Source organism: Enterobacter sp. 301B (assembly GCF_003850715.1).
Lineage (GTDB): Bacteria > Pseudomonadota > Gammaproteobacteria > Enterobacterales > Enterobacteriaceae > Enterobacter > Enterobacter intestinihominis.
In genome coordinates this window covers 172,013-280,270 of sequence record NZ_PQTC01000003.1, presented here as the reverse complement: position 1 = coordinate 280,270, position 108,258 = coordinate 172,013, and the positions used below count along the sequence as shown (strand labels likewise).

The following is a 108,258-nucleotide window of genomic DNA, read 5'->3' as shown; positions in this document are numbered from 1 at the left end:
TTTTAACATAGTCGGCGTGGCCTGGGCAGTCTACGTGTGCGTAGTGGCGAGTCGGGGTGTCATACTCAACGTGAGAGGTGTTGATGGTGATACCACGAGCTTTTTCTTCTGGTGCGTTATCGATCTGATCGAAAGCACGAGCAGCACCGCCGTAGGTTTTAGCCAGTACGGTAGTGATTGCAGCGGTCAGCGTTGTTTTACCATGGTCAACGTGGCCGATAGTACCGACGTTAACGTGCGGTTTTGTACGTTCAAACTTTTCTTTAGACATCGATTGTCCCTCTAAGACACGGATAAATCGGTGATATCACCACATCAACCAGGCGAAAATGCCTGAACTGTTGAATACATTTACATTGAAACAGAGAGAAAGGGAGGGAGAAGTGAAGTGGTGCTGATACCCAGAGTCGAACTGGGGACCTCACCCTTACCAAGGGTGCGCTCTACCAACTGAGCCATATCAGCACGTATTGGAGCGGGCAGCGGGAATCGAACCCGCATCATCAGCTTGGAAGGCTGAGGTAATAGCCATTATACGATGCCCGCATCCTGAAACTCGGCTACCCAGTTCTTTCTGTAACAAAAAAAGAGATTTCTCTCTTTTCTGTTCGAGCTGGTCAATTTTTCCAACCAGCTCCGGCGGCGTTGACGCTGCCAGAAAGTGGTGGTGGGGGAAGGATTCGAACCTTCGAAGTCTGTGACGGCAGATTTACAGTCTGCTCCCTTTGGCCGCTCGGGAACCCCACCGGACTTGATGGTGCCGACTACCGGAATCGAACTGGTGACCTACTGATTACAAGTCAGTTGCTCTACCTACTGAGCTAAGTCGGCATCAAGTAGCGCGCATTCTATGGAGACCTGCGCAGTCATGCAACTAAAAAATTGCATAAAACGTTCTTTCGCTCACATTTTATTCGAAACCAGGACTAACCGCTGTAAATTCATCCGCTCGTGATTAAAAATCCAACATGAACGCCTGATTTCGGCACGCTATAGCCCCGGGTGATGCCTGCCCGGTTAAGCATCGCTTTCCCATATTTTTTCTTATTATTCCTCTCATCTGGTGTTAACCTCCTGCCCATTGTCCAAAATTAACTATGTGATGAGCCCGCACCCGCCGTTTCGTGATGGTTCACAGAAGCATGCTTATGAGCAAAAAAGAGCAAACGTTAATGACGCCCTATCTTCAGTTTAACCGTAGCCAGTGGGCAGCCCTGCGTGACTCCGTCCCTATGACACTGACGGAAGGTGAAATCGCACGGCTAAAAGGGATAAACGAAGATCTCTCCCTGGAAGAGGTGGCAGAAATCTATCTCCCCCTCTCTCGCTTGCTTAACTTTTACATCAGCTCCAACTTGCGTCGTCAGGCCGTACTGGAACAGTTCCTCGGCACGAACGGTCAACGTATTCCTTATATCATCAGTATTGCGGGCAGCGTGGCAGTGGGTAAAAGTACCACCGCGCGCGTGCTACAGGCGCTGCTGAGCCGCTGGCCGGAACACCGCAGCGTGGAGCTGATCACCACCGACGGCTTCCTGCATCCCAATGAGGTGTTGAAAGAACGCGGCCTGATGAAGAAGAAGGGCTTCCCGCTCTCTTATGATATGCACCGCCTGGTAAAGTTTGTCTCTGATTTAAAATCGGGCGTGCCGAACGTTACCGCACCGGTCTACTCGCATCTGATCTACGACCGCATCCCGGATGGTGACAAAACGGTGGTGCAGCCCGACATCCTGATTCTGGAGGGCTTAAACGTACTGCAAAGCGGGATGGATTACCCTCACGATCCGCATCACGTGTTTGTCTCTGACTTCGTCGATTTCTCAATTTATGTGGATGCGCCTGAAGATCTGTTGCAACGCTGGTATATCAACCGCTTCCTGAAGTTCCGTGAAGGGGCGTTCACCGACCCGGATTCTTACTTCCACAACTACGCTCAGCTCTCTGAAGAAGAGGCTATCAACGTGGCGACCGGGCTGTGGAATGAGATCAACTACGTCAACCTCAAAGAGAACATCCTGCCGACGCGCGAACGTGCAAGCCTGATCCTCACCAAGAGTGAGAAACACGCCGTTGACCAGATTCGTTTGCGGAAGTAGATCTCAGACGTAAAAAAACCGGCTAATCGCCGGTTTTTTCCTTTATGCATGCGGCTTTTCGCCGTTTTCATCCTGATCGACCGCGAAGCAGGCCACCAGCTGTCCGCCATAATCTTTCAGTTGTGGCTGCAACTGCGTACACGGACCGAAGCGGCGACGGCAGCGAGCGTTGAACGCACATCCCGGCGGCGGGTTAAGCGGGCTTGGTAACTCGCCGGTCAGCTTAATGCGCTCACGGCGGTCATCCGGGTTCAGTCGCGGCGTCGCAGACAGTAGTGCCTGAGTATATGGATGACGCGGGTTATTAAAGATCTGATCTTTCGTCCCCTTCTCTACGCAGCGTCCCAGATACATCACCATCACCTCATCGGCAATGTGCTCAACCACAGACAGGTCATGGGAGATGAAAACGTACGACAGCCCAAGATCCTGCTGTAAATCCATCATCAGGTTCAGCACCTGCGCACGCACGGATACGTCGAGCGCCGAAACCGGTTCATCGGCAATCACCACGTCCGGGTCGAGCATCAGACCACGGGCGATGGCGATACGCTGACGTTGACCGCCAGAGAACATATGCGGATAGCGATCGTAATGCTCGGTTTTCAGGCCCACCTTCGCCATCATCGCCAGCGCTTTTTCACGACGCTGCTCTTTGCTCAGGTTGCTGTTGATCAGCAGCGGCTCTTCCAGAATCTGCCCCACTTTTTTTCGCGGGTTCAGCGAACCATACGGATTCTGGAACACAATCTGGATTTTCTGACGTCGCAGTTTCTGCGCCTGCGGATCGTGCTTGAGCAGATCCTGGCCCTGATAGTAAAGCTCGCCGCCAGTCGGAACTTCAATCATCGTTAACAGACGGCCCAGCGTGGACTTCCCACAGCCAGATTCCCCTACCACCGCCAGCGTTTTTCCGCGTTCGAGAGTAAAGGAGACACCATCCAGCGCTTTTACCAGGCGCTCAGGAGCAAAGAGGCCCTTCTTCACCGGGTAATGTTTTTTCAGGTCGATGGCCTGCAACAGCATTTGTTGCGTACTCATAGTGTTGGCCTCCCGGCATCATCGAGTGGGTAGTGGCATTTCGACTGACGTCCGTCAGCTAACAGGTTCAGCTCCGGCTCGTCGACGCGGCATTTATCCGTCGCATACGGGCAGCGCGGGTTAAGCAGACAGCCCTGAGGACGGTCATATTTACCCGGTACCACCCCCGGCAGCGAGGCCAGACGCGCTTTATCCTGCGCGAACTCCGGCAGCGCGCGCAGCAGCGCCTGCGTATAGGGATGACGCGGGGCCCGGAAGATATCGTGTGAACTCCCGGTCTCCACCACCTGGCCTGCATACATCACAATGATTTTGTGTGCCGCTTCAGCCACCAGCGCCAGATCGTGCGTAATCAGCACCAGCGCCATATTCTCTTTCTGCTGCAACTCCAGCAGTAGCTCAATAATTTGCGCCTGAATGGTCACGTCCAGCGCGGTTGTCGGTTCATCGGCAATCAGCAGTTTTGGACGACAGGCAATGGCCATCGCGATCATTACACGCTGACTCATCCCACCGGACAACTGGTGCGGATAAACGTCCAGACGCGATGCCGGATCGGGTATACCCACCTGCGTCAGCAGGTCAATAGCGCGCTGGCGACGGGTTTGCTTGTTACCGCCCTGGTGCACCTTAATGGCTTCCATAATCTGGAAACCCACGGTGTAACACGGGTTCAGACTGGTCATCGGGTCCTGGAAGATCATCGCCACTTCCGCTCCCACCAGTTGGCGGCGCTGTTTTTCGGAAATGCGCTGCAGATCCTGACCATTGAACTCCAGGCTTTCCGCCATTACGCGGCCGGGATAGTCAATCAGCCCCATGATTGCCAGTGAACTCACTGACTTACCGGAACCGGACTCCCCAACGATACCAACCACTTCGCCCTGATTTACGCTATAGCTGATGCGGTCCACAGCACGAAACGGTGTGCCTTCATCGCCGAAGTGCACCGATAATTTATCTACATTTAATAACGCCATCTCGTGCCTCTTACTGCTTCAGTTTGGGATCAAGTGCATCACGCAGACCATCACCCATCAGGTTAAATGCCAGCACCGTCAGCAGAATCGCCAGACCCGGGAAGGTGACGACCCACCAGGCGCTTTGCGCGAACTGCAACACGTCGGAGAGCATGGTGCCCCATTCCGGTGTTGGCGGCTGCGCACCCATGCCAAGGAAGCCAAGAGCGGCCATATCGAGAATGGCGTTAGAAAAACCGAGCGACGCCTGAACAATCAGCGGTGCAAGGCAGTTAGGAAGAATATTGACGAACATCTGGCGCATCGCCCCCGCACCCGCCACTCGAGATGCCGTTACATAATCGCGGTTCACCTCGACCAGCACGGCCGCACGGGTTAATCGGACATAGTGAGGAAGCGCAACGAACGTTAGCGCGAGCGCGGCATTGCCTATCGAAGGACCAAAGACCGCGACCAGCACCAGGGCCAGCAGAAGGCTTGGCAATGCCAGCATGATATCGACGATACGCATGATGACGTTATCAACGATGCCGCCGAAGTAGCCCGCCACAAGACCAAGCACAACGCCCATGATCAGCGACAACACCACAACGAGACAGCCAACCAGCAGAGAGAGGCGCGCACCGTACATCAGACGAGACAGCACATCACGGCCAACGTCATCGGTACCGAGCAGGTGCGTCAGGCTACCACCTTCCTGCCAGGCCGGTGGCGCGAGCAGCGCATCACGGAACTGGTCCGCGGGGTTATACGGCGCAAGGAAGTTCGCAAACACCGCAATCAGGATCATGATGGAAACATACACCAGCCCGACGACCGCGCCTTTGTTGCGCTTGAAGTAGTGCCAGAATTCCTGCATCGGCGTCATTGGCACCGGTGCGGTAACCGCTTTGTTTTGAGTAACTTGTGACATGATGGCCCCTTACTTCTTATGACGAATACGCGGGTTCACCACGCCGTACAGCAAATCGACCAGCAGGTTGACGAGGATAATCATCGTCGCGACCAGCAATACACCGCCCTGCACAACCGGATAATCACGGCGTTGCAGCGCATCAATCAACCAGCGTCCAAGGCCTGGCCAGGAGAAGATGGTTTCGGTCAGGATCGCCCCGGCCAGCAGCGTACCGACCTGCAAACCGATAACGGTCACCACCGGCAGCATGGCGTTACGCAGGGCATGAATGATGATGACGCGCATACGGGTCAGACCTTTAGCGCGGGCAGTACGAATATAATCTTCGCCCAGCACTTCCAGCATGGAGGAACGAGTCATACGCACGATCACCGCAAGTGGGATGGTGCCCAGCACCATTGCAGGCAGGATCATGTGCGCAACCGCATCAATGAAGTTGCCCTCTTCGCCCCAGATCGCCGTATCAATCAGCATAAAGCCGGTTAACGGGTTGGTGTCGTCAAGGAAAACCATATCGCTGACACGTCCGGAGACCGGCGTCAGGTTCCACTGCACCGAGACCAGCATGATCAGCATCATGCCCCACCAGAAGATAGGCATGGAGTAGCCGGTCAGTGCCAGGCCAACGGCGGTGTGGTCGAAAATAGAGCCACGCTTAACGGCAGCCAGCACGCCGACGGGAATCCCCACCGCGGTCGCGAAGATCATGGCGCAGATGCCGAGTTCCAGCGTCGCCTGGAAACGCGGCACGAACTCGTCCCACACCGGAAGACGGCTTTTCAGTGAAATCCCTAAATCGCCGTGTAATACGCCCCAGATGTAGTGGAGGTACTGCTGCCACATCGGCTTATCAAGGCCGAGTTCAGCCAGCAGTTGCGCATGACGTTCAGGGGAGATACCACGCTCGCCCGCCATAATCATCACCGGATCACCCGGGATCATATGGACGAAGGCAAAAGTGAGAAGGGTGATACCGATAAACGTCGGGATAACCAGTCCCAGACGTCGGAGGATGAACTGCAACATAACCCGGATTCTCTCTGATGACGCACGCTCAGTAGCGTGACGTCTGTATTGCTCACAAATGTAAATTCCCTCTCCCTTCGGGAGAGGGTTAGGGTGAGGGGATGCATGCACGCCCCTCACCCCTGCCCTCTCCCACAGGGAGAGGGAGAACACCCTACTTATTATTCAACAGACACGTTTTCGAAGTGGTGTTTGCCCAGTGGATCGACCACGTAGCCCTTCACTTCTTTACGCACTGGCTCGTACACGGTGGAGTGAGCAACAATCAGCGCCGGAGCCTGATCGTGCATGACAACCTGCGCTTGCTTGTACAGTTCGATACGTTTGTTGTGATCATCGGTCGCACGCGCCGGCTGGATCAGGTCTTCAAACGGCTTGTAGCACCAGCGAGAGTAGTTGGAACCGTCTTTCGCTGCCGCACAGCTGAACAGGGTCGCGAAGAAGTTGTCCGGATCCCCGTTGTCGCCGGTCCAGCCCATCATGACCGCCTGGTGTTCGCCCGCTTTGGCGCGTTTCAGGTACTCGCCCCACTCGTAGGTCACAATTTTGGCCTGTACGCCAATCTTCGCCCAGTCAGCCTGAACCATTTCCGCCATACGACGTGCGTTCGGGTTGTAAGGACGCTGTACCGGCATCGCCCACAGCTCAACGGTGAAACCTTTATCCTGGCCCGCTTCTTTCAGCAGCGCTTTCGCTTTCTCAGGATCGTAGGTGTAGTCCTTAATGTCGTCGTTATAGCCCCACATGGTTGGTGGGATCAGGTTCTTGGCCGCAACGCCAGCGCCCTGGTAAACGGCTTTGATGATCGCTTCTTTGTTCACCGCGTAGGTCAGCGCCTGACGCACTTTCACGTCATCGAACGGTTTCTTCTCGGTGTTGAAGGAGAGATACCCCACGTTCAGGCCCGCCTGCTCCATCAGGTTGATATTTTTGTCCTGCTTCATGCGCGCGATGTCAGCCGGGTTTGGATACGGCATCACCTGACATTCGTTTTTCTGCAATTTTGCGTAACGCACGGATGCGTCAGGCGTGATGGAGAAGACCAGACGGTCGATCTGCGGCTTGGTGCCCCAGTAGCCCGGGAAGGCTTTATACAGAATACGGGAATCTTTCTGGTACTGAAGCAGCTGGAACGGGCCGGTACCGATTGGGTTCAGGTCCACTTTTTCCGGCGTGCCGGCTTTCAGCATGTTGTCCGCGTACTCTTTAGAGAGAATAGAGGCGAAGTCCATCGCCAGGTCAGCGAGGAATGGCGCTTCCGGACGCGTCAGCACGAACTGAACGGTTTTATCGTCCACTTTTTTCACTTCAGCAATCAGGTCTGGCAGACCCATCCCTTCGAAGTATTCATAGCTGCCGCCAGACACTTTATGGTACGGGTTCTGGGCATTTTTTTGACGGTCGAAGGAGAACACTACGTCGTCGGCGTTAAAGTCGCGCGTAGGTTTGAATTCTTTGCTGTCCTGCCACTTCACGCCCTGACGCAGGTGGAAGGTATAGGTTTTACCGTCTTCGCTGATATCCCACTTTTCAGCCAGGCCAGGAATCACTTCCGTGGTGCCGGTTTTAAATTCAACCAGACGGTTATAGATCGGTACAGAGCTCGCGTCGTAAGTCGTACCAGAGGTAAAGAGCTGTGGGTTAAAGCCTTCCGGAGAGCCTTCAGAACAGTAAACCAGGGTTTTTGCCTGTACGCTTGCTGCGACGGTCATGGCCACCAGGCTCAGACCAAGCTTCAGCATCCCTGACTTCTTCAAGGAAATACTCATTATTGTGCTCCAATGTGATGTTTTGCTTTGTTGTGTTACGCCGCCTGACCTTTATTTATTTTTTACCCGGTCCGGTCGGTGATGCCCGAGGGCGTTAAAAGGGATAGAGAATCCTTTCAGAAGAGCGTTTGAGTTGCAGCGCAGATCCTCCCTGAAATGCCCCTCGTGCCCTACAATCTGTCAACAGAATGTGAAAACGTCAATACAGGTGGCGGGGATTTACGTGGAGTGTGAGAAACCGCAAACAAAGATTAAAAAAACTCTGAATGCCAGTTTTCAGCAGAGAAATTTATGCTACTCGCCATGTTGCAGCACAAACCCCTCCCTATTTCGCAACACCCAGTGATTAAGTTTTATTCAGAATGGGTAAATTTTCTTACAGAATGGTGATTATCTGAGCACTAAATACCGCGAACGTTAAAACGCACAGCGAAAAATGCTGAGGTTATCCATAAGCAACGCGAAAAAAGATCAAACTATATATAAAAAAATACAATGGATTATGTCACAAAACCGCAAGCAGGCAGGGGGAAGCAGGGCTAAGGGGTATTTTGAGGACTCGTGTGGGGTAACGCGTTAATGCAAAAAGGGCTAACCTTGCGGTTAGCCCTTTTTAGAATGTGGTCGGCGAGAGAGGATTCGAACCTCCGACCCACTGGTCCCAAACCAGTTGCGCTACCAAGCTGCGCTACTCGCCGAATGCGGAGCGCATCTTACTGCTGAGGTGCGCCCTCGTCAATCCCTTATTTTCAAAAAGCCATTCAACTGGCGATATTCTCGCCAGACCAGCTACTGCGCGGCTTTTGTGGTGTTATCAGGGAGTTTACACCAGTTGTTGTTTTCGTTAATCCCACCGTTCGGTGAGGTATAGCCGAGACAGCCCATAATAGTGTCGTACAGCTCAACGTGACGGCGCGGTACCTTAATCTCTGCCTGCTGTTTCAGGTGGGCAAACATTTTGGCTTTGTCCGGGTTTTCCAGATACTTGTCCGACATCCACATGATCATCGGCACGCGGAACTGCTCTGGTGGCGCCAGCTTACGCGGCGTACCGTGTAAATGCTCTTTCTCGTTGATGGACTCGCCGTGGTCGGCCGCGTAGATCACAATCGCTTTCTTATCGCGAAGCTGGTCAATCACCCGGCTGAGGAAGGTATCCACATACAGAATCGAGTTATCATAGGCATTGATCAACTCCTGCTTGCTACAGTTCTTGTTAATGCCGACGCACTCAGGCGTCCATTTGGCGAAATCGCGCGTGTAACGCTGATAGTAGCTGTAGTGTGACCCTTTGGTATGCAGAACAATTAGGTGCTTACCCTGCGGATGGTTTTTCAGCGACTGTTCCATCTCAGAGAGCAGCAGCATGTCATCAACGTTCTTTCCGCGGTTACGCGGCTCGGCGCCAATCTGCTCGCGGTAGGCGATGTTATCCGCCATGGTGTTGGTGTAGAACCACATCTCACTTTGCATGGCGAACAGATCGGAGCTAAATCCAAGCTGCTTCAGAACAGCAAACACGTTTTGCTCTTTGAGAGTGCGCTGAGGGTTATCACTCGCACCGCCCTCGCGAACAAACATACAGCGCAACGAGAGCTTCGTGGCGGTATCGCAGGAGTAGCCGCGGTATGCCACCAGATTCTTTTCCTGCGCCAGTTTCGGGGTGGTATCGCGGTCATAACCGAGAATACCCATATGATCCCAGCGCGTCGTTTCGCCGATAACGAAGACCACGTAAGTATCATCCAGCCCGTCAGCCGGAGCCTGGTAGGTGAACTTTTTGGTTGGGTTAATCAGCGATTTCACATCGCTGGATTCGTCCGCCTGAGCCCAGGCATAAAGACCTAACGCCGACAGCCAGTTAGACGGCAGGTACGAGTTAGCCACCACGCCGCCGTAGCTTGGCATATCCACGCCTGTCGCTTTTTCGATCCGTTTTTGCTGCTTTTCCATCAGGCGAATAGGCGCCCATACCAGCAGACCCGCCAGAAGAACGACGGCGACGTTGCGGATGCGCTGTCCCCGGGTACGCAACTGGCGTAACAGGGTGTAGCGACAGGTGTTACTCCAGATAAAGAAGAGCGGGATCAGGCAGGTCAGAATCGTCCACAGGATGAACCCTTGACCCACCACCTCTTTCGAGAGGTCGATGTCCGTGGTCATCACCGAGGCCACAATACCGTAGCCAATGACCACGTTCATGAATGTCATGTAATAGCTTGCGGCGGCGGAGATAATCACCACCAGCGAGGCCAGAATTTGCCATGTACGACGGCCAAAGAGAGAGAGCAGGCGTAACAGGAAGAAGGTCGCCAGAATTGAGCCAAACACTTCAATCGCGGCAAAAATTCCATTTCTTACAGTGAGGTGTTCGAAATAACCTTCCACTCGTCTGAACAGCACCGCGCCATTCAGAAACAAACCGATATAGACAGCCAGCATCAGACACAATCTTTGCTGGGTAAGAGACCTAATATATTTCATGCAAACAACCCTGGGGGAAGGGGTATAAAAACCCGCCGAATCTCAGTGAGAAAGCTGACAGAGTAAGTAGATGCGAGAGAAACCGTTATCAGAAACGTCTACAAGCGCGATAAGTAGACCACAGCAGGGAAGAAAAGTGGCAGCAGAGAATGTGAATCGATGAAGATTTTTACAAAATAGCAAGTCCGGAAGCGATTTAGAAATAAATAAAAGAGGCCCTGCGGCCTCTTTTCATCGCATCATACATGCGCTTCTTTATACAGTTCGCGCTGCGGCTGACGGATCGTGGTGGACAGCGCCAGCGAAATAATCAGCAAAGCGAATATCACGCAGAAGGTCACGTAGAAGCCGCCAAACAGCGAGGCAATCAGTGAACCGCAAATACTGCCGATACCGAAGCCGAGATAAATGACGCCGTAGTTTTTCGCCAGGTTGTTCAGGCCGAAGAACTCGCTCACCAGTGACGGGAAGACGGTAATAGTGCCGCCAAAGTTAAAGGCTACGCAGGCAATTGCTGCAAAGAATGTCGCCTCGTTCAGCGGAGCGAACAGCAGTGCTGCCATACCCACCAGGGAGATGACCTGCCCCAGCGTAATCACACGGATACGGGCGATTTTGTCAGACAGGATACCCAGTACCAGACGACCCGAGAGGTTAGCGATGGAGATGACCGTCACCGCGTTCGCCGCCGTCGCCGCGTCCAGTTTTACCATCCCCTGCGCGATATCTTTCGCCACACCGATGACATACAGACCGCTCATGCAGGCCGTCAGGAACATCACCGCCAGCATCCAGTACTGCGGCTTACGCATGGACTGAGCGAGGGTGAAATCGTTCTCCACCACGCCGTTAACGGTTTTCACTTCCTGCTGCGGCGCATCTTTCATCAGCGTGGCGCCGAAGAGGATCATTACCAGCACAATCACGCCCCAGATCATAAAGGTTTTCTCAAGCCCCACCGAGGCCAGCAGATGGGAGTCAATGAATTTGAACCCCAGGCTGCCCAGGCCATATGAACCAATGGCAAACGCGGAGATAAGCCCTTTACGCTCCGGGAACCACTTCACGCAGTTAGACAGCGTCAGCAGATAACCTGCGCCGTCCGCCAGACCCACCAGCACCCCGGCGCTTAGCCACAGCATCATCAGGTTGTTTGAATGTGCCGTCAGGAAGAAGCCCACGCCCAGCAGGATCCCGGAGGCCATGGTTACGCGCTTCACGCCGAAGCGCTCCTGAAGTTTGCCCGCCACGGAAGAGGAAATCGCTAATCCAAGGCTCAGCAAGCCGAAGGAGAATGCCACCTGGCTTATCGGTGCGCCGAGCTTATCGGACAGGGCGCTGTTAAACAGGCTCCAGGTATAGACCGAGCCCAGTGCGAACTGGGTAACGATGGTGCCGAAAAGCGTCAGCCAACGCGTGCGGTTATAAGTTGATGTGTTCATGGCAGTGTCCTGCAAGAGAAATTAAGGAAGTTCGCTGAGGACACGATAAACAAAACCCCAAAACGCCAGGGGTAAAACGGCATGAAATGCAGGAGATACGGAATGAAATGCCTGGAAGCGGGAATGAATGACCTTGCCGGAAAAGAAAACGCTTAAAGGTGAGTGACCACTATCACCACAGCCCGCGCCGTTATTGTATTAAATATGTTACCGCAGCGTTTAAAAAAGTAACAACCCTAAAATTTGGCGCTTAAGCCCAGGGTGTACAAATATTCTTCCTCCGACTGCTGGTTGTAGCTGATCTTCGCCCAGGGATGTAAATCACCATACTGCGTATCAACGCGCCACCCCAACGAGTTCACGCTGGCATGCCAGAGGGGATCGGTAAGCGGCTGCGTGGTAGTTACCTCACCAAATGCATTCACCGTTGCAGGGGGAGCGCCATCAGTGCGCCACGCCATGACGGGGCCGGTGGTAAAATGTCCCGCCACGGGAAAATTCCAGCCAACGCTCAGAACGGTTTCCGCATCTGAACCGGATGGGTCGTTCAGGGCAAAGCCCGCAGCATTCTGCGAATGGTTGATACGCTCCGCGAGAATATCTTCATAACGAGGTTGGTGATCGGCGTCCCATGTATAGCGTTCCGTCGTATTACTTTGTGCATCTGAAACGATATATTCCTGTTGCCACGCAAAAGCGGTGTTACATATAAGCAGGCAGGCTGAGACACCCACCAGGCCAGAAGCAGCATGGCGACCACTGATTTTTTTTAACATCATCAAAGCGACTCCAGAAAGAGCCGAGTTCGGCGATATATGTCATTGTTCGAAGAGGTATTAGGGCGTATAGCCCTGTATTAACTATTGTCTCTTTAGCAAACACGTCAAGCCGGGCAGATTGAAATTTTTGCGTTTACCGTATCAGGAAGGGAGATGACCTATGCAACGTTGCGGCTGGGTAAGCCAGGATCAGCTTTATATCGATTATCACGACAAGGAATGGGGCGTGCCGGAAACCGACGGTAAAAAACTGTTTGAAATGATTTGCCTTGAAGGCCAGCAGGCCGGGCTGTCGTGGATCACCGTTCTGAAAAAGCGTGAGAACTATCGCAAGGCCTTCCACCATTTCGATCCGGTTGCGGTGGCCGCCATGACCGACGAAGACGTGGAAAGGCTGGTTCTGGATACCGGTATCATCCGCCATCGCGGTAAAATTCAGGCCATGATTGGTAACGCGCGTGCTTATCTGGCGATGGAGCAAAACGGCGAACCCTTCTCAGCTTTTGTCTGGTCGTTTGTGGATAACGAGCCGAAGGTGACGCAGGCCGCCACGCTTGCAGAGATCCCAACGTCGACCCCCGCCTCAGATGCCCTGTCAAAAGCACTGAAAAAACGCGGCTTTAAGTTTGTGGGCACCACCATCTGTTACTCCTTTATGCAGGCCTGCGGGCTGGTCAATGACCACATTAAGGGCTGCTTCTGCCACCCGGAGGGCCACCATGATCCGCAAATGGCAAAGTGAGGATACCGCTCCGCTTTTGAGTCTGTGGCTGGAGAGCACCACCGAGGCGCATCCGTTTATCGACGCAAGTTACTGGCAAGCGAATGAAGCGGTAGTGCGGGATGATTACCTTCCCGCCGCCGAGACCTGGGTCTGGGAGGAAAACGGTACCCTGTGCGGTTTTATCAGCGTCATGCAGTTCCAGTTCGTGGGGGCGTTGTTTGTCGCCCCGGCGTTCATCGGAAGGGGGATCGGGCGTACGCTGCTGAACTATGTTCAGCAGCACTACCCATATTTAACCCTGGAGGTGTATCAGAAAAACGTGCGGGCGGTGAATTTCTATCATGCTCAGGGTTTTCGCATCGAAGACAGCGCCTGGCAGGATGATACCCAACACCCGACGTGGATCATGAGCTGGCAGGCGGATCAAATGCCGTAAGGGGAAGCGCCGGCCCCTCATATTTCTCCACCCATGCCAGCGCCGTATTCCCCGCACAGCCATTCCCCAGCTTCGAGCTGGGGAGATCTTTGGTCAGCACGTTTACGGCGCCGTTCTTACAAATACCGCCCTCGTCCAGCGCCAGATCCGGCCATGCTCCCTGATGAATGCAGAACACGCCTGGGCGGATCCCGTCACTCACCACGGCGCCAGCCAGCACCTGCCCGCGTGCGTTCCAGACGCGAACGAGATCGCCGTCGTTAATCCCCCGCGCCTTTGCATCGTCGCTATTCAGCGCGATCGGCTCACGACCCGCCACCGCATACTGCTCGCGCAGAGCCGAATAGTTGAGCTGGCTGTGCAGACGATGGGCAGGATGGGCAGACAGCAGCTGAAGCTGCCCCGGCTGCGCATTGCCATGCCATTCGTCCGGCTCCAGCCACGCCGGGTGCGGCGGGCAGTCCGCGTAGCCAAAGCTGGCGATGCGCTCGCTGTGGATCACAATCTTCCCGCTTTCGGTTTTTAACGGGTGATTCTCCGGATCGCGACGGAAGTCAGCAAAGCGCACAAACCGCGCGTTCTGCTCGCTTTCCGGCATTTCGAAGAGTTGATTCGCCTCCCAGAACTCAGCAAATGGCGGCAGCGTCACGCCCTGCGCAGCCCCGCGCTGGCAGGCAATCTGGTAAAACGTTTCCAGCCATTGCAGATCCGTTTTGCCCTCGGTGAAACGCTCCCGTCCGCCCGCTTCCCATAATTCACTCAGGTCAGCAAAGACGTCATAATCATCCCGCGCTTCATCCCGGGGAGCCACGACGCGCTTCATCGGTACCATATGCTGGTTGCTGTAATCCCCCGTCATGGTGAGATCGTTACGCTCGAACGAGGTCGTGGCGGGCAAAACGATATCGGCATGTTTCGCTGACGCGGTCCAGAAGCACTCCGAGATCACCACCAGCTCCGGTTTCTGCCAGGCGCGGATCAGGCGGTTGGTATCCTGGTGATGGGTGAAGTTGGCCCCACCCGCCCACCAGACAAACTTAATATCCGGGAAATGGCGATCCTGACCGTTGTGCTGATAAAACCCGCCGGGGTTCTCCAGAGATTCAACAATGCGTGCCACCGGAATTTTATCCACAGCGTCCACGCCACCCTGCACCGAGCCCTGCATGGACGCCAGCACCGCCGCTTTACGCGTCGGGTTACCGCCGTTGGCAAAGTGATAGGAAAGGCCAAAACCGCCGCCGGCTGTGCCAATCTGCCCAAGCATCGCGGCGAGCGTCACCAGCATCCAGTGCTTCTGCTCGCCAAACTGCTGGCGCTGCATCCCCCATCCGGACATGAGCATCGTGACATGGCTATGGAATAACGCTGCCAGTTCGCGGATTTTAGCGGCATCAACGCCGCAAATCGCCGCAGCCCACTCTGCGGTTTTGGCGATACCGTCGGTTTTGCCCGTCAGATAGTCGGCAAATTTATCGAACCCCGTTGTGCAGCGCGTCAGAAATTCCGTGTCGTGCCAGCCGTTCTCCACCAGGGTGTGGGCGATACCCAGCATCATCGCCACGTCGGTGCCCATATGCGGCGCGATCCACTCGGCGCTGTCGCCGAAGAAATCAAGCGTTTCAGAACGCATCGGATCGATACAGATGATGCGCTTGCCGCTTTTGCGCAGCGCATCGAAGTAGGAAACGCCCTGCTCGTCGGACGCATTCCAGGCAATTTTAAGGGTATTGAGCGGGTTGGCGCTCCACAGCACCACCACCTCTGTATGCTCCAGCACCAGCGGCCAGCTGGTCTGCTGCTGATAAACCTCATTCCCGCCCACGACATACGGCATGATCGCCTGCGCCGCGCCGGTCGAGTAATCACCCAGATGGCCGGTATATCCTCCGGCCAGGCTCATATAGCGTTGCAGCAGGGTTGCGGCCTTATGCAGCACGCCGTTTGAGCGCCAGCCATAGGAGCCGGCAAAAATGGACGACGGGCCATAGCTGTCGCGGATGCGTTTATGCTGCGTATGGATCAGCGCCAGGGCATCGTCCCAGCTCACGCGCACGAACTCATCCTGCCCGCGAATACCTTGCGGTTTATCCGGTGACGCCAGAAAGCCTTTACGCACCATCGGCCAGCGTACGCGGGTTTTGCTATGTACCTGATCGCGAACGACGGTCTGTAAAGAGTTGAGATGGCGCGAAGGCAAAGCCCCGCGAGACGACAGCACGGTGTCGCCATCGGTTTCGACCAGCATCGGCCCCCAGTGGGCGGCGGTCAGAATGGTTTTTGTTGAGGTGCTCAAAGCGTGCGCTCCTGGTTGCGTGCAGGTATGACGGCCTTTCATTGAGGCAGTTTATCGTTTGTGACAAATTTCAGAGTTATACACTGAATTTTCTCCGTATTCGGACGTCATAATCCACTGCCACGTCCGTCGTGGCAAAGAATAAAAAGGATTAAGGAAATAAGATGAAAAAACGCGTACTCGTTATTGCCGCTCTGGTGAGCGGTGCACTGGCTGTTTCAGGCTGCACAACCAACCCTTACACCGGCGAACGCGAAGCGGGTAAATCCGGCATTGGCGCGGGTATTGGTTCCCTGGTGGGCGCTGGCGTTGGCGCACTCTCCTCCTCCAAGAAAGATCGCGGTAAAGGTGCGCTGATTGGCGCAGCGGCAGGTGCAGCCCTGGGCGGCGGCGTGGGTTATTACATGGATGTGCAGGAAGCAAAACTCCGTGACAAAATGAAAGGTACAGGCGTGAGCGTGACGCGCAGCGGTGACAACATCATCCTGAACATGCCAAACAACGTGACCTTTGACAGCAGCAGCGCGACGCTGAAACCCGCAGGCGCGAACACCCTGACCGGCGTGGCCGCGGTGCTGAAAGAGTACAACAAAACTGCCGTGAACGTGATTGGCTACACCGACAGTACCGGCAGCCAGGATCTGAACATGCGTCTGTCGCAGCAGCGTGCCGATTCCGTGGCCAGCTCGCTGATCACCCAGGGCGTAGAAGCGAACCGCATCCGCACCAGCGGCATGGGTCCGGCTAACCCGATCGCCAGCAACAGCACGGCGGAAGGCAAAGCGCAGAACCGCCGCGTTGAGATTACGTTGAGCCCTGTGCAGTAGGTAAAAGCAAAACGGCAACCCTGTTGCCGTTTTAGTGTTTGCGCCCTCTCCCGTGGGAGAGGGTTGGGGTGAGGGCATCAGACCGCCACCCGGCAAATTGCTTGATTCGTCAGATTTTCCCGCTAAGGTATTCTCACTAATTTCAGGGAAATCAGCGATGAGCAAACCAACCCGGGCCACCATCAGCGACGTGGCGAAAGCCGCCAAAACCGGTAAAACCAGCATTTCACGCTACCTCAACGGCGAGAAACACCTGCTTTCCGATGCACTGCTGGCGCGAATTGAACAGGCCATTGCCGATCTCGACTACCGTCCCAGCCTGATGGCGCGCGGCCTCAAGCGGGGTCGTACCCGTCTGATTGGCCTCATCATCGCCGATATCACCAACCCTTACTCCGTTAACGTCCTCAGCGGCATTGAGGCGGCGTGCCGTGAGAAAGGCTTTACCCCGCTGGTCTGTAACACCAATAACGAAGTTGATCAGGAGTTGCACTACCTCGATCTGCTGCGCAGCTATCAGGTGGAAGGGATCGTGGTCAATGCCGTCGGGATGCGCGAAGAGGGACTAAATCGCCTGCAACAATCGTCGCTGCCGATGGTGCTTATTGACCGCAAAATCCCGGAATTTGCCTGCGATGTGGTCGGGCTGGATAACACCCAGGCGGCCACCACTGCCACCGAACATCTGATTGAACAGGGTTTCGAAGCCATTTTGTTCCTGAGCGAACCGCTGGGTATGGTTAACACCCGCCGCGACCGCCTGGCTGCATTTCGTGCCACGCTGGCGCGTTATCCCGGTGTGATCGCCGAAAATGCCGAAATCCCCCTCCATGAAGCCGGTCAGCTGGATAATACCCTGCGCCAGTTCCATACCCGCCATCGGGGTATGCGCAAAGCGGTGATCTCCGCGAACGGGGCGCTGACGCTTCAGGTTGCCCGCTCGCTTAAACGCATTGGCCTGCACTGGGGCAGCGACATCGGCTTACTCGGCTTTGATGAACTGGAGTGGGCTGAACTTGCTGGCGTAGGCATTACCACCCTCAAACAACCCACCTGGCAGATCGGCTATGCCGCGGTTGAACAAGTGGTTCGCCGCATTGAAGGCACCCGCGACGCCGTACGCGAGCAGGTTTTTTCTGGCGAGCTGATCGTTCGCGGCTCTACTGCCCGTTAATTTCCCCTTCGTGACAGCGATCATAAATTCAGCATCCCGATCTTTTCTTTGGAACCGGTTCCATCTAGCGTAATACTATCGATTACGCCCTGGAGTCAGGAAATGAGCAGGAAAATTATGGTGGTCACCGCCGCGTATGGCGCGGATCAGGTGCGACAAGCAGGCGGTCAACGGGCGATGCTTCCCGTTATTGCCGGCGCAGGGGCTGATGGCGTTGAAATCCGCCGCGAGCTCTTCAGCAGCGACGAGTTAATGGCCCTGCCTGCGCTCGGCGAGTCCATTGAACTGCTGGGTTTACTGGCGTGCTACTCCGCCCCGGCCCCCCTGTTTATGCCCGATGGAACCCTCAACCCGGATCTTCCGCGCTACCTTAGCGAAGCCAGCACCCTGAACGCCCTGTGGCTTAAAGTCTCGCTGGGCCATTTCAGCGACAAACAACCGCTTGAAGCCCTGCGCGTACTGCTGGATGAAAGCGGCATGACGCTGGTGGTGGAAAACGACCAGACCGACTGCGGTCAGCTCGCTCCGATGCAGCGCTTCAAAGCCGCCTGCCGGGTAATGGCGCTGCCGGTCACGCTGACGTTCGATATGGGCAACTGGCTGTGGGTTGGCGACTCCCCGGAAGAGGCTGCACGTCAGTTGGCTCCCGCCGTGAGCTACATTCATGTGAAGGCCGCGGTCCCGCATAAGGCGCAATTCCGCGCCGTCGCGCCGGATCAGACCGATTCTCGCTGGCGGGATCTGCTTAATCAACTGCCTGCCGATGCGCCACGCGGTATCGAATTTCCGCTGGAAGGGACGGATCTCACCGCCGTCACCCGCCATTACGTCAACCTGCTGCGCGAGGAGTAAACCATGCACAAGACGCTGGATGTCATCACCATCGGCGAGGCCATGGCGATGTTTGTCGCCACCGAAACAGGCGAGCTGAACGCAGTGGAGCACTTTATCAAACGCGTTGCAGGTGCTGAGCTGAATGTTGCTACCGGCCTTGCGCGGCTGGGGCTGAATGTTGGCTGGGTAAGCCGCGTGGGAAATGACAGCTTTGGCCATTTCGTACTCGACTCGCTGAAAAAAGAGGGCATTGATGCCGCAGGCGTGACCCTCGACGGACGCTTCCCGACGGGTTTTCAGCTGAAATCTAAAGTTGAAAATGGAACCGATCCCATCGTGGAGTATTTCCGTAAAGGCTCAGCGGCAAGCCATCTCTCCGTGGATGATTATCACGCCGCGTATTTCTCCTCCGCGCGCCACCTGCACCTGAGCGGCGTGGCGGCGGCGCTCTCGGCCAGTTCGTACGATTTACTCGATCATGCCGCTTCGGCAATGAAAGCGCAGGGCAAAACGATCTCCTTTGATCCAAACCTGCGTCCGGTGCTGTGGAAAAGCGAAGCGGAGATGGTTGAGAAACTCAACCGACTGGCGTTTCAGGCGGACTGGGTACTGCCGGGGGTAAAAGAGGGAATGATCCTCACTGGCGAGAGCACGCCGGAAGGCATTGCTGATTTTTACCTCAACAAAGGAGTAAAAGCCGTGGTGCTGAAAACCGGTGCTGACGGTGCATGGTTCAAAACTGCCGACGGCGAGCAAGGCGCCGTCGCTGCGGTAAAAGTCGATAACGTGGTCGATACCGTGGGTGCGGGCGATGGGTTTGCCGTCGGGGTCATCAGCGCCCTGCTGGAGGGCAAACCGCTGTCGCAGGCCGTGGCGCGAGGCAACAAAATTGGTTCGCTGGCGATTCAGGTGCAGGGCGACAGCGAAGGATTACCAACACGAGCAGAGCTCGGAGTCTGAATTCCCTCTCCCTGCGGGAGAGGGCCAGGGTGAGGGCAGCAATCCGCACCAGATAATTAAGCCACCGTGTACCCTACAGACAACGGCGGCAACAACCTCAACAACAGAGGCAAGCCTATGAACAGTTCGACCAATGCAGTAAAACGCTGGTGGTACATCATGCCAATCGTGTTTATCACGTACAGCCTGGCGTACCTTGATCGTGCCAACTTCAGTTTTGCATCCGCCGCCGGGATCAACGAAGACCTCGGGATCACCAAAGGGGTTTCCTCCCTGCTGGGCGCCCTCTTCTTCCTGGGTTATTTCTTCTTCCAGATCCCCGGCGCGATTTACGCTGAACGCCGCAGCGTGCGAAAGCTCATTTTCATCTGCCTGATCTTATGGGGTGCATGTGCATCGCTGACTGGCGTGGTGAATAATATTCCTGCTCTGGCGGCTATTCGCTTTATTCTCGGCGTGGTTGAGGCGGCCGTCATGCCAGCAATGCTGATTTACATCAGCAACTGGTTCACAAAATCTGAGCGTTCACGTGCCAATACGTTCCTGATACTCGGTAACCCGGTCACCGTGCTGTGGATGTCGGTGGTTTCCGGCTATCTGATCCAGTCCTTCGGCTGGCGCGAGATGTTCATCATCGAAGGGGTTCCCGCGATTATCTGGGCCTTCTGCTGGTGGGTGCTGGTGAAAGATAAGCCAGCCCAGGCAAAATGGCTTTCTGAAGACGAAAAAGCCGCACTCCAGGCGCAGCTGGATAAAGAACAGCAGGGGCTGAAAGCGGTACGTAACTACGGCGAAGCCTTCCGCTCCCGGAACGTTATTCTGCTATGCGCACAGTATTTTACCTGGAGTATTGGCGTGTACGGCTTTGTTCTGTGGCTGCCGTCGATTATCCGCAGCGGCGGTGAAAACCTTGGCATGGTGGAAGTGGGCTGGCTGTCATCAGTGCCTTACCTGGCTGCAACCATCGCGATGATTATCGTCTCCTGGGCATCGGACAAGCTGCAAAACCGTAAGCTGTTCGTCTGGCCACTCCTGCTGATCGCTGCTTTTGCCTTCATTGGTTCCTGGGCCGTAGGCGCGAACCACTTCTGGGCCTCGTATACGCTGCTGGTGATTGCGGGTGCGGCCATGTATGCCCCGTATGGTCCGTTCTTTGCCATCATCCCGGAAATGCTGCCGCGTAACGTCGCAGGGGGCGCGATGGCGCTGATCAACAGTATGGGTGCGCTGGGTTCGTTCTTTGGCTCGTGGTTTGTGGGCTATCTGAACGGCGCCACCGGCAGCCCTTCAGCTTCTTACATCTTTATGGGGGTGGCGCTTTTTGCCTCGGTATGGCTTACTCTGATCGTTAAGCCTGCTAATAATCAACAGCTACCCGTCGGCGCACGCCACGCCTGAATCCTTTTAAATCAACGGAGATTAGCATGAAGCCGTCCGTCATTTTGTACAAAGCACTGCCTGAAGATCTGCAAAAACGCCTGGAGGAACACTTTACCGTTACCCGGGTAAAGAACCTCAGCCCGCAAACCGTGGCACAGCACGCCGACGCGTTTGCCTGCGCCGAGGGCCTGCTGGGTTCAAGCGAAAAGGTGGATGCAGCGCTGCTGGAGAAAATGCCGAAGCTTCGTGCAACCTCAACCGTTTCTGTGGGCTACGACAATTTCGACGTGGATGCGCTTAACGCGCGCAACATCCTGCTGATGCACACGCCACATGCTCTGACGGAAACCGTCGCCGACACGCTGATGGCGCTAGTGCTCAGCACTGCTCGTCGCGTGGTGGAGGTGGCTGAGCGCGTGAAAGCGGGCGAATGGACGAAAAGCATTGGCCCGGACTGGTTCGGCGTGGACGTACATGGCAAAACGCTGGGGATTGTTGGGATGGGCCGTATCGGTCTGGCGCTGGCACAGCGCGCCCATTTCGGCTTCAACATGCCCATTCTGTATAATGCCCGCCGTCATCACGCTGAAGCTGAAGAACGTTTCAACGCCCGTTACTGCGAGCTTGATACGTTGTTGCAGGAAGCCGACTTTGTCTGCCTGATCCTGCCGCTGACGGATGAAACGCGTCATCTCATCGGCAGGGCGGCGTTTGAAAAGATGAAGAAATCGGCCATTTTCATCAACGCAGGTCGCGGCCCGGTGGTCGATGAGAAGGCGCTGATTGAGGCACTGCAAAACGGTGAGATCCACGCCGCCGGTCTGGACGTGTTTGAACAGGAGCCACTGCCGGTGGATTCTCCGCTACTGAACATGCCAAACGTCGTCGCCCTGCCCCACATCGGCTCTGCAACTCATGAAACACGCTACAACATGGCGGCGACCGCCGTGGATAACCTGATTGCCGCGCTCGGCGGTAAAGTGGATAAGAACTGCGTTAACCCGCAGATACAACAGTAGAAACGAAAAAACCCGCCAGAAGGCGGGTTTTTGAATTTTGTGCTACTGGGTTGGAAGCTTACAGGCTTACAACGTTACCAGCTGCTGGGCCTTTAGCGCCGCTTTCGATGGTGAAGGAAACTTTCTGACCTTCATCCAGAGATTTGTAGCCATCGTTCTGGATAGCAGAGAAGTGTACGAACACGTCTTTAGAGCCATCGTCAGGAGTGATGAAGCCGAAACCTTTATCAGCGTTGAACCATTTTACCAGACCAGTCATTTTAGCAGACATAGAAATTACCTTATTAACAAATATATTGTGCCTTCCGGCTTGATGGATTGCGTTACAGATTTTTAAGCGATGAAGGAAGGGTCACTACGAAGGGTATCTATGGATAACAATCTGGACTGCTTTACTAAACTGCTTTAGGTCTGTGTAACAAACCGACGAAGATAGTTATACCGATATGGTAGAAGAATGACAAGCGTTATTTTCATCATGCATAAAAAAACCCCGCCGAAGCGGGGGTTTTTCTTATTCCGTTGCAGCGACCGCTGCGCTCCAGGCCTGGCTAAAGGCCTGATGCTGGGACGCCAGCGGCCCTATCAGCGTATTGTACTGACTCGCCTGCTGGGAGGTCGGGAACTGGATACCGTTAGAGACGAAGCTCACCTGCGTACCCTGCTCATTAATAAAGTCACCCACCTGAACCAGCTGCTGAGTAAAGACTTGCGCCGCCGGGATCAGTGGTTGCAAGGCGTTTGACGGCTTGGTCACGACTTTCTCATACACCTGGTCATAAACCGGCTTGAGATCCTCGTCCTGCTTCAACGCGGAGCGCGACGCATCAGCCTGCATTTTGGCATTTTGCAGCTGCTGGCTCAGTACCCCAAGCGCGCCATTTGACTGGCGCAGCGGTTCGCGCTGGGTCATATAATCCTGTGGAACGCGAATGGCATTGACGCTATCCACGACCGGGCGAATGCCCGAATCCATCGCCTGGCTTACCTGCTGTGAATAGCCATACAGAATGGCGTAATCCGACACGAATGGACCAAACTTTTTTTTCTGATCCGCAGTCAGCGTTGGTAAACGCTCGCCGCTACGCATCACTGTATTCTGTAAAAAATCGATAAACGCTTTGCGCTGATCGCCTTCTTTATCGAAACACCCACTCAGGCTAACAACCATCAACAACGCCGCAATAGGCGCAAACCAGCGAGAGCAGGACTTTCCTGTCGCCATTTTATTACTCCTTTCACCCAAAAAGCGCACACCGGCACACGCGTGCCCAACGCTGACAAGGATAGTCCAGGTCAGCCTTGCAAGATAGAGTTTTCATGCAAAACGGGTATTGCCGTTTTTGTACTGACTATTTACAAAAAAATACCTGTGCATCCCTACATATGATTAATCAGGTAATTAGCATAACTATCCATATAGCTGAAACGGGTAAAGCGATCGTTATCGCACAATTAATCACAACCGTGACGATCCTGTGTTTGGTTTAGGGACTATTCTTAACATGCTCTCTGATGTTCATGATCCCGATGTGTGATTTATGAGGAGTTCTCAATGGAATTAAAAGATCCTGAGTTTGAGCTGCTGAGCAGCCTGGAACAGATTATTTTTAAAGATGTACCGCCGACGGTTACCCTGAATCAAAAGTCCAATCCTTTTAGTGAATTTGAGCGTTTACGCAAAGGGTCGGGCCTGAAAACAGATGAATTCGCAAGAGCGATGGGTGTCAGCGTAGCGATGGTGCTGGAGTGGGAGTCAAAGCGTGAAAAACCTACCCCAGCCGAGCTAAAGCTGATGCGCCTGATCCAGGCAAACCCTGACCTTCGCAAGCAGTTAGCCTGATAAAGTTTGTTTGCCCCCGCCCTTGCGGGGGCTTGTGTTTAGAAGCTTTCACATCGCCATCCCGACTCTTCCCACACCAGCTCATGCGTCAGCTTTAATCCTGCTAAAAACGCTTCATCGTGCGACACCACCAGCAGCGCGCCGGGATAATCGGCCAGGGCCGCTTCAATGGCCTGAACGGAAGCCAGATCAAGATGGTTGGTAGGCTCATCCAGAAGCAACAGCTGCGTTGCCGCTTCACGCCACAATACGCAGGCCAGTGCGGCCTTCAGGCGCTCGCCGCCGCTTAGATCGGCCAGTGGAAGTGTCACTTTCTCTGCGCCCAGCTGAAGCTGCGCTAAACGGGTACGCAGCGCCCCCTCTTCGAGCGGTGTATTGCCCAGGCTAAGGTGTGTCATCACCGACTGCGACAGATCCAGCCGGGAAAGATGCTGATCGAGATAAGCACATCTGACGGAGACCTTACAGGTTCCCGTAACAGGGGCGGTTTCGCCCAACATCACTTTCAACAGCGTGGATTTCCCACAGCCGTTCTGCCCGCGTAGCGCCACGCGCATCGGGCCATCCATTCGCCAGTTTATCGGGGAGACAGGCACGTGCGGAAGCACCAGTTCTTCCAGCACCAGCACCTGTTTTCCTTCCGGGATTTCACTGCCCGGCAGGGTAAACATCACCGCGTTATCCTCTTCAACCCGCTCGCGTGCCTGGTTAACCGCAGCGTTCAGGGCATGATTTTGATCGCTATGCTGTTTTTTCCAGGAACCAATCCGCTCTTTCGCCGCCCCTTTGTATTTGACCCGTTCAAACGAGGCGATGTTAAGGCTGTCGACCGTGCGAAGCGTTTTGGCCGAACGCCGCTGGCTGTCGTCATGCTCTTTATGCATACGGGCGCGGGTACGCTTGCGTTCGGTGGCAGCATGCTCCAGCGCGGCGCGGGCAGCCAGTTGCTCAGCATTACGCTGGGTTCGATAGTCAGCATAATTTCCGCCGTAGCTGCGCAAGCCCAACGCGCTCAGTTCAAGGATACGCGGTACCTGGGCCAGCAACTCACGGTCGTGAGAGGCCACCAGCACCCCGCCCTGATACCGGGAAAGCTGCTCGTAGAACCACACGCGGCCTTGACTGTCGAGGTGGTTGGTCGGTTCGTCCAGCAGCAGGTAATCAGCATCCGCGGTGAATGCGCCGCACAGCAAGGCACGAATGCGCTCGCCGCCGCTTAGCTCTGCCGCGCGTTTGTTCGGCTCAAAAGAGGGAAGTTTTGCAGCGATAAAAGCCTGGCTTAGCCGTTCAGCCAGATCCCAGTAACCATCGAGCGTGTCGAGATCGTCGGGTTCATAATGACCGCCGTCGATGCGCGTGCGCGCCGCAAAGATCGCGTCGTAACCAAGCAGTCCGGCAAGAGTCGTATCCGCAGAAATATCCTGCTGCTGCGCCACATAGACGTGTGTACCAAAGCGCTCAATGTGACCGCTGGCGGGTTCATCAACCCCTCCCAGCAGACGCAGAAGGCGTGTTTTACCGCTGCCGTTGCGGCCAACCAGCGCACACACTGACGCATCCAGAGAAAGATTCAGTGGACCAAAAAGGATATCGCCCGTCGCAAACTGACAGGTGACCTGATGCAAAATAAAAGAGGGGGATTGCGCAAAATGAGCCATAAGCACTCCTGAATGAAATCAAAACATCCCCTGCCGACGCGATGCGTTGAGCAAGGATCGAAATTCATCAGTCGTGTTTGTTCATTTTTGGGGGGCGCTCCTGAGGGCGAAATTTAACGGGAACAAGAATAACGGCAATGCGCCGCCCATTTCAAGGTTAAATTTTCACCAGCGCTATTGCCCGAGCGTAAAAAACCCGCCGAAGCGGGTCTCACAATCAGATAAACGCAAACGCATCGCCAAACAGACGATCTTCCCGCGCGTCACGCTCGTTGCAGAACAGGTCGCGGGCAATTTTCGCCATTTCAAAGCGACCGGCAATGTAGATATCGTGCCCGGCCAGCGTTCCGTGATCCTGCAATACCGCAGTCAGCACCGTACCGCTGCGCCCGCGCCAGCCCTCTTCCGGCTGCTCGACAACCGGCTCAATGCGCAGGTTTGGATGATTGACGCTCAGCGCTTCCAGCTCAGACAGATCGTAAAGGTGCTTCTCTTCACGGCCGCCCCAGTAGATGGTGATATCGCGATTTGGATTACGCGCCAGCGCCGTCAACAGAATAGAGCGGACATAGGAGAAGCCTGTACCACCGGCAATCAGGATCAGCGGACGGTCTTCGTCTTCACGCAGCCAGGCCTCGCCATGAGGAATATCGACCACGATTTCACGCTCTTTCAGGATGCGATCCATCACGGCCATCGCGTACAGGTTAAGCTCAGACGCACCAATATGCAGCTCAATAAATTCCTTCTCTGCTGGCGTTGAGGCCATAGAGAAAGGACGCTTATCACGCTCGTCCATCACGACCATCAGGTACTGACCGGCACGGAATGAGAATGCCGCTTCAGGAACCAAACGGACGCGATATACGGTGTCGGTAATAGCATCTACCGACGTCACTTTACAGCTTAAGGTTGTCATTCGCTCTCTCTGTCGGGAAGTCTATAGGGCTAAACGGTCTTATTCTGCCTTACCGTTATTCATTATGGCCAGCTCGTCCCAGATCGCGTCAATTCGCGCGGTCACGGCAGGATCTTTTTCGATCGGGCGACCCCATTCACGGTCGGTTTCGCCAGGCCATTTGTTCGTGGCATCCAGTCCCATTTTTGAACCAAGGCCGGAAACCGGCGAGGCAAAGTCCAGATAATCAATCGGCGTGTTTTCCACTAACACCGTATCACGCGCCGGATCCATACGCGTGGTGATGGCCCAGATGACGTCATTCCAGTCGCGGGCATTGACGTCATCATCGCAGACAATCACAAACTTGGTATACATAAACTGGCGCAGGAAAGACCATACGCCCATCATCACGCGCTTAGCGTGACCGGCATACTGCTTCTTCATCGTCACCACCGCCAGGCGATACGAACACCCTTCCGGCGGCAGATAAAAATCAACAATTTCCGGGAACTGCTTTTGCAGGATCGGCACGAACACTTCGTTCAGCGCCACGCCAAGTACCGCCGGTTCATCCGGTGGACGGCCGGTGTAGGTAGAGTGATAGATGGCATCTTCACGCTGGGTAATGTGCGTGACGGTGAATACCGGGAAGTTATCCACTTCGTTGTAATAGCCGGTGTGGTCGCCGTACGGTCCTTCGGGTGCCAGCTCGCCCTGTTCAATGTAACCTTCCAGCACGATCTCTGCGCTGGCTGGCACTTCCAGGTCATTGGAGATGCACTTCACCACTTCGGTTTTGGTGCCGCGCAGCAGCCCTGCAAAGGCATATTCCGACAGCGTATCAGGAACAGGCGTCACCGCGCCCAGAATGGTTGCCGGATCGGCACCCAGCGCGACGGAAACCGGGAAGCGTTCGCCCGGATGGGCCGCGCACCACTCCTGGAAATCCAGCGCGCCACCGCGGTGGGACAACCAGCGCATGATGAGCTTGTTTTTGCCAATCAACTGCTGGCGGTAAATGCCGAGGTTTTGACGCTCTTTATGCGGCCCACGCGTCACGGTGAGGCCCCAGGTAATCAGCGGTGCGGCATCTTCAGGCCAGCACTGCATGATCGGAATTTTGGTCAGATCAACCGCATCGCCTTCCAGCACTTTTTGCTGGCATGGCGCGCCGCGCAGGCGTTTGGTGGGCATATTCAACACCTGCTTAAACTGCGGCAGCTTGTCGAACAGGTCGCGGAACCCTTTTGGCGGCTCCGGCTCTTTCAGAAAGGCCAGCAGTTTGCCCACTTCACGTAACGCCGTGACATCTTCCTGCCCCATGCCCATCGCCACGCGGCGAGGTGTGCCAAACAGGTTGCACAGTACCGGCATAGCGTAGCCTTTTGGGTTTTCAAACAGCAACGCCGGGCCGCCCGCGCGCAGGGTGCGGTCAGCGATTTCTGTCATTTCCAGATACGGATCAACAGGAAGCGTAATGCGTTTGAGTTCGCCCTGCTTTTCCAGCAGCGCCAGGAAGTCGCGTAGATCGTGGTATTTCATGCAGTTAATCATGGCCTCTCTGTAAGCGCTTCATTATACGGCGTAAGACCGCGTGATGCTGTAATTTTGTTAAATTAGCGTGAACTTCCACGACTTACTCTCTTTTTCGCCATTATAATCACCTTAGCGATCCCGCCAGGGTTTTGGTATGCTTGCGCCCCGAACAATGGGAAGAGTGATTATGCAGGCCTGGTATTTACTGTATTGCAAACGCGGGCAACTTCAGCGCGCACAGGAACATCTTGAACGTCAGTCTGTTAACTGCCTGACGCCCGTGATCACGCTTGAAAAAATGCAGCGTGGAAAACGCACGACCGTCAGTGAGCCTCTGTTCCCGAACTATCTGTTCGTTGAGTTCGACCCCGAAGTGATCCACACCACGACGATCAGCGCCACGCGCGGCGTCAGCCATTTTGTACGTTTTGGCGCCCATCCGGCAAGAGTACCGTCATCGGTTATTCATCAGCTCTCTGTCTACCAGCAGCCTGAAGATATTACCGATCCGGAAACCCCTTATGCCGGGGACAGCGTGGTGATCACCGAAGGCGCTTTTGAAGGGTTACAGGCCATCTTCGCTGAACCAGACGGTGAAGCGCGTTCTATGCTGCTGCTCAACCTGCTGAACAAAGAGGTGTTGCAGAGCGTTAAAAACACCGATTTCCGCAAAGTTTAGAACTGCACGCCGAACAGACGACGCACGTTGTCATCGGTTTGGGCTGCCAGCCACTGCGCATCTTCCCCGCGCCAGTACGACACTCGCTCAGCAATGTGTCCCAGATAAGCCGGTTCGTTACGTCGTGATGCCGGTTTGGGCTGCATATCCCGGGGCAACAGATACGGCGCATCCGTTTCCAGCAACAAACGATCGGCCGGGATTACGGATAACAGCTCGCGCAGCTCCAGCCCACGACGCTCATCGCACACCCAGCCCGTGATACCCAAGTAAAGCCCGCGGTTCAGGCAATCCAGCGCTTCCTGACGGGAGCCCGTAAAGCAGTGCAACACCGCGCCTGGCAGTTTCTCCAGCCAGGGGTCCAGTAGCGCCAGAAAACGTTCATGCGCATCGCGACAGTGCATAAACACCGGCATCCCCAGCTCTGCAGCCAGCGCGAGCTGGGCGGTAAATGCCATCTCCTGCTCTTCAGGCGTCGAGAAGTTACGGTTGAAATCAAGCCCGCATTCGCCAATGGCAACCACTTCTGGCGTAGCCGCCAGACGATGAAGCGCCTCAGCGCTTTCATGCGCCCACTGGCTGCTGTCATGAGGGTGCACGCCTGCGGTGGACCAGCAGTGTTGATAGCGTTGCGCCAGCAGCTGTGCCTGCTCGCTCTCATACAGGTTCGTTCCCGTCAGTAACAGCCCGCTCACGCCGGCGGCAAAGGCGCGCGCCACCACCTCATCGCGGTCTTTCGCAAACTGGGCGCTGGTCAGGTTAAGCCCGATATCAAACATACGTATCCCCATATGACAACCGCCCTGACGGGCGGTTGGTTTTATTCTTTAGTAGTCTCTTCAGACGGCTCGTCTTCTTCGTCCCGGGTACGCCCCTTTCCGACGTAGAAACGAGCGAAGAATACGCCGACTTCAAACAGGCAGTACATGGGTATCGCCAGTAAGGTTTGCGAGAAGACGTCCGGTGGCGTTAACAGCATACCTACGACAAATGCCCCCACCAGGATGTACGGGCGCTTCTTACGTAGATCGTCAGGCGTGGTCACCCCCACCCAGCAGAGCAGGACAATCGCGACGGGCACCTCGAAGGCGACACCAAACGCCATAAACAGCGCCATCACGAAGCTGAGGTAGCTGGCGATGTCCGTCGACACCTGTACCCCTTCCGGCGCGGTATGCGTCAGGAAGCCGAAGGCCAGCGGGAAGACAACGAAGTAGGCGAACGCCATACCGATATAAAACAGCAGCGAACTGGACACCAGCAGCGGAATAACCAGCTTGCGTTCATGCCTGTACAGCGCGGGTGCCACAAATGCCCAGACCTGATACAAAATGACCGGCGCAGAGGCAATCAACGACACCCAGAAGGTCAGCTTGATCGGGGTAAAGAACGGCGAGGCAACGTCCGTTGCAATCATCGTTGCGCCCAGCGGCATCTGCTTAATCAGCGGTGCGGAAACCACCTGATAGATATCGTTGGCAAAATAGACCAGACATAAAAAAATGAGGAAAACCGCAATAATGCAGTTTAACAGACGCTTACGCAGCTCAATGAGGTGCGTAATCAGCGGTTGAGTATCATCTACTGCCATGTTTACGCTTTATCACTCGACGAGGGGGATGATTCGGAAACGGGCGCGGCGGGTTTTACCTCAGCCGTTTTGACCACGGGCTCTTCCGGCGGCACCTGCTTTTTCACTTCGGGCTCCTGCGGCGATTGCTCTGGCGAAGCAGCATGATGTTCCGCGCTGGAAGGCGTCACACCCTCGCGCTGCTCTTCGCTGCCCTTCACCACCGGATTATGGATGGTGTTTGCTTCATCACTCGCCTTCTCAGGATCGTTAACGCTGTATGAGCGCTTCATGGATTCAGCCGCTTCGCGCAACTCATCCATGGATGCTTTCAGCTCCGGCGTCAGGTTGTCCATGCTCGCCTTTTCAACCTTTTTCAGGCTGTCCTGAAATTCCTGAAGCTTCAGTTCCTGCGCCAGCTCGTTCTGCACGGTCGTTGCCAGCGAACGGAGCGCACGCACCCAGCCCACGACAGTTTTTACCGCAACGGGTAAACGCTGCGGCCCCAGCACAATCAAACCAATCACAAAGACCAGCAGTAACTCACCAAAACCAATGTCGAACACGAATTACACCTGCTCTTTATCGTGACGTTTGGCCTCTTCCTTTTTGGCTTCGTCCTGCTTATCGGTGATAGATTTAGCGGTAAAATCAGCGTCCTGACCGCTTTTTTCCTGCTTATTCTCATCATCGCTCATGGCTTTCTTGAAGCCTTTGATTGACGCGCCCAGGTCGGAACCAATTGATCCGAGTTTTTTCGTGCCGAACAGCAGCACAACGATGACGGCAATGATCACTAACTGCCAGATACTGATACCACCCATGCGTGTTCCCCAGTGATAGATGATTAATTAGTCAGATCGCATTATACGTATGCAATCCCTCGATAGCGACGCTAATTCAGCGTGTTTTTTGCCAGCCAGCAAGCCAGACAACCACACCGGCAGCCATAATCCAGGCTGGCATCATTTCCCAGTCCGGACGATTGATCAACAGCAACGTGCCGCTTATCAGCAGCGTCGCGCCAATTCCGAAGAGATAGCGGGACTGCCCCTGACGCACGCGACTGGATTGAAGCTCGTGCGCGATTTTATCCATGCTGTGCTGAAGGTTCTTGCTCTGACGCAAACTGTCGTAAACCAGTTCAGGAATTTCTGGCATTTTTTCAATCCAGAACGGGCCTTTCTCTTTAAGCGAGCGAACCAGGGCTGGAATACCGACCTGATCCTTAATCCAGGATTCGAGGAACGGTTTCGCGGTTTTCCACAAGTCTAACTGAGGATAGAGCTGGCGGCCTACGCCCTCAACGTAAAGTAATGTTTTCTGAAGTAAAACTAATTGTGGCTGCACTTCCATATTAAAACGGCGTGCGGTGTTGAACAGGTTGAGCAGAACATGCCCGAAAGAGATCTCTGAGAGCGGCTTTTCAAAAATTGGCTCACAGACGGTACGGATCGCAAATTCAAACTCTTCCACGTTGGTATCTGGCGGAACCCAGCCTGAATCCACGTGCAGTTCGGCCACCTTACGGTAGTCGCGATTGAAGAAAGCGATAAAGTTCTCGGCGAGATAACGCTTATCCTCTTTATTCAGCGAGCCGACAATACCGCAGTCGATGCCTATGTACTTCGGGTCTTCCGGGTGCTCATAGCTGACGAAAATGTTGCCGGGATGCATATCAGCATGGAAGAAGCTGTCGCGGAAAACCTGAGTAAAGAAGACCTGCACGCCGCGCTCGGCCAGCAGCTTCATGTTGGTGCCCTGTTTTTCCAGCGCTACCACGTCCGAGACCGGGATGCCGTAGATACGTTCCATCACCATCATGTTCTGACTGCAATAGTCAGAATAGACTTCAGGAACATACAGCATCGGGCTGTCTTCAAAGTTTCGACGCAGCTGAATGGCGTTCGCCGATTCACGCAGCAGGTTAAGTTCATCGATGAGCGTTTTTTCGTATTCCCGTACCACTTCCAGCGGACGCAGACGGCGGCCATCCGGCAACAGACGCGGCACCCAGCGAGCCAGGCGATAGATCAGCTTCATGTCCGCTCTGATAACCGGCAGGATATCCGGGCGAATCACCTTAATGACCACCTCTTTGCCATTTTCCTTCAGGCGCGCGGTGTGAACCTGCGCAATAGAGGCAGAGGCCAGAGGCTGAATGTCGAAATCATCAAACCAGGTCTCGATGGGGATATTGCCCATCGCTTCTTCGATTTGTTTCTTCGCTCTCTCTCCGTCAAACGGAGCGACGCGGTCCTGCAATAGCGCGAGCTGATCGGCAATCTGCGGCGGGAAAAGGTCGCGACGCGTTGAGAGCATCTGCCCAAACTTGATCCAGACCGGTCCCAGCTCCTGCAACGCAAGACGCAGGCGTGCGCCCAGCTCCTGATCCTTATGGCGATTCGGCATCCAGAACAGCGTGCGACGCCAAAGCCGAAGCGGCAGGGTAATACGCATTCTGGGGATAAGCTCGTCGAGCCCGTAGCTCAAAAAGGTGCGAACGATAAAATAGAGGCGCCGAATTTCACCAGGCGTCATTTGCCCTCCAGTTTTTCCAGCCGTTTGGTTAACGCATCAACTGCGCGCTCAACTGCCGCGGTCTCTTCTGCAAACCAGGCGACTTCTAAAGGCCCAGGCGCCATACGCCACTCTTCGGTCAACACCTCGGCAGCATAGCGCTGTTGACGGAGCAGGCCTTTACGCAGGAAAGTGGAACCCGTGCGCAGCGTTTTGCTTATCCCTTCAGCTGCGATGTCGCCGATATAGGGCGCCAGCAGTTCCGCGGGGTCAAATTCAGCCTGATCGCTGAGTGCAACGAAGTTCTGTACCACCTGAATATCGCCCTCGACCTCCAGCTCACCGCTGCGAATAAGCGCCGTCATCTGCTGACGGTCACGCAGTTTTGGCAATACGCTCATGTGCGTAATCACCGAGCAGTCAGCCTCGCCTTCCCACTCCCCCAGAACGTCAAGCTGGCGTTCGCTGAAGACCAGCACAAGCGGCGTCGAGAACTCTTTTAAAACGATACGCAGCACCTTTCCGTTTAGCCGCTGACGTGCGGTTTTCAGCGCCGGGGCGCGATACAGAAAGGCATTCAGTACATTCTCGATGCCTGCGGTGACTAAGGGTTTAATGGGCACGGGAAACCTCCACTCAGAACTTGTAACCACGATGCAGCGCGACGACACCCGCCGTCATATTGAAGTATTCCACGTTTTCAAACTCCGCATCCTGCATCATCGCTTTCAGCGTGTCCTGATCCGGGTGCATTCGGATGGATTCGGCCAGATAACGGTAACTTTCTGCATCGTTTGCCACCAGCTCGCCGATGCGCGGCAGAACGTGGAAGGAATAGGCATCGTAAGCTTTGCTCAGCGGGTCGATAATCGGTTTAGAAAACTCAAGTACCAGCAGTCGGCCACCCGGCTTCAGCACGCGGTACATAGAGCGCAGCGCTTTATCTTTATCGGTCACGTTACGCAGGCCGAAGGAGATGGTGATGCAGTCGAACGTATTGTCCGGGAACGGCAGCGCTTCGGCGTTGGCCTGAACATATTCAACGTTGCCTACCACGCCGATGTTACGCAGCTTTTCGCGTCCCATTTTCAGCATGGAGTCGTTGATATCTGCCAGCACCACGCGACCGGTTTCGCCAACCAGACGGGAGAATTTAGCGGTCAGATCACCTGTGCCGCCGGCTAAATCCAGTACCTTTTGTCCACGGCGCACGCCGCTGCAATCAATAGTGAAGCGCTTCCACAAGCGATGAATGCCAAATGACATCAAATCATTCATCACATCGTACTTCGCCGCCACGGAATGAAATACGTGGGCCACCATGTCAGCTTTCTGCGCTTTGGCGACAGTCTGAAAGCCAAAGTGCGTTGTGTCTTGTGAATCGTCAACCATCTCAGAGCCTGCTAATCAGTCAAATGTTCGTGAAGTGTAACAGATTGGGCGCATTTGCCCTACGTTTCAACCACCGTGAAAGAAACGCGCCGACTGCGCTTCGGGGGATAAACTCGCCGCTAACCCATTGTCTTCATTGCGGCTATTTTGCTCACCATCGCCTTCACGCAAACGAAACTCCTCGTCCTGAGCCGTAGCCTGCTCCACCAGTTCCGGATTAATCTCGCGTTTAACTTCCACCCCCAGACTGCGAAACGCCTCCGCCTGCGCCAGCAAATTGCCGCGCCCGGAGGAGAGTTTTTTCATCGCCTGGCGGTAGTTATCCTGCGCGCGATCCAGGCTTTGCCCCACCGAGGACATATCGTCCACAAACAGCCGCATTTTGTCGTACAGCTTGCTGGCGCGATCGGCAATCTGCTGCGCGTTTCGGCTTTGGTGCTCATAACGCCACAGGTTGGCAATGGTACGTAACGCCACCAGCAGCGTGGTGGGGCTGACCAGCATAATGTTATTTTTCAGCGCTTCGGTGATCAGTTCGGGCTGTCTGTCGAGCGCCAGCAGGAAGGCTGGCTCAACCGGAATGAACATCAGCACATAATCCAGCGATCGCAGCCCCGGCAACTGTTGATAATCTTTTCTGCCCAGCAGACGGATATGGTTACGCACGGAGGCGATATGCTCCTGCAACGCTGTCTCGCGGGTATAGTCATCTTCCGCGTTGAAGTAGCGCTCATAGGCCACCAGCGTCATTTTGGCGTCGATAACCACATCTTTACCCTGCGGCAGACGAACAATGACATCCGGCTGCATTCGCGAGCGCGCATCGTTTTCAATGCTGACCTGCGTTTCGTATTCGTATCCTTCACGCAGGCCAGAGGCCTCCAGCACGCGCGTCATGACCACTTCGCCCCAGTTTCCCTGCGCTTTGTTATCACCTTTCAGTGCGCGCGTCAGGTTAACCGCCTCCTGAGCCATCTGCGCATTCAGCTGCTGGAGATTACGGATCTCATGCGTCAGCGTGTGGCGCTCGCGAGCCTCCTGACCAAAGCTGTCCTGCACCTGACGGCGAAAGCCGTCCAGCTGTTCACGCAGCGGCGTCAGCAGGCTGTTCAGGCTCTGGCGGTTCTGCTCATCCACGCGGCGATTGCTGTGCTCAAAAATGCGGTTCGCAAGGTTCTCAAACTGCTCGCTAAGACGCTGCTCGCTGTTGATCATCTGACGGATTTTGTCTTCGGCGTGCAGTTGGGTGGATTCAAGGCGGGTGGTCACTTCCCGGAGATCGGCCTCCAGCGAGGTGTTAATGTCGCGAAGATTGCGCAGTTCGTTATTGAGCAGTTCACACTCATCGCGCCAGTGGTCACTCAGCGCAAGCTGTTGTTTCGTCGCGCTGAGTTCGGCGACGATCTCTTCGCGCTCTGCCAGCTGATCGGCTTTCTGCTGAGCATGTTGGTAGCCGCAAATGAGCCAGCCAATCCCCACGCTCACCAGCGCAACTACCGCATAAACCAGGATTGAGATATCCACAATGCCCCCTGCATCCACGTGTAACCCGCACAAAATAGAATTGTGCTGTATGAACGTCCAGTTTGAAAGGGTTTTCCTGCGAGGCGTTACGCAAAAAAGAAAGGCCGAGCATGTCGGCCTTTTAGCACTGAAGAGAGAATTAGATCAGACGGCGCGCCGCTTCAACCACGATTTTCACCGCATGGCTTTCAGTCTGCTTCATGGTTTCAGCGTTCGGGATCTCCTGCTGGGTACGGTTGACGATAACGCCCGCCACCATACCGGCACGCAGACCCTGGCTTGCGCACATGGTCAGCAGCGTCGCAGATTCCATTTCGTAGTTCATGACGCCCATCGACTGCCACTCTTCCATTGAGCCTTTGAAACGGCTCACCACGCGACCAGAGAAGGTGTCGTAACGCTCCTGGCCCGGGTAGAAGGTATCGGAAGATGCAGTGACGCCCACGTGGGTGGTGGCGCCCACGGACTTCGCGGCTTCAACCAGTGCGGTGGTGCATTCGAAATCAGCCACTGCCGGGAATTCCATCGGTGCAAAGTGCAGGCTTGCCCCGTCCAGACGCACGGATGCGGTGGTAACCAGCACGTCGCCCACGTTGATGTGCGGCTGAATGGCGCCTGTGGTGCCAATGCGCAGGAAAGTACGAATGCCCAGCTGTGCCAGCTCTTCAACGGCGATAGAGGTAGACGGGCCACCGATACCGGTAGAGCACACGATCACCGCTTTACCGTCCAGCTCTGCGCGCCAGGTGGTGAATTCGCGATGCGCTGCCAGCTTAACCGGCTTATCCATCAGCGCGGCGATCTTTTCCACACGCTCAGGATCGCCAGGGACGATAGCAAGCGTAGCCCCTTGTAAATCGTTTTTAGTGAGGCCGAGATGAAAAACATCAGACTTAGACATAGGTGACTCCTCTGTGGGTCGGTTTGTCAGAAGAAGTAAAACGGTACTTTACAGAAGCAATGTGCATTATTTCGTGACACACCTCACCATGAATGAAAATGATTGCAGTTAATTTCCATAAAATGGTGATTCACATCACATTAACAAGTTATATCGCCGGGTGCTGCACAAAAGATAGACGCTATAAGGCACTGTGGGTTGTTAACCTGGTGTCTATATTTATCTTTGCGCTAATCCATTCATTGGTACGGAGAATGCCATGACTGAAAAAATCGGTTTTGCACCTGCTGCGGCCCCGCATGCTTCAACCATCGTCTCAACCCCTGAAGAGGCCATTACCGCAGGCGAGACCTCCATTCCCTCCCAGGGAGAGAACATGCCAGCGTACCACGCGAGGCCAAAATCCGCCGATGGCCCGCTGCCCATCGTGATCGTGGTGCAGGAAATATTTGGCGTTCATGAACATATTCGCGACCTCTGCCGCCGTCTGGCGCTGGAAGGTTACCTGGCCGTTGCGCCGGAACTCTATTTCCGTCAGGGCGATCCGAATGATTACAGTGACATCCCGACGCTGTTCAGCAACCTGGTCAGCAAAGTGCCGGACGCGCAGGTGCTGGCCGATCTCGACCACGTTGCCAGCTGGGCAGCGCGCAACGGTGGCGATGCGCATCGTCTGATGGTGACTGGCTTCTGTTGGGGCGGACGCATTAGCTGGTTGTACGCCGCGCATAACCCGCAGCTAAAAGCGGCCGTGGCCTGGTACGGCAAGCTGGTGGGTGAAAAAACGCTGAATTCACCGAAGCAACCTGTTGATATTGCCACGGATTTAAATGCGCCTGTGTTGGGGCTCTATGGCGGTCAGGATACCGGGATCCCGCTTGATACGGTCGAGACCATGCGCCATGCGTTGCGCGCAGCAAACGCGAAGGCGGAAATTGTGGTGTATCCGGAAGCCGGGCACGCCTTTAATGCCGATTATCGTCCGAGCTATCATGCGGAATCGGCGAAAGATGGCTGGCAGCGGATGCTGACATGGTTTAGCCAGTACGGCGGGAAAAAAGCGTAAAAGCAAAAAGCCCGGTGGCGGCTACGCCTGACCGGGCCTACATTTCATCAAGCCTGACGCAAATTCTGCGCCGCCTGCACCATGTTCGCCAGCGCCGCGCGGGTTTCAGGCCAGCCACGGGTTTTCAGGCCGCAGTCCGGGTTTACCCACAGACGTTCCGCCGGGATGCGCTGGGCCGCTTTTTGCAGCAGCGATTCAATCCACTCCACGCTTGGCACATTCGGGGAGTGAATGTCGTACACGCCCGGCCCGATTTCGTTCGGGTAGTCGAACTCTTCGAACGACTCCAGCAGTTCCATGTCTGAACGCGAGGTCTCGATGGTGATCACATCGGCGTCGAGCGCGGCAATGGAGTCCATGATGTCGTTAAATTCGCAGTAACACATGTGGGTGTGGATCTGCGTATCGTCCTTCGCGACGGCCGCGTTGAGGCGGAACGCCTCCACGCCCCACTGTAAGTAAGCATCCCAGTCGCTGCGACGCAGCGGCAAACCTTCACGCAGCGCAGGTTCGTCGATCTGAATGATGCCAATCCCGGCCGCTTCCAGATCCGCAACTTCATCGCGCAGCGCCAGGGCGATCTGTTTGGCGATGGTTTCCCGGGTTACGTCTTCACGCGGGAACGACCAGCAGAGAATGGTCACCGGACCCGTCAGCATGCCTTTTACCGGTTTGTCGGTCAGAGACTGGGCATACTTCGCCCACTCCACGGTAATCGCTTCCGGGCGGCTGACGTCGCCGATTACCACCGGCGGCTTCACGCAGCGGGAGCCGTAGCTCTGCACCCAACCGTTCTGGGTAAAGACAAACCCGTCCAGGTGCTCACCGAAGTATTCCACCATGTCGTTACGCTCGGCTTCACCGTGCACCAGCACGTCCAGACCTAAACGTTCCTGCTCGATAATCGCCTGTTTGATGTGTTCCGCAATACCGGTGCGGTAGTGATTCGCATCCAGATTGCCCTTTTTGAAGTCCAGGCGCAGGCTGCGGATCTCGGTAGTCTGCGGGAAGGAGCCGATTGTTGTGGTCGGCCACGCGGGCAGGTTAAAGCGCGCACGCTGGGCTTCGGCGCGCACTTCATACGGGCTCTGGCGCTGGCTGTCCCGGGCGGTGATGGCCGCCAGACGTTTTTCCACTGCCGGGTTATGCACGCGCGTCGAGTGACGGCGCGCCTGGATCGGAGCGCTCCAGTCGCTAATCGCTGCCGTGTCGCCGCTGTTCAACGCGTCGCGCAGCAGAGCCAGCTCCTCACACTTTTGCAGGGCGAAGGCAAACCAGCTTTTCACCTCAGGGTCGAGTCGGGTCTCCACGCTCAGGTCAATCGGGCTATGCAGCAGGGAACAGGAAGAGGCCACCCACAATTCACGTTTACCGACTATGTCTTTAATTTGTGCATATTTCTCGGTGAGATCGGCACGCCAGACGTTACGACCATTCACCAGACCGGCAGAGAGCAGCCAGTCCACTGGCAGACGCTTGTGCAACTCTGCTACATCGTCTTTGCCGTGAACGAGGTCAACGTGCAGACCCTGAACCGGCAGCGCGGTAATGGTTTTCAGGTTCGGCGTTACGCCTTCGAAGTAGGTGGTCAGCAGCAGCTTCACCTGCCCGGTGAGCGCGTTATACGCCGGTTTGAAGGCGTCCAGCCACGCCTGCGGCAGCTCAAGCACCAGCGCCGGTTCATCGATTTGCACCCACTGAATGCCGCGTTTGCCCAGCTCAATCAGCACCTGCTTATAAACCGGCAGAATGTCGTTCAGCAGGCTGAGGCGGTCGAACTGTTCGCCTTTCACTTTGCCCAGCCACAGGTAGGTTATCGGCCCCAGCAGCACGGGTTTCACCTGGTGACCCAGCGCCAGCGCTTCGTCCACTTCATCCAGAAGCTGGGTCCAGGTCAGTTTGAACTGCTGGCCTTTAACGAACTCCGGCACCATATAGTGATAGTTGGTGTTGAACCACTTGGTCATTTCCGCCGCCGCCGCTGGCTCACCCGTTGGCGCGCGGCCACGGCCGATGCGGAACAGGGTATCGATATCCACCGATCCATCGTTGTTCTGATGACGAGCCGGCACGTTGCCAAGCAGCAGGCTGGTGGTCAGAACATGGTCGTACCAGGCGAAATCGCCCACCGGCAGCAGGTCAATGCCCGCCTGTTTTTGCTGTTCCCAGTGACGCGCGCGCAGCTCACGTCCCACCGCCAGCAGTTCTTCACGGGTGGCGTTACCTGCCCAGTAGCTTTCTTGCGCTTTTTTTAGCTCGCGACGCAGGCCAACGCGAGGGAAACCGAGAGTGTGAGTGCGGATTGTCATGGTATGCCCCTTGTGAAATTCGTTATTTAGACGTCCAGATGTTTACACATCTATAATTGGCAGGTACTGTATATTCCTCAAGCGCAAAATGTTCATGGCGAAGTGAAGGACTTTCATGATCGAGATAAAACACCTGAAAACGCTACAAGCGTTGCGGAACTGCGGTTCTCTTGCGGCGGCAGCGGCCACGCTGCACCAGACTCAGTCAGCCCTTTCTCACCAGTTCAGCGATCTGGAACAACGCCTCGGCTTTCGTCTTTTTGTGCGTAAGAGCCAGCCTTTGCGCTTTACGCCGCAGGGCGAAATTTTGCTTCAGCTGGCGAACCAGGTGCTGCCGCAGATTGCCAGCGCGTTGCAGTCCTGTAACGAGCCGCGGCAGACCACCCTGCGCATCGCCATTGAGTGTCACAGCTGTATTCAGTGGCTGACCCCCGCGCTTGAGAACTTCCGCCAGAAGTGGCCGCAGGTGGAGATGGACTTCAAGTCCGGCGTCACGTTTGATCCGCAGCCGTCGCTTCAGCAGGGTGAGCTGGATCTGGTGATGACCTCAGATATTCTGCCGCGCAGCGGTCTGCACTATTCGCCAATGTTTGATTTTGAGGTGCGTCTGGTGCTGGCCCCGGACCATCCGCTGGCCGCCAAAACGCGCATCACGCCGGAAGATCTGGCAACGGAGACGCTGCTGATTTACCCGGTACAGCGCAGTCGTCTGGATATCTGGCGCCATTTCCTGCAACCCGCAGGCATCAGCCCACAGCTGAAGAGCGTGGATAACACGCTGCTGTTAATTCAGATGGTGGCGGCCAGAATGGGAATTGCGGCGCTGCCGCACTGGGTGGTCGAGACGGTTGAACGCCAGGGTCTGGTGGTTACCAAAACCCTGGGTGAAGGACTGTGGAGCCGGCTGTACGCCGCCGTGCGCGACGGCGAGCAGCGTCAGCCGATTACGGAAGCGTTTATTCGCTCAGCGCGGAACCACGCGTGCGACCATCTTCCGTTTGTGCGGAGCGCGGAGCGACCCAGCGGCGATGTACCCACAGCGAAGCCAGGATCACCGTTCCCCCAATAAGGAAACTCGGCCAGTGCGGCTGTTCCTGCCAGATGGCGAGGTTCACCAGTAGCCCCGCCGGCACGTGCACGTTGTTCATGATCCCCAGCGTTCCGGCGTCTACCTGCGTCGCGCCGTAGTTCCACATAAAGTAGCCCAGCCCCGAGGCCACCACGCCCAGCCAGACCAGAACGCTCCACTGCACGGTGGTGGTCGGCAGCTTTTGCGGGTTGCCGAGCATAAACCATGCCGCAATCGCGACAATCGCCGCGCCCATATAGAACCACGCAAACGCGTTATGCTGCGGCATCGGGCGGGTCTCCATGAGGCGTTTGTAGCCCACCATCCCGATGGCGAAGCTGATATTGGCGAGCTGGACGAACATCAGCCCGGTCCAGAAGTGATCGCTCACCTTGTCATAGCGAATTATCGCCGCGCCAATGACTGCCAGCGCCGCGCTCAGCAGATATCCCCAGCGCAGGCGGCGCCTGCTGAGCAGGTCGTAAATCAGCGTGATATAGAGCGGCGTGAGCACGGTAAAGAGCAGAAATTCCGAGACGGAGAGGTAGACGTAAGCCCGGAAGCTGAACAGGTACATGATGCCGAGCTGCATCGCGCCCACCAGCATATACAGCAGAATGGTTTTCAGCGATTGCCCGCGGGTACGCAGGAACGGCAGGAACACCAGCGCCGCCAGCCCCACACGCATCAGCACCGAAAAGTAGCTGTCGACCGATCCGGCAAGGTATTCGCCAATCAGGCTAAAGGAGAAGGCCCACAGGATAGTGGTGATAATGAGTAGCGCCACAATGCTTGTCTCTCAGAAAGAAGGAGAGGCATTGTAGCGAACTCTTTAGTTGACATCTGAACAATAAACAATCAAATGAAGATTATTCAAGGAACAGTTTGCGCAAATACTTAGGTACCGCGTTGTCTGCGTTGGTGCCAATCACTTCCAGCTCCGGGTGCAGATCTTTCAGGCGCTGGTGCGCGTTCTGCATGATGCAGCCTTTGCCCGCCATGGAGAGCATCTCGGCATCGTTCATGCCATCGCCGAACGCGATGCAGTCTTTCAGATCAAAGCCCAGACGCTTCGCGACCGCTTCCAGCGCGTGACCTTTGGACACCCCGCCCGCCATCACTTCCAGACAAGTCAGCGTGGAGAAGCTCACGTTCACGCGGTCTCCCCAGCGGGCGTTGATCGCCTGCTCCAGCGGAAGCAGCGCTTCGTGACTTTCGCAGGTAAAGAACACCTTGCTGATCCCTTCAGGATCCAGCAAACCCGGTTCATACAGGGAGTAGTTGAAGACGGCTTCCTTGAAGAAACGCATTTCGTCCGGGCGATGACGGTTCATAAACCACTCGTCGTCGCGATAAACGTTAGTGACGATATCCGGGTTGTTATGCACAATGCCGAACAAATCAGTGGCGATGTCGCGATCGAGATTGTGGGTAAAAATCAGGTTGCCGTCCGTGTCGTGTACGCGCGCACCGTTGGAGGTGATCATGTACGACTTGATCTCCAGGTTATCGCGGATCTGCCCCACGTCCACGTGGTGGCGGCCGGTGGCGAACACAAAGTTCACGCCACGGGCAGTCAGGAGTTTTAAGGTCTCTTTCGCATAAGGCGACAGGGTGTGGTCGGGGGAAAGCAGCGTGCCATCTAAATCAGATGCAACAACCTGGTACATAGGGATTTCAACCTCTGGTGGAAAACAATAATCAGTTATGCCTGTTGAAAAATTCAACAATGGCGTTGAGCGCGACTGAGCGCATAGCGTCCTTTTCAAAAAGGATCTCATGGTACGCACCGTTGATGACCAGCGGTTTACCCCCTTCACAGGGATGGCCCGCCGCGGCGCGAAGTTCACAATAGCGGTCATGCATGCGGTTATCCACCACACGCTCTTCTTCCGCCTGGATCAGAAGCGTCGGCGTGTCATCATCGCCTACGCCCGCCAGCACCTGCTCACCGGCATGAATACCTTCCCGCACCCAGTGCCAGGTGGGGCCGCCGACCCGCAGCCGCGGTTCATCGGCATAAAAACGCAGGTTGCGGCGATAACGCTGCCGACTGTGGGTTAACACGTTGATGGCAAACGGCAACGCCCGCCAGCGTCCTGTTCCGATGGCATAGCCTTCACGAATGCGCTGATGGCCCTCAGCCCAGTCGAGAAGATGGCGCACCATCCAGTCAGGAAAACGTATCACAATGCCGTACATCGGCGCGGTCAGCGCAATGGCGTTGCACTGGTGCTTATGGCGCTGCAAAAACAACGTCGAGATCGCGCCCCCCATGGAGTGGGCAAGAATATAACGCTTGCGCCACGGTCCGGGCTGCACTTCCTGCTGCCAGAACGCGGCCAGATCGTCGACGTAATCGCTGAAGTTATCCACGTGGCCGCGATGGGTATCCGGCAGCATCCGGCCGGAAAGCCCCTGCCCGCGATGGTCGATAATTAACACATCAAAGCCCAGATGGAACAGGTCATACGCCAGCTCGGCATATTTGATATAGCTTTCGATGCGCCCGGGGCAAACCACAATCACCCGGTCATTTTTTTCATCATGGAAACGAACGAAGCGTACCGGGATATCCCCGACGCCCATAAACTCATCTTCCTCACGCTGGCGCCAGAAATCGGTCAGCGGCCCCATGGAGAAAGCAGCAAATGCGTTTTCTCGTGTTTCCCAGTCCTTTTTCTGCTGAAACATTGGGTTTCCACCCCCCGTAATTCAGGGAATATCGTTTTTTTCGTCACCGGTCACAAAATGACTCAACAATAGCGTATTGTGGCATAAAAACAGACGATCCGGGAGTTTCAAATGACCTTCGAGTGGTGGTTCGCTTACTTGCTGACATCCATCATCCTCAGCCTTTCACCTGGCTCGGGCGCAATCAACACCATGACCACCTCCATTAATCACGGCTATCGCGGCGCGGCGGCGTCAATTGCCGGTTTACAGACAGGGCTTGGCATTCACATTGTGCTGGTGGGGATTGGTCTGGGCACGCTGTTCTCCCGTTCGGTGCTGGCCTTCGAGGTGCTGAAATGGGCTGGCGCAGCGTATCTTATCTGGCTGGGTATTCAACAGTGGCGCGCCGCAGGCTCGATTGATCTGCATACGCTCTCCCGGACGCAAACACGCGGCCACCTGTTTAAGCGCGCGGTATTCGTTAACCTGACCAACCCGAAAAGCATTGTGTTCCTCGCCGCCCTGTTCCCGCAGTTTATCGTGCCGCATCAGCCCCAGGTGATGCAGTACGTGGTGCTGGGCGCGACAACCATTATTGTCGATATCATTGTGATGATTGGTTACGCGACGCTGGCGCAGCGAATTGCGGCGTGGATCAAAGGGCCTAAGCAGATGAAGGCCCTGAACAAAGTCTTTGGTTCGCTGTTTATGCTGGTTGGCGCGCTGCTTGCGTCAGCGCGTCATGCTTAGCGAGAAATGATGAGATGAATGCCGAAGCCGGCGAACAGTGCGCCGGCAAAGCCGTCGATCCACTTCGCGATGCGCTGGTAGCCGCGACGCATCGCCGGTAAAGCAAACAGGCTTGCCACAACGGTAAACCAGGCGAACGTCTCAACAACGATTAGCAGGAAGATCCCCCAGCGCGCGCCCGCACCGACGTTATCCCCCACAAACAGCGAGAACACAGAGCCGAAGTAAATAATCGCTTTCGGGTTCGCCAGGTTAGTCAGCAGCCCTTTCACAAAGCTACGGCCGCCCGTTGCCAGCTCAACCTTTGGCTCTTCCGGCTTTTTCTCTTCTTTCTTCAGCGCCCCGCGCAGCATCTGGTAGCCCATCCAGCACAGGTACAGACCGCCGCCAACCATGATGATGTTATGCAGCCACGCCATTTTCGCCAGGATCAGGTTCAGACCAAGCAGCGCAACCGCCGCCCAGACCATAACGCCCATGGTGATACCGAGCACACCCATCATCGCCTCTTTGCGGGAGCGGCTGACGGCCGTTTGTGACACGAAGAAGAAGTCAGGGCCAGGGCTCATCAGCGCAACGATGTGCACTAACGCCACGGTGAGAAATAGCATTAACATAATTAGCTCGCGGGGAAATAATGTAGTGAGTCATCATCCTGGCACTTTTTCGCCCGGCTGACTACTCCTCATCATCACCATCAGCGTGGGAACGGATAAGCGCCATAAACTCTTTACCAAAGCGCTCCAGTTTGCGCGTGCCGACGCCGTTGACGCTGAGCATCTCGCTGGCGCTGAGTGGCATTTGCTCGGCCATCTCGATCAGCGTCGCGTCATTGAACACCACGTATGGCGGGATGTTCTCTTCATCGGCAATGGCTTTACGCAGCTTACGCAGCTTGGCGAACAGCTTGCGGTCGTAGTTACCGCCGTAAGATTTTTGCATCACGCGCGGCTTGAGGGCGACGACGCGCGGAACGGCGAGCTTCAGTTCAACCTCACCGCGCAGGACCGGTCGCGCCGCTTCGGTAAGCTGAAGCGCAGAGTGCTGGGCAATATTTTGCGTGGCAAAGCCGAGATGGATCAGCTGGCGGATGATACTCACCCAGTGCTCGTGGCTCTGGTCTTTCCCGATGCCGTAAACCGGCAGCTTGTCGTGCCCCATATCGCGGATACGCTGGTTGTTAGCCCCACGCAGCACTTCGACGACGTAGCCCATCCCAAAGCGCTGGTTCACGCGTCCGATAGTCGAGAGCGCTTTGCGCGCGTCCATCAGACCGTCGTACTGCTTCGGCGGGTCGAGGCAGATATCGCAGTTGCCGCACGGCGCCTGTCGCCCTTCACCAAAGTAGTTGAGCAGCACCAGACGGCGGCAGGTTTGCGCTTCGGCGAAGGCACCCATCGCGTTAAGCTTGTGGCGTTCGATATCCTGCAACTGCCCCTGCGGTTTCTCCTCGAGACAGCGGCGCAGCCACGCCATATCCGCCGGATCGTAAAACAGCATCGCTTCCGCAGGCAGGCCATCACGCCCGGCGCGGCCGGTTTCCTGATAATAGGATTCGATATTGCGCGGGATATCAAAGTGCACCACAAAGCGCACGTTGGGCTTGTTGATCCCCATCCCGAACGCCACCGTTGCGACCACGATTTGCAGGTCGTCGCGCTGGAATTTTTCCTGTACGTCGGCGCGGATGTGGTTTTCTAACCCGGCATGGTATGCCGCCGCGCTAAAGCCGCGATTTTGCAGACGCGCAGCGGTGTCTTCCACCTTCGCGCGGCTGTTGCAGTAGATGATGCCGGACTTGCCGCGCTGCTCCTGCACGTAGCGCAGGAGCTGATCCAGCGGCTTGAATTTTTCCATCAGCATATAGCGGATGTTCGGCCGGTCGAAGCTGCTGACCTGAATATAGGGGTCTTTCAGCCCCAGCAGGCGAACGATGTCCTGACGCGTGGTGTCATCCGCCGTGGCGGTAAGCGCCATAAACGGCAGCTCAGGGAAGCGCTGACGCAGCTGGCCAAGGGCGGCATATTCCGGGCGGAAATCGTGCCCCCACTGGGAGATACAGTGCGCTTCATCCACCGCCAGCAGCACCGGGTTCCAGTGCGCTAGGTGATCGAGGAAGTTGTCCAGCATCAGGCGCTCTGGCGCGATATACAGCAGGCGGATCTGCCCGGTGCGGCACCCGGCCATCACCTCTTGCTGCTGCTCGCGGGTTTGCGTCGAGTTAAGACAGGCCGCCGCCACGCCGTTGGCAAGCAGCTGGTCGACCTGGTCTTTCATCAGGGAAATAAGGGGGGAGACCACAACCGTCAGGCCATTAAGTACCAGCGCGGGCACCTGATAGCAGAGCGATTTTCCGCCGCCGGTCGGCATGACCACCAGGCAATCGCGGCCTTCCAGCACGGTTTCAATGATGGTTTCCTGGCCAGGACGGAACTGCTGGTAGCCAAAGGTTTCATGCAAAACCTGTTTAGCCAGCGATTCCTGATTCAATACTTCCGCCTGCGCCACGTTAACCCCATATGCCAGAAATGAAACAGGCGCTATTTTCAGCGCCTGAGAGAGAAACTTCAACGTTTAACGCAAAAACATTCGAGCAGCTTAGAAAATATCGTTCAGCATGACGCCCACACCAACGCGGGTCTGGTTGAAGTTATAGTCGATCAGCGATTCGCCATAACCGCTATACACCTGGGTATAGAGACGAACGTGTTTCGTCACCGGGTAGCTCAGGCCCAGCTCTGCGCCGCCGTAGCCGGTATTCCAGTTGTACTGCCCTTTGGCGCTCAGCACCGCGTCACCCAGTTGATAGCCCACTTTAAGCTGATAATAGCCCATGTATTTGGTGATATCAGGGTTGTCATCGGTGCTGCCCACCACGTACCACGGCTTCACTTCCACCATGAAATTGCCGTTCTGCGCCATTAGACGCGTATAAACGCGATTCCAGCTGCGTGAGGTTGGGTCGGAACGACCGTTGGAATCGTGGTTATAGCCCACCTCCACGTCTCGCAGCGTCCAGCCTGCAAACTCATAATCAGTGGCGAAACCGAGGAACAGCTGCGGTTCATAGTTGGTTTCGCGGAACGGTGAAGATTCCCCGCTGTTGGAGAGCTGCCACCATGACTTCTGCGTGTAAGATGCACCAAGCACCGAGTTCGGCCCCAGGATGCCGCGCCATAACGGGAAGGCCAGGCTGAGCTGGAACTTCACCTCATCTTTACGCGCATTGTCAGACCAGTTATAGGAGCTTATCGCCTCTTTGTTGAGATCGCTGGTCTGGGTATAGATCACGTAGTTTGTGTCATAGGGGTAGAGCGTGAACGGATTGTCATGCTCCTGAAGCATATTGGCGATGATGCTGCCCTGCACGGCAGGTTTATCATGCACTTCTTTGATCGTCGCTTCCTGCGCATATGCTGTGAGGGGCAGCGCAACCGCCGCCAGTAACCAACCCAGATACGTCCGCATCGGTGGTGTTCTCCTGAAATTGTGACATTTAATGAATAGTTTTGTCCGGGCATTCTACAGACTTCTGCGATAACTTCCGCTTCCTCGTTTCTTAAAGTGGCATTCCTTTATCCTGAAGCATAAAATCAACATTTTGTTAACAACAAGGATGCCACGTCAGATGTCAGCCACACTCACCGCCGAAGAAACCTTAAAGCTCGTGGGCGAGATTTTTGTGTACCACATGCCATTCAACCGTGCACTGGGTCTTGAGCTGGAGCGATACGAAAAAGACTTCGCTCAGCTGAGTTTCAATAATCAGCCAATGATGGTCGGTAACTGGGCGCAAAGCATTTTGCACGGCGGAGTGATTGCCTCTGCGCTGGACGTGGCGGCCGGTCTAGTGTGCGTGGGCAGCACGCTGACGCGCCATGACACCATCAACGAAGATGAGTTACGCCAGCGCCTCTCGCGCATGGGCACCATCGATTTACGCGTCGACTATCTGCGACCGGGACGCGGAAACCGCTTCACCTGCACCAGCAGCCTGCTGCGCGCCGGGAATAAAGTTGCCGTCGCCCGCGTTGAGCTGCATAACGAGGAGCAGGTTTATATCGCCAGCGCAACCGCCACTTATATGGTGGGTTGAGGCGGCAAATTCGGGTAAAATTACTTCACTTTTTTGTAACGGATTTTCCCGATGGATGCTAAACAGACGCGGCAGGGCGTTTTACTCGCCCTTGCCGCTTATTTTATTTGGGGTATCGCGCCGGCGTACTTCAAGCTTATCGCCTATGTCCCGGCGGACGAGATCCTCACTCACCGCGTCATCTGGTCGTTTTTCTTTATGATTGCGCTGATGAGCATCAGCCGTCAGTGGTCAGGCGTCAAAACGCTACTGAAAACCCCGAAGAAGGTCTTCCTGCTTGCCCTCTCTGCGGTGCTGATTGGCGGAAACTGGCTGCTGTTTATCTGGGCGGTGAATAACCATCACATGCTCGAAGCCAGCCTGGGCTACTTCATTAACCCGCTGGTGAACATCGTGCTGGGGATGATTTTCCTCGGCGAACGTTTCCGCCGGATGCAGTGGGTGGCGGTGATTCTGGCCCTCTGCGGCGTGCTGGTACAGCTGTGGACCTTCGGCTCACTGCCGGTTATCGCCCTGGGGCTGGCGTTCAGCTTTGCCTTCTACGGCCTGGTGCGTAAAAAAATCGCCGTGGAAGCGCAGACGGGAATGCTGTTTGAAACCCTGTGGCTGCTGCCTGTCGCGGCGATCTACCTGTTCGGTATTGCCGACAGCGCCACCAGCCACATGGGCAGCAACCCATGGTCGCTGAACCTGATGCTGATGGCGGCGGGCGTGGTCACGACGATTCCCCTGCTGTGCTTCACCGGCGCGGCAACGCGTCTGCGTCTCTCGACGCTTGGCTTCTTCCAGTACATCGGCCCGACGCTGATGTTCCTGCTGGCGGTGGTGTTTTACGGCGAGGTGCCGGGTGCGGATAAGATGGTGACGTTTGCCTTTATCTGGGTGGCGCTGGCGATTTTCGTTGCGGATGCAATTTATACCCAGCGCAGGACTCGCAGAGGAATTTAGTTGCTTTGTAGGGCGGGTAAGCGCAGCGCCACCCGCCTGATTTTTACAACCAGTTCTTCCGCTTGAAGTACAGGTACGGCGCCAGCCCGGCGAGGATCATAAAGATAATCGCCCCCGGGTAGCCAAAGCTCCACTTCAGCTCCGGCATAAACTCAAAGTTCATCCCGTAGCTGGATGCCACCAGCGTCGGCGGCAGGAACACCACGGAAACCACCGAGAAGATCTTGATGATGCGGTTCTGCTCGATGTTGATAAAGCCCATTGCCGCCTGCATCAGGAAGTTGACCTTCTGGAACAGGGATTCGTTGTGCGGTAGCAGGGATTCAATATCGCGTAAGATCTCACGCGCCTGCTCCAGCTGACCGCCCGGCAGACGCGCCTTGCGAACCAGGAAGTTCAGCGCGCGCTGGGTATCCATCAGACACAAACGCACCTTCCAGCCGATATCTTCCAGCTCTGCAAGCGTGGACAACGCTTCGTCGTACTCATCGCCCTGATGGCCTTCCATGATCACGCGGCTCAGCTTTTCCAGGTCGCTGTAGATGTTTTCGATTTCATCCGCCAGCTGTTCGATTTTGGTTTCGAACAGATCCAGCAGCAGCTCATAGGCGTTACCGTCCATCATCGCCTGGCTGCGGGCGCGCATGCGGTAGAGACGAAACGCAGGCAGTTCGCGCTCGCGCAGGGTGAACAGGCGGCCATCGCGGATGGTAAACGCCACGGTGGAGTTCCCCGCGTGGTCTTCGGCATCTTCGAAGAAGAAGAAGGAGTGAATGTGCAGGCCGTCTTCGTCTTCAAAAAAACGGGCGGATGCTTCGATGTCTTCCAGTTCCGGGCGTGTCGCCAGGCTTTGCCCCAGTTCAGATTGTACGCGAAGGCGCTCATCGTCGTCCGGCTCGACCAGATCCACCCATACGGCATCAATGAGGGGCTGTGACTCTTCGGCTTCAAGCCGAGTCAGTCGGTTATTTTCGAGTTGAAATGCGCTCAACATGACCGGGACTCCCAATGCAAAAAATATCGGACAGTTCGGTGGGCACACAGAAACAAATTGGGTTTCAGACCATTAAACAGCCTGACTCAGCGCGACGGGAATGATGCAGTCGCTGACAACCACTAAGGCCATCAGCAAGAGGAGATAGCCTTAGGAGTTGTTCCTGGATGACAGGGAATTGAGCCAGTATCTACTGGGTGTGTCCAAGGCGAATGTCCTCTTAGCGTAATCGTGCGCGCATGTTACGCCAGCAATAACTGTGGCGTCAACACGCAACGGAACGCTGAAGGGCATTAATTGACCTTCAACGTATAAGGCTAGCAGATTATTACAAAATAGTGATATTTTTCTGAAAGTTACACACTTTCCAGCTTGGCATAGGCTGCCACCAGCCATTTGATCCCCTGCCCCTGGAACGCGACCTGCAAACGGCTGTGCTCGCCGCTGCCTTCCAGATTGACGATGGTGCCTTCGCCAAACTTCGAGTGGCGCACGCGCTGGCCCAGCTTGTAACCGGTATCGGTTTCCGAGATTGGCGAGCCCATACGCTGATGACTGACCGGACGGCTGATGCTGGCGCGCAGGCGCACCTCTTCCACACACTCTTCCGGCAGTTCGCCGATAAAGCGCGACGGACGGTGATACACCTCTTTCCCGTACAGGCGGCGGGTTTCCGCGTAGGTCAGGGTCAGTTTCTGCATCGCACGGGTCACACCCACGTAGGCCAGACGACGCTCCTCTTCCAGACGCCCGCCTTCATCCAGCGACATCTGGCTCGGGAACATCCCCTCTTCCATCCCGACGATGAACACCTGCGGGAACTCCAGACCTTTCGCGGAGTGCAGGGTCATCAGCTGAACCGCATCCTGCCAGGTATCGGCCTGCCCTTCCCCCGCCTCCAGCGCGGCGTGAGAGAGGAATGCCTGCAACGGCATCAGGTCTTCGTCTTCTTCGTTGTAGCTGAACTGGCGCGTTGCCGTCACCAGTTCCTCTAAGTTCTCAATACGGGTCTGGCCCTTCTCGCCTTTTTCCTGCTCGTACATGGTGCGCAGGCCGGAATCTTTGATCACCCGGTCAGTCTGGACGTGCAGCGGCATGTCGGCCGTTTCCTGCGCCAGCGCGTCGATTAACTCCAGGAAGCGCTGCAATGCGCTGGCGGCGCGCCCGGCGAGTGCTTTTTCCTGTAACAGCTCGCGGCATGCCTGCCATAGCGTGAGCTGACGATCGCGCGAGGCCTGACGCACCACGTCCAGCGTACGATCGCCGATGCCACGCGTCGGCGTGTTCACCACGCGCTCAAACGCCGCATCGTCGTTACGGTTGGCAATCAGACGCAAATACGAGAGCGCATCTTTGATCTCCTGACGTTCGAAGAAGCGCATACCGCCATAAATGCGGTACGGCATGCTCACCTGTAACAGCGCCTCTTCCAGCACGCGCGACTGGGCGTTGCTGCGATAGAGAATGGCACACTGCTCCAGCGCACCGCCGTTCTCCTGCCAGGTTTTAATGCGGTTCACCACGAAGCGGGCTTCGTCGAGCTCGTTGAAGGCGCAGTAAATCGAAATCGGTTCGCCGTCGACGCCATCGGTCCACAGCTTTTTACCCAGTCGCCCGTTGTTGTTCTCAATCAGGGCGTTGGCCGCGCTCAGTATGTTGCTGGTAGAACGGTAGTTCTGCTCCAGACGGATGGTTTGCGCGCCGGGGAAATCGTTGAGAAAGCGCTGGATGTTCTCCACCTGCGCGCCGCGCCAGCCGTAGATAGACTGGTCGTCATCGCCCACGATCATCACCTTGCCGGTATCCCCGGCCAGCAGGCGGATCCACGCGTACTGAATGTTGTTGGTATCCTGGAATTCGTCCACCAAAATGTTGGTGAAGCGTTCACGGTAGTGTTGCAGGATATGTGGTTTGTTGAGCCACAGCTCGTGGGCGCGCAGCAGCAGTTCGGCGAAATCCACCAGACCGGCGCGATCGCACGCTTCCTGATAGGCCTTGTAGACGTTCTGCCAGGTCTGCTCAACCGGGTTACCGAAGCTTTGAATGTGGTGCGGACGCAGCCCTTCGTCTTTCTGACCGTTGATGTACCACATCGCCTGACGCGGCGGCCACTGCTTCTCGTCGAGGTTCATCGCCTTGATCAGACGTTTCAGCAAGCGCAGCTGATCTTCGCTGTCGAGGATCTGGAAATCCTGCGGCAGGTTAGCGTCCATATGGTGCGCGCGCAGCAGACGGTGCGCCAGGCCGTGGAAGGTGCCAACCCACATGCCGCCCTGGCTGGTACCCATTAGCTGTGCGATACGGTGGCGCATCTCCGCCGCCGCCTTGTTGGTGAACGTCACGGCCATAATCGAGTACGGCGAGCAGTTCTCCACGCTCTGAAGCCAGGCGATACGGTGAACCAGCACGCGCGTCTTACCACTGCCCGCTCCAGCCAGTACCAGCAGGTTTGTACGCGAGGCGGCAACCGCGTCACGCTGTTTGTCATTAAGGCTGTCGAGCAGGTAAGAAACGTCCATTGGCACCGTCACGTCATGTCGGGCGGGCAAATGTTTCCATTCGCCAAAACCCTGTTAATTTATACAGAACAATTGATGATTATATCAGCGTCGTGAGGGATGCCAACCGTGAAATTTCCACGTGCGGCAGAAGACGGCTATCCGGGGTAGTCATCAGATCGGCATTTTCCGGCTTGATCCAGCAGGCCTGCATGCCGCAGCGGATCGCCCCGGCGACGTCCGTGGTCAGGTCGTCGCCCACGTGCAGGATCTCACCGAGCGGCAAATCCAGTTTTTCCGCTGCCAGATGATACATATCGTTGAACGGCTTCGAGCGTCCGTGCGGGCCCGCGCGCAGCACGAACTGAAAATAGTTCCCCAGACCAAACAGTTCAGGCTGAGCGTTGCCGTTGGTGATGGCCACCAGCGGCCACTTTTCAGCGAGCTTCGCCAGCGTGTCGTGGGTCTCCTGCGGCACATCGATGCGGCTGCGCCATTTGGCGAAATTTTCCATGGCCGCTTCGGCACCCATGGCCGCGTCCTGCGCGCTCAGGCCGGCATTGAGCATCGCCTGCTCAACCGCACGGCGGCGCCATTCGGTCACGTCATGGTAAATTTCCGGCTCGGTTTCCCGCAGGGACTGACGCAGCTTCTGGAACTCTTTGTTCTGGATCGCTTTCAGCGCAGGATGGTAGTTTTGCACAAACGCCAGCGACTCCTGCTCGGTACGCAGGATCACTGGGCGGTTGTCGTAAAGGGTGTCATCAAGATCAAACGTCAGGGCTGAGATCTGACCGAGTGGGCGGTAAAAACGCATTATTTCCCCCGTTTGGCGCGTGGATGCGCCGCGTCATACACCGAGGCAAGGTGTTGGAAGTCTAAGTGGGTATAGATTTGGGTGGTCGAAAGATTCGCGTGACCAAGCAGCTCCTGTACGCCGCGCAGGTCGCCGCTTGATTCCAGCATGTGCGTCGCAAAAGAGTGGCGCAGCTTATGCGGGTGAACGTGGCTGTTCAGCCCCTGCTTAATGCCCCACTCCGCAAAGCGCTTCTGCACGTTACGCGCCGAGATCCGCTTGCCGAGCTTCGACAGGAACAGCGCATCCTCTTCCGCGCCAAACAGACCGCGCAGATCCAGCCAGTGCTCAATCCAGGAAACCGCATTGCGGCCGATCGGCAGGCGGCGCTCTTTGCTGCCTTTGCCCATCACCCACACTTCGCCAGATTCCAGATCGAGGTGCTTTAAGTCGAGGTTCACCAGCTCAGAGAGACGCAGGCCCGCGCCGTACATCACCTCCAGCATCGCGCGGTCGCGCACGGCCAGCGGATCGTTAAGATCGATATCCAGCAGGCGGTTTACGTCGTCGACGTCGATATTTTTCGGCAGATGACGCGGGGCCTTTGGCGTGGCGATCCCTTTTGCCGGGTTGGCTTTCAGACCGCCCTGGCTGACCAGCCAGTCGAAGAAACTGCGCAGGGCAGAGAGCCGGAGCGCCAGGCTCGCCGGGCTTAAGTTTTTTTTACGGCTACGCACAACGAAGCCGCGAACCGTGGCGGCGTCACATTGTTGCCAGCTTTTCAGGCCGATTTCATCGGCAATCTGCATGATGGCATCAAGCTGACGCTGATAGTTGAGCAGCGTAATAGGGCTAAGCTGGCGTTCTACGCCAAGATAGCGCAGAAAACGGGTGACGTCAGTGGCGAGCAGTCCGTCCGTCATACGCGCTCAATCCAGCGCTCCAGCAGCTCAGGCAGCATCAGGGCGATCTCCTGCAACAGTTGCGTACCCTGCCCCTGTTCATAGTGATGCGCGTCGCGGCTGGTAAATAACATCACACCCAGGTCACCATCGCGCCCCATCAGCGACATCGCCACCGAGCCGATAGCTTTGGCTTCCGGTAGCACCACCAGCAGTTCTGGCCCGTTAAGCGGCCCCAGATAGTGGTGCTCATGGCCCAGACGCTGAATGCGCAGCGGCTCAAACGCCTGACGGCTCAGCGCCAGATGGGTAAACCCGGACGGCGCGCCAATGCGCCAGCGGTCGGGAAAGAGACGGATCGTCGCGCCTGCCAGCCCCAGCTCGCGCGCCCAGCGGTGGAAGCGGTTGAGGAACTCTTCGAGACTGTGCGCGGAAGCCAGACGCGCCTGAAGGTGCAGAAGACGATAGAACAGGCTTTCGTTATTGCTGGCCTGCTCCATCAGCAGCGTCATGTTCTCTTCGAGCTGATTGATGTGGTTGCGCGAGCGCGCCATGTGCCATTCAACCAGCGACACGGTCTCGCGAACCGGATGCGGCACGCGCATCCTTTCGACGACGCGTGCATTGCGGATAAAAAACTCAGGATTGTGCAGCAGGTAATCCACAACAGCGCTGTCATCCAGCTCCGTTACAGGTTCCCGCAGTTCTTCCCCTGGTTGCTTCATAGATGGATAAACCCGTCATAAACATGTGTCGCCGGGCCAGTCATGTACAGTGGATGACCCGCTCCTTTCCAGGCGATATCAAGACGCCCGCCCGGTAATTCCACGCGAACCTCTTCCGCCAGTAACCCCTGCGAGATTCCGACGGCCACCGCCGCACAGGCACCGCTTCCGCAGGCCTGGGTTTCGCCCGCGCCGCGCTCGTAAACCCGCAGGCGAATGTGTTCACGCTTCACCACCTGCATGAAACCGATGTTCGCCCGCTCCGGGAAGCGCTCGTGGCTTTCCAGCACCGGGCCGAGCGTTTCAACCGCCGCGGTTTGCACATCATCTACCTGAATCACGCAGTGCGGGTTACCCATCGAGACGACGCCGCACAATACTGTCTGCTCGGCGGCACGCATAATATAGGTCTTTTCCGCTTTGTTGGCGCGAAACGGCACGGCAGAGGGGTCGAAGTTCGGCTCGCCCATGTTCACGCGCACCAGTTCGTCGTCGGTGACGCTGAGCACCATCCGGCCATTGGCGGTGCTGACGCGGATATCGCGCTTGTTGGTCAGCCCTTTCAGCCGAACAAAGCGGGCAAAACAGCGCGCGCCGTTGCCGCACTGGGAAACTTCGCTGCCGTCGGCGTTAAAAATGCGATAGTGAAAGTCCAGGTCAGGATCGTAAGGCGGTTCCACCACCAGCAGCTGGTCAAACCCCACGCCCACGTGCCGATCCGCCAGACGACGGATCAGTTCCGGGGAGAAAAAGACATTCTGCGTTACCGCGTCGACGACCATAAAGTCGTTGCCAAGGCCATGCATTTTAGAGAACTGCATCATTTGCTCCATTGCGCGGGTACAGAACGTAATTGTCAGAGATTGACCTGAGTCGGGCCGCCGTTATTGCCGCGATCGTTGGTATCCGGCGTAGATGACTCGATACCACTTTGCACTGGTTTTGTCGGCGGTGGTGCGTTTTTATCCTCTGGCGGGAAGTACAGTGGTCCCTTCAGTCCACAGCCGGTCAGGCTAAACAGAGTGACAAGAACGATAAGCGTTCGGAAGACGTTTTTCATGTAGAGGTTGCCCGTAAGTTCAAATCTGTTTCTATCATCGCAGGAGAAGACACAAAAGCAAGAGTTTGCCGCTTTCCTGCAACGGGAATTATTTAGCGTTATACTGCCGCCATCACGAAAAACAGGAATAAAACCATGAACGACAGTGAATTTCATCGCCTTGCCGATACCCTGTGGATGACCATCGAAGAGCGTATCGACGACTGGGACGGCGACAGCGATATCGATTGTGAAATCAACGGCGGGATCCTGACCTTAAGCTTCGAAAACGGCAGCAAGATTATTATTAACCGTCAGGAGCCGCTTCACCAGGTGTGGCTGGCGGCGAAACAGGGCGGCTATCACTTTGATCTGAAAGGTGACGAGTGGATCTGCGACCGCAGCGGCGAAACGTTCTGGGATCTGCTGGAGCAGGCGGCGACGGCGCAGGCGGGCGAGGACGTGAGTTTCAGGTAGTTTTGTTGCCCGGTGGCGGCTACGCCTTACCGGGCCTACAACGGCTCGAACCATAGTCTAGGTAAGCGTGAGCGCCAACCGCAACAGCAGCTCGGACCGTAGGCCGGGTAAGCGTTAGCGCCACCCGGCAACAGCAGCTCGGACCGTAGGCCGGGTAAGCGTTAGCGCCACCCGGCAACAGCAGCTCAGACCGTAGGCCGGGTAAGCGTTAGCGCCACCCGGCGAAAAGGGTCAGGAGAAATACTGCTGCAACAGCGGCGCAGTTTCCTGGTTAGCGGGCACCGCAGGGGTAATCGCCTGCGTACGGAACGGGATCACCTGCGCTCGTCCATCCACATTCACAATCTGGTAGAACTGCGGCAGGTTGAAGTTGATAAAACTTGAGCCGTAGGTAAAGCGATCGTGCGAGGATGAATAGAACCGGCTGACGTCGCGCACCAGCTCCTCTTTGCTGCCTTCACAGTGGTGATACACCTCGGCACGGTTGGTTTCATCCAGAATGTAGATATTAAACCCGGCGTTATCGCCCGACTCCTCGAAGAAGAACTGAATAATCCCTTCACTCGCAAAGCCATCCACCACCTGCGGCAGCTTAACGTGGTTGGTTTCCACCTGAACCGACAGGCCATGCAGTTTGTTGTGTGAAATCGCGCCGTAGAATTCAATGGCGTTCTCCAGCTTCTGCACCGACACGTTCAGGCGCTCAAAGAACAGCCCCCAGGTCTGGCCGGAGACGCGCAGCGCTTTAAAGCGTCCGGTTTCATTCCGGGTGCTGGAAAGACGCAATTCGATGCACTCAGACACCAGCTGCTGCACGCGGGTACGAATCAGGCCGCGAAGGTGCTGGCTGTAGCAGAACACCTCCACGCTGTCCGGCGGCGCGGCGTCCTGGTGCATCTTGCCGAGGATCGTTTTCAGCGCCTCGATCATCGCCTGCTCGCCGTTAAAGTGCAGGGTACGCACTTCGTTCCACGAGTTGCGGTACAGCAGATCCACGCTGCCCACCAGGCAGTTTTGCTGCTCACCGAAGCTAAAGACGTCCAGCTTACGGAAGTCAAAGTGAACCACCTGATTGCGGAAGGCCGCCGTCGGGTCGTATTCCAGGTTGACGATGATCGCCAGATGGCGAATCTCACACGGGCTGTAGAGCGCTTTTGGCGTCGGCGCAGGCAGACGCAGTGGGAAGTGGTGCGAGACATCCGCCACCATCTCCTGCAATTTGGCTAAATCGACCACCTCGTTGCCCTTGATAAACAACCGGGTGCGTGAGGTGAGAAGGCCGTTAAACCAGGCCCAGGCCACCAGCTTGTTAAGGTAGCGGTTATACTCCAGCGGCTGATGGCTGATGATCGAATCCATGCTTGGCGCACGGTTGTACAGATACCACCCGGTGCGGTTTGCGCGGCCCGGCGGCACGTAGATAAAGGTCAGATTCGGTTCAGACAGGTCAGGCGAAATCTGTGGGTTCACCAGCGTTACCTTGCCCGGCAACGCTTCAAACGCGGCGTACAGTTTACGGGTCAGCACCCCGATATCCTGTGGGCTGGCAGAAACGCTAAGGTTGTTACGGCGGGCAAAGCGGATCAGGTTGCGGTAGCTCTGCATCATCGCATCAAGCAGCTCGTTGTGCGCCTCGCGCACCTGATCGATTTTCCAGTTGGCGCGGTTGTCGAGCATGGCGAGACGCGCTTCGTCCCATCCCCACTCTTTGACTAACTGGCTGACCACTTCACGGCGCCAGCCAACGCAGGCGCGCTCGCGGCTCAGTTTTTCACAGACTTTGAGATAGAAACATCGACGCACCAGGTCAAGACGCGTGGCGTCATCAATGGCCGTCAGGTATTCGGTGACGCGTTCCAGCATCATGCAGTAGGCATCAAGCCCGTAGGAGACGATCTCCCCGTCGTGCAGACGCTGCTTAATATCTTTCGCCAGCAGACGCGGGGTGGGGTATTCCCAGGAGTAGGCTTCCAGCAGCAGGGTTTTCAGCACCGCTTTGTACGGTGAATCAATGCTCTTATAGAGCTGCCAGAGGCTTGCACCAAAGTACTCTTCGGCGGACAGGGAGCTCAGACCGCCCAGATCCAGCCACTCGTTTGGCGTCAGTACGCCCTGCGAGTAAAGCGACATGACGTAGTCGTCATAATTCTCTTCTTCATCGCACGGCACCATATTCCACAGAATACGTTTTCCGGCCAGGCGAACCGCAGTACGGTAAAACTCATCCAGCAACAGAATGTGCTGAGTCGAGCCGCAGTCTTCACCACCCAGACTGCCGCTTTCGTTATGGCGGAAACGGTTTTCATCAATCAGGAAGAAGCTCACTTCCACGCCGAGCGACGCCGCCCAGCTCTCCAGCAGACTGCATTTACGCTGCAACAGCTGGCGCTCTTCATTGTCGAGCCAGGACTGATGGCAGACCCAGATATCCAGGTCAGAAGAACAACTTTGCCCAACCGATGACGTGCTGCCCATGGAGTAAACCCCGGTAATCGGCAGCTCGCCTTTCGGCGAAACCTGCGGCGGCATACCACGGTAAAGCTCAAGTTCAGTCAGATAGTGCTGTTGGGTTTCATCAGGCGTGAAGAGGCAAATGCCCTGGGGAACGTTACCATCGAGGTAACCCGGCATTAGCGGATGGTGATAGTGCAACAATGTCGGCAGTAGACTGTATACCTGCTGGAAAGCAGGGCCCATGGCAGCAAGCGCGCGATCCACACGCAATTGATTGATGGCATCCAGTCTCTGTTTCAGAGTCTCAATATAGAGGTACAAGACGTATCGCCTGATGTTTCCGGGTGACGCACGCCAGTCAAAACAGAACAAGCAGCGGACCCGCAGTATTTCAAAAAATAACCGTTACCCTTTTTCGCCTTGTTGTTTTCTGGTGGTACAGACGAAAAAATGGTCTAAAACGTGATCAATTTAACACCTTGCCGGTTGACCGTAAAGAAAGATGCGCTACATACAAGTGTAGCACCGTTCTGTACGTGTAAATTCCTGAATACGGCGGTGGCTGACGCGAACGCCGCCCTGTCCCTCTCACTCTTCATCAACCGTAAAACTGCCATCCGAGTGTCAACAATGTTAGGATGGTTAGCGATTGATAATGACGGTAACAAGCATGTTAGACAATGTTTTGAGAATTGCCACACGCCAAAGTCCTCTTGCGCTCTGGCAGGCACATTATGTTAAGCAGCGCCTGGAAGCCTGCCACACCGGATTACGCGTTGAGCTGGTGCCAATGGTCACGCGTGGCGATGTCATTCTTGATACGCCGCTGGCCAAAGTGGGCGGAAAGGGTCTGTTTGTCAAAGAGCTGGAACTGGCATTGCTTGAGAACCGCGCCGATATCGCCGTGCATTCGATGAAAGATGTGCCCGTTGAGTTCCCGGAAGGGCTGGGGCTGGTGACCATCTGCGAGCGCGAGGATCCGCGCGATGCGTTTGTCTCTAATCGCTATGACTCGCTTGATGCGTTGCCGGCAGGCAGCGTGGTCGGCACGTCAAGTTTACGCCGCCAGTGTCAGCTGGCTGAACGTCGCCCGGATCTGGTGATTCGCTCGCTGCGTGGGAACGTCGGCACACGCCTTGGCAAGCTGGATAACGGCGACTACGATGCCATTATTCTTGCGGTTGCGGGCCTGAAACGCCTGGGGCTGGAAGAACGTATTCGCGTGGCGTTGCCGCCGGAGCTGTCGCTCCCCGCCGTCGGCCAGGGTGCCGTCGGCATTGAGTGTCGTCTGGATGATGCGCGTACTCAGGCACTGCTCGCGCCGCTGAATCATGACGATACCGCCGTTCGCGTAAAAGCCGAGCGCGCGATGAATACTCGCCTCGAAGGAGGCTGTCAGGTGCCAATTGGCAGCTATGCTGAATTAACTGACGGTGAGCTGTGGCTGCGTGCGCTGGTTGGCGCGCCGGACGGCTCGCAGATGGTTCGCGGTGAACGTCGCGGCAAGCCGCAGGATGCCGAGGCGCTTGGCGTATCGCTGGCGGAAGAGCTGCTGAGTAACGGCGCGCGTGAAATTCTGGCTGAGGTCTATAACGGAGAGCCCCCTGCATGAGCATACTTGTCACCCGCCCTTCTCCCGCAGGAGAGCAGTTAGTGAGCCGTCTGCGCGCACTGGGGCAGGTGGCCTGGAGTTTTCCGTTGATTGAATTCTCCCCCGGTCGCGAGCTGCCTACGCTCGCTGACCAGATGCGTGCCTTGCAGGAAGGTGATCTGCTCTTTGCGCTATCGCAGCATGCTGTGGAATTTGCCCATGCGCAGCTACAACAGCAGGGCGTTAACTGGCCCCACGCACCCCGCTATTTCGCCATCGGGCGCACCACGGCGCTGGCCTTACATACCGCGAGCGGAATCGATGTTCGTTACCCGTTAGATCGGGAAATCAGCGAAGTCTTGCTACAATTACCTGAATTACAAACTATTGCCGGAAAGCGTGCGCTCATTTTGCGCGGCAACGGTGGCCGCGAACTGCTGGGCGAGACGCTGCGCGAACGCGGCGCAGACGTGACGTTTGTGGAGTGCTATCAGCGCTGTGCGAAACACTATGATGGCGCGGAAGAAGCCATGCGCTGGCACGCGCGCGGCATTAATACGCTGGTGGTTACCAGCGGTGAAATGTTACAACAGCTTTGGTCGCTGATTCCGCTTTGGTATCGCGAAAACTGGTTACTCCGCTGTCGGCTTCTGGTCGTCAGCGAGCGTCTGGCGAACCACGCCCGGGAACTGGGCTGGCAGGATATTCGGATCGCTGATAACGCCGACAACGATGCGCTGCTGCGCGCATTACAATAACTCTCAAATGGGAAGCCATAATGACGGAACACGAAAAATCCTCCGCCGTGGTTGAAGAGACCAGGGAGACTGTGGACACCACGTCACAGCCAGAGACGACAGACAAAACCGTTGAGAAGAAAAACGGCAGCAATAAAACCAGCCTCACGCTGAGCGTGATTGCCATCGCGATTGCGCTGGCCGCAGGCGTGGGTCTCTACGGACTGGTGAAGAAACAAGGCACCAACCAGACGGCCACCAGCGACGCGCTGGTTAACCAAATCACCGCCCTACAGAAAGCGCAGGAGACGCAAAAAGCTGAGCTGGAAGGCGTGATCAAACAGCAGGCTGCCGCCCTCGCCGACGCGAACAGCAAACGTGAAGAGTTGACCAAACAGCTGAGCGAAGTGCAGGAGAAAGTCGCCACGATTTCGGGAACCGATGCCAAAACCTGGCTGCTCTCACAGGCCGATTTTCTGGTGAAGCTGGCCGGGCGCAAGCTCTGGAGCGATCAGGATGTCACCACCGCCGCCGCGCTGCTGAAAAGCGCCGACGCAAGCCTGGCCGATATGAACGATCCGAGCCTCATCAACGCACGCCGCGCTATTACGGAAGATATCGCCAGCCTGTCTGCGGTTTCTCAGGTCGACTACGACGGTATCATCCTTAAGGTAAATCAGCTCTCAAACCAGATTGATAACCTTCAGCTGGCCGATAACAACGATGATGACTCCCCGATGGATTCTGACGGCACCGAGCTTTCCAGCTCCCTGAGCGAATGGCGTATCAACCTGCAAAAGAGCTGGCAGAACTTTATGGACAGCTTTATTACCATTCGCCGCCGCGATGAAACTGCCGTGCCGCTGCTGGCACCGAACCAGGATGTCTATCTGCGCGAAAACATTCGCTCCCGCCTGCTGGTGGCTGCCCAGGCCGTACCACGTCACCAGGAAGAGACCTACAAACAGGCGCTGGATAACGTTTCAACGTGGGTACGTGCTTACTACGATACCAATGACGCAACCACGACCGCGTTCCTGGAGGATATCGACAAGCTGAGCCAGCAAAACATCACCATGAACGTGCCGGACAAGCTGGAAAGCCAGCCGATTCTGGAGAAGATCATGCAGACGCGCGTGCGTAACCTGCTGGCCCAGCCGGGCGTTCCGGCAGAGCGCCCGGCTGAAGCACCTGCCGCCGCGCCAGCGCCTGAAAGCGCGCCGCAAGGAGAGTGATGATGCTAAAAGTCTTCTTACTCTTCATCCTGCTGATCGCCGGGATTGTACTGGGACCGATGCTCGCGGGTCACCAGGGTTACGTATTGATCCAGACCGATAACTACAACGTCGAAACCAGCGTGACAGGGCTGGTGATCATCCTGATCCTGGGTGTGGTCGTCCTGCTGGCAGTGGAATGGATCCTGCGTCGGATTTTCCGTACCGGTGTTCACACGCGCGGCTGGTTCGTTGGCCGTAAGCGCCGTCGCGCCCGTAAGCAGACCGAGCAAGCGTTGCTGAAGCTGGCCGAAGGCGACTATCAGCAGGTTGAAAAGCTGATGTCGAAAAATGCCGACCATGCAGAACAGCCGGTTGTTAACTATCTGCTGGCCGCTGAGGCGGCGCAACAGCGAGGCGATGAGGCCCGCGCCAATCAGCATCTTGAACGCGCATCTGAGCTCTCAACTAAGGATCCGATTCCGGTTGAGATCACCCGCGTTCGTCTGCAACTGGCGCGCAATGAAAACCATGCCGCACGTCACGGCGTTGACCGTCTGCTGGAAATTACCCCTCGTCATCCGGAAGTGCTGCGTCTTGCGGAGCAGGCATACATTCGGACCGGTGCCTGGGGTTCGCTGCTGGACATTATCCCTTCCATGGCGAAAGCCGACGTGGGCGATGATGAACATCGTGATGAACTTCAGCGTCTGGCCTGGATTGGCCTGATGGATCAGGCGCGCGCCGATCTTGGCAGCGACGGCCTGAAAACCTGGTGGAAAAACCAGAGCCGCAAAACGCGCCAGCAGGTTCCCCTTCAGGTGGCGATGGCAGAACATCTGATTGAGTGTGACGACCATGACACCGCGCAGGAGATCCTTCTCGACGGTCTCAAGCGACAGTATGATGACCGCCTGGTGATGGTCATCCCGCGTCTGAAAACCAACAATCCGGAACAAATAGAAAAAGCATTGCGCCAGCAGATCAAAACCGTGGGCGATCGTCCGCTGCTGTGGAGTACGCTTGGCCAGTCTTTGATGAAACACGGCGAGTGGCAGGAGGCGAGTCTGGCCTTCCGCGCTGCGCTGAAGCAACGCCCGGACGCATTTGATTACGCCTGGCTTGCTGATTCGCTGGACAAGCAGCACAAGCCGGAAGAGGCCGCAGCCATGCGGCGTGATGGGCTTCTGCTTACGCTACACAATAACGGAACGCAGCAGTAATTATCCAGGAGGCCAGATGGCCTCCTTTTTTGTACCCATAAAAAAACGCCTGCTATAAAAGCAGGCGTTAAAACAGGTCTGTAAGACAACATATTGGTGCTTCACTCAACGTTATGTCCATGGTGTTTGATGAGGCCGAAGCGACATCTGTCAGTGGACGATAAGCACCGTAAACGGCTCTGCGTCATTCCTGAGTTTATGAGGCCTTAGGGCGAACATAAGAGATGGAATGAGCATCTACACGCATATTATTGCATGTAATGTGCCAGGTTTACACGCATAACTTTTACATCGCGCAACATTTTAAGATAAAAGGAAATTATGTTGTTAAGAGCCGCCTTACGCCATACAAACTCGCGCTAAGGGCGGCAATCTGTCGTCACCAGGAGACAGGTTAAGAGAGAAAATAATAAATTCTTTATTATTAAAGGCTTATATGTCGCTGAATCGCGACAAGGATATAGAGTGTTGTCGGGGAATGGCTACAGGATGAAAAAGCGCAGAAAACAAAAAACCCCGCCGAAGCGGGGTTCAAAATTGGTCGGCGAGAGAGGATTCGAACCTCCGACCCACTGGTCCCAAACCAGTTGCGCTACCAAGCTGCGCTACTCGCCGATGTACTGCTTTTTTGAATTTTTAGTTCAACTCATTAAAAGTCGTGGTGCGAGGGGGGGGACTTGAACCCCCACGTCCGTAAGAACACTAACACCTGAAGCTAGCGCGTCTACCAATTCCGCCACCTTCGCAATTCACAACTCTTTCAATAATGGGGTGGCTAATGGGATTCGAACCCACGACAACTGGAATCACAATCCAGGGCTCTACCAACTGAGCTATAGCCACCACTGTATTCTTTCACGCGGTTCTGACTACTTCTCAGACCACCGCAGCTCTAGCGCCGGGACTAAAATGGCGCGCCCGACAGGATTCGAACCTGAGACCTCTGCCTCCGGAGGGCAGCGCTCTATCCAGCTGAGCTACGGGCGCTTAGCGCCGTTGCGGGGCTGGATATTACGTACCTCCGACCCCGCTGTCTAGTGCTTTTTTGAAAAAAATGCGCGTTTGGTTATGGTTTGCACATTTTGCCGCTTATTCCTCCACTTTATGGGCGGAGCCACGGCGACCCAGGCCAAAAAGTTTATATGCAGCTGTGACGGCAGCAAGGAAGATCATCCCGACAAACAGCGACATGCGGGTATCTTCATTAAAGTACATTCCAATTAATACGCAAATCAGGAACGCCATCGTCAAATAGTTCGCATACGGGAACAGAATGGAACGGAATGGATGGCTGGCGATCGCTTCTTTGTGCGCCTGTCGGAAACGCAGCTGGCTAATCAAAATGACAAACCACGGTACCATCCCCGGCAGCACGCTGGCGCTATAAACATAAACAAACACGCGCTGCGGATTCGGGATGATGTAGTTCAGGCAAGAGCCAATCAGCAGAATCACAATCGACACCGCTACGCCCGCCACCGGTACACCCACGCGGGAGACTTTACCCATCACCGCCGGCAGCTGTTTGTTTTGCGAGAGCGCGTAAAGCATGCGCCCGCAGCTGTACATCCCGCTGTTACAGCCGGAGAGCGCCGCCGTCAGCACCACAAAGTTGATAATGGCGGCTGCCGCCGTGATGCCAATCTTAGCGAAGGTTAAGACAAACGGGCTGCCGGTGGTGCCGATCTCGTTCCATGGGAAAATGGTCACGATAACGAAGATCGCGCCCACATAGAAAATCAGGATACGCCACAGCACCTTGCCTACCGCGCTACGCAGCGTGACCTGCGGGTTTTTCGCCTCACCTGCGGTAATGCCGATCAGCTCAACGCCCTGATAGGAGGCGACAACGATACAGAGCGCCGTCAGAAAGCCCTTCCAGCCGCCCGCAAAGAAGCCGCCGTGCCCGGTCAGGTTACCAAAACCGATAGCGTGCCCGCCGTTACCGAAGCCAAAGAAGATGACCCCAAGGCCAACGACAATCATCACGATGATGGTGGTGACTTTGATCATCGCAAACCAGAACTCGATTTCGCCGTAAAGACGAACGGCGGCAAGGTTCGCCAGCGCCACCAGCCCTACGGCAATAAGCGCGGGTATCCACTGGGCCATCTCCGGGAACCAGAACTGCACGTAGACCCCGATGGCGGTGATCTCCGAAATCCCCACGGCCATCCACATAAACCAGTACGACCAGGCCGTGAGATAACCAAAGAACGGGCTCATATACCGGTGGGCGTAAACGGCGAAAGAGCCCGTCACCGGCTCCAGGAACAGCATTTCGCCCATTGAGCGCATGATGAAGAAGACGAACAGTCCGGCAATAATATACGCCAGCAGGACGGAAGGCCCCGCCCACTTCAGCGTGCTTGCCGAGCCCATAAACAGGCCAACGCCGATAGTCCCGCCCAGCGCGATCAGTTCAATATGTCGAGCTTCCAGCCCACGCTGAAGCTCCGGTTTTTTCTCTGCCATAATTCCTCGGTTGTGTTTGCTGTTTCCCGACTTGTTGCCGGGTATTGTTTTGAGGGGTACTGAAATACGGAGCGAATGGTTTCTTAAATTCTGGCAAATGGCAAACAATGCATTAAAAAAATGAATGCATTGCACATAAACTCAGCAGTTTTGCGGGGGGTGTTGCAGCGCGAACAGCAGATCGCGCTGCATATTGATTACATTTTCCCGGTGTAGTGCCAGGCGAGGTAGCGCAGAAGGCGAATCTGTCGTTTTATACGCGTCGGTTGGGAGAGCAGGCGGTAGAGCCACTCCAGCCCCAGATTTTGCCAGACTTTGGGCGCACGCTTAACGTGGCCGGTAAAGACGTCGTAGGTGCCGCCAACGCCCATATAAAGCGCATCCGGGCTGACCAGACGGCAATCGCGCATCAGTATTTCCTGGCGCGGCGACCCCATAGCGACAGTGACAATTTTCGCCCCGCTGTCGCGCACGCGCTCATATAACGCCTGGCGATCTTCCGGCCTGAAATAGCCATCCTGGCTGCCCACAATGTTAACATTGCACTGGTTACGCAGCTTTTGTTCGGTCTGCGCCAGCACCTCTGGCTTGCCGCCGATCAAAAATACCGGCGTGCCTTCAGCGCCTGCGCGCTCCATAAGCCGCTCCCAAAGGTCAGCACCCGCCACGCGAGACACATTAGCGTCTGGAAACTTTTTACGAATTGAACGCACCACGCTAATACCGTCTGCGTATTTAAACTCCGCGGCTTCAATCAGGCTTTTCACTTCCGCATTATCTTCAACCGCCAGCATTTTTTCTGCGTTGATGGCCACCAGCGTGCCCGACTTCATCTGCCCGTCCGCGAACAGAAAATCCAGCGCATGCTGCATGTCACGCCAGCCAATCAGCTGTAGCCCGCGCAGCGCATAACGCGGGGCTGAAGTTGTATCCGTCATGATAATCCCTACTCAGACTTGCGACAGCGTTGTGCTGCCCTGTGGCTCACGTCTGTGCACAAGCCCTGCACTGTCAAACAACCAGTACAGCAGTTTTGCCAGCAGCAGACAGAGTCCGAAAACGACCATAAAGAACACCACGCGTGAGACGAATGAATCCAGCCCCTCGCGCGCCAGAACGATCATATTGAAAATGGCACCGAAACAGAAACTGTGCAAAACAGCGGCTTTGTAGCGGTTGGTCTCTTCGTTACCCAGCGTATATAGCCAGTCGAACCATTTTATTATCAGCCCTACCGCGATCGCGCCAGGCAGGATAAACCACGTTCCGCCCATCACTACCAGCGAGCCAATCAGGGTTGGGGAAATCGCCAGACCCGAATGGTTGTTCAGCACTTCCCAGGTGAAGTAGTTCGCCGTGTTCAGGACAATGCCGGGACGATCGGGCCACAGCCACGTCGGTATAAAGACATAGAAATCGCGAACAATCGGCGCCAGCCCCTGGAATTCGATCTTGTCGTAGTTTTGCAGCAGTAATGCCAGGTTTTCCCACGGCGAGAAGGTGTCGCGCGTCAGATATAGGAAGGTGTAAAACGCTTCGTCGCCGGCCACGTTCAGCCCGTAGCGCTTCAGCGCCAGCCAGAACATCCCCACAATGCCAAAGACGCCTGCCGCCGCCAGCATCCACAGCGAGATCCAGCCGCGAATAATGCCGATAAACAGGAAAATCGCGAAGGCGATAATGATGTTGGCGCGGGTGCCGCCGACGATCATGTAGGTCAGAATGCCAAATGCGACGGTGCTGACCAGGAAGAACAGCCAGGCTTTGCTGTCCTGACGCAGGAAAAAGACCACCAGCATCGCCGGGATAAAGAAATAGAAGAAACGCTTGAGCGCGACGCCGGAGACTTCGGCGGAGAAAATCTGGCTATAGGACTGTAACTTAAACAGTAAAAAGCCGTTATGCATGAAGAAAATCGCCACGCTGACGAGGGCGATAGTCATCAGCATAACCCACGTCAGATGGGTTTCTACCCGGTTCATGGTAAACAGCGGACGACGGGGGGTGGTGTCTTTTGCCGCTCGCAGGCGCGTTTTATAAGTGACGTAGTACACCGCGTAGAAGCAGGTCGCAGAGAGCAGCGCCTGCAACAAGATTTCCGGCGGCGCGACGCCAACATCAAAGCGGAACACGAGGATGCTGGTCAGCGGGAAGCCAAAGAAAAAGGTCAGCAAAAACAGCAGCGAGAAGAATACGTTGAAGTTAAAACGTACCCGCCGGAATTCAAACCAGGTGAGCGTGGCGATAAACAGCGTGCTCAGCAGCCAGACCACCAGCAAGCCGCTAAACTGCAACTGGCTCATGCGTTGTCTCCTGAAGCAATACGCAGCGCGCGGTGCCACGGCGTGAGGTAGTTCGGGCTGAAAAAGTCGATGCTATTTTTATCCACCAGCGTGAGCTGACGCTGCGCTTCCCGTACCACCTCGACATTAAGCGTGTCAGAGGTAAACAGCACCGGAATATGCTGCTCGGCCATGTCCTGCCAGAACGGGTTTTCGCGGTTGAGCACGCAGGGTACGCCCGCCTGAATCAGCAGACACAGCGTGCCAATCCCCTGCTGACGGGCAAAGATGAAATAGCCCAGATCGCATTTTCGCAGCAGCGCGAGATAGTCATCAAATTCCAGCTTATCGCTGAGAATGTGCAGGTTTTCCGCGCTAAACAGCGCAAGCCCCTGCTGGCGAACTTCATCGATGTAGGCGTCGTTATTGGCGGGATAGCCCATCGGCACCACCACGTTCACCGTGTCGCCAAACTGCTGATGCACCGCCCTCAGCGCCGCGACATGCTCGTTACTGCGATCGCCGGAATTCCCCACCAGGATGGTCAGCTTGCCCTCTCGAACCGTGTCATTCGCCATGGTGTTCAGCGCCGGATCCATACGGGTCGGGAAATAGAGCAGCTCCCCGCGAACCTTCGGGTGCTGTTTAGCAAAATAGTTGAGATCGCCTCGGGTAGCAAAAACGCAGCCCACGCGCGCCTGCGCCAGACGACGCAGCGGATAGAAAAGTCGGAACTTCCAGCCACGGGAGACTTCGTAGAGATCCGCTCCCCAGATATGCCAGCTGAACTGAGAAGGTTTGATCCCGCCGCTTAACAGCGCCAGCCACAGTCCGGTATTGAACTGTCCATGGAAGAAGAAACGTTGGCTTCGATCCGCTTTGGCTTTAGCAACCACGGCCTTCGTCAGCGCCGCTTTGTCTGGCCAGAAGGTGATATGCAATGCCGGACACGCCGCGCTCAGGCCGTTATCGCATCCAACGACCATAAACTCACGCGCATCGGGCGTGCCGGATGCCAGTTCATCGTTGAAGAACCGCAGAACGGTCTGGTTATGATGCGGGATATCCGATCCCAGTATGTGTATCAGTGCAGTCATGCGCGTTTACGCCAAAGTAAAAATACGCCGCAACAGGCAGCGAAATAAACGATATAAGTTGCCATATAGGCCTGCGCCGCCCCCAGCGCACCGTGGGTGGGGATCAGCCAGTGAGAAAATGCCGTTAGCAGCGCAAACTGGCCGATCTCTGCCAGGATATACAACCGCAGCGAAGCCTTCGCAATCACCAGATAGCCGAAAACGTATGCCCCCACTTTCAGCACATCGCCGACCAGTTGCCAGGCAAACAGATCGCGCATGGCGGTAAACTTCGCTGAAAACAGCAGCCAGATGGCGAAATCACGCAGTAACCAGACGGTAAAGCTGGCGATCGCAACGGCCGGCAACACGAAACGCAGGGCGCGAAAAATCTCGCGGGTAATATCCTGCCTGGACGTCAGGCGCGATAAGGTTGGCAGCAAATAGACGCTAAAGGAAGCCGTAATAAATTGGAGGTAAGCATCTGAAATGCTGCTTACGCCCTGCCAGATCCCCACTTCATCCCAGCTGTAATGCGCTGCCAGCAGGTTTCGCATCATCACGTAAGCCACGGGAAGCGTTACCGAAGTGATGAGCGCCATCAGGGTAAACTTTCCTAGCTGCCCCGCCAGCATCTTGTCCCACTGCGGTTTCAGGTAACTCAGCGGGACATTGCCTCTGCGCATCAGCATAAACGCTGCCGGAACGACAACGAGCGCAGGCACCAGCGCCAGCCCCAGCAGCGCGCCTTCATAGCCGCCCAGCCGATAGCAGAAGTAGTAGGCGATAACGCCGATAATGCTGCCGAGGATCAGAGCCAGCGCATTCCCGGCGGCATCACGGAAGCCTTTCATCAGCGCCAGCAGCAGGTTCGCCCAGGCGATCCCCATCTGAACGAACGCCACCAGGCGCACCAGTCCCTGATAGTGCGTGTGTCCGAACAGTCCCTGACTAACAGGTGCCGCCGCCAGCAAAAAGACGATGGCCAGCAACGTAGAGAAGCCCAGCACCATAGCAGAGGAGGTGCCCACCACCGTGCGAAGCTTTTCGGCATCGTCATGATGCTGCGCGACGTATTTGGTGACGCCATTGAATATCCCGGCACCTGCCAGCACGCCAAGCACCGTGACCAGCTGGCGGAAGTTCCCTGCCAGCCCAACGCCTGACGGACCAAATGAGACGGCCAGCAGCTTGACGACCAGTAACCCGGCGCCAATTTTTACTAGCGTGGACGCTGCCGTCCACACCGACGCTTTTGCCAGAGACATATCAGGCGAAATAACTCAGAAGCGAATTGATCACCGTACGCTGGTTCACCGGCGCGAGGTTGTAGAACAGGGGCAGGCGGAGCAGACGTTCGCTCTCTTTGGTGGTGTAGCGGTCTTCACCGGCAAACATCCCGAAGGCTTCGCCAGCCGGGCTGGAGTGCAGCGGAATATAGTGGAATACCGCCATAATTTCCGCCTCCTTCAGCCAGGCAATCAGCTTGCTGCGATCGTCGTTATCGCGCAGCTTGATATAGAACATGTGGGCGTTGTGGATGCAGTCTGCCGGAATAGTCGGCAGTTCAATACGTCCGGCTTTAGCCAGCGGCTCCAGCGCGTCGTAGTAGGTTTGCCACAGGGAGAGGCGTTGCAGATTGATTCGCTCTGCCGCTTCCAGCTGCGCCCAGAGATACGCGGCCTGCAAGTCCGCCATCAGGTAGCTTGAGCCGATATCGCGCCAGGTGTATTTATCCACCTGACCGCGGAAGAACTGGCTGCGGTTGGTCCCTTTTTCACGGATCACTTCCGCACGCTCCACAAGGGCACGATCGTTAATCAGCGTCGCGCCGCCTTCGCCGCCTGCGGTGTAGTTTTTGGTTTCGTGGAAGCTAAAGCAACCGATATGACCGATGGTTCCCAGCGCGCGACCTTTGTAGGTGGACATCACGCCCTGCGCGGCATCTTCCACCACGAACAGGTTGTGCTTTTTGGCGATGGCCATGATGGTGTCCATTTCACAGGCCACGCCCGCGTAATGCACCGGAACAATCGCCCGCGTTTTGTCGGTGATCGCCGCTTCAATCAGCGTTTCGTCGATGTTCATAGTATCCGGACGGATATCCACAAACACGATTTTCGCCCCGCGCAGGACAAACGCGTTCGCCGTGGAGACGAAGGTGTAGCTCGGCATGATCACTTCATCGCCGGGCTGAATATCCAGCAGCAGCGCGGCCATTTCGAGCGATGCGGTACAGGACGGCGTCAGCAGCACCTTGGCACTGTGAAAACGTTGCTCCATCCACTGCTGGCAGCGACGGGTAAAACCACCGTCGCCACAGAGCTTGCCGCTGCCCATAGCCGACTGCATGTAATCAAGTTCAGTGCCCACAACGGGAGGCGCGTTAAATGGAATCATCTTGTCACCTGTATAACCAGTAGGCGGTGGCGTCAATGCTGGCACCACTCGCAATATAACGTTTAAGCGCAGCGGTGTTGCCCATCTGGGTTGCGACCCGCAGCGTCGATACCTGTTGTTGCTCCGCCCAGTGCAGCGCCGCCTGCATGAGTTTTTCGCCCATGCCGCGCCCGGCTAACAAACCGATGCGCGCCTCTTGCTCGTTGAGCCTGCGAAGCGAAACAAAACCCTGAATCTGCCCACCGGCAGTACGGAACACCAGACAGACGTGGTCAAACGTGCCTTTAACCGCATTCTCTATCCACCGGGCATAAAAGCGGCCGCTGTCATCGGGCGCATACCAGGGCGCCCGGAAACGGCTTTGAGCGAAAGCCAGCGCCGCCATCTTGCGCAGCGCGGGGATATCCTGCTCCGTTGCAATTTCCGCGCCCGGTGAGCCGTGGCGGGCCACGGTAACAGAGAGATCAACCTCGCCCTCGACCAGCCGGAATCCGTGCTGCTGGAGCGCGTCCAGCAGATCGGCGCGGTCCGCCGGGATCTTAGCCTGTACGCGCTGCCAGGCGCTGAAGTCTGCGTCCTGCAACGCAGGAGCGTTATCGCGCAGACGCACTATCGCTGAGGGGAGCGAAAAAAATACGCTTTCCCACTCAAGGGACTCCAGCACGCCGTTGAGAGTAATCAACGCCAAACGCCCTTAGTATCAACAATATACTGCTGACGCACGGCATCAGCGGAGACCGCTTTAAACGCATTGTGATCCACCAGCAGCACCAGCACATCCGCCGTCGCCAGCGCGTCATCCAGTGCGGTAAGGGTGCAGTGACCGGCAAGTTTTGCCGGCAACGCATGAATATTCGGCTCAACCACCAGCGTTTCACCGGTGTGCCAGGCTGCGATCGTTTCGGCAATTTCCATTGCCGGGCTTTCGCGCAGATCGTCAATATTCGGTTTGAATGCCAGACCAAAGCAGGCAATTTTCAGCTCACTGGCACGTTTGCCGCTGTCGGCGAGGCAATCCGCCACCGTGGCTTTCACCTGGTTGATAACCCAGTGCGGTTTGTGGTCGTTTACTTCGCGCGCGGTGCGAATCAGGCGTGCCTGTTCCGGATTCTGCGCCACGATAAACCACGGATCGACAGCGATACAGTGCCCACCCACACCCGGCCCCGGCTGAAGGATGTTCACGCGTGGGTGACGATTGGCAAGGCGAACAAGTTCCCAGACGTTAATCCCCTGATCGGCGCAAATCAACGACAGTTCATTCGCAAATGCAATGTTAACATCGCGGAAGCTGTTTTCGGTCAGTTTGCACATCTCGGCGGTGCGGGAGTTGGTCACCACGCATTCGCCTTCAAGGAAGATCTTATACAGCTCGCTGGCGCGCGCGGAGCAGACTGGGGTCATGCCGCCAATCACGCGGTCATTTTTAATCAGTTCCACCATCACCTGGCCTGGCAGTACGCGCTCAGGGCAGTAGGCGATGTTGATATCGGCCTGGTCGCCCGCCTGCTGGGGGAAGCTGAGATCGGGACGCGCCTCGGCCAGCCACTGTGCCATCTGCTCGGTTGCCCCAACAGGTGAAGTGGACTCAAGAATAACCAGTGCCCCTTTCTTCAGCACAGGCGCAATGGATTTTGCCGCCGCCTCGACGTAAACCATGTCAGGCTCGTGATCGCCTTTAAAGGGCGTAGGCACCGCAATCAGGTACGCATCGGCTTCTACCGGCGTGGTGCTGGCGCGCAGGAAGCCACCGTCCACCGCCTTTTTCACCACGCGATCGAGATCGGGCTCCACGATATGAATTTCGCCACGGTTGATGGTTTCTACCGCATGCGCGTTGATATCTACGCCAATAACCTGCTTTTGACGAGAGGCAAAGGCCGCCGCAGTAGGCAGCCCGATATAGCCGAGACCAACAACAGAGATGGTAGTAAAACTCATAGCGTTACCCGATTGTGTTTAAGTGCGTGCAAAATACGTCCACAAGCCTGCCCGTCCCCGTACGGGTTATGGGCACGGCTCATCGCCTGATACTCTTCTTCGTCATGCAGTAAGCGCGTGACCTCTTCGACAATACGACGCGGATCCGTTCCCACCAGACGCACGGTACCGGCAGTGACCGCTTCCGGACGTTCAGTGGTTTCGCGCATCACCAGTACCGGCTTACCGAGGGAAGGCGCCTCTTCCTGAATGCCGCCAGAATCGGTCAGGATCAGCCAGGCGTGGTTCATCAGCCAGACAAATGGCAGATAGTCCTGCGGCTCTATCAGGAGCACGTTTTCCACGTGGCCCAGGATACGGTTGACCGGTTCGCTGACGTTAGGGTTAAGGTGCACCGGATAGACAATCTGCACATCCTCATTCTGCGCGGCGATTTCAGCCAGCGCGTGGCAGATTTGCTCAAAGCCACGGCCAAAACTTTCGCGGCGGTGTCCCGTCACCAGAATCGTTTTCTTGCCGTTGTTCAGGAACGGATAGCGCGCAGCGAGTTCTGCCTGAAGCTCGCTGTTAGCCAGCACGCGGTCACGCACCCAAATCAGCGCATCAATGACCGTATTGCCGGTAACGAAGATTTTGCTGTCGCTGATATTTTCGCGCAGCAGGTTCTGACGTGAGTTCTCGGTTGGCGCAAAATGGTACATCGCCAGGTGACCGGTGAGCGTACGGTTGGCCTCTTCCGGCCACGGGGAATAAAGATTGCCGGTACGCAGTCCCGCTTCGACATGGCCAACAGGGATACGCTGATAGAACGCGGCCAGGCTGGTCGCCACGGTGGTGGTGGTGTCGCCGTGCACCAGCACTACATCCGGCTTGAACGACTCCAGAATAGGCTTTAATTCTTGCAGAATACGGCAGGTGATTTCCGTCAGTCCCTGTCCCGGTTTCATTATATTGAGATCGTAATCCGGGACGATAGAAAAGAGGGTTAAGACCTGATCGAGCATCTCACGGTGCTGGGCAGTCACGCACACTTTCGCTTCAATATCAGGATCTCTGGCCAGCGCATGAACCAGAGGCGCCATCTTGATGGCCTCCGGCCTGGTGCCAAATACGGTTAGTACTTTCACATCGATTCTCTTCGATTAGACGATGAAGGCCGCAGCCTTCATCGTAGACGGCGTTCTTAGTTTGTGCGGCGACGTAATAACGCTACGCCAGCGCCAGTCAGTGCGCCCACAATCCCCCACATGATCATCAGGAATGCGCGACGCGGACTATCGCGTTTTACAGGCTCTTCAGGCGTTCTTAAATAACGATAGGTCTGAAAACGCGGGTCCAGCGTTGGACCGACGTTGAGCGTATTGAGCATGGCGCGGTTTTGGTCGTAATCAAGGTCAAAGTCAGGGCCAACGGCCTGGATATTTTCCAGACGTGCCTGAAGCATTGGGCGACCAAGAAGGAACATTTCTGAATCAGGGAGTTCGTCAGCCGGAACATCCGTTTCGCTACGGGAAATATTGTGCTGTTCCGCAATCTTCAGCGCCTGCTCAATATTATGCACGCGACGGGCGAAGATGGCCTTAGCGACCTCTTCCTGACGTTTGACCTGCGCTTTCATCTGGATAGTTCGCGCAGCCCAGGCGCCTTTCAGCTCGTCATTCAGATGACTGGCCGCACGCTGGCTGGCAAAAGCAACGTACTGACGCAACAGGTTATTGGCGTCAGGCGCCGTTTCCGCAATCAGCTTCACGCTGTCGCTAACGTTACGGAGCACATCGCCAGGCATAAATTGAATGTTGTTGATTAAATCATCCAGCAGCGCGGCATCCGCTTTGCTGTTACCGACCATGCGCTGCTTGTAGTAGTCTGTCTGGGACCAGAAATCGCGACGTGTATCCCACGACGCCAGCTGCATCACAAACTCTTTGTAGGACTCATCCATCACCGAGGCCTGATCCGGGGTCGCCAGATTGGCCTTGATATCAAGATTACGCAGGAATTGCTGCTGGGAGTAGTAGCCTCCAAGCATATTCACCGTTGGTCGGTCTGTGATCGCTGTGGCGCTCCACTCTTGTTTCGCAAAGAAGGTGTAGGCAAGCGCTAACAGCGCGAACCCCAGGCCAATCCCCACAATCCACAGTTTGCCCTGCCATAACACTCGAAACAAACCACGAATATCCAGCTCGTTCTCAGTGCCCACTGATTTCGCTCCCGCCAACGGTTGAGTCATCATAGTCCCGGTTTTACTTAGTTAAAGTTGTGTTTTTGCCACTGTTCCGACGCATCCTGCGTTTTAAACGTTTAATAAAACGCGCAACTTTCCATGCACGCTTGATGCAGTAACCGTACATGAAAAATGCTAGCAAGAATAATACCAACATTACCCATTCAGGAATGAAATGGGCGTATTCCGCGGCAACGCCAATCGCAGCCAGAATAGCAGCCGCTAGCGTAATCAGCACAAACGCCTGACGAGACGTGAAGCCGGCGCGCATAATCAGATGATGAATATGCTGCCGGTCCGCAGAAAATGGGCTCATTCCTTTACGCAGACGACGATACATAATCGCCACCATATCCATCAGCGGAATGGCAATGATCCAAAGCGCTGTAACCGGGCTGATTGGATGTGTTTTACCCTGAGTGGTTTCCAATAAGATCCAGATAATAGTGAAACCAATCAATGTGCTACCCGCATCGCCCATAAAGACTTTATAGCGACGGCCCAGCGCGCCAAGATTTAAAAGAATATAGGGCAGAATGGCCGCAATCATAGCAAAACACCACATTGCCAGGCTGTATTGACCATCAAACCATAAGATTATGCCAATGGCAGCAAATGAAACACAAGATAGTCCGCCCAATAAACCATCAATCCCATCTACCATATTAAATGCATTGATGGCGACCCATACGGCAAAGAGTGTAAGGAAGTAACCAAATGGCCCAAGTACCATCTCCCAGGAACCAAAAATGTATCCAAGAGTGCTAAGGTGAAGGTTTGCCGCCACCATCATGGCAAGAGCAACTGCAGCCTGCACGAAGGCTCGAATTTTTACACTGATATCGTAGCGATCATCAAGTGCCCCCACAACAACCAGAACAGACGCACAGCACAGGTACAGCCTGGCATGTGGGATATAGTAATCCGCGACAGCAAAAGTGAAAGAAACACCTGCAAAAACGGAGATTCCTCCCACCAAGGGAATCATACCTTGGTGCCGTTTACGGAAGTTAGGTTTGTCCACTAAACCGACATATTTTGCTACCTTACGTGCTAAAAAAAGAAAGCAAGTAGTGAACAAAAAAATACTGGTGAGTTCAGCAAACGTATCGAATAGGTTCACAACGGATGTTCTCAACATATGTTAGTCAAAGAAGTATAACCATGATGGCATCAAGCCAGAAGGCATAAAGCACACCTCTTGCGACCCATTTGTTTATTATTCAAGCTATTAATATTTTTACTGTGCGAATTTTCTTATTGTCGCACCGACCGGGCAAAATTGGGAGTGTGTGGTAATAGCGTATAGCCCATAAATAAAAAACGCCACGTAAAAACGTGGCGTTTACTGGGATTATTTGCGTTACGAGCGTTTCATCATGTCGAAGAAATCGTCGTTCGTTTTAGTCATCGCCAGTTTGTTAATGAGGAATTCCATTGCGTCGATTTCGCCCATTGGATGGATGATTTTGCGCAGGATCCACATTTTCTGCAGCTCTTCCTGAGTGGTAAGCAGCTCTTCTTTACGGGTACCGGAACGGTTGTAGTCGATCGCCGGGAAGACGCGTTTTTCTGCGATTTTACGAGAAAGGTGCAGTTCCATGTTGCCTGTACCTTTAAACTCTTCGTAGATAACTTCATCCATTTTGGAGCCGGTATCGATCAGCGCCGTCGCGATAATGGTCAGGCTACCGCCCTCTTCCACGTTACGCGCCGCACCGAAGAAACGCTTCGGACGGTGCAGGGCGTTGGCGTCCACACCACCGGTCAGTACTTTACCGGAAGCCGGCACCACGGTGTTGTAGGCACGCGCCAGACGGGTAATGGAATCGAGCAGGATGATCACGTCTTTCTTGTGCTCAACCAGGCGTTTCGCCTTCTCGATAACCATTTCCGCAACCTGAACGTGGCGAGAAGCCGGTTCGTCGAAGGTAGACGCAACCACTTCACCTTTCACCAGACGCTGCATCTCGGTCACTTCTTCCGGACGTTCGTCAATCAGCAGCACCATCAGCACACAGTCTGGATGGTTGTAAGCAATGCTCTGCGCAATGTTTTGCAGCAGCATAGTTTTACCGGCTTTTGGCGGTGCCACAATCAGACCACGCTGACCACGACCAATTGGCGATGCCAGATCCAGCACACGAGCGGTTAAGTCTTCAGTAGACCCGTTACCACGCTCCATGCGCAGGCGAGAGTTCGCGTGCAGCGGCGTTAAGTTCTCGAACAGGATCTTATTGCGGGAGTTTTCCGGTTTGTCGTAGTTGACTTCATTAACCTTCAACAGCGCAAAGTAGCGTTCACCCTCTTTTGGAGGACGAATCTTACCTGAAATGGTGTCACCAGTGCGGAGGTTGAAACGGCGGATTTGGCTAGGGGATACGTAGATGTCGTCAGGGCCGGCGAGGTAGGAGCTGTCTGCAGAGCGGAGGAAACCAAATCCGTCTTGCAGTATCTCCAGCACACCGTCGCCAAAGATATCTTCGCCACTCTTAGCGTGTTGCTTCAGGATGGCGAAAATGATGTCCTGCTTGCGCATACGAGCCTGGTTTTCCAGTCCCATATTTTCGCCGAGAGTGATCAGCTCAGAAACCGGCGTATTCTTTAATTCGGTAAGATTCATAATGGTGTGGGTTCTTAAACTCGGGGTGATTCTCGAACTTAATGTTGTGAATGGTATGGCAGGGTCATCCATGCCTGTTTAGCGGCCATCACCTCATGTCTGTTCGCTGTCTGGTCACAGGGAAAGAACGCAGAACTGAAACGACAAGACGGATTGAGTGACAAGCCCGGAATCTAGCAACTTCACGCACTGTTTAAGTTAACAACGGGAAGTATCGGGTAAAACAAGATTCAAACAACAAGATATGTTTAAAACGTAGTCATAGCTAACTTAGCACGACTAAAGCCGGGCGTCCAGAGCTCACCATTAATTAGGCGCTCTGGACGCTCAGCGGAGAAACCTTACGCCAGGTTAGCGTCCAGGAACTCTTTCAGTTGACCTTTGGACAGTGCGCCCACTTTGGTCGCCGCCACGTCACCGTTCTTGAACAGCAGCAGGGTCGGGATGCCACGGATACCGTATTTTGGCGCGGTGCCCGGGTTCTGGTCGATGTTCAGCTTGGCAACGGTCAGTTTGCCCTGATATTCGTCAGCGATTTCATCCAGAATCGGAGCGATCATTTTGCAAGGACCACACCATTCAGCCCAGAAATCAACGAGGATCAGCCCGTCAGCTTTAAGTACGTCCGTGTCAAAACTGTCGTCAGTCAGGTGAATAATTTTATCGCTCATATATAACTCCACAGGAATAAGCCTGGTACGTTGGTTTTGTCTCCACCAACGACGTGTTGATGTCGCATTAACCAACTAAAGGTTGACTTTATTTCACCGGATACGCTTTCGTAAAGCAATAGTAAGCTGATATTCTACCACACTATGAGCAAAACACATTTAACAGAACAGAAGTTTTCCGACTTCGCCCTGCACCCAAAGGTGATCGAAGCCCTTGAAACTAAAGGGTTTCATAACTGCACGCCCATTCAGGCTCTCGCCCTGCCGCTGACGCTGGCCGGTCGTGATGTTGCAGGGCAGGCGCAAACCGGTACTGGCAAAACGATGGCGTTTTTAACGTCAACGTTTCATTATTTACTTTCTCACCCAGCGATTGCAGACCGCAAAGTTAACCAGCCGCGCGCGCTAATTATGGCCCCGACGCGAGAACTGGCGGTACAGATCCACGCAGACGCTGAGCCCCTGGCGCAAGCCACTGGCCTGAAACTTGGCCTGGCCTATGGCGGCGACGGCTACGATAAACAGCTGAAAGTGCTGGAAAGCGGCGTAGATATCCTGATTGGGACCACCGGCCGTCTTATCGACTACGCTAAACAGAACCATATCAACCTCGGCGCAATCCAGGTCGTGGTGCTGGATGAAGCAGACCGCATGTACGATCTGGGCTTCATTAAAGACATCCGCTGGCTGTTCCGCCGTATGCCTGCGGCAAACCAGCGTCTGAACATGCTGTTCTCCGCAACACTTTCATACCGCGTACGTGAACTCGCATTCGAGCAGATGAACAATGCGGAATATGTGGAAGTAGAACCGGAGCAGAAAACCGGGCACCGCATTAAAGAAGAGCTCTTCTATCCTTCTAATGAAGAGAAAATGCGCCTGCTACAAACCCTGATCGAAGAAGAGTGGCCGGATCGCGCGATCATCTTCGCGAACACCAAACACCGCTGTGAAGATATCTGGGGCCACCTGGCGGCAGATGGTCACCGTGTGGGCCTGCTGACCGGCGACGTGGCGCAGAAAAAACGCCTGCGCATTCTCGACGAATTTACTCGTGGCGACCTTGATATTCTGGTCGCGACCGACGTGGCGGCCCGTGGCCTGCACATTCCAGCCGTGACGCACGTCTTTAACTATGACCTGCCAGATGACTGTGAAGACTATGTACACCGTATCGGTCGTACCGGTCGTGCCGGCGCAAGCGGTCACTCCATCAGCCTTGCATGTGAAGAGTATGCGCTGAACCTTCCGGCCATTGAGACCTATATCGGTCACTCTATTCCACAGAGTAAATACAATCCGGACGCGCTGATGAGCGAACTGCCGCCACCTAAGCGCCTTACCCGTCCACGTACCGGTAATGGCCCGCGTCGTTCCGGCGGTGCGCCGCGTAATCGTCGTCGTTCAGGTTAAAAAATGATGCTCAGTTCCACCTCGCTCTATGCGGCAATTGATCTCGGTTCGAATAGTTTTCATATGCTGGTTGTACGCGAGGTGGCGGGAAGCATACAGACGCTGACGCGCATCAAGCGCAAGGTCCGCCTGGCGGCGGGCCTGAGCAGCGATAATCACCTCTCTCCCGAAGCCATGGAACGTGGCTGGCAGTGTCTGCGCCTCTTTGCAGAGCGTCTGCAGGACATACCGCATGCCCAAATCCGCGTTGTCGCGACCGCGACGCTCCGTCTGGCGGTTAATGCCGTCGATTTTATTGCCAAAGCGCAGGAAATTCTCGGCTGCCCGGTGCAAGTCATCAGCGGTGAAGAAGAAGCGCGTCTGATATATCAGGGCGTGGCGCACACTACCGGGGGCGACGATCGCCGTCTGGTGGTGGATATTGGCGGAGCGAGTACTGAACTGGTGACCGGCACGGGTGCCCAGGCGACCTCGCTGTTCAGTCTGTCGATGGGCTGCGTAACCTGGCTTGAGCGCTACTTTACTGACCGCAATCTCGCGCAAGAAAACTTCGACGAGGCTGAAAATGCCGCGCGTGAAGTGCTGCGTCCGGTCATGGACGAACTGCGCTACCACGGCTGGAAAGTGTGTGTTGGGGCGTCAGGAACTGTACAGGCGTTGCAGGAAATCATGATGGCGCAGGGGATGGATGAGCGGATCACGCTTGCTAAACTCCAGCAGCTTAAACAGCGCGCCATTCAATGTGGTCGTCTGGAAGAGCTGGAAATTGAAGGGCTGACGCTCGAACGTGCGCTGGTCTTCCCCAGCGGGCTAGCCATTCTCATCGCCATTTTTACCGAGCTAAACATCCAGTGCATGACCCTGGCAGGCGGCGCACTGCGCGAAGGTCTGGTCTATGGGATGCTGCATCTTTCAGTGGATCAGGACATTCGAAGCCGTACGCTACGTAACGTCCAGCGCCGCTTTATTGTGGATACCGATCAGGCGCAGCGAGTGGGCCAACTGGCATCGCTCTTTGCGGATCAGGTTAAATCACGTTGGGATATCGAACCGTTAAGCCGCGATTTGCTGCTAAGTGCGTGTGCGTTGCATGAAATTGGGCTTAGCGTTGAGTACAAGCAAGCGCCGCTACACGCAGCCTGGCTGGTGCGTAATCTCGATTTGCCGGGCTACACTCCCGCGCAGAAAAAATTGCTCGCGACCCTGCTGCTGAATCAAACCAACGCCGTTGACCTCTCTTCACTTCATCAGCAAAACGCTGTACCGCCGCGCGTGGCCGAACATCTCTGCCGCTTACTTCGTCTGGCGATTCTGTTTGCCAGCCGGCGTCGCGACGATCTCCTCCCGGCCATTACGCTGGTGGCAGACGATGAAATACTGACGCTGACGCTGCCGGAAAATTGGCTAGAAGATCATCCGCTTGGAGCAGAGTTGATCGAGCAGGAGTGCCAGTGGCAGAGCTATGTGCACTGGGCGCTTGATGTGAAGTGACCCTTTGAAGCGTGCCGGGGGGCGGCTTCGCCTTACCCGGCCTACAAAATTGTTATCCTTTCTCTTTGGCTTTCGCCAGCATGGCGCGTATGTTCGCCACGTTGGCTTGACCCTTGTGCATCCGCTCTTCAGCGGTAATAGCTTTACGCTCCTGCTCCCAGATAAGATCGTCCTGAGGCAACTCCAGCAGGAAACGGCTCGGCTCCGGGCGCACCAGCTCACCATACTGACGGCGCTCTTTGCACAGCGTAAACGTCAGCTCTTTCTGCGCACGGGTGATCCCCACGTAGGCCAGACGGCGCTCTTCGTCGACGTTATCTTCATCAATGCTGCTCTGGTGCGGCAGCAGGCCCTCTTCCATCCCCACCAGATAGACATACGGGAACTCCAGCCCTTTCGAGGCATGCAACGTCATCAGCTGGACCTGATCGGCTTCTTCTTCACTCTCGCCGCGCTCCATCATATCGCGCAGCGTGAAGCGGGTGACCACCTGCGTCAGGGTCATCGGCTCGTCAATCTCAGATCCTTCAAGCATTTCGGTCATCCAGCTGAAGAGCTGGTTAACGTTTTTCATGCGCATTTCTGCCGCTTTCGGGCTGGCGGAGGTTTCATACAACCAGGATTCGTAATCAATGCCGTGGATCAGATCGCGTACTGCCGCCACGGGCTCGCGCTCTGCCAGACGCTGCACCTCACCCAGCCAGTGGGTAAAGCGGGTTAAGGCGTCATAGCCGCGCCCGGTCAGGGTCTGGCTCAGCCCCATATCGAAGCTGGCGGTGAACAGACTTTTGTTGCGGGTCATCGCCCATTCACCCAGCTTTTGCAGCGTCGCAGAGCCAATCTCGCGCTTCGGCGTATTTACAATGCGCAGGAAAGCGCTGTCGTCATCCGGGTTGGTCAGCACGCGCAGATAGGCCAGCAGATCCTTGATTTCCGGACGCGAAAAGAACGACGTACCGCCGGAGATTTTGTAGGGGATGCGGTTCTGCATCAGCATCTTTTCAAAGACGCGCGACTGGTGGTTTCCGCGATAGAGGATCGCGTAATCCTTGTATTCAGTTTTGTTGACGAAGTGATGGGCAATCAGCTCGCCGATTACGCGCTCCGCTTCGTGCTCTTCGTTATTGGCGCTAAGGACTTTCAGCTCGGTCCCGTAACCCAGTTCAGAGAACAGGCGCTTCTCAAAGACGTGCGGGTTGTTGGCAATCAGGATGTTCGCCGCCTTCAGGATACGCCCGGAAGAACGGTAGTTCTGCTCCAGTTTAATCACCTGCAACGCCGGGAAGTCTTTGCTCAGCAGCACCAGGTTTTGCGGACGTGCGCCACGCCATGAGTAAATCGACTGATCGTCATCGCCTACAACGGTAAAACGCGCGCGCTGTCCTACCAGCAGCTTCACCAGCTCGTACTGGCTGGTGTTGGTATCCTGGTATTCATCCACCAGCAGGTAACGAATTTTGTTCTGCCAGCGCTCGCGCACCTCTTCATTCCGCTGAAGCAGCAGCGTCGGCAGCAGGATCAGATCGTCGAAATCCAGTACGTTGCAGGCTTTCATATGCGCGTCGTACAGGCCATAGCAGTGGGCAAAGATGCGGTCACGCTCGCCTTTGGCACTTGCCGCAGCCTGGGCCGGCGTCATCAGATCGTTTTTCCAGTTCGAGATCGTTGAGATCAGCTGTTGCAACAGCACTTTGTCATCTTCGATCAGCCCTTCCGTCAGCTCTTTGAGCAGCGCCACCTGGTCGGTGTCATCAAAGAGCGAAAAGTTGGACTTCATTCCCAGCGCCGCGTATTCGCGCTTGATGATATCCAGACCCAGCGTGTGGAAGGTGGAGATCATCAGCCCGCGCGCCTCTTTACGGCCCAGCGTCTGGCCGACGCGCTCTTTCATCTCACGCGCCGCTTTGTTGGTAAAGGTGACCGCCGCGATATGGCGCGCCTGGTATCCACAACCCCGAATTAAGTGGGCGATTTTGTTGGTGATCACGCGTGTTTTACCGGATCCCGCTCCCGCCAGCACCAGGCAGGGTCCGGTGACGAATTCGACAGCTTGTTGTTGTCCGGGGTTTAAACGCATAAATGATCACTCAATGAAAGTCGGGAGAGGAGGAAAAACGCGTGGTAGTATACTGATCGTAAACTCGTTGACTCAAGGCACGATCATGGCAAAAACAGCAGCAGCACTGCATATCCTTGTTAAAGAAGAAAAACTGGCACAGGATCTGCTCGAACAGATTAAAAACGGCGCCGACTTCGGCAAACTGGCGAAGAAACACTCGATTTGCCCGTCAGGCAAACGCGGTGGTGACTTAGGCGAGTTCCGCCAGGGCCAGATGGTTCCGGCGTTTGATAAAGTGGTCTTCTCCTGCCCGGTGCTGGAGCCAACCGGCCCACTGCATACGCAGTTCGGCTATCACATTATCAAAGTGTTATACCGCAACTAATCAAAAGCCCGGTGCATTAACTCACCGGGCTTTTTTATTTGAGTGTTCCAGCGTTCAGATACCGTCGCCGTATTCGAAGGTGTGGTGAATACCGTTAAAGTGCTGATCCATATCCATCGACGGTTTATCGCTGTCTGGCTTACCGACGATGCGCGCCGGGACGCCAGCGGCGGTGGTGTGCGGCGGTACAGGCTGGAGCACAACCGATCCCGCGCCAATCTTTGCGCCGCGTCCGACTTCAATATTGCCAAGGATTTTAGCACCCGCGCCGATCATCACCCCTTCACGAATTTTCGGATGGCGATCGCCGCTGGTTTTACCTGTACCGCCCAGCGTAACGGATTGCAGAATCGACACGTCATCTTCGATCACCGCCGTTTCACCGACAACAATGCCGGTGGCGTGATCGAGCATGATCCCGCGGCCAATTTCCGCCGCCGGGTGAATATCGACCTGGAAGGTCACGGAAACCTGGTTTTGCAGGAAGATGGCCAGCGCGCGGCGTCCCTCATTCCATAACCAGTGGCCGATGCGGTACGCCTGTAAGGCGTGGAAGCCTTTGAGATACAGCAGCGGCGTGGAGTATTTATCCACCGCCGGGTCACGCGTGCGCACGGCCTGAATATCGCAGGCGGCAGAAGCAATCATTTCCGGATCGGCAGCGTAGGCCTCTTCCACCACCTCGCGAATAGCGATAGCAGGCATGATAGGGGAAGCCAGTTTATTGGCGAGCATGTAGCTCAGGGCGCTGCCGAGATTTTCGTGCTTGAGTAGCGTCGCGTGATAAAAACTGGCCAGCATGGGCTCACAGTCGGCCAACGCTCGGGCTTCGGCTTTAATATTATTCCAGACGATATCCAGTTCTTCACACGGCATTGCTTGCTCCAGACGATAGTTAATGACCAGCCAGTTCTGCGCTGGCTGGGTCATTCAGGTGACGATACTTCCCGGCTAATTGCTGCTGCGCTCGTCCTTGCGCGCACGACCTAATAAGGTCAATGCTGCCTCGCGCGCATTTTTTCCGCAATACAATACCTGATAAATTTCCTCGGTTATTGGCATTTCGACACCGAAACGATGCGCCAATTCGCGAACTTCTTTGGTATTGCGATAGCCTTCAACCACCTGACCAATCTTCTCCTGCGCGCTTTTGACATCGCTACCCTGTCCGAGCATCATGCCAAAGCGGCGGTTACGCGACTGGTTGTCGGTGCAGGTCAGCACCAGATCGCCCAGCCCAGCCATTCCCATAAAGGTGGCCGGATCGGCGCCCAGCGCTTCTCCCAGGCGTGACATTTCGGTCAGGCCACGGGTGATCAGCGCCGTACGCGCATTCGCGCCGAAGCCGATGCCGTCAGACATCCCGGCCCCGATGGCAATGACGTTCTTCACCGCGCCGCCCAGCTGTACGCCGATAAAATCAGGGTTGCTGTACACGCGGAAGCTTTTGCCGCAGTGCAGCAGTTGCTGAAGATCGTCGGAAAATGCCTGGTCGGTGGACGCCAGTGAGATCGCCGTCGGCAAGCCCGCAGCCAGCTCTTTGGCGAATGTCGGCCCGGAGATCACCGCCAGCGGGATCGCTGTTCCCAGCGCTTCGCGGGCAACGTCCTGCAACAGACGTCCGGTTTCCGCTTCCAGCCCTTTCGTCGCCCACACAATACGCGCATCCGCACGCATCAGCGGCTTAATCTGACGCAGGACTTCGCCAAACACATGGCTTGGCACCACAATCAAAATATTGCTGCTGGCCGCCAGCGCGGTCGCGAGGTCGCTTTCCAGATACAGTGAGTCAGGGAACGGAACGTCCGGGAGAAACGCCACGTTGCAGCGGTCGTGTTGCAACGTCGCGATATGTTTTGGATCGTGGCCCCACAGGACCACGTCGTGACCATTTCTTGCCAGTGTGATGGCAAGAGCGGTGCCGTAAGAGCCGGCACCGATCACAGTCATTGACGCATTAACAGTGCTCATCAGGCATCCTGATGTTGTTCGGCACCTTCGCCAGCCTGCTGCTGTAGATAGTTCATAAACAGCGCATCAAAGTTGACTGGCGCAAGGTTCAGTTGCGGGAATGTACCGCGAGAAACCAGGCTGGTGATGCATTCACGCGCATACGGGAACAGGATGTTCGGGCAGTATGCACCCAGGCAATGCGCCATCTGGTTACCTTCGATGCCGCCGATGGAGAAGATACCGCCCTGCTGTACTTCGCACAGGAATGCAGTTTCTTCGCCCAGGGAGGCGGTCACGGTGACACGCAGTACGACTTCATACACGTCATCCGCCAGCTGGGTGGATGCGGTATCCAGATCAAGTTTAACCTCTGGCTGCCAGTCTTTCTGGAAAACGTGCGGCGCATTTGGCGCTTCGAAAGAGACATCCTTGGTGTAGATGCGCTGGATCTGGAAAGTCATCTCGGTGTTGTTTTGTTCTGACATGGAAAAACCCTTTTTAATTGTCCTAAAGTCTCTAGCTCAGCAGCGGATCGAGTCCACCGCGGGCGTCGAGCGCATACAAGTCATCACAGCCGCCAATGTGCTGCGCATCAATAAAAATCTGTGGAACCGTTGTGCGACCACTGCGTTGGATCATCTCTTCGCGTTTAATCGCGTCACCATCAATCGGCAGTTCCTTAAACGTTACGCCTTTGCTGGACAGCAGCGCTTTCGCTCGGTGGCAGAACGGGCACGTTGCTTTGGTGTAGATCTCAATATTGGCCATCACTTAACTCCTTATTTACCGCGCACTAAAGGAAGATTCTCCCCGCTCCAGCCGGAGATGCCTTCTTTCAGCACCGTTACGTTTTCAAAGCCTGCTTTATGCAGTGCGTTGGCAGATTCCTGCGCCTGCATGCCAGTGCCGTCAACAACAATAATCGGCTGGGCTTTATGCTTCTCCAGCTCACCAATGTTGTTCGCTTTAATTTCCGCTGGCAGCAGGTTGATAGCACCTGCAATATGGCCCTTGCGGAAATCGTCGCGCTGACGCAGATCGACAACCACGGCGTCCTCTTTGTTGATCAGACGTGTCGCTTCACCGCGGGTGCTCACCTTAATTTTAGACGTCAGTCCCTTAAATGTGGTGAACAGTACAGCGACCAGCAGGCCAATCCACGCGATGCTCAGAACCGGGTGGCGGCTAACGAATTGCATAATTTCTTGCATGGGGGGTAACAACTCCCGACTAAGTGATTAAAAAAACCAGGACAGGAGTATACCTGTGCGCTGTGGCAAATACAGCCAGCGACATAAAGCTAATCTATTTTCTGCGGCATGCCACGTAAAAAAAGCCTCAAAATGGCCTGAGAACAGCCTTGCCCCCGCGCTTTCTTTGATCTTCTGCGGCTATTTTATCGATTCAGCTGTAGTAAAATTACGCAAATTTTTTGTCTCTTGAGCATGAGGTTGTCGCAATGTCGGTTTCTAAAAAACCTATGGTACTGGTGATTCTGGATGGCTATGGCTACCGTGAAGATCAACAGGATAACGCCATTTTCAACGCCAAAACCCCGGTTATGGATGCGCTATGGGCAAAACGTCCCCACACCCTGATTGATGCGTCTGGTCTGGAAGTCGGCCTGCCGGATCGTCAGATGGGCAACTCTGAAGTGGGTCACGTTAACCTGGGCGCAGGCCGTATCGTTTATCAGGACCTGACGCGCCTGGACGTTGAAATCAAAGAACGTACATTCTTTGCCAACCCAACGCTCACCGGAGCAGTTGATAAAGCCGTTGCCGCAGGCAAGGCCGTGCACATTATGGGCCTGCTCTCTGCAGGCGGCGTGCACAGCCACGAAGATCACATCATGGCGATGGTAGAGCTGGCCGCTGAGCGCGGTGCGGAAAAAATCTATCTGCACGCCTTCCTGGATGGTCGCGATACGCCGCCACGCAGCGCAAAAGGTTCTCTGAAAGCCTTTGAAGATAAATTTGCCGCACTGGGCAAAGGCCGCGTGGCATCCATCGTTGGTCGTTACTATGCCATGGACCGCGACAACCGCTGGGACCGCGTTGAGCAAGCCTATGATCTGCTGACCCTGGCAAAAGGCGAGTTCCAGTTCCCGACCGCCGTTGAAGGCCTGGAAGCGGCTTACGCGCGTGATGAAAACGACGAATTTGTGAAGGCAACCGTGATCCGCGCTGAAGGCCAGGCCGATGCCGCTATGGAAGATGGCGATGCGCTGATCTTCATGAACTTCCGTGCTGACCGCGCGCGCGAAATCACCCGCGCCTTCGTCAACAGCGATTTCGACGGTTTCGCCCGTAAGAAAGTGGCGAAGATCGATTTCATCCAGTTGACCGAGTATGCAGCGGATATCAAAGCCCCATGCGCGTATCCACCCGCTTCCCTGGAAAATACCTTCGGCGAGTGGATGGCGAAAAACGATAAAACGCAGTTGCGCATCTCCGAAACTGAGAAGTATGCGCACGTGACCTTCTTCTTTAACGGGGGCGTAGAAGAGCCGTTTAAAGGCGAAGACCGCATCCTGATTAACTCACCGAAAGTCGCCACATACGATCTCCAGCCAGAAATGAGCTCTGCGGAGCTGACCGAAAAACTGGTGGCCGCGATCGAAAGCGGTAAATACGACACCATCATCTGTAACTATCCGAATGGCGACATGGTGGGCCACACCGGCGTGATGGAAGCTGCCGTTAAAGCGGTTGAAGCGCTGGACCACTGCGTTGAGCAGGTCGCGAAAGCGGTTGAATCCGTGGGCGGCCAGCTGCTGATCACCGCTGACCACGGTAACGCAGAACAGATGCGTGACCCGGCAACCGGTCAGGCGCATACCGCCCATACCAACCTGCCTGTTCCACTGATTTATGTAGGTGATAAGTCAGTGAAAGCAGTGGAAGGCGGCAAGCTTTCCGACATCGCGCCAACCATGTTGTCGCTGATGGGTATGGAAATCCCTGAAGAGATGACTGGCAAGCCGCTGTTCATCGTGGAATAATCGCTCCCCATGAGGGGAAAGGCGATTTTTTCAATCACATGGGTCGTGAAGCCGTTTCGGTTATCAGTCAGACCTCTGCTTTGCGCCAGCGCACTCAGCGCTGGCGTATTGCTGTGCGCCGCATCTGCCCACGCGGATGACCGCGACCAGCTCAAATCCATTCAGGCCGATATCGCCGCCAAAGAGCGTGTGGTACGCCAGCAGCAGCAGCAGCGCTCTGCCCTGCTTGCCCAGCTTAAAAAGCAGGAAGAGGCTATTTCCGCCGCCGCGCGTAAGCTGCGTGAAACACAAAACACCCTTGCCCAGCTTAATAAGCAAATCGATGAAATGAACGCATCGATTGCGAAACTGGAGCGTCAGCGCGATGCCCAGGAGCGGAACCTTGCTGCACAGCTTGATGCCGCTTTCCGCCAGGGTGAGCACACAGGCCTTCAGTTGATCCTCAGCGGTGAAGAGAGCCAGCGCGGTCAGCGTTTACAGGCCTATTTCGGCTATCTCAACCAGGCTCGTCAGGAGACCATTGCGCAGCTGAAACAGACGCGCGAAGAAGTCACCACGCAAAAAGCCGAGCTGGAAGAGAAGCAGAGCCAGCAGCAAACGCTGCTCTACGATCAACAGGCGCAGCAGGAGAAGCTTGAGCAGGCGCGCAATGAGCGTAAGAAGACGCTCGCCGGGCTGGAGTCCTCTATCCAGGCAGGACAAAGCCAGCTGAGCGAAATGCGCGCCAACGAATCCAGACTGCGTAACAGTATTGCCCGGGCAGAAGCCGCGGCCAAAGCGCGCGCCGAAAAAGAAGCGCGCGAAGCGCAGGCGGTGCGTAATAAGCAGCAGGAAGCCTCCCGGAAAGGCACCACCTACAAACCGACTGAAAATGAACGTTCCCTGATGTCGCGTACCGGCGGCCTCGGCTCCCCGCGTGGTCAGGCTTACTGGCCCGTTCGCGGTACGATCCTGCATCGCTATGGCGAACAGTTGCAGGGTGAGCTACGTTGGAAGGGGATCGTTATCGGTGCGTCTGAAGGTAGCGAAGTGAAAGCCATCGCCGATGGCCGCGTGATCCTGGCCGACTGGCTACAGGGTTACGGGCTCGTGGTGGTGGTCGAGCACGGTAAAGGCGACATGAGTCTTTACGGCTACAATCAGAGCGCGCTGGTCAGCGTTGGCACTCAGGTGCGCGCGGGTCAACCCATTGCCCTTGTGGGCAGCAGTGGCGGTCAGGGCCGCCCGTCACTCTATTTCGAAATTCGTCGTCAGGGTCAGGCGGTCAATCCACAGCCGTGGTTGGGAAGATAAGTTTTGCTTCAATTTCGTCGAATTGTTTTTTCCGTCGTCAGCGCACTGGCGCTGGCTGCACCGGTTTATGCAGGCAAACTCGCGATTGTGATTGATGACTTCGGTTATCGACCACACTATGAAAATCAGGTGCTGGCGATGCCGTCAGCCATCTCTGTCGCCGTCCTGCCTAATGCGCCTCACGCGCATGAAATGGCGACCAAAGCGCACAATGGCGGCCATCAGGTCCTCATCCATCTGCCGATGGCCCCTCTCAGCAAGCAGCCGCTGGAAAAAGATACCCTGCGTCCGGACATGAGCAGCGACGAGATCGATCGCATCATCCGCGATGCGTACAATAAAGTGCCGTATGCCGTGGGTTTGAATAACCATATGGGCAGCGCGATGACCTCCAGCCTGTACGGTATGCTGAAAGTGATGCAGGCCCTGGAGCGTTACAATCTCTATTTCCTCGACAGCATGACCATCGGCAATAGCCAGGCGATGCGTGCCGCTCAGGGGACGGGTGTAAAAGTCATCAAGCGCAAAGTCTTCCTGGACGACTCCCAGAACGAAGCGGATATCCGCGTGCAGTTCAACCGCGCGGTACAGCTGGCGCGCCGTAACGGTTCGGCGATTGCCATTGGGCATCCGCATCCGTCTACCGTTCGCGTTTTGCAGCAAATGTTGCCGGGCTTACCCGCCGATATCACGCTGGTGCGTCCGAGCGATCTGCTCAATGAACCTCAGGTGGATACTTCCCGTCCGGGTAGCGCGCAACCACCCGCAACGCAGCCGCGTAATCCATTCCGCGGCGTGAAGAACTGCTCGCTGAAACAGCCGCCTGAACCGGTCTATGCAACCCGCTTCTTCACGGTGATTGGCGAAAGCATCAGCAGCAGTACGCTGGTTAAATACGTCCAGCAACAGTGGCAGGGTTGGGGAAAAAAAGCCTGATCGGCTAACGCCTATTCTGCCAGATAAGAGTCCGACTGCTCTTTTGCAACGGACTCTTTCTTTTCCCGATCCTGATACCAGGCCTTGAAATACTTCAAAAAACTGTACGCCGTGGCATAAAACCCTGTCACCACACCCACTTTGCCCTGACGCCACGCACCGCTAAACAGATACCATTTGAAAAATGCGCCGATAGCGCTGATCGCGCCGCGACCAAGAGAGGGACGTATCGTCTGATATTGAACCAGGCGAGTGGTATATCCGTTTAATTTATTGAAAAGTTCATGTAGTGAATAAAACGTATCATGTCTGACATAGCCAGGAATACGTTCAGAACGGAGAAAACCTTCAACCTGATCGTCTACTGGCCGGTTATTAAATCGCGACTGCGTACGGTTAAAAAGACGCACCGGATAATCCGGAGATGAGACTGGATAAATCGTTCGGACATTTTCTCCCAGAACAAACCAGTGACGACATATCCGCCACGCCATATCCGATTCGGGTTCATCGCCCATTTTTAATTTTAAAATAGCACCAACGGTTTCTTGATCGAGTATTTCGTCACTGTCCATGCACAGCACCCAGTCGTTGTGCGCATGGGATATGGCATGGTTCATCTGCTCGCCGTGCCAGCTATATTTTTTGAATATGGGCGACAATCCATAACTCTGGCAAATATATATCGTTGCGTCTGTACTTCCGGAATCAACTACAACGAATTCATCTGCTATTTTTAAAAGAGGAGGAATAACATCGTGCAACGTTCTTTCGGAGTTAAACGTTAATAAGCAAACCGTTATTTTAAACATATTCTCACTCTCTCAAAAACAACATAAAATTTTTGCGCTAATACTATCGAATTGAGAAGAGGCGATTAAAGTCTTAAATCGCACTTTTAAAATAAGCGCGTTTAAAACCTTTCCTTATAAAAAGACAAAGAAATACAAAAAATCTATTTTATTTCAGTAAATTCTTTATAATGCGGTCAGATGAAGGGTAGCATACGGATTCAGACATGCCGCAAAAACGTAAAATCCTCCTCCTGGACACAGGCAAAGAATGGGGGGGAGGTACCAACAGTATGCTTGAGCTTCTGAAGCGAATCAACCGCGACAAATTCGACATTACCTGTTGTTTTTACAGTGATTATAGTCGTGCTGAAGGTCAAACGATAGGCCAGGTGCTCAACAGCATTGGGATCCCATTACTCGTTATCCCTCAACGTAAGCAACCGGCATGGGCAAAACTCCTGAAAGAAGCGGGACGTGGTCTGCTGTTTTTCTCGCGTTCGGCGCGCAAAGCATTTACGCGGCATATTGATACCCTGTGGCGTATCCGGCCCAACGTCAGCAAGATCGAGACCATTTTCAGGGAAGGTGGATTCGATACGCTGTATATGAACAACCAGCCAGGCTCTAATGAAGAAGGGTATCTGGCGGGCGCAAACCTGCGTGCACGGATAATCCAGCACTGCCGGATTGAACCAGTGCTGACCCCGCCGCTGGTGAAGCTGGTGAATGCCCATGCAACAAAAATCATTGCCGTCTCGCACGGCGTTGAACGCGTGCTACTTCAGCATGGCGTCCGGCCAGAGCTGTGTACCACGGTCAACAATGCCATCGACATCCATCAGCCTTTGCCGGACCGATGCGCGATGCGCCAGCGACTGAATATTGAAGACGATACGTTTGTATTCGGCAGCATTGGCTCGTTAATCCCTCGTAAGGCCAACCACCACACGCTGGAGGCGCTGGCACAGTTCAGCCAGAGACACCCGCAGGCAAAATGGAAAATGGTGCTGGTCGGTGAAGGGGCTGAACGCGGCGCGCTGGCTGCACAAGCTGATGCATCAGGTATTGCTGAGCACGTCATTTTTACCGGTTTCCAGAACACGCCTTTTGACTATCTCGCCACTTTTGACGCGTTCATTCTGGCCTCGCAGAGCGAAGGCTTGCCCCGCGTCGTGCTGGAAGCAATGCTGCTCAACATCCCCGTGATTGGTTCAAAAGTGACCGGCACGGCAGAATTGATCGACCATGAGTCGACCGGGCTGCTGTTCCCCTGGAGCGATGTGTCGCAACTTGCTCAACATCTGGATAATATCTGGCAGGATCCTGCTCTGCGCACCCGGCTCGCCGCAGCCGCGCACCAGAATGTCTGCAACATGTATGCCATTGAAAGCTATGTTAACGGTGTCGAGGCCGTTCTTGGCGCGCAATAACCAAACGAGAAGAACATGTTTAAATTCCTGAATGCTCGCTACCGCCACATTACCGGGCGTCATAACATTCCTTACGCTTCCCTTCCGGTCACGCGCGAGCTCGTTGCGGTTGATTCCATTGTGATCCCGTGTACGGGCGCGGATTTCGTCGAAGAGGCGTTATTGTCAGCGACCTTTGCAGAGCGTTATGCCTCTGACGTCAGCGAGATTGTTATCGTCAGCGATCAGCCTGAATCCGCTTTCGGCGAACTGCCGCCAAAAACCCGCGTTGTTACCCTCACGCTTCCAAAACGTGAAGAAGGTTACCGCTATAAGCAGATCTACCTCAGTCGTCTGGTGAAGCTTAACGCTCCGTTGCAGGCGCGCGGTGAAGGTGTGCTGATGATCGACTCCGATCTCAACCTGCTTAAAATGCCAGAGATCAACATGGCGGATATGCACATCTACTCCAGCTTCCGTCAGGGCAAAATGATTGCCAAGCTGGACGGTGCGCCAGCGGAGAAAGTGCCGGCGTATTACAAAGAAACGGTGCGCCCGTATCTGGTCGATCACGTTAACGGCGCGTTTCTTGCCGCCACCAAAAAGACCTGGCGCCGTATCTGCCCGCTGTGGCTGACGCTGTTCCAGGATACCTGGGAGCTGATGGACGATACGCAGCCGCCGACCGATCAGCTGCCGCTCGCTGCGCTGCTGGACATGCTGGATGTCAAAACGGTTAACCTGGGCGACTGGATGAACTGGCCGGTCTCCAAGAAGATCGGCGGACAGGAAGCCGTTGTGCCGAAAGAGGTGATTGGCGCGCACGGCGGTTTCCCACTTTCCGAATGGCAGAAGTATCTGGAATCACCGGATAATAAGCTGCTGTTCAAAGGTCAGGATTACACCCGCAAGGTGCGTTACCTGACGGACGAAGAGAAAAAGAATCAGTAAAAAAGGGGCCTCAGGCCCCTTTTTGATTACTTATCCCAGCTCAGGATCACTTTCCCTGACTGGCCGGAACGCATTGCGTCGAAGCCCTGCTGGAACTCATCGATGGAGAAACGGTGAGTGATAATCGGGGACAGATCCAGACCGGACTGGATCAGCGCAGCCATCTTGTACCAGGTTTCGAACATCTCGCGGCCATAAATGCCCTTAATGAACAGCCCTTTGAAGATGACTTTGTTCCAGTCGATGGACATATCTGACGGCGGAATACCCAGCATCGCGATTCGGCCACCGTGGTTCATGGTGTCGAGCATGGTGCGGAACGCCGGTGGCGCACCGGACATCTCCAGACCCACGTCAAAACCTTCGGTCATGCCCAGCTCTTCCATCACGTCTGTCAGGCTCTCTTTCGAGACATCCACCGCGCGGGTGACGCCCATTTTGCGCGCCAGCGACAGGCGGTATTCGTTCACGTCGGTGATCACCACGTTGCGCGCACCCACATGCTTCGCCACGGCTGCCGCCATAATGCCGATTGGGCCCGCGCCGGAGACCAGCACGTCTTCACCCACCAGGTCGAAGGAGAGCGCCGTGTGTACCGCGTTGCCGAACGGGTCGAAGATGGAGGCCAGGTCGTCAGAGATATTGTCCGGGATTTTGAAAGCGTTAAACGCCGGGATCACCAGGTATTCCGCGAAGCATCCCGGACGGTTCACACCCACGCCGACGGTATTGCGGCACAGGTGCGTACGCCCACCGCGACAGTTGCGGCAGTGACCGCAGGTAATGTGGCCTTCACCGGAGACGCGGTCGCCAATGTTGAAGCCTTTCACTTCCTGGCCAATGCCGACCACTTCGCCGACATATTCGTGGCCGACAACCATTGGCACGGGAATGGTTTTTTGCGACCACTGGTCCCAGTTGTAGATGTGAACGTCAGTACCGCAGATGGCGGTTTTACGAATTTTGATCAGCAGATCGTTATGACCGACTTCCGGCTCCGGCACGTCGGTCATCCAAATCCCTTCTTCCGCTTTCAGTTTGGATAACGCTTTCATCACACGTCCTCAGGCAATTACGCCCAGCTGTTTGCCGATGCGGGTAAAGGCTTCCACCGCACGTTCAATTTGTTCAGGCGAGTGCGCCGCAGACATCTGGGTGCGGATACGCGCCTGACCTTTTGGTACCACCGGGAAGAAGAACCCGGTCACGTAAATCCCTTCTTTCTGAAGCTCACGAGCAAATTTCTGCGCGACAACCGCGTCACCCAGCATCACCGGAATGATCGCATGGTCAGCGCCGGCCAGGGTGAATCCTGCGGCGCTCATTTTTTCACGGAACAGGCGGGCGTTAGCCCACAGGCGGTCGCGCAGCTCAGCCCCGGATTCCACCATCTCCAGCACTTTAATAGAGGCGGCCACAATCGCCGGCGCCAGGGAGTTGGAGAACAGGTACGGGCGGGAGCGCTGACGCAGCCACTCAACCACCTCTTTGCGCGCAGCAGTGTAGCCGCCAGACGCGCCACCAAGCGCTTTGCCCAGCGTACCGGTGATGATATCTACGCGGCCCATTACGTCGCAGTATTCGTGGGAGCCGCGGCCATTTTCGCCGACAAAGCCAACCGCGTGAGAGTCATCCACCATTACCAGCGCGTCGTATTTATCCGCCAGATCGCACACGCCTTTCAGGTTGGCGATCACGCCGTCCATGGAGAACACGCCGTCGGTGGCGATCAGCACGTGGCGGGCACCGGCTTCACGGGCCTCTTTCAGGCGGGCTTCCAGCTCAACCATGTCGTTGTTGGCGTAGCGGAAACGCTTCGCTTTGCACAGGCGTACACCGTCGATGATGGAGGCGTGGTTCAGGGCGTCGGAGATAATCGCGTCTTCTGCACCGAGCAGGGTCTCAAACAGACCGCCGTTGGCGTCGAAGCAGGAGGAGTACAGAATCGCGTCTTCCATTCCGAGGAAGTTCGCCAGCTTTTGCTCAAGCTGCTTGTGGCTGTCCTGGGTACCGCAGATAAAGCGAACGGAGGCCATGCCGAAGCCGTGGGTATCCATGCCGTTTTTCGCCGCGGCAATCAGCTCAGGGTGATTCGCAAGACCTAAATAGTTGTTCGCGCAAAAGTTGATCACATGGCTGCCGTCGGCAACTGTGATGTCCGCCTGCTGGGCAGACGTGATAATACGCTCTTCTTTGAACAACCCTTCCGCACGTGCGGTGTCGAGGTCGCTGTTTAACTGTTTGTAAAAATCACCACGCATTGCAATTCTCCAGACTCGGCAAATTTTGGCACATATTACCCAAACCAATAGTTCATGACGAGATGACGCCGTATCTCTTCTCGTTTTTGCAGCATAAATCACGTGTACCCCTGCTGCATATCGGTGAATGGCTGAAGACCGGGCATTGTGATGATATGATAAAGAGATTAGCGTTCGGGATGTTCCCCGGACTCCACACTTCAAAGGTTACAGTTATGATCATCGTTACCGGCGGCGCGGGCTTTATCGGCAGCAATATTGTTAAGGCCCTCAATGACAAAGGCATCACCGACATCCTGGTGGTGGACAACCTGAAAGACGGCACCAAGTTCGTGAACCTGGTGGATCTGAACATCGCTGACTACATGGATAAAGAAGACTTCCTTATCCAGATTATGGCGGGTGAAGAGTTCGGCGAGATCGAAGCCATCTTCCACGAAGGTGCTTGCTCCTCCACCACCGAGTGGGACGGCAAGTACATGATGGATAACAACTATCAGTACTCCAAAGAGCTCCTGCACTACTGCCTGGAGCGTGAAATTCCGTTCCTGTACGCCTCTTCCGCGGCAACTTACGGTGGGCGCACTTCAGATTTCATCGAATCCCGCGAATATGAGCAGCCGCTGAACGTTTACGGTTACTCCAAGTTCCTGTTTGATGAGTACGTACGTCAGATCCTGCCAGAAGCGAACTCGCAGATTGTCGGCTTCCGCTACTTCAACGTCTACGGGCCGCGCGAAGGCCACAAAGGCAGCATGGCGAGCGTGGCGTTCCACCTGAACACCCAATTAAATAACGGCGAAAGCCCGAAACTGTTCGAAGGCAGCGACGGCTTCAAGCGTGACTTCGTCTACGTGGGCGATGTGGCGGCAGTAAACCTGTGGTTCCTGGAAAATGGCGTGTCCGGCATTTTCAACCTGGGCACTGGCCGCGCGGAATCCTTCCAGGCGGTGGCAGACGCGACGCTGGCGTACCATAAGAAAGGCAGCATCGAGTACATTCCGTTCCCGGATAAGCTGAAAGGCCGCTACCAGGCATTCACCCAGGCGGACCTGACTAACCTGCGCGCCGCAGGCTACGACAAGCCGTTCAAGACCGTTGCCGAAGGCGTAACGGAATATATGGCCTGGCTGAACCGTGACCGCGATATAAATTCACAAAATCATTCGAGCGGTATCAAGGCGGCAACTAAGTGAATCTCCGGGAGCTTACAAAAGTAAGTGACTGGATTGAACGCAGGCAGCCAACGCAGAGACAGCTTGAAGGATGAAGTGAATGAAAATACTGGTGATCGGCCCGTCCTGGGTGGGCGACATGATGATGTCGCAAAGTCTCTATCGCACGCTCAAGGCGCGTTATCCCCAGGCGATAATCGACGTGATGGCACCCGCATGGTGCCGTCCGCTGTTATCGCGTATGCCGGAAGTGAACGAGGCGATCCCGATGCCGCTCGGACACGGGGCGCTGGAAATCGGTGAACGCCGCAAACTCGGCCACAGCCTGCGCGAGAAACGCTATGACCGCGCGTACGTGCTGCCTAACTCCTTCAAATCCGCCCTTGTGCCCTTCTTTGCGGGCATCCCGCACCGTACCGGGTGGCGCGGTGAAATGCGCTACGGCCTGCTGAACGATGCCCGTGTGCTGGATAAAGAGGCCTGGCCGCTGATGGTAGAACGCTACGTGGCGCTGGCCTACGACAAAGGCGTGATGCGCAGCGCGAAAGATCTGCCGCAGCCGCTACTGTGGCCGCAGCTCCAGGTAAGCGACGGGGAGAAATCCCACACCTGCAACGCGTTTGGCATTTCGTCCGAACGCCCGATGATTGGCTTCTGCCCCGGCGCGGAGTTTGGTCCGGCAAAACGCTGGCCGCACTATCACTACGCAGAGCTGGCGAAACAGCTGATCGACGAAGGCTATCAAATTGTGCTGTTTGGCTCGGCGAAAGATCACGAGGCGGGCAATGAAATTCTCGCCACGCTCAGCACCGAGCAACAGGCCTGGTGCCGAAACCTGGCCGGGGAAACGCAGCTCGAGCAGGCGGTTATTTTGATTGCCGCCTGTAAAGCCGTTGTCAGCAACGACTCTGGCCTGATGCACGTCGCCGCCGCGCTGGATCGTCCGCTGGTGGCGCTGTATGGCCCGAGCAGCCCGGACTTCACGCCGCCGCTGTCGCACAAAGCGCGCGTAATTCGCCTGATCACCGGCTACCACAAGGTACGTAAAGGTGATGCCGCAGAAGGCTACCATCAGAGTCTGATCGACATTACGCCGCAGCGCGTTCTCGAAGAGCTCAACGAACTTCTGTTGAGCGAAGAAGGATAACGAATGCGGGTATTGATCGTTAAAACCTCTTCGATGGGCGATGTGCTGCATACGCTGCCGTCACTGACGGACGCGATGCGGGCCATTCCCGGCATTCGTTTTGACTGGGTAGTGGAAGAAGGCTTCGCGCAGATCCCCACCTGGCACGAAGCGGTTGACCGCGTGATCCCGGTGGCCATTCGCCGCTGGCGCAAAGCATGGTTTTCCGCACCGATTAAAGCCGAACGTAAAGCCTTCCGCGAAGCGGTGCAGGCCCGGCGTTACGACGCGATCATTGACGCTCAGGGCCTGGTGAAAAGCGCCGCGCTGGTCACGCGTCTGGCGCACGGCGTAAAGCACGGCATGGACTGGCAAACCGCCCGCGAACCGCTGGCGAGCCTGTTCTATAATCGTCGCCACCATATTGCGAAGCAGCAGCACGCCGTGGAACGTACCCGCGAGCTGTTCGCGAAAAGCCTGGGCTATGCAAAACCTGAAGCCCAGGGTGACTACGCTATTGCACAGCATTTTTTGCGCGAGACGGAGGAGCATGCCGAACCGTATCTGGTGTTCCTGCATGCCACAACGCGCGACGATAAGCACTGGCCGGAAACGCACTGGAGAAGGCTGATTGAACTAATGCAACCTTGCGGTATCCATATTAAACTCCCGTGGGGTGCAGAACATGAGCGGCAGCGTGCGGAACGTCTGGCAGCCGGTTTTTCCCACGTTGAGGTGTTACCCAAACTCACGCTGGCGCAGGTTGCCGCACAGCTGGCGGGCGCTAACGCCGTCGTTTCTGTGGATACAGGGTTAAGCCATTTAACCGCCGCACTGGATCGTCCTAATATCACGATTTTCGGCCCGACCGATCCGGGGTTGATCGGGGGTTACGGTAAAAACCAGCATCAGATGGTCAGCCCTACGCAACAAACGAAGGATATTAGCGCAGATGCTATTTTTTCATTTTTACAGGGCAGCCATCGGCTTTCCAACAGGGATATTTAACCCATGAGTTATGTATTTCTGCTGATTTTACTCTTTCCGGTGAAACTCCTCCGGAAGCTGTTTCGAAAAGACACGGGCAAAAACCTTGTCATTCAGACAGCCAAAATCGGTGACTTTATTAATGCGACACCTCTACTGGCATATCTGCAAAAAAGCGATGTGTTGGTCAGTCGCAGCGTTGGTGCGCTGGCGAAGCATGATGAGACTATCGAGCAGATCTATTTTATTGAGCAGCATAAGCGCAACCTGTGGCGTAAACTGTGCTTCGCGTGCAGGATCATGAACCGCTACGACAACGTCTACCTGCTACAACCCAACAGCGTGAACCTCTTTTTTGCCGCCGTCTGCAATGCTAAAAACAAACAATTTTTAACCATTTACACGCGCAGGTGGTATCACGGGATTTTCTATCTTGCGGCTGACGGTACCGTTGAGCATGGCAAAAAAACGCTTTCGGTGTCGAACTACCTGAAACTGGCCGACCGCGCACTCACATGGCAAGACTCTCCCAAGCACGCCACAAAGCCGCTCTTTAAACCGACGACCTGGCCGGCCATTCTTGATAAACCTGACGTTATCCGCATCGGCATCAGTATTGCGGCGGGCAATAAAGCCAAAACCGTCCCTCCGGTTATCTGGAAGCGGATTGTTGATCAACTCGCTGATTTACCCTGCGAGTTTTATGTCTTCGGCGCGCCAAATGAACAGTCGTGGATGGACGATATCACCCGCCTTTACGGTGAAATCCCTAATTTTATCAATCTTATTGGCAAAATTTCGCTGGAAGAGCTTCCCTGGGCCATTTCTAAGATGGACTGTTATATCGCGTCTGACTCGGGGAATGTGTATATCGCAGACGCCGTTGGCGTTCCGGTAGTCCTGCTGTTTGGTCCGTGTTGTCACTATGAACAACGTCCGCTTGGCAATGTGTTGCTGATCGGGAATGACGACAACATTTGTTCTTATGTGTTTGAAACGCGCTATTACTTCCCGCAAGAACGGGAAGCACTATTCTCTGTCACTGACTCCGCGTTACACGATCTTCAGCAGTTTATCCGTACATTACCCAAAGCCCGCTCACTGGCTAGCGCTACCGACGCTCAAGGAAACTAATTTTTATGGCTTTTTTAAGCGTCATTATTGCTGCGCATAACGCTGAAGCTACGCTGCATGCCACGCTTTCAAGCCTGCTGGCAGCCACCGTTCAAGGCACTGAAATTATTATTTTTAATGACAGTTCTGAGGATACCACGCAGGCAATAATTGAAGAGTGGTCACCTAAATTTCCTCAGATCATAACGCGCACCGTGAACTTTCGTAACGTCGGCCGGGTACGAAACAGTGCTGTCGCACTGGCATCCGGTGAATATATTACGATGCTCGACAGTGACGATTGCTTAAAGCCGGGCAGCCTCAGGGACGCAATTACCTTTCTGAAAGCGCAACGTCCGGATATGTTACTGACACGTTTGCTTGAGATTCGCGATCCCCGGAAAATGACTTCAGACTGGCAGGGATTCAACCCTGTGCCATTGTCACAACATGAAGCAGTCGCTCGTTTCTTACGCCATAAAGACTTTCAGGCGCATCTCATTGGCCAGTTTATTCATCGTAGCCTGTACGAAAGCAACCCTATTCCTCCAATGTTATGTTATGAGGATTTCGCTGTCTTCCCCGGAATGTTGATGCAGTCGAGCAAAATAGTCTATCAACGCCAGGGGCATTATTATTACGTCAAGCGTCGCGACAGTTTGTCGAGCAGTCTGGACGCCAGCAAAATTTCAACGCTTGTCGAATGCACGTTACAGATGGAAAGAACATTTCCGTCAAGCTACAGGCATCTTGTCAATTGCCACTGGTTTGATATTTACAGCAACCATCGGTCCTGTCTTACAGACCAACAATTGCACCTCGTGAAACAACGCGTAAAGGCCATGTACACATTGTCTTTTTTCCTGTCCACCGATGTTCGTTTTAGCTACAAAAAAAGGGTTATTGAGGCGTTATGGAAAAAATAAAGTTAAGAACTTACCAGTTAACACTCGCATTGAGCCTTATCTCTTTAGCTCTTGTGCTTGTTAATTCAGGGAAACAACGAGAGTTTTTCTATATTGCAATATATGCAAGTATCTTGGGTTTGGCATTTGAGTATAAAAAAATCTCCTGGCATCCTTTTAGTATCGCCTATCCTATTATGCTGATAGGGTTACTTAATCTTATTTGGTATGTCACTTATGAATTGCATAATGAGGGATTAAACGCATACAGTGATTATCTTGGATCGAGTAAAAAATTAATTCTGGCAAGCCTTTTGATTTTTTACCTTGACCGTTTCAAAAATTATGTAACAAAAGATAATTTTGTGAAATACTTCTTAATTAGTACAGCTGTAGGTTATACCCTTGCCACAGCTTATGGCCTTTATCAGGCTGTACAAGGTATTAATCGCGTAGAGATGGCTATAAACCGTCCAACTATCGCAGCGTATGTATATTCTGTTCTATCATTAGCCTTTGTTTACAGCTTATACCTAAAGAATAATGTGAAATTATACCTTTTGGCAGGCGTCGTAGTCCTGATATCTTTCTTCCTGATTCTTTTGACAGCCACGCGTGCCGCCATGGCCCTTTACCTGTTACTGGCTATTATTCTTACACTTTATCATTTCCGAAAAATTCACCTTAAATCATTAATGATTTTTTTATGCATCGTTGCAGGGATCATAATTGTAAGTTATAAACCATTGATATCACCTAAAATTCAACAAACAGTGACTGAGATAACTAAATATCAGGAAGGGCATGATGCAACTTCTCTGGGGGCTCGTTTTTCAATGTGGAACGTGGGTCTTATGACTGGCATTGCGCATCCACTGGGACAGTCTATTGAAAGCAGGGAATCATGGGTTCGAAATTATGTCGCAAATGGACATCAACATGTTGCAGCAGCGCTCGGTTACATTCGAATTCATTTGCACAATGAGTTTATTGAAAAATATTCACTGCAAGGCATTCCTGGACTGCTAATTTTGTGCTTCTTTTTTGTTTCGATAATAGCTTACTCTATTAGAAGTAAAAACGCACTGCTGCTAACCTCGATGCTACTTTTGCTTTTGTATGGACTGACGGATGTCATACTGCTCAGTTCAGAAGCCTTAATCTTCTTTATGGTTTTGTTTGCATTAAGTACACCTTTCACCCAAACAAAGCAGCAATAGCAAATATGCCCGCCTGGCGGGCATAACTATTTTTTGTACTGGTAAAACTCCGCCAGCGTCATCCCCACGGTCTTATCTGATAACCAGGTAAAGAGCTGCTCCAGATCCTGATAAAGCCCCTCAATCGCCGCCTCATCTTTAAACGTCGGGCTGCCGCCAGGCATAAATTCCGACGAATGCAGCATGAACTCTACGTAGTCATTTCCCTGAGACAGGCACTGCTGCGCAACCTTAATCATCTCCTGCGCGTTACCGCCGGACGGGCGTAACCAGTTAACTGACGGAGAACGGTATTTACCGCGCAGACGATCGTAACCCTGCTTCAGGGAATTCAGCCATGCCGGGTGTTTATACTGGATGCTCATTGGCACTTCGAGGAGAAGGCTGTTTCCCGGCCGGGAAATGTCGTCTACGTCCAAAAAGTAGGCACGATCGGGAAAATGCTGGTAATTCGTTCCGCCATTACCCTGCGGGGCACCTTTCGCGTTGCACCAGTTCACGCGCGGCGTAACGGAACAATCTACCTGATACCCCAGCTCAATCAGCAACCGGGCGTAACGGCTGTCGAATGCCCAGCGCCCGGCGCGATGGCTGAGCATTTTTGTCTGGAAGGTCTCTTCCAGTAGGCGGGTCATGAACAGCACTTTCTCACGCATGACCTCGTCTGAAAACTCAATCAGATAAGGCTGCCAGCGCCAGTCATCACCGGTCAGATCGTGCTCCGGAGGGCTGTTCCAGGCATGGAGATGCATTCCTACCTCGCCCTGCCCCCGGGCTATGACCTCTTTCGCGAACTCAATGAACACCGGTTCGACGGCCATCTCGTAGTTGGTGAGCCAGACAGGCTTAAAGCCGAAACGCTCGCAAAGCGTCTGAAACCGCGCCAGGTAGCGCGCGTTTTCCGTTTTGATGACCCGGTGGTTCTGCCAGAGATTATCCCCTTCGGTATCGATCGTGATGATAAACGCTGGTTTTTTCATAATGAGTCCGCAAGACAAAATAGTTAGCGCTATGTTACGCACGCCCGAAAGCAGGAGTAAACCCTTCCAGGGAAATTCCTGACATTATGGAGAAAGAGTGCAAGTCGTTACCAGGTCTATTAGAATTGCCAACAGTACAACGCCGATAAGATGATGATGAATAACTTACCTGACACGCCTGATTTGCGCATTTTACTGATTAAACTTCGCCATCATGGTGACATGTTACTTACCACCCCCGTCATCAATTCATTGCGCCAGAAATGGCCTGAAGCCCAAATCGACGTCCTTCTCTATGAAGAGACGCGAGACATGCTCGCCGCGCATCCGGCAATCGGTACGATCTATGGTATCGATCGTAAATGGAAGCAGTTGGGGACGCTGAAGCACCTGCAAAAAGAGTGGCAGTTGCTTCGTGCTTTACGCGCTCAGCATTATCATCTGGTGATCAATCTTGCCGATCAGTGGCGCAGCGCGCTGGTTACCCGCTTCACCGGCGCACCGGTTCGGCTCGGGTTCGCTTTTAACAAGCGCAATAATGCCTTCTGGCGTTTTTGTCACAGTGAACTGGTCTCGGTCGCCAGCCATCAGAACCTGCACACCGTTGAACAAAACCTGTCCATACTGAAACCATTACCCGTTGCCGCCAGACCCGCCGTCACCATGGCTTACAGCGCGGATGACTGGCACCATGCTCATCACAAGCTGACACAAAAGGGCGTGGGGGAACGCTATATCGTTATTCAACCCACTTCACGCTGGTTCTTTAAGTGCTGGGACGAAGGCAAAATGGCGCAAACTATCGCCGCATTGCAGCAGGACGGCCACACTATCGTCCTTACGGCGGGACCGGATAAGAAAGAACTGGCGATGATTGACCGCATTCTTGCCGCCTCCCCGCAGACGGATGTTGTGTCGCTGGCAGGGCAGTTAACCCTGCGCCAGCTGGCCTCGCTTATCGATCACGCAGCCCTGTTCATTGGCGTTGACTCCGTCCCCATGCACATGGCCGCCGCCCTTCAGACGCCCTGCGTGGCGCTGTTTGGCCCATCAAAATTGACGTTCTGGTCGCCATGGCAGGTTAACGGCGAGGTCATTTGGGCTGGTAACTACGGCCCGCTTCCCAACCCTGACGCCATTGATACAAAAACGACGGAACGTTATCTCGACGCCATCCCCGTTGATGCTGTCGTCTCCGCCGCAAGGAGATACCTGCAATGAAGTTTCATCGTCTGGCCATTGTGCGCCAAAAATATCGGCCGGATGGGGGAGCAGAACGTTTTGTCTCCAGGGCACTCACCGCGCTGAGCAATCAAAATCTTGAGCTCAACGTCATCACCCGCGAGTGGCAGGGCGAAAAGCAGGACGACTGGCATATTCATATCTGCGATCCACGAAAGTGGGGCCGCATCAGCCGTGAACGCGGCTTTGCACACGCCGCGCGCGCGCTGTGGCAGCAACAGCAGTTTGATATTGTACAGAGCCACGAACGTATTCCGGGCTGCGATATTTACCGCGCCGGAGATGGTGTACATCGACGCTGGCTGCTACAGCGTACGCGTATTCTTCCCGCCTGGCGCGCGAAGCTGCTCATGCACGATCGCTATCACCGCTACGTGATGAACGCCGAACGTGAAATGTACCAGGCTCCCGAGTTGAAAGCCGTTATCTGTAATGCGGAGATGATCAAGCGCGAAATCGTCGAAGACTTTGATATTGACGCAAAAAAGATACATGTGATTTATAATTCAATAGATTCCCGCCGCTTCGTTCCGGCAGAAGAGAGGCAGCGCGCTGTACTGCGTAAGCAATTTGGCTTACCCGCTGATGCCGTCATTTTCTGCTTCGTGGGTTCAGGGTTTGAACGCAAGGGGCTGGCAAGCGCTATTCAGGCTATAGCAGGAACATCGGCGTGGCTGGTTGTGGTCGGTCAGGATAAAGCGGAAAGCCGCTATCGCGACCTCGCCCGTTCATTAGGCTGTGAGGGGCAAATCCGTTTCCTGGGGATGCAAAAAGAGACGCTGCCATTTTATCAGCTTTCTGATGGTTTACTGCTGCCGACGCTGTATGATCCTTTCCCTAACGTCATACTTGAAGCAATGGCCTGTGGATTGCCCGTCATTACGTCAGAGAGTTGCGGTGGTTCAGAATTTATTGAGCAAGGCCAGAACGGGTTTTACTGTGATGCACTTGATATCCACACATTGAAGGAGGCCGTCATGTCCATCCCTTCACTGGAAAAAAATAACAATATGGGGCTTGCGGCGCGTGAACGCGTCAGAGAAGCAACCCCTGAAAAACTATCAAGTCAGCTTATTTCGCTTTATCAAAAATTACTGGATTAATAATGCGCATCCTAATGATTATTGATGGTTTACCCGGTGGAGGAGCCGAAAAAACGGTTCTCACCCTCTCCAGCGGACTGACAGAACTGGGGCATCAGGTCACCCTTTTCTCCTTACGGAAGGTGTGCGACTACGCCATTCCGGAAGGCATCGATTTTCAGGTCGTGCAGGATACCTGTAAAAAACCCTGGCGGAAGCTGACCGAGATCCCGCGTCGCGCCCGTTTGCTGGATCGCGCCATTGAGCAGGCAGAACGCAGCGGTAAATTTGACGTCGTCTTCTCGCATCTGCATAAAACCGACCGTATCGTGGCGCACAGCCGCGTGCTGGATCGCGATAAGGTCTGGTTTTGCGTACACGGGATGTTCTCCTTCTCCTATTTGCGCCATCGCAGCGGGCTTTCTCGCTGGTTTAAGCATTATAAAATTCGTCATACCTATGAAAACCGCAACGTGGTGGCGGTATCCGGCGCCGTGCTGCACGATCTGTCTG

The 108,258-nt window shown here is 55.2% G+C and carries 101 protein-coding genes and 9 tRNA genes (1 of these 110 running past the window's edge); 38 read left to right on the top strand and 72 right to left on the bottom strand.

Annotated elements, in window-relative coordinates; all coding sequences use genetic code 11:
• From C3451_RS05600 to C3451_RS05580, 5 genes are all read right to left on the bottom strand, one after another.
• On the bottom strand, positions 1 to 271 hold a 271-nt coding region (locus tag C3451_RS05600), incomplete at its 3' end, for a GTP-binding protein (protein ID WP_000031677.1).
• Positions 272 to 389: 118 nt separating this feature from the next.
• Positions 390 to 465: transfer RNA gene (locus tag C3451_RS05595), tRNA-Thr, on the bottom strand.
• A 6-nt stretch (positions 466 to 471) separates the two neighbouring features.
• A tRNA-Gly gene (locus C3451_RS05590) sits at positions 472 to 546 on the bottom strand.
• Positions 547 to 662: 116 nt separating this feature from the next.
• Positions 663 to 747, bottom strand: a tRNA-Tyr gene (locus tag C3451_RS05585).
• A gap of 8 nt (positions 748 to 755) precedes the next feature.
• Positions 756 to 831 (bottom strand) — tRNA-Thr (locus C3451_RS05580).
• A gap of 317 nt (positions 832 to 1,148) precedes the next feature.
• On the opposite strand from C3451_RS05580, the gene coaA reads away from it, so the two are divergent.
• Positions 1,149 to 2,099, top strand: a complete 951-nt coding sequence (gene coaA / locus C3451_RS05575) for a type I pantothenate kinase (protein ID WP_032622068.1) — start codon at positions 1,149 to 1,151, stop codon at positions 2,097 to 2,099.
• A 42-nt stretch (positions 2,100 to 2,141) separates the two neighbouring features.
• Here coaA and dppF read toward each other — a convergent pair whose 3' ends face one another.
• From dppF to C3451_RS05530, 9 genes are all read right to left on the bottom strand, one after another.
• The gene (gene dppF, locus C3451_RS05570; protein ID WP_022646698.1) at positions 2,142 to 3,140 is read right to left on the bottom strand and encodes a dipeptide ABC transporter ATP-binding subunit DppF; all 999 of its coding nucleotides are present in this window, start codon (positions 3,138 to 3,140) and stop codon (positions 2,142 to 2,144) included.
• Positions 3,137 to 4,120 carry a dipeptide ABC transporter ATP-binding protein gene (dppD, locus tag C3451_RS05565; protein ID WP_010426220.1) on the bottom strand — a complete coding sequence of 328 codons (984 nt, stop codon included), beginning with the start codon at positions 4,118 to 4,120 and terminating at the stop codon, positions 3,137 to 3,139. Before dppD ends, dppF begins: the two co-directional genes overlap by 4 nt.
• 10 nt (positions 4,121 to 4,130) lie before the next feature.
• On the bottom strand, positions 4,131 to 5,033 hold the full coding sequence (dppC, locus tag C3451_RS05560) for a dipeptide ABC transporter permease DppC (protein WP_022646697.1): 903 nt from the start codon (positions 5,031 to 5,033) through the stop codon (positions 4,131 to 4,133).
• A 9-nt stretch (positions 5,034 to 5,042) separates the two neighbouring features.
• Positions 5,043 to 6,062, bottom strand: coding sequence for a dipeptide ABC transporter permease DppB (dppB, locus tag C3451_RS05555; RefSeq protein ID WP_022646696.1), 1,020 nt, complete (start codon positions 6,060 to 6,062; stop codon positions 5,043 to 5,045).
• Positions 6,063 to 6,223: 161 nt separating this feature from the next.
• Positions 6,224 to 7,831 (bottom strand): dipeptide ABC transporter periplasmic-binding protein DppA, encoded by a 1,608-nt coding sequence (gene dppA / locus C3451_RS05550; protein ID WP_022646695.1) that lies wholly within the window; start codon positions 7,829 to 7,831, stop codon positions 6,224 to 6,226.
• A gap of 621 nt (positions 7,832 to 8,452) precedes the next feature.
• Positions 8,453 to 8,529: transfer RNA gene (locus C3451_RS05545), tRNA-Pro, on the bottom strand.
• A gap of 91 nt (positions 8,530 to 8,620) precedes the next feature.
• A complete protein-coding gene (gene eptB, locus C3451_RS05540; protein ID WP_022646694.1) occupies positions 8,621 to 10,315 on the bottom strand; it encodes a kdo(2)-lipid A phosphoethanolamine 7''-transferase in 1,695 nt (564 codons plus the stop codon).
• Positions 10,316 to 10,554: 239 nt separating this feature from the next.
• Positions 10,555 to 11,757, bottom strand: coding sequence for an MFS transporter (locus tag C3451_RS05535; protein ID WP_023299065.1), 1,203 nt, complete (start codon positions 11,755 to 11,757; stop codon positions 10,555 to 10,557).
• A 236-nt stretch (positions 11,758 to 11,993) separates the two neighbouring features.
• Positions 11,994 to 12,536 (bottom strand): lipase, encoded by a 543-nt coding sequence (locus C3451_RS05530; RefSeq protein ID WP_023299064.1) that lies wholly within the window; start codon positions 12,534 to 12,536, stop codon positions 11,994 to 11,996.
• Between the two features lie 160 nt (positions 12,537 to 12,696).
• Between C3451_RS05530 and tag the strand changes: the two genes are divergently transcribed.
• Both tag and C3451_RS05520 read left to right on the top strand, forming a co-directional pair.
• Positions 12,697 to 13,278 carry a DNA-3-methyladenine glycosylase I gene (gene tag / locus C3451_RS05525; protein ID WP_045621359.1) on the top strand — a complete coding sequence of 194 codons (582 nt, stop codon included), beginning with the start codon at positions 12,697 to 12,699 and terminating at the stop codon, positions 13,276 to 13,278.
• A complete protein-coding gene (locus C3451_RS05520; protein WP_045621357.1) occupies positions 13,256 to 13,696 on the top strand; it encodes an N-acetyltransferase in 441 nt (146 codons plus the stop codon). Before tag ends, C3451_RS05520 begins: the two co-directional genes overlap by 23 nt.
• On the opposite strand, the gene C3451_RS05515 is transcribed toward C3451_RS05520, so the two are convergent.
• Positions 13,665 to 16,034, bottom strand: a complete 2,370-nt coding sequence (locus C3451_RS05515) for a molybdopterin guanine dinucleotide-containing S/N-oxide reductase (protein WP_045621355.1) — start codon at positions 16,032 to 16,034, stop codon at positions 13,665 to 13,667. The genes C3451_RS05520 and C3451_RS05515 overlap by 32 nt on opposite strands.
• Positions 16,035 to 16,156: 122 nt before the next feature.
• Between C3451_RS05515 and C3451_RS05510 the strand changes: the two genes are divergently transcribed.
• From C3451_RS05510 to ghrB, 6 genes are all read left to right on the top strand, one after another.
• A complete protein-coding gene (locus C3451_RS05510; protein WP_022646688.1) occupies positions 16,157 to 16,819 on the top strand; it encodes an OmpA family lipoprotein in 663 nt (220 codons plus the stop codon).
• A gap of 157 nt (positions 16,820 to 16,976) precedes the next feature.
• Positions 16,977 to 17,993: a LacI family DNA-binding transcriptional regulator gene (locus C3451_RS05505; protein ID WP_032626516.1), complete on the top strand. Its 1,017-nt coding sequence runs from the start codon at positions 16,977 to 16,979 to the stop codon at positions 17,991 to 17,993.
• A 102-nt stretch (positions 17,994 to 18,095) separates the two neighbouring features.
• Entirely contained in the window at positions 18,096 to 18,845 is a 750-nt protein-coding gene (locus C3451_RS05500; protein ID WP_023305240.1) for a xylose isomerase, read from the top strand.
• A 3-nt stretch (positions 18,846 to 18,848) separates the two neighbouring features.
• On the top strand, positions 18,849 to 19,787 hold the full coding sequence (locus C3451_RS05495) for a sugar kinase (protein WP_022646685.1): 939 nt from the start codon (positions 18,849 to 18,851) through the stop codon (positions 19,785 to 19,787).
• Positions 19,788 to 19,904: 117 nt separating this feature from the next.
• A complete protein-coding gene (locus C3451_RS05490) occupies positions 19,905 to 21,185 on the top strand; it encodes an MFS transporter (protein WP_001089079.1) in 1,281 nt (426 codons plus the stop codon).
• A gap of 26 nt (positions 21,186 to 21,211) precedes the next feature.
• A complete protein-coding gene (gene ghrB / locus C3451_RS05485) occupies positions 21,212 to 22,186 on the top strand; it encodes a glyoxylate/hydroxypyruvate reductase GhrB (protein WP_022646684.1) in 975 nt (324 codons plus the stop codon).
• A 58-nt stretch (positions 22,187 to 22,244) separates the two neighbouring features.
• Here the strand turns inward: ghrB and cspA are convergent, their stop codons facing one another.
• A complete protein-coding gene (cspA, locus tag C3451_RS05480) occupies positions 22,245 to 22,457 on the bottom strand; it encodes an RNA chaperone/antiterminator CspA (protein ID WP_003860775.1) in 213 nt (70 codons plus the stop codon).
• A 243-nt stretch (positions 22,458 to 22,700) separates the two neighbouring features.
• On the bottom strand, positions 22,701 to 23,411 hold the full coding sequence (locus C3451_RS05475) for a DUF3053 domain-containing protein (protein WP_045621354.1): 711 nt from the start codon (positions 23,409 to 23,411) through the stop codon (positions 22,701 to 22,703).
• A gap of 330 nt (positions 23,412 to 23,741) precedes the next feature.
• On the opposite strand from C3451_RS05475, the gene C3451_RS05470 reads away from it, so the two are divergent.
• A complete protein-coding gene (locus C3451_RS05470; RefSeq protein ID WP_003860776.1) occupies positions 23,742 to 24,029 on the top strand; it encodes an HTH-type transcriptional regulator in 288 nt (95 codons plus the stop codon).
• A gap of 38 nt (positions 24,030 to 24,067) precedes the next feature.
• On the opposite strand, the gene C3451_RS05465 is transcribed toward C3451_RS05470, so the two are convergent.
• The 3 genes from C3451_RS05465 to ubiD all read right to left on the bottom strand — a co-directional run bounded on the left by C3451_RS05465 (position 24,068) and on the right by ubiD (position 28,139).
• Complete coding sequence (locus C3451_RS05465) at positions 24,068 to 25,687, bottom strand: ABC-F family ATP-binding cassette domain-containing protein (RefSeq protein ID WP_063139094.1); 1,620 nt, start codon at positions 25,685 to 25,687, stop codon at positions 24,068 to 24,070.
• Positions 25,688 to 25,904: 217 nt separating this feature from the next.
• The gene (fre, locus tag C3451_RS05460) at positions 25,905 to 26,606 is read right to left on the bottom strand and encodes an NAD(P)H-flavin reductase (protein WP_003860778.1); all 702 of its coding nucleotides are present in this window, start codon (positions 26,604 to 26,606) and stop codon (positions 25,905 to 25,907) included.
• Between the two features lie 39 nt (positions 26,607 to 26,645).
• A complete protein-coding gene (ubiD, locus tag C3451_RS05455) occupies positions 26,646 to 28,139 on the bottom strand; it encodes a 4-hydroxy-3-polyprenylbenzoate decarboxylase (protein ID WP_088581798.1) in 1,494 nt (497 codons plus the stop codon).
• A 172-nt stretch (positions 28,140 to 28,311) separates the two neighbouring features.
• Between ubiD and rfaH the strand changes: the two genes are divergently transcribed.
• Positions 28,312 to 28,803, top strand: coding sequence for a transcription/translation regulatory transformer protein RfaH (gene rfaH / locus C3451_RS05450; RefSeq protein ID WP_032626529.1), 492 nt, complete (start codon positions 28,312 to 28,314; stop codon positions 28,801 to 28,803).
• On the opposite strand, the gene tatD is transcribed toward rfaH, so the two are convergent.
• The 9 genes from tatD to udp all read right to left on the bottom strand — a co-directional run bounded on the left by tatD (position 28,800) and on the right by udp (position 36,710).
• Positions 28,800 to 29,582 (bottom strand): 3'-5' ssDNA/RNA exonuclease TatD, encoded by a 783-nt coding sequence (tatD, locus tag C3451_RS05445; RefSeq protein WP_045621349.1) that lies wholly within the window; start codon positions 29,580 to 29,582, stop codon positions 28,800 to 28,802. The two genes, rfaH and tatD, sit on opposite strands and share 4 nt — an antisense overlap.
• 41 nt (positions 29,583 to 29,623) lie before the next feature.
• A complete protein-coding gene (gene tatC, locus C3451_RS05440; protein ID WP_022646678.1) occupies positions 29,624 to 30,394 on the bottom strand; it encodes a Sec-independent protein translocase subunit TatC in 771 nt (256 codons plus the stop codon).
• Positions 30,395 to 30,396: 2 nt separating this feature from the next.
• Positions 30,397 to 30,939 (bottom strand): Sec-independent protein translocase protein TatB, encoded by a 543-nt coding sequence (gene tatB, locus C3451_RS05435; RefSeq protein WP_045621347.1) that lies wholly within the window; start codon positions 30,937 to 30,939, stop codon positions 30,397 to 30,399.
• Between the two features lie 3 nt (positions 30,940 to 30,942).
• A complete protein-coding gene (tatA, locus tag C3451_RS05430; RefSeq protein WP_045621346.1) occupies positions 30,943 to 31,197 on the bottom strand; it encodes a Sec-independent protein translocase subunit TatA in 255 nt (84 codons plus the stop codon).
• A gap of 76 nt (positions 31,198 to 31,273) precedes the next feature.
• Positions 31,274 to 32,914: a ubiquinone biosynthesis regulatory protein kinase UbiB gene (gene ubiB, locus C3451_RS05425; RefSeq protein WP_022646675.1), complete on the bottom strand. Its 1,641-nt coding sequence runs from the start codon at positions 32,912 to 32,914 to the stop codon at positions 31,274 to 31,276.
• The gene (gene ubiJ / locus C3451_RS05420; protein WP_022646674.1) at positions 32,911 to 33,516 is read right to left on the bottom strand and encodes a ubiquinone biosynthesis protein UbiJ; all 606 of its coding nucleotides are present in this window, start codon (positions 33,514 to 33,516) and stop codon (positions 32,911 to 32,913) included. The genes ubiB and ubiJ overlap by 4 nt, the downstream gene beginning before the upstream one ends.
• Positions 33,517 to 33,529: 13 nt before the next feature.
• Positions 33,530 to 34,285, bottom strand: a complete 756-nt coding sequence (gene ubiE, locus C3451_RS05415; RefSeq protein WP_022646673.1) for a bifunctional demethylmenaquinone methyltransferase/2-methoxy-6-polyprenyl-1,4-benzoquinol methylase UbiE — start codon at positions 34,283 to 34,285, stop codon at positions 33,530 to 33,532.
• 66 nt (positions 34,286 to 34,351) lie between these two features.
• Entirely contained in the window at positions 34,352 to 35,809 is a 1,458-nt protein-coding gene (rmuC, locus tag C3451_RS05410) for a DNA recombination protein RmuC (RefSeq protein WP_045621344.1), read from the bottom strand.
• Positions 35,810 to 35,948: 139 nt separating this feature from the next.
• Positions 35,949 to 36,710: a uridine phosphorylase gene (gene udp, locus C3451_RS05405; protein ID WP_003860792.1), complete on the bottom strand. Its 762-nt coding sequence runs from the start codon at positions 36,708 to 36,710 to the stop codon at positions 35,949 to 35,951.
• Between the two features lie 259 nt (positions 36,711 to 36,969).
• On the opposite strand from udp, the gene C3451_RS05400 reads away from it, so the two are divergent.
• Positions 36,970 to 37,776 carry a dienelactone hydrolase family protein gene (locus tag C3451_RS05400; protein ID WP_045621342.1) on the top strand — a complete coding sequence of 269 codons (807 nt, stop codon included), beginning with the start codon at positions 36,970 to 36,972 and terminating at the stop codon, positions 37,774 to 37,776.
• A gap of 47 nt (positions 37,777 to 37,823) precedes the next feature.
• Here C3451_RS05400 and metE read toward each other — a convergent pair whose 3' ends face one another.
• Positions 37,824 to 40,085 carry a 5-methyltetrahydropteroyltriglutamate--homocysteine S-methyltransferase gene (gene metE, locus C3451_RS05395; protein ID WP_045309032.1) on the bottom strand — a complete coding sequence of 754 codons (2,262 nt, stop codon included), beginning with the start codon at positions 40,083 to 40,085 and terminating at the stop codon, positions 37,824 to 37,826.
• Positions 40,086 to 40,200: 115 nt separating this feature from the next.
• Here metE and metR point away from each other — a divergent pair, with 115 nt between their 5' ends.
• Positions 40,201 to 41,154, top strand: a complete 954-nt coding sequence (metR, locus tag C3451_RS05390) for an HTH-type transcriptional regulator MetR (RefSeq protein ID WP_045621339.1) — start codon at positions 40,201 to 40,203, stop codon at positions 41,152 to 41,154.
• Here the strand turns inward: metR and C3451_RS05385 are convergent.
• From C3451_RS05385 to pldB, 3 genes are all read right to left on the bottom strand, one after another.
• Positions 41,042 to 41,941, bottom strand: a complete 900-nt coding sequence (locus C3451_RS05385; protein WP_045309031.1) for a carboxylate/amino acid/amine transporter — start codon at positions 41,939 to 41,941, stop codon at positions 41,042 to 41,044. The two genes, metR and C3451_RS05385, sit on opposite strands and share 113 nt — an antisense overlap.
• 82 nt (positions 41,942 to 42,023) lie before the next feature.
• Positions 42,024 to 42,824 (bottom strand): sugar/pyridoxal phosphate phosphatase YigL, encoded by an 801-nt coding sequence (gene yigL / locus C3451_RS05380; protein WP_023299050.1) that lies wholly within the window; start codon positions 42,822 to 42,824, stop codon positions 42,024 to 42,026.
• A gap of 31 nt (positions 42,825 to 42,855) precedes the next feature.
• Entirely contained in the window at positions 42,856 to 43,848 is a 993-nt protein-coding gene (pldB, locus tag C3451_RS05375; protein ID WP_045621338.1) for a lysophospholipase L2, read from the bottom strand.
• A gap of 111 nt (positions 43,849 to 43,959) precedes the next feature.
• Between pldB and rhtB the strand changes: the two genes are divergently transcribed.
• On the top strand, positions 43,960 to 44,580 hold the full coding sequence (rhtB, locus tag C3451_RS05370) for a homoserine/homoserine lactone efflux protein (RefSeq protein WP_006812363.1): 621 nt from the start codon (positions 43,960 to 43,962) through the stop codon (positions 44,578 to 44,580).
• On the opposite strand, the gene rhtC is transcribed toward rhtB, so the two are convergent.
• The 3 genes from rhtC to pldA form a co-directional block, all read right to left on the bottom strand.
• Positions 44,577 to 45,197, bottom strand: coding sequence for a threonine export protein RhtC (gene rhtC / locus C3451_RS05365; protein WP_006179256.1), 621 nt, complete (start codon positions 45,195 to 45,197; stop codon positions 44,577 to 44,579). The two genes, rhtB and rhtC, sit on opposite strands and share 4 nt — an antisense overlap.
• A gap of 61 nt (positions 45,198 to 45,258) precedes the next feature.
• Positions 45,259 to 47,088 (bottom strand): ATP-dependent DNA helicase RecQ, encoded by a 1,830-nt coding sequence (gene recQ, locus C3451_RS05360; RefSeq protein ID WP_032626543.1) that lies wholly within the window; start codon positions 47,086 to 47,088, stop codon positions 45,259 to 45,261.
• 90 nt (positions 47,089 to 47,178) lie between these two features.
• A complete protein-coding gene (gene pldA / locus C3451_RS05355; RefSeq protein WP_022646666.1) occupies positions 47,179 to 48,048 on the bottom strand; it encodes a phospholipase A in 870 nt (289 codons plus the stop codon).
• A 160-nt stretch (positions 48,049 to 48,208) separates the two neighbouring features.
• Here pldA and yigI point away from each other — a divergent pair, with 160 nt between their 5' ends.
• The gene (gene yigI / locus C3451_RS05350; protein ID WP_006812366.1) at positions 48,209 to 48,676 is read left to right on the top strand and encodes an acyl-CoA thioesterase YigI; all 468 of its coding nucleotides are present in this window, start codon (positions 48,209 to 48,211) and stop codon (positions 48,674 to 48,676) included.
• 51 nt (positions 48,677 to 48,727) lie between these two features.
• Complete coding sequence (gene rarD / locus C3451_RS05345) at positions 48,728 to 49,624, top strand: EamA family transporter RarD (protein WP_023299047.1); 897 nt, start codon at positions 48,728 to 48,730, stop codon at positions 49,622 to 49,624.
• 43 nt (positions 49,625 to 49,667) lie between these two features.
• Here rarD and corA read toward each other — a convergent pair whose 3' ends face one another.
• From corA to C3451_RS05305, 8 genes are all read right to left on the bottom strand, one after another.
• Positions 49,668 to 50,618, bottom strand: a complete 951-nt coding sequence (gene corA / locus C3451_RS05340) for a magnesium/cobalt transporter CorA (protein ID WP_003860807.1) — start codon at positions 50,616 to 50,618, stop codon at positions 49,668 to 49,670.
• Positions 50,619 to 50,768: 150 nt separating this feature from the next.
• On the bottom strand, positions 50,769 to 50,825 hold the full coding sequence (gene ysgD, locus C3451_RS24490; RefSeq protein WP_212743980.1) for a YsgD/CorL family protein: 57 nt from the start codon (positions 50,823 to 50,825) through the stop codon (positions 50,769 to 50,771).
• Between the two features lie 149 nt (positions 50,826 to 50,974).
• Positions 50,975 to 53,137: a DNA helicase II gene (gene uvrD / locus C3451_RS05330; protein WP_017383586.1), complete on the bottom strand. Its 2,163-nt coding sequence runs from the start codon at positions 53,135 to 53,137 to the stop codon at positions 50,975 to 50,977.
• A 79-nt stretch (positions 53,138 to 53,216) separates the two neighbouring features.
• Entirely contained in the window at positions 53,217 to 53,933 is a 717-nt protein-coding gene (gene yigB, locus C3451_RS05325; RefSeq protein WP_022646664.1) for a 5-amino-6-(5-phospho-D-ribitylamino)uracil phosphatase YigB, read from the bottom strand.
• Positions 53,933 to 54,835, bottom strand: a complete 903-nt coding sequence (gene xerC / locus C3451_RS05320) for a tyrosine recombinase XerC (RefSeq protein ID WP_022646663.1) — start codon at positions 54,833 to 54,835, stop codon at positions 53,933 to 53,935. The genes yigB and xerC overlap by 1 nt, the downstream gene beginning before the upstream one ends.
• Positions 54,832 to 55,539, bottom strand: a complete 708-nt coding sequence (locus tag C3451_RS05315) for a DUF484 domain-containing protein (protein WP_023295731.1) — start codon at positions 55,537 to 55,539, stop codon at positions 54,832 to 54,834. Before C3451_RS05315 ends, xerC begins: the two co-directional genes overlap by 4 nt.
• Complete coding sequence (gene dapF / locus C3451_RS05310; RefSeq protein ID WP_017383590.1) at positions 55,536 to 56,360, bottom strand: diaminopimelate epimerase; 825 nt, start codon at positions 56,358 to 56,360, stop codon at positions 55,536 to 55,538. The genes C3451_RS05315 and dapF overlap by 4 nt, the downstream gene beginning before the upstream one ends.
• 35 nt (positions 56,361 to 56,395) lie before the next feature.
• Entirely contained in the window at positions 56,396 to 56,599 is a 204-nt protein-coding gene (locus C3451_RS05305; protein ID WP_045621334.1) for a lipoprotein, read from the bottom strand.
• Positions 56,600 to 56,734: 135 nt separating this feature from the next.
• Here C3451_RS05305 and cyaY point away from each other — a divergent pair, with 135 nt between their 5' ends.
• Positions 56,735 to 57,055 carry an iron donor protein CyaY gene (gene cyaY, locus C3451_RS05300; RefSeq protein WP_045348418.1) on the top strand — a complete coding sequence of 107 codons (321 nt, stop codon included), beginning with the start codon at positions 56,735 to 56,737 and terminating at the stop codon, positions 57,053 to 57,055.
• Between the two features lie 231 nt (positions 57,056 to 57,286).
• Here the strand turns inward: cyaY and cyaA are convergent, their stop codons facing one another.
• Entirely contained in the window at positions 57,287 to 59,830 is a 2,544-nt protein-coding gene (cyaA, locus tag C3451_RS05295) for a class I adenylate cyclase (RefSeq protein ID WP_022646660.1), read from the bottom strand.
• Between the two features lie 349 nt (positions 59,831 to 60,179).
• Between cyaA and hemC the strand changes: the two genes are divergently transcribed.
• The 4 genes from hemC to hemY are packed head-to-tail and all read left to right on the top strand — an operon-like array spanning position 60,180 to position 64,274.
• A complete protein-coding gene (hemC, locus tag C3451_RS05285; RefSeq protein ID WP_038415042.1) occupies positions 60,180 to 61,121 on the top strand; it encodes a hydroxymethylbilane synthase in 942 nt (313 codons plus the stop codon).
• Positions 61,118 to 61,858: a uroporphyrinogen-III synthase gene (gene hemD, locus C3451_RS05280; protein ID WP_023299041.1), complete on the top strand. Its 741-nt coding sequence runs from the start codon at positions 61,118 to 61,120 to the stop codon at positions 61,856 to 61,858. The genes hemC and hemD overlap by 4 nt, the downstream gene beginning before the upstream one ends.
• A 20-nt stretch (positions 61,859 to 61,878) precedes the next feature.
• Positions 61,879 to 63,072: a uroporphyrinogen-III C-methyltransferase gene (gene hemX / locus C3451_RS05275; protein WP_022646657.1), complete on the top strand. Its 1,194-nt coding sequence runs from the start codon at positions 61,879 to 61,881 to the stop codon at positions 63,070 to 63,072.
• Between the two features lie 2 nt (positions 63,073 to 63,074).
• Positions 63,075 to 64,274 carry a protoheme IX biogenesis protein HemY gene (gene hemY, locus C3451_RS05270; RefSeq protein ID WP_032622057.1) on the top strand — a complete coding sequence of 400 codons (1,200 nt, stop codon included), beginning with the start codon at positions 63,075 to 63,077 and terminating at the stop codon, positions 64,272 to 64,274.
• 538 nt (positions 64,275 to 64,812) lie between these two features.
• Here hemY and C3451_RS05265 read toward each other — a convergent pair.
• The 17 genes from C3451_RS05265 to trxA form a co-directional block, all read right to left on the bottom strand.
• Positions 64,813 to 64,889, bottom strand: a tRNA-Pro gene (locus C3451_RS05265).
• A 44-nt stretch (positions 64,890 to 64,933) separates the two neighbouring features.
• A tRNA-Leu gene (locus tag C3451_RS05260) sits at positions 64,934 to 65,020 on the bottom strand.
• A 21-nt stretch (positions 65,021 to 65,041) separates the two neighbouring features.
• Positions 65,042 to 65,117: transfer RNA gene (locus C3451_RS05255), tRNA-His, on the bottom strand.
• Positions 65,118 to 65,184: 67 nt separating this feature from the next.
• Positions 65,185 to 65,261, bottom strand: a tRNA-Arg gene (locus C3451_RS05250).
• 102 nt (positions 65,262 to 65,363) lie between these two features.
• Positions 65,364 to 66,749 carry an amino acid permease gene (locus tag C3451_RS05245; RefSeq protein ID WP_023305225.1) on the bottom strand — a complete coding sequence of 462 codons (1,386 nt, stop codon included), beginning with the start codon at positions 66,747 to 66,749 and terminating at the stop codon, positions 65,364 to 65,366.
• Between the two features lie 197 nt (positions 66,750 to 66,946).
• Positions 66,947 to 67,687: a lipopolysaccharide N-acetylmannosaminouronosyltransferase gene (gene wecG, locus C3451_RS05240; RefSeq protein ID WP_045621332.1), complete on the bottom strand. Its 741-nt coding sequence runs from the start codon at positions 67,685 to 67,687 to the stop codon at positions 66,947 to 66,949.
• A gap of 12 nt (positions 67,688 to 67,699) precedes the next feature.
• Positions 67,700 to 69,052: an ECA oligosaccharide polymerase gene (gene wzyE, locus C3451_RS05235; RefSeq protein ID WP_017693948.1), complete on the bottom strand. Its 1,353-nt coding sequence runs from the start codon at positions 69,050 to 69,052 to the stop codon at positions 67,700 to 67,702.
• Positions 69,049 to 70,128 carry a TDP-N-acetylfucosamine:lipid II N-acetylfucosaminyltransferase gene (locus C3451_RS05230; protein ID WP_023305223.1) on the bottom strand — a complete coding sequence of 360 codons (1,080 nt, stop codon included), beginning with the start codon at positions 70,126 to 70,128 and terminating at the stop codon, positions 69,049 to 69,051. Before C3451_RS05230 ends, wzyE begins: the two co-directional genes overlap by 4 nt.
• Complete coding sequence (gene wzxE, locus C3451_RS05225) at positions 70,125 to 71,375, bottom strand: lipid III flippase WzxE (protein WP_023305222.1); 1,251 nt, start codon at positions 71,373 to 71,375, stop codon at positions 70,125 to 70,127. Before wzxE ends, C3451_RS05230 begins: the two co-directional genes overlap by 4 nt.
• A 1-nt stretch (position 71,376) precedes the next feature.
• Positions 71,377 to 72,507 (bottom strand): dTDP-4-amino-4,6-dideoxygalactose transaminase, encoded by a 1,131-nt coding sequence (gene rffA, locus C3451_RS05220; RefSeq protein WP_032608214.1) that lies wholly within the window; start codon positions 72,505 to 72,507, stop codon positions 71,377 to 71,379.
• A 4-nt stretch (positions 72,508 to 72,511) separates the two neighbouring features.
• Positions 72,512 to 73,189, bottom strand: a complete 678-nt coding sequence (rffC, locus tag C3451_RS05215; RefSeq protein ID WP_023305220.1) for a dTDP-4-amino-4,6-dideoxy-D-galactose acyltransferase — start codon at positions 73,187 to 73,189, stop codon at positions 72,512 to 72,514.
• On the bottom strand, positions 73,186 to 74,448 hold the full coding sequence (wecC, locus tag C3451_RS05210; RefSeq protein ID WP_022646648.1) for a UDP-N-acetyl-D-mannosamine dehydrogenase: 1,263 nt from the start codon (positions 74,446 to 74,448) through the stop codon (positions 73,186 to 73,188). Before wecC ends, rffC begins: the two co-directional genes overlap by 4 nt.
• Positions 74,445 to 75,575 carry a UDP-N-acetylglucosamine 2-epimerase (non-hydrolyzing) gene (wecB, locus tag C3451_RS05205; RefSeq protein ID WP_032622055.1) on the bottom strand — a complete coding sequence of 377 codons (1,131 nt, stop codon included), beginning with the start codon at positions 75,573 to 75,575 and terminating at the stop codon, positions 74,445 to 74,447. Before wecB ends, wecC begins: the two co-directional genes overlap by 4 nt.
• Positions 75,576 to 75,631: 56 nt before the next feature.
• Positions 75,632 to 76,678 carry an ECA polysaccharide chain length modulation protein gene (gene wzzE, locus C3451_RS05200; RefSeq protein WP_022646646.1) on the bottom strand — a complete coding sequence of 349 codons (1,047 nt, stop codon included), beginning with the start codon at positions 76,676 to 76,678 and terminating at the stop codon, positions 75,632 to 75,634.
• 13 nt (positions 76,679 to 76,691) lie between these two features.
• Positions 76,692 to 77,813: a UDP-N-acetylglucosamine--undecaprenyl-phosphate N-acetylglucosaminephosphotransferase gene (gene wecA / locus C3451_RS05195; RefSeq protein WP_063139095.1), complete on the bottom strand. Its 1,122-nt coding sequence runs from the start codon at positions 77,811 to 77,813 to the stop codon at positions 76,692 to 76,694.
• Between the two features lie 222 nt (positions 77,814 to 78,035).
• Entirely contained in the window at positions 78,036 to 79,295 is a 1,260-nt protein-coding gene (rho, locus tag C3451_RS05190; protein WP_001054528.1) for a transcription termination factor Rho, read from the bottom strand.
• Positions 79,296 to 79,636: 341 nt separating this feature from the next.
• Entirely contained in the window at positions 79,637 to 79,966 is a 330-nt protein-coding gene (gene trxA / locus C3451_RS05185; RefSeq protein ID WP_006812392.1) for a thioredoxin TrxA, read from the bottom strand.
• A 144-nt stretch (positions 79,967 to 80,110) separates the two neighbouring features.
• On the opposite strand from trxA, the gene rhlB reads away from it, so the two are divergent.
• Together rhlB and gppA are read left to right on the top strand one after the other, a co-directional pair.
• The gene (gene rhlB / locus C3451_RS05180) at positions 80,111 to 81,379 is read left to right on the top strand and encodes an ATP-dependent RNA helicase RhlB (protein ID WP_022646644.1); all 1,269 of its coding nucleotides are present in this window, start codon (positions 80,111 to 80,113) and stop codon (positions 81,377 to 81,379) included.
• Positions 81,380 to 81,385: 6 nt separating this feature from the next.
• Entirely contained in the window at positions 81,386 to 82,870 is a 1,485-nt protein-coding gene (gene gppA / locus C3451_RS05175; RefSeq protein ID WP_045621362.1) for a guanosine-5'-triphosphate,3'-diphosphate diphosphatase, read from the top strand.
• A gap of 52 nt (positions 82,871 to 82,922) precedes the next feature.
• On the opposite strand, the gene rep is transcribed toward gppA, so the two are convergent.
• Positions 82,923 to 84,947 carry a DNA helicase Rep gene (rep, locus tag C3451_RS05170; protein WP_045621325.1) on the bottom strand — a complete coding sequence of 675 codons (2,025 nt, stop codon included), beginning with the start codon at positions 84,945 to 84,947 and terminating at the stop codon, positions 82,923 to 82,925.
• Positions 84,948 to 85,032: 85 nt separating this feature from the next.
• On the opposite strand from rep, the gene ppiC reads away from it, so the two are divergent.
• Positions 85,033 to 85,314, top strand: a complete 282-nt coding sequence (gene ppiC / locus C3451_RS05165; RefSeq protein WP_006812396.1) for a peptidylprolyl isomerase PpiC — start codon at positions 85,033 to 85,035, stop codon at positions 85,312 to 85,314.
• A 54-nt stretch (positions 85,315 to 85,368) separates the two neighbouring features.
• Here ppiC and cysE read toward each other — a convergent pair whose 3' ends face one another.
• The 5 genes from cysE to C3451_RS05140 all read right to left on the bottom strand — a co-directional run bounded on the left by cysE (position 85,369) and on the right by C3451_RS05140 (position 88,478).
• Entirely contained in the window at positions 85,369 to 86,190 is an 822-nt protein-coding gene (cysE, locus tag C3451_RS05160; protein WP_045621361.1) for a serine O-acetyltransferase, read from the bottom strand.
• A gap of 75 nt (positions 86,191 to 86,265) precedes the next feature.
• Complete coding sequence (gpsA, locus tag C3451_RS05155) at positions 86,266 to 87,285, bottom strand: NAD(P)H-dependent glycerol-3-phosphate dehydrogenase (protein WP_124304246.1); 1,020 nt, start codon at positions 87,283 to 87,285, stop codon at positions 86,266 to 86,268.
• Positions 87,285 to 87,752 (bottom strand): protein-export chaperone SecB, encoded by a 468-nt coding sequence (gene secB, locus C3451_RS05150; RefSeq protein WP_003860835.1) that lies wholly within the window; start codon positions 87,750 to 87,752, stop codon positions 87,285 to 87,287. The genes gpsA and secB overlap by 1 nt, the downstream gene beginning before the upstream one ends.
• Before the next feature lie 31 nt (positions 87,753 to 87,783).
• A complete protein-coding gene (gene grxC, locus C3451_RS05145; RefSeq protein ID WP_003860837.1) occupies positions 87,784 to 88,035 on the bottom strand; it encodes a glutaredoxin 3 in 252 nt (83 codons plus the stop codon).
• An 11-nt stretch (positions 88,036 to 88,046) separates the two neighbouring features.
• Positions 88,047 to 88,478 (bottom strand): rhodanese-like domain-containing protein, encoded by a 432-nt coding sequence (locus C3451_RS05140; protein ID WP_124304245.1) that lies wholly within the window; start codon positions 88,476 to 88,478, stop codon positions 88,047 to 88,049.
• A 248-nt stretch (positions 88,479 to 88,726) separates the two neighbouring features.
• On the opposite strand from C3451_RS05140, the gene gpmM reads away from it, so the two are divergent.
• Genes gpmM through C3451_RS05125 form a run of 3 tightly spaced genes read left to right on the top strand, consistent with a single transcriptional unit; the run spans position 88,727 to position 92,500 of the window.
• The gene (gene gpmM, locus C3451_RS05135) at positions 88,727 to 90,271 is read left to right on the top strand and encodes a 2,3-bisphosphoglycerate-independent phosphoglycerate mutase (RefSeq protein ID WP_017383605.1); all 1,545 of its coding nucleotides are present in this window, start codon (positions 88,727 to 88,729) and stop codon (positions 90,269 to 90,271) included.
• A gap of 33 nt (positions 90,272 to 90,304) precedes the next feature.
• On the top strand, positions 90,305 to 91,564 hold the full coding sequence (envC, locus tag C3451_RS05130; protein ID WP_230259580.1) for a murein hydrolase activator EnvC: 1,260 nt from the start codon (positions 90,305 to 90,307) through the stop codon (positions 91,562 to 91,564).
• 3 nt (positions 91,565 to 91,567) lie between these two features.
• Positions 91,568 to 92,500, top strand: coding sequence for a divergent polysaccharide deacetylase family protein (locus tag C3451_RS05125; protein ID WP_032670899.1), 933 nt, complete (start codon positions 91,568 to 91,570; stop codon positions 92,498 to 92,500).
• Between the two features lie 11 nt (positions 92,501 to 92,511).
• Here C3451_RS05125 and C3451_RS05120 read toward each other — a convergent pair whose 3' ends face one another.
• Complete coding sequence (locus C3451_RS05120; protein WP_045621322.1) at positions 92,512 to 93,312, bottom strand: glycosyltransferase family 2 protein; 801 nt, start codon at positions 93,310 to 93,312, stop codon at positions 92,512 to 92,514.
• A 206-nt stretch (positions 93,313 to 93,518) separates the two neighbouring features.
• On the opposite strand from C3451_RS05120, the gene C3451_RS05115 reads away from it, so the two are divergent.
• Positions 93,519 to 94,724: a glycosyltransferase gene (locus tag C3451_RS05115; protein ID WP_046621782.1), complete on the top strand. Its 1,206-nt coding sequence runs from the start codon at positions 93,519 to 93,521 to the stop codon at positions 94,722 to 94,724.
• Positions 94,725 to 94,739: 15 nt separating this feature from the next.
• Positions 94,740 to 95,654 carry a hypothetical protein gene (locus tag C3451_RS05110; protein ID WP_045622509.1) on the top strand — a complete coding sequence of 305 codons (915 nt, stop codon included), beginning with the start codon at positions 94,740 to 94,742 and terminating at the stop codon, positions 95,652 to 95,654.
• A 26-nt stretch (positions 95,655 to 95,680) separates the two neighbouring features.
• Here C3451_RS05110 and tdh read toward each other — a convergent pair whose 3' ends face one another.
• Complete coding sequence (tdh, locus tag C3451_RS05105) at positions 95,681 to 96,709, bottom strand: L-threonine 3-dehydrogenase (protein ID WP_017383610.1); 1,029 nt, start codon at positions 96,707 to 96,709, stop codon at positions 95,681 to 95,683.
• A gap of 9 nt (positions 96,710 to 96,718) precedes the next feature.
• On the bottom strand, positions 96,719 to 97,915 hold the full coding sequence (kbl, locus tag C3451_RS05100) for a glycine C-acetyltransferase (RefSeq protein ID WP_015570030.1): 1,197 nt from the start codon (positions 97,913 to 97,915) through the stop codon (positions 96,719 to 96,721).
• Between the two features lie 215 nt (positions 97,916 to 98,130).
• On the opposite strand from kbl, the gene rfaD reads away from it, so the two are divergent.
• The 6 genes from rfaD (at position 98,131) to C3451_RS05070 (ending at position 104,441) form a co-directional block, all read left to right on the top strand.
• On the top strand, positions 98,131 to 99,111 hold the full coding sequence (rfaD, locus tag C3451_RS05095; protein ID WP_045622507.1) for an ADP-glyceromanno-heptose 6-epimerase: 981 nt from the start codon (positions 98,131 to 98,133) through the stop codon (positions 99,109 to 99,111).
• A gap of 79 nt (positions 99,112 to 99,190) precedes the next feature.
• Complete coding sequence (gene rfaF, locus C3451_RS05090; protein WP_023305214.1) at positions 99,191 to 100,237, top strand: ADP-heptose--LPS heptosyltransferase RfaF; 1,047 nt, start codon at positions 99,191 to 99,193, stop codon at positions 100,235 to 100,237.
• Between the two features lie 3 nt (positions 100,238 to 100,240).
• The gene (gene rfaC, locus C3451_RS05085) at positions 100,241 to 101,224 is read left to right on the top strand and encodes a lipopolysaccharide heptosyltransferase RfaC (RefSeq protein WP_032626573.1); all 984 of its coding nucleotides are present in this window, start codon (positions 100,241 to 100,243) and stop codon (positions 101,222 to 101,224) included.
• 3 nt (positions 101,225 to 101,227) lie between these two features.
• The gene (locus C3451_RS05080) at positions 101,228 to 102,337 is read left to right on the top strand and encodes a glycosyltransferase family 9 protein (RefSeq protein WP_022646631.1); all 1,110 of its coding nucleotides are present in this window, start codon (positions 101,228 to 101,230) and stop codon (positions 102,335 to 102,337) included.
• Between the two features lie 5 nt (positions 102,338 to 102,342).
• A complete protein-coding gene (locus C3451_RS05075) occupies positions 102,343 to 103,242 on the top strand; it encodes a glycosyltransferase family 2 protein (protein ID WP_063139096.1) in 900 nt (299 codons plus the stop codon).
• Positions 103,230 to 104,441, top strand: a complete 1,212-nt coding sequence (locus C3451_RS05070) for an O-antigen ligase family protein (RefSeq protein WP_045621036.1) — start codon at positions 103,230 to 103,232, stop codon at positions 104,439 to 104,441. The genes C3451_RS05075 and C3451_RS05070 overlap by 13 nt, the downstream gene beginning before the upstream one ends.
• 26 nt (positions 104,442 to 104,467) lie before the next feature.
• Here the strand turns inward: C3451_RS05070 and C3451_RS05065 are convergent, their stop codons facing one another.
• Positions 104,468 to 105,421, bottom strand: coding sequence for a polysaccharide deacetylase family protein (locus tag C3451_RS05065; protein ID WP_045621035.1), 954 nt, complete (start codon positions 105,419 to 105,421; stop codon positions 104,468 to 104,470).
• Between the two features lie 150 nt (positions 105,422 to 105,571).
• Between C3451_RS05065 and rfaQ the strand changes: the two genes are divergently transcribed.
• The 3 genes in view from rfaQ to C3451_RS05050 are tightly spaced (at most 2 nt apart) and all read left to right on the top strand, a layout consistent with a single transcriptional unit that may run on beyond the window.
• Entirely contained in the window at positions 105,572 to 106,642 is a 1,071-nt protein-coding gene (gene rfaQ / locus C3451_RS05060) for a putative lipopolysaccharide heptosyltransferase III (RefSeq protein ID WP_045621034.1), read from the top strand.
• On the top strand, positions 106,639 to 107,766 hold the full coding sequence (locus tag C3451_RS05055; protein ID WP_045621033.1) for a glycosyltransferase family 4 protein: 1,128 nt from the start codon (positions 106,639 to 106,641) through the stop codon (positions 107,764 to 107,766). Before rfaQ ends, C3451_RS05055 begins: the two co-directional genes overlap by 4 nt.
• A gap of 2 nt (positions 107,767 to 107,768) precedes the next feature.
• Positions 107,769 to 108,258, top strand: partial view of a glycosyltransferase gene (locus C3451_RS05050; protein WP_045621032.1) — the start only. 611 nt of this gene lie beyond the right edge of the window; the window shows 490 of its 1,101 coding nt (coding positions 1-490); it begins with the start codon at positions 107,769 to 107,771; its stop codon lies off the right edge, out of view.

Coding starts and splice junctions, on each gene's coding strand:
- coaA (WP_032622068.1), top strand. CDS start 1,149: ATGAGCAAAAAAGAGCAAACGTTAATGACGCCCTATCTTCAGTTTAAC.
- dppF (WP_022646698.1), bottom strand. CDS start 3,140: ATGAGTACGCAACAAATGCTGTTGCAGGCCATCGACCTGAAAAAACAT.
- dppD (WP_010426220.1), bottom strand. CDS start 4,120: ATGGCGTTATTAAATGTAGATAAATTATCGGTGCACTTCGGCGATGAA.
- dppC (WP_022646697.1), bottom strand. CDS start 5,033: ATGTCACAAGTTACTCAAAACAAAGCGGTTACCGCACCGGTGCCAATG.
- dppB (WP_022646696.1), bottom strand. CDS start 6,062: ATGTTGCAGTTCATCCTCCGACGTCTGGGACTGGTTATCCCGACGTTT.
- dppA (WP_022646695.1), bottom strand. CDS start 7,831: ATGAGTATTTCCTTGAAGAAGTCAGGGATGCTGAAGCTTGGTCTGAGC.
- eptB (WP_022646694.1), bottom strand. CDS start 10,315: ATGAAATATATTAGGTCTCTTACCCAGCAAAGATTGTGTCTGATGCTG.
- C3451_RS05535 (WP_023299065.1), bottom strand. CDS start 11,757: ATGAACACATCAACTTATAACCGCACGCGTTGGCTGACGCTTTTCGGC.
- C3451_RS05530 (WP_023299064.1), bottom strand. CDS start 12,536: ATGATGTTAAAAAAAATCAGTGGTCGCCATGCTGCTTCTGGCCTGGTG.
- tag (WP_045621359.1), top strand. CDS start 12,697: ATGCAACGTTGCGGCTGGGTAAGCCAGGATCAGCTTTATATCGATTAT.
- C3451_RS05520 (WP_045621357.1), top strand. CDS start 13,256: ATGATCCGCAAATGGCAAAGTGAGGATACCGCTCCGCTTTTGAGTCTG.
- C3451_RS05515 (WP_045621355.1), bottom strand. CDS start 16,034: ATGAAAGGCCGTCATACCTGCACGCAACCAGGAGCGCACGCTTTGAGC.
- C3451_RS05510 (WP_022646688.1), top strand. CDS start 16,157: ATGAAAAAACGCGTACTCGTTATTGCCGCTCTGGTGAGCGGTGCACTG.
- C3451_RS05505 (WP_032626516.1), top strand. CDS start 16,977: ATGAGCAAACCAACCCGGGCCACCATCAGCGACGTGGCGAAAGCCGCC.
- C3451_RS05500 (WP_023305240.1), top strand. CDS start 18,096: ATGAGCAGGAAAATTATGGTGGTCACCGCCGCGTATGGCGCGGATCAG.
- C3451_RS05495 (WP_022646685.1), top strand. CDS start 18,849: ATGCACAAGACGCTGGATGTCATCACCATCGGCGAGGCCATGGCGATG.
- C3451_RS05490 (WP_001089079.1), top strand. CDS start 19,905: ATGAACAGTTCGACCAATGCAGTAAAACGCTGGTGGTACATCATGCCA.
- ghrB (WP_022646684.1), top strand. CDS start 21,212: ATGAAGCCGTCCGTCATTTTGTACAAAGCACTGCCTGAAGATCTGCAA.
- cspA (WP_003860775.1), bottom strand. CDS start 22,457: ATGTCTGCTAAAATGACTGGTCTGGTAAAATGGTTCAACGCTGATAAA.
- C3451_RS05475 (WP_045621354.1), bottom strand. CDS start 23,411: ATGGCGACAGGAAAGTCCTGCTCTCGCTGGTTTGCGCCTATTGCGGCG.
- C3451_RS05470 (WP_003860776.1), top strand. CDS start 23,742: ATGGAATTAAAAGATCCTGAGTTTGAGCTGCTGAGCAGCCTGGAACAG.
- C3451_RS05465 (WP_063139094.1), bottom strand. CDS start 25,687: ATGGCTCATTTTGCGCAATCCCCCTCTTTTATTTTGCATCAGGTCACC.
- fre (WP_003860778.1), bottom strand. CDS start 26,606: ATGACAACCTTAAGCTGTAAAGTGACGTCGGTAGATGCTATTACCGAC.
- rfaH (WP_032626529.1), top strand. CDS start 28,312: ATGCAGGCCTGGTATTTACTGTATTGCAAACGCGGGCAACTTCAGCGC.
- tatD (WP_045621349.1), bottom strand. CDS start 29,582: ATGTTTGATATCGGGCTTAACCTGACCAGCGCCCAGTTTGCGAAAGAC.
- tatC (WP_022646678.1), bottom strand. CDS start 30,394: ATGGCAGTAGATGATACTCAACCGCTGATTACGCACCTCATTGAGCTG.
- tatA (WP_045621346.1), bottom strand. CDS start 31,197: ATGGGTGGTATCAGTATCTGGCAGTTAGTGATCATTGCCGTCATCGTT.
- ubiB (WP_022646675.1), bottom strand. CDS start 32,914: ATGACGCCTGGTGAAATTCGGCGCCTCTATTTTATCGTTCGCACCTTT.
- ubiE (WP_022646673.1), bottom strand. CDS start 34,285: ATGGTTGACGATTCACAAGACACAACGCACTTTGGCTTTCAGACTGTC.
- udp (WP_003860792.1), bottom strand. CDS start 36,710: ATGTCTAAGTCTGATGTTTTTCATCTCGGCCTCACTAAAAACGATTTA.
- C3451_RS05400 (WP_045621342.1), top strand. CDS start 36,970: ATGACTGAAAAAATCGGTTTTGCACCTGCTGCGGCCCCGCATGCTTCA.
- metE (WP_045309032.1), bottom strand. CDS start 40,085: ATGACAATCCGCACTCACACTCTCGGTTTCCCTCGCGTTGGCCTGCGT.
- metR (WP_045621339.1), top strand. CDS start 40,201: ATGATCGAGATAAAACACCTGAAAACGCTACAAGCGTTGCGGAACTGC.
- yigL (WP_023299050.1), bottom strand. CDS start 42,824: ATGTACCAGGTTGTTGCATCTGATTTAGATGGCACGCTGCTTTCCCCC.
- pldB (WP_045621338.1), bottom strand. CDS start 43,848: ATGTTTCAGCAGAAAAAGGACTGGGAAACACGAGAAAACGCATTTGCT.
- rhtB (WP_006812363.1), top strand. CDS start 43,960: ATGACCTTCGAGTGGTGGTTCGCTTACTTGCTGACATCCATCATCCTC.
- rhtC (WP_006179256.1), bottom strand. CDS start 45,197: ATGTTAATGCTATTTCTCACCGTGGCGTTAGTGCACATCGTTGCGCTG.
- pldA (WP_022646666.1), bottom strand. CDS start 48,048: ATGCGGACGTATCTGGGTTGGTTACTGGCGGCGGTTGCGCTGCCCCTC.
- yigI (WP_006812366.1), top strand. CDS start 48,209: ATGTCAGCCACACTCACCGCCGAAGAAACCTTAAAGCTCGTGGGCGAG.
- rarD (WP_023299047.1), top strand. CDS start 48,728: ATGGATGCTAAACAGACGCGGCAGGGCGTTTTACTCGCCCTTGCCGCT.
- corA (WP_003860807.1), bottom strand. CDS start 50,618: ATGTTGAGCGCATTTCAACTCGAAAATAACCGACTGACTCGGCTTGAA.
- uvrD (WP_017383586.1), bottom strand. CDS start 53,137: ATGGACGTTTCTTACCTGCTCGACAGCCTTAATGACAAACAGCGTGAC.
- yigB (WP_022646664.1), bottom strand. CDS start 53,933: ATGCGTTTTTACCGCCCACTCGGTCAGATCTCAGCCCTGACGTTTGAT.
- xerC (WP_022646663.1), bottom strand. CDS start 54,835: ATGACGGACGGACTGCTCGCCACTGACGTCACCCGTTTTCTGCGCTAT.
- C3451_RS05315 (WP_023295731.1), bottom strand. CDS start 55,539: ATGAAGCAACCAGGGGAAGAACTGCGGGAACCTGTAACGGAGCTGGAT.
- dapF (WP_017383590.1), bottom strand. CDS start 56,360: ATGCAGTTCTCTAAAATGCATGGCCTTGGCAACGACTTTATGGTCGTC.
- C3451_RS05305 (WP_045621334.1), bottom strand. CDS start 56,599: ATGAAAAACGTCTTCCGAACGCTTATCGTTCTTGTCACTCTGTTTAGC.
- cyaY (WP_045348418.1), top strand. CDS start 56,735: ATGAACGACAGTGAATTTCATCGCCTTGCCGATACCCTGTGGATGACC.
- hemC (WP_038415042.1), top strand. CDS start 60,180: ATGTTAGACAATGTTTTGAGAATTGCCACACGCCAAAGTCCTCTTGCG.
- hemD (WP_023299041.1), top strand. CDS start 61,118: ATGAGCATACTTGTCACCCGCCCTTCTCCCGCAGGAGAGCAGTTAGTG.
- hemX (WP_022646657.1), top strand. CDS start 61,879: ATGACGGAACACGAAAAATCCTCCGCCGTGGTTGAAGAGACCAGGGAG.
- hemY (WP_032622057.1), top strand. CDS start 63,075: ATGCTAAAAGTCTTCTTACTCTTCATCCTGCTGATCGCCGGGATTGTA.
- C3451_RS05245 (WP_023305225.1), bottom strand. CDS start 66,749: ATGGCAGAGAAAAAACCGGAGCTTCAGCGTGGGCTGGAAGCTCGACAT.
- wecG (WP_045621332.1), bottom strand. CDS start 67,687: ATGACGGATACAACTTCAGCCCCGCGTTATGCGCTGCGCGGGCTACAG.
- wzyE (WP_017693948.1), bottom strand. CDS start 69,052: ATGAGCCAGTTGCAGTTTAGCGGCTTGCTGGTGGTCTGGCTGCTGAGC.
- C3451_RS05230 (WP_023305223.1), bottom strand. CDS start 70,128: ATGACTGCACTGATACACATACTGGGATCGGATATCCCGCATCATAAC.
- wzxE (WP_023305222.1), bottom strand. CDS start 71,375: ATGTCTCTGGCAAAAGCGTCGGTGTGGACGGCAGCGTCCACGCTAGTA.
- rffA (WP_032608214.1), bottom strand. CDS start 72,507: ATGATTCCATTTAACGCGCCTCCCGTTGTGGGCACTGAACTTGATTAC.
- wecC (WP_022646648.1), bottom strand. CDS start 74,448: ATGAGTTTTACTACCATCTCTGTTGTTGGTCTCGGCTATATCGGGCTG.
- wzzE (WP_022646646.1), bottom strand. CDS start 76,678: ATGACTCAACCGTTGGCGGGAGCGAAATCAGTGGGCACTGAGAACGAG.
- wecA (WP_063139095.1), bottom strand. CDS start 77,813: ATGTTGAGAACATCCGTTGTGAACCTATTCGATACGTTTGCTGAACTC.
- rho (WP_001054528.1), bottom strand. CDS start 79,295: ATGAATCTTACCGAATTAAAGAATACGCCGGTTTCTGAGCTGATCACT.
- trxA (WP_006812392.1), bottom strand. CDS start 79,966: ATGAGCGATAAAATTATTCACCTGACTGACGACAGTTTTGACACGGAC.
- rhlB (WP_022646644.1), top strand. CDS start 80,111: ATGAGCAAAACACATTTAACAGAACAGAAGTTTTCCGACTTCGCCCTG.
- gppA (WP_045621362.1), top strand. CDS start 81,386: ATGCTCAGTTCCACCTCGCTCTATGCGGCAATTGATCTCGGTTCGAAT.
- rep (WP_045621325.1), bottom strand. CDS start 84,947: ATGCGTTTAAACCCCGGACAACAACAAGCTGTCGAATTCGTCACCGGA.
- ppiC (WP_006812396.1), top strand. CDS start 85,033: ATGGCAAAAACAGCAGCAGCACTGCATATCCTTGTTAAAGAAGAAAAA.
- cysE (WP_045621361.1), bottom strand. CDS start 86,190: ATGCCGTGTGAAGAACTGGATATCGTCTGGAATAATATTAAAGCCGAA.
- gpsA (WP_124304246.1), bottom strand. CDS start 87,285: ATGAGCACTGTTAATGCGTCAATGACTGTGATCGGTGCCGGCTCTTAC.
- secB (WP_003860835.1), bottom strand. CDS start 87,752: ATGTCAGAACAAAACAACACCGAGATGACTTTCCAGATCCAGCGCATC.
- grxC (WP_003860837.1), bottom strand. CDS start 88,035: ATGGCCAATATTGAGATCTACACCAAAGCAACGTGCCCGTTCTGCCAC.
- C3451_RS05140 (WP_124304245.1), bottom strand. CDS start 88,478: ATGCAAGAAATTATGCAATTCGTTAGCCGCCACCCGGTTCTGAGCATC.
- gpmM (WP_017383605.1), top strand. CDS start 88,727: ATGTCGGTTTCTAAAAAACCTATGGTACTGGTGATTCTGGATGGCTAT.
- C3451_RS05120 (WP_045621322.1), bottom strand. CDS start 93,312: ATGTTTAAAATAACGGTTTGCTTATTAACGTTTAACTCCGAAAGAACG.
- C3451_RS05115 (WP_046621782.1), top strand. CDS start 93,519: ATGCCGCAAAAACGTAAAATCCTCCTCCTGGACACAGGCAAAGAATGG.
- C3451_RS05110 (WP_045622509.1), top strand. CDS start 94,740: ATGTTTAAATTCCTGAATGCTCGCTACCGCCACATTACCGGGCGTCAT.
- tdh (WP_017383610.1), bottom strand. CDS start 96,709: ATGAAAGCGTTATCCAAACTGAAAGCGGAAGAAGGGATTTGGATGACC.
- kbl (WP_015570030.1), bottom strand. CDS start 97,915: ATGCGTGGTGATTTTTACAAACAGTTAAACAGCGACCTCGACACCGCA.
- rfaD (WP_045622507.1), top strand. CDS start 98,131: ATGATCATCGTTACCGGCGGCGCGGGCTTTATCGGCAGCAATATTGTT.
- rfaF (WP_023305214.1), top strand. CDS start 99,191: ATGAAAATACTGGTGATCGGCCCGTCCTGGGTGGGCGACATGATGATG.
- rfaC (WP_032626573.1), top strand. CDS start 100,241: ATGCGGGTATTGATCGTTAAAACCTCTTCGATGGGCGATGTGCTGCAT.
- C3451_RS05080 (WP_022646631.1), top strand. CDS start 101,228: ATGAGTTATGTATTTCTGCTGATTTTACTCTTTCCGGTGAAACTCCTC.
- C3451_RS05075 (WP_063139096.1), top strand. CDS start 102,343: ATGGCTTTTTTAAGCGTCATTATTGCTGCGCATAACGCTGAAGCTACG.
- C3451_RS05070 (WP_045621036.1), top strand. CDS start 103,230: ATGGAAAAAATAAAGTTAAGAACTTACCAGTTAACACTCGCATTGAGC.
- C3451_RS05065 (WP_045621035.1), bottom strand. CDS start 105,421: ATGAAAAAACCAGCGTTTATCATCACGATCGATACCGAAGGGGATAAT.
- rfaQ (WP_045621034.1), top strand. CDS start 105,572: ATGATGATGAATAACTTACCTGACACGCCTGATTTGCGCATTTTACTG.
- C3451_RS05055 (WP_045621033.1), top strand. CDS start 106,639: ATGAAGTTTCATCGTCTGGCCATTGTGCGCCAAAAATATCGGCCGGAT.